General features: G+C 73.8%; 99 protein-coding genes, 1 tRNA gene and 1 riboswitch. Of the genes, 42 read left to right on the top strand and 58 right to left on the bottom strand.

Annotation, left to right across the window (positions count from 1 at the left end; translation table 11 throughout):
• Positions 1 to 133: 133 nt before the first annotated feature.
• On the bottom strand, positions 134 to 505 hold the full coding sequence (locus ABZS80_RS12095; RefSeq protein WP_355055731.1) for a VOC family protein: 372 nt from the start codon (positions 503 to 505) through the stop codon (positions 134 to 136).
• A gap of 131 nt (positions 506 to 636) precedes the next feature.
• Between ABZS80_RS12095 and ABZS80_RS12090 the strand changes: the two genes are divergently transcribed.
• Entirely contained in the window at positions 637 to 1098 is a 462-nt protein-coding gene (locus tag ABZS80_RS12090) for a hypothetical protein (protein ID WP_355055730.1), read from the top strand.
• Between the two features lie 89 nt (positions 1099 to 1187).
• On the opposite strand, the gene ABZS80_RS12085 is transcribed toward ABZS80_RS12090, so the two are convergent.
• The 3 genes from ABZS80_RS12085 to ABZS80_RS12075 all read right to left on the bottom strand — a co-directional run bounded on the left by ABZS80_RS12085 (position 1188) and on the right by ABZS80_RS12075 (position 4143).
• Positions 1188 to 1796 carry a thymidine kinase gene (locus ABZS80_RS12085; RefSeq protein WP_355055747.1) on the bottom strand — a complete coding sequence of 203 codons (609 nt, stop codon included), beginning with the start codon at positions 1794 to 1796 and terminating at the stop codon, positions 1188 to 1190.
• A gap of 172 nt (positions 1797 to 1968) precedes the next feature.
• Positions 1969 to 3360, bottom strand: a complete 1392-nt coding sequence (locus tag ABZS80_RS12080) for an MFS transporter (protein WP_355055729.1) — start codon at positions 3358 to 3360, stop codon at positions 1969 to 1971.
• Positions 3361 to 3375: 15 nt separating this feature from the next.
• Positions 3376 to 4143 carry a glycerophosphodiester phosphodiesterase family protein gene (locus ABZS80_RS12075; RefSeq protein ID WP_355055728.1) on the bottom strand — a complete coding sequence of 256 codons (768 nt, stop codon included), beginning with the start codon at positions 4141 to 4143 and terminating at the stop codon, positions 3376 to 3378.
• Positions 4144 to 4242: 99 nt separating this feature from the next.
• On the opposite strand from ABZS80_RS12075, the gene ABZS80_RS12070 reads away from it, so the two are divergent.
• Together ABZS80_RS12070 and ABZS80_RS12065 are read left to right on the top strand one after the other, a co-directional pair.
• Positions 4243 to 4695 carry a helix-turn-helix domain-containing protein gene (locus ABZS80_RS12070; protein ID WP_355055727.1) on the top strand — a complete coding sequence of 151 codons (453 nt, stop codon included), beginning with the start codon at positions 4243 to 4245 and terminating at the stop codon, positions 4693 to 4695.
• Positions 4688 to 5059, top strand: coding sequence for a DUF4180 domain-containing protein (locus ABZS80_RS12065; RefSeq protein ID WP_355055726.1), 372 nt, complete (start codon positions 4688 to 4690; stop codon positions 5057 to 5059). Before ABZS80_RS12070 ends, ABZS80_RS12065 begins: the two co-directional genes overlap by 8 nt.
• Before the next feature lie 2 nt (positions 5060 to 5061).
• Here the strand turns inward: ABZS80_RS12065 and ABZS80_RS12060 are convergent, their stop codons facing one another.
• The 3 genes from ABZS80_RS12060 to ABZS80_RS12050 form a co-directional block, all read right to left on the bottom strand.
• Positions 5062 to 5904, bottom strand: a complete 843-nt coding sequence (locus ABZS80_RS12060) for an SDR family NAD(P)-dependent oxidoreductase (RefSeq protein ID WP_355055725.1) — start codon at positions 5902 to 5904, stop codon at positions 5062 to 5064.
• A 101-nt stretch (positions 5905 to 6005) separates the two neighbouring features.
• On the bottom strand, positions 6006 to 6779 hold the full coding sequence (locus tag ABZS80_RS12055; protein ID WP_355055746.1) for a lysophospholipid acyltransferase family protein: 774 nt from the start codon (positions 6777 to 6779) through the stop codon (positions 6006 to 6008).
• Positions 6780 to 6873: 94 nt separating this feature from the next.
• Positions 6874 to 7287: a VOC family protein gene (locus tag ABZS80_RS12050; protein WP_151463409.1), complete on the bottom strand. Its 414-nt coding sequence runs from the start codon at positions 7285 to 7287 to the stop codon at positions 6874 to 6876.
• A gap of 212 nt (positions 7288 to 7499) precedes the next feature.
• Here ABZS80_RS12050 and ABZS80_RS12045 point away from each other — a divergent pair, with 212 nt between their 5' ends.
• From ABZS80_RS12045 to ABZS80_RS12035, 3 genes are all read left to right on the top strand, one after another.
• Positions 7500 to 8915, top strand: a complete 1416-nt coding sequence (locus ABZS80_RS12045) for a cytochrome ubiquinol oxidase subunit I (RefSeq protein WP_355055724.1) — start codon at positions 7500 to 7502, stop codon at positions 8913 to 8915.
• Positions 8916 to 8929: 14 nt separating this feature from the next.
• On the top strand, positions 8930 to 9928 hold the full coding sequence (gene cydB / locus ABZS80_RS12040; RefSeq protein ID WP_355055723.1) for a cytochrome d ubiquinol oxidase subunit II: 999 nt from the start codon (positions 8930 to 8932) through the stop codon (positions 9926 to 9928).
• A 222-nt stretch (positions 9929 to 10150) separates the two neighbouring features.
• Entirely contained in the window at positions 10151 to 11602 is a 1452-nt protein-coding gene (locus tag ABZS80_RS12035; protein WP_355055722.1) for a hypothetical protein, read from the top strand.
• Between the two features lie 16 nt (positions 11603 to 11618).
• Here ABZS80_RS12035 and ABZS80_RS12030 read toward each other — a convergent pair whose 3' ends face one another.
• Both ABZS80_RS12030 and ABZS80_RS12025 read right to left on the bottom strand, forming a co-directional pair.
• Complete coding sequence (locus ABZS80_RS12030) at positions 11619 to 12299, bottom strand: hypothetical protein (RefSeq protein ID WP_151463413.1); 681 nt, start codon at positions 12297 to 12299, stop codon at positions 11619 to 11621.
• A 67-nt stretch (positions 12300 to 12366) separates the two neighbouring features.
• Positions 12367 to 13209 (bottom strand): patatin-like phospholipase family protein, encoded by an 843-nt coding sequence (locus ABZS80_RS12025; RefSeq protein ID WP_355055721.1) that lies wholly within the window; start codon positions 13207 to 13209, stop codon positions 12367 to 12369.
• 78 nt (positions 13210 to 13287) lie between these two features.
• Here ABZS80_RS12025 and ABZS80_RS12020 point away from each other — a divergent pair, with 78 nt between their 5' ends.
• Entirely contained in the window at positions 13288 to 14016 is a 729-nt protein-coding gene (locus tag ABZS80_RS12020) for an SDR family oxidoreductase (RefSeq protein WP_355055720.1), read from the top strand.
• A gap of 48 nt (positions 14017 to 14064) precedes the next feature.
• Here ABZS80_RS12020 and ABZS80_RS12015 read toward each other — a convergent pair whose 3' ends face one another.
• Together ABZS80_RS12015 and ABZS80_RS12010 are read right to left on the bottom strand one after the other, a co-directional pair.
• Positions 14065 to 14190 (bottom strand): hypothetical protein, encoded by a 126-nt coding sequence (locus ABZS80_RS12015; RefSeq protein ID WP_355055719.1) that lies wholly within the window; start codon positions 14188 to 14190, stop codon positions 14065 to 14067.
• Entirely contained in the window at positions 14187 to 15605 is a 1419-nt protein-coding gene (locus tag ABZS80_RS12010) for an OFA family MFS transporter (RefSeq protein ID WP_355055718.1), read from the bottom strand. The genes ABZS80_RS12015 and ABZS80_RS12010 overlap by 4 nt, the downstream gene beginning before the upstream one ends.
• A 177-nt stretch (positions 15606 to 15782) precedes the next feature.
• On the opposite strand from ABZS80_RS12010, the gene ABZS80_RS12005 reads away from it, so the two are divergent.
• The 6 genes from ABZS80_RS12005 (at position 15783) to ABZS80_RS11980 (ending at position 21727) form a co-directional block, all read left to right on the top strand.
• Complete coding sequence (locus ABZS80_RS12005) at positions 15783 to 16355, top strand: GNAT family N-acetyltransferase (protein WP_355055717.1); 573 nt, start codon at positions 15783 to 15785, stop codon at positions 16353 to 16355.
• Positions 16356 to 16389: 34 nt separating this feature from the next.
• Positions 16390 to 17241, top strand: a complete 852-nt coding sequence (pdxY, locus tag ABZS80_RS12000; RefSeq protein WP_355055716.1) for a pyridoxal kinase PdxY — start codon at positions 16390 to 16392, stop codon at positions 17239 to 17241.
• A gap of 124 nt (positions 17242 to 17365) precedes the next feature.
• Positions 17366 to 18310: a TerC family protein gene (locus tag ABZS80_RS11995; RefSeq protein WP_355055715.1), complete on the top strand. Its 945-nt coding sequence runs from the start codon at positions 17366 to 17368 to the stop codon at positions 18308 to 18310.
• A 75-nt stretch (positions 18311 to 18385) separates the two neighbouring features.
• Positions 18386 to 18838, top strand: coding sequence for a helix-turn-helix transcriptional regulator (locus ABZS80_RS11990; RefSeq protein WP_151465089.1), 453 nt, complete (start codon positions 18386 to 18388; stop codon positions 18836 to 18838).
• A gap of 5 nt (positions 18839 to 18843) precedes the next feature.
• On the top strand, positions 18844 to 19254 hold the full coding sequence (locus ABZS80_RS11985) for a VOC family protein (RefSeq protein WP_151465090.1): 411 nt from the start codon (positions 18844 to 18846) through the stop codon (positions 19252 to 19254).
• An 82-nt stretch (positions 19255 to 19336) separates the two neighbouring features.
• Positions 19337 to 21727 carry an excinuclease ABC subunit UvrA gene (locus ABZS80_RS11980; protein ID WP_355055714.1) on the top strand — a complete coding sequence of 797 codons (2391 nt, stop codon included), beginning with the start codon at positions 19337 to 19339 and terminating at the stop codon, positions 21725 to 21727.
• Between the two features lie 114 nt (positions 21728 to 21841).
• Here ABZS80_RS11980 and ABZS80_RS11975 read toward each other — a convergent pair whose 3' ends face one another.
• Positions 21842 to 22327 (bottom strand): carboxymuconolactone decarboxylase family protein, encoded by a 486-nt coding sequence (locus ABZS80_RS11975; RefSeq protein WP_355055713.1) that lies wholly within the window; start codon positions 22325 to 22327, stop codon positions 21842 to 21844.
• 176 nt (positions 22328 to 22503) lie between these two features.
• Between ABZS80_RS11975 and ABZS80_RS11970 the strand changes: the two genes are divergently transcribed.
• Together ABZS80_RS11970 and ABZS80_RS11965 are read left to right on the top strand one after the other, a co-directional pair.
• Positions 22504 to 23418, top strand: coding sequence for an RNA polymerase sigma-70 factor (locus ABZS80_RS11970; protein WP_355055745.1), 915 nt, complete (start codon positions 22504 to 22506; stop codon positions 23416 to 23418).
• Between the two features lie 61 nt (positions 23419 to 23479).
• Positions 23480 to 23920: a nuclear transport factor 2 family protein gene (locus ABZS80_RS11965; protein WP_355055712.1), complete on the top strand. Its 441-nt coding sequence runs from the start codon at positions 23480 to 23482 to the stop codon at positions 23918 to 23920.
• 310 nt (positions 23921 to 24230) lie between these two features.
• On the opposite strand, the gene ABZS80_RS11960 is transcribed toward ABZS80_RS11965, so the two are convergent.
• Together ABZS80_RS11960 and ABZS80_RS11955 are read right to left on the bottom strand one after the other, a co-directional pair.
• Positions 24231 to 24797, bottom strand: coding sequence for a hypothetical protein (locus tag ABZS80_RS11960; RefSeq protein ID WP_355055711.1), 567 nt, complete (start codon positions 24795 to 24797; stop codon positions 24231 to 24233).
• A 144-nt stretch (positions 24798 to 24941) separates the two neighbouring features.
• Positions 24942 to 25811: an aminoglycoside phosphotransferase family protein gene (locus tag ABZS80_RS11955; protein ID WP_355055710.1), complete on the bottom strand. Its 870-nt coding sequence runs from the start codon at positions 25809 to 25811 to the stop codon at positions 24942 to 24944.
• Between the two features lie 94 nt (positions 25812 to 25905).
• On the opposite strand from ABZS80_RS11955, the gene ABZS80_RS11950 reads away from it, so the two are divergent.
• From ABZS80_RS11950 to ABZS80_RS11940, 3 genes are all read left to right on the top strand, one after another.
• Positions 25906 to 26913: a tyrosine-type recombinase/integrase gene (locus ABZS80_RS11950; RefSeq protein ID WP_355055709.1), complete on the top strand. Its 1008-nt coding sequence runs from the start codon at positions 25906 to 25908 to the stop codon at positions 26911 to 26913.
• Positions 26914 to 26931: 18 nt separating this feature from the next.
• Positions 26932 to 27957, top strand: a complete 1026-nt coding sequence (locus ABZS80_RS11945) for a hypothetical protein (RefSeq protein WP_355055708.1) — start codon at positions 26932 to 26934, stop codon at positions 27955 to 27957.
• A gap of 93 nt (positions 27958 to 28050) precedes the next feature.
• Positions 28051 to 28932 (top strand): tetrahydrofolate dehydrogenase/cyclohydrolase catalytic domain-containing protein, encoded by an 882-nt coding sequence (locus ABZS80_RS11940; protein ID WP_355055707.1) that lies wholly within the window; start codon positions 28051 to 28053, stop codon positions 28930 to 28932.
• Positions 28933 to 28938: 6 nt separating this feature from the next.
• Here the strand turns inward: ABZS80_RS11940 and ABZS80_RS11935 are convergent, their stop codons facing one another.
• Entirely contained in the window at positions 28939 to 29718 is a 780-nt protein-coding gene (locus tag ABZS80_RS11935; protein WP_355055706.1) for an endonuclease/exonuclease/phosphatase family protein, read from the bottom strand.
• A 186-nt stretch (positions 29719 to 29904) separates the two neighbouring features.
• Between ABZS80_RS11935 and ABZS80_RS11930 the strand changes: the two genes are divergently transcribed.
• The 4 genes from ABZS80_RS11930 to ABZS80_RS11915 all read left to right on the top strand — a co-directional run bounded on the left by ABZS80_RS11930 (position 29905) and on the right by ABZS80_RS11915 (position 33217).
• On the top strand, positions 29905 to 30678 hold the full coding sequence (locus ABZS80_RS11930; RefSeq protein ID WP_355055705.1) for a TSUP family transporter: 774 nt from the start codon (positions 29905 to 29907) through the stop codon (positions 30676 to 30678).
• 32 nt (positions 30679 to 30710) lie between these two features.
• Positions 30711 to 31484 carry a GNAT family N-acetyltransferase gene (locus tag ABZS80_RS11925; RefSeq protein ID WP_355055704.1) on the top strand — a complete coding sequence of 258 codons (774 nt, stop codon included), beginning with the start codon at positions 30711 to 30713 and terminating at the stop codon, positions 31482 to 31484.
• Between the two features lie 159 nt (positions 31485 to 31643).
• Positions 31644 to 32297 carry a vWA domain-containing protein gene (locus ABZS80_RS11920; RefSeq protein WP_355055703.1) on the top strand — a complete coding sequence of 218 codons (654 nt, stop codon included), beginning with the start codon at positions 31644 to 31646 and terminating at the stop codon, positions 32295 to 32297.
• Complete coding sequence (locus tag ABZS80_RS11915; protein ID WP_355055744.1) at positions 32258 to 33217, top strand: HYR domain-containing protein; 960 nt, start codon at positions 32258 to 32260, stop codon at positions 33215 to 33217. The genes ABZS80_RS11920 and ABZS80_RS11915 overlap by 40 nt, the downstream gene beginning before the upstream one ends.
• A 58-nt stretch (positions 33218 to 33275) precedes the next feature.
• On the opposite strand, the gene def is transcribed toward ABZS80_RS11915, so the two are convergent.
• A complete protein-coding gene (gene def, locus ABZS80_RS11910) occupies positions 33276 to 33785 on the bottom strand; it encodes a peptide deformylase (RefSeq protein WP_355055702.1) in 510 nt (169 codons plus the stop codon).
• 10 nt (positions 33786 to 33795) lie between these two features.
• Positions 33796 to 34584: a TetR/AcrR family transcriptional regulator gene (locus ABZS80_RS11905; protein ID WP_355055701.1), complete on the bottom strand. Its 789-nt coding sequence runs from the start codon at positions 34582 to 34584 to the stop codon at positions 33796 to 33798.
• A gap of 72 nt (positions 34585 to 34656) precedes the next feature.
• Between ABZS80_RS11905 and ABZS80_RS11900 the strand changes: the two genes are divergently transcribed.
• Together ABZS80_RS11900 and ABZS80_RS11895 are read left to right on the top strand one after the other, a co-directional pair.
• The gene (locus ABZS80_RS11900) at positions 34657 to 35616 is read left to right on the top strand and encodes an ATP-binding cassette domain-containing protein (RefSeq protein ID WP_355055700.1); all 960 of its coding nucleotides are present in this window, start codon (positions 34657 to 34659) and stop codon (positions 35614 to 35616) included.
• Positions 35613 to 36419 (top strand): ABC transporter permease, encoded by an 807-nt coding sequence (locus ABZS80_RS11895; protein ID WP_355055699.1) that lies wholly within the window; start codon positions 35613 to 35615, stop codon positions 36417 to 36419. Before ABZS80_RS11900 ends, ABZS80_RS11895 begins: the two co-directional genes overlap by 4 nt.
• A 22-nt stretch (positions 36420 to 36441) precedes the next feature.
• On the opposite strand, the gene ABZS80_RS11890 is transcribed toward ABZS80_RS11895, so the two are convergent.
• Entirely contained in the window at positions 36442 to 36933 is a 492-nt protein-coding gene (locus ABZS80_RS11890) for a MarR family transcriptional regulator (protein WP_355055698.1), read from the bottom strand.
• Between the two features lie 53 nt (positions 36934 to 36986).
• Here ABZS80_RS11890 and pip point away from each other — a divergent pair, with 53 nt between their 5' ends.
• The gene (gene pip, locus ABZS80_RS11885) at positions 36987 to 37934 is read left to right on the top strand and encodes a prolyl aminopeptidase (RefSeq protein ID WP_355055697.1); all 948 of its coding nucleotides are present in this window, start codon (positions 36987 to 36989) and stop codon (positions 37932 to 37934) included.
• A 47-nt stretch (positions 37935 to 37981) separates the two neighbouring features.
• Here the strand turns inward: pip and ABZS80_RS11880 are convergent, their stop codons facing one another.
• Positions 37982 to 39208, bottom strand: a complete 1227-nt coding sequence (locus ABZS80_RS11880) for a chorismate-binding protein (protein WP_355055696.1) — start codon at positions 39206 to 39208, stop codon at positions 37982 to 37984.
• 90 nt (positions 39209 to 39298) lie between these two features.
• Here ABZS80_RS11880 and ABZS80_RS11875 point away from each other — a divergent pair, with 90 nt between their 5' ends.
• Complete coding sequence (locus ABZS80_RS11875; protein WP_109947276.1) at positions 39299 to 39499, top strand: DUF5999 family protein; 201 nt, start codon at positions 39299 to 39301, stop codon at positions 39497 to 39499.
• 93 nt (positions 39500 to 39592) lie between these two features.
• On the opposite strand, the gene gcvP is transcribed toward ABZS80_RS11875, so the two are convergent.
• Both gcvP and ABZS80_RS11865 read right to left on the bottom strand, forming a co-directional pair.
• Positions 39593 to 42415 carry an aminomethyl-transferring glycine dehydrogenase gene (gcvP, locus tag ABZS80_RS11870; protein WP_355055695.1) on the bottom strand — a complete coding sequence of 941 codons (2823 nt, stop codon included), beginning with the start codon at positions 42413 to 42415 and terminating at the stop codon, positions 39593 to 39595.
• A gap of 73 nt (positions 42416 to 42488) precedes the next feature.
• Positions 42489 to 42587: riboswitch (glycine riboswitch) on the bottom strand.
• Positions 42588 to 42653: 66 nt separating this feature from the next.
• A complete protein-coding gene (locus ABZS80_RS11865; RefSeq protein ID WP_355055694.1) occupies positions 42654 to 43511 on the bottom strand; it encodes an NAD-dependent protein deacetylase in 858 nt (285 codons plus the stop codon).
• A gap of 82 nt (positions 43512 to 43593) precedes the next feature.
• Between ABZS80_RS11865 and ABZS80_RS11860 the strand changes: the two genes are divergently transcribed.
• Positions 43594 to 44247, top strand: coding sequence for an NAD(P)H-binding protein (locus ABZS80_RS11860; protein WP_355055693.1), 654 nt, complete (start codon positions 43594 to 43596; stop codon positions 44245 to 44247).
• 8 nt (positions 44248 to 44255) lie between these two features.
• Here the strand turns inward: ABZS80_RS11860 and ABZS80_RS11855 are convergent, their stop codons facing one another.
• From ABZS80_RS11855 to ABZS80_RS11775, 17 genes are all read right to left on the bottom strand, one after another.
• Complete coding sequence (locus ABZS80_RS11855; protein WP_355055692.1) at positions 44256 to 45401, bottom strand: DUF6596 domain-containing protein; 1146 nt, start codon at positions 45399 to 45401, stop codon at positions 44256 to 44258.
• Positions 45402 to 45407: 6 nt separating this feature from the next.
• Positions 45408 to 45815, bottom strand: coding sequence for a YciI family protein (locus tag ABZS80_RS11850; RefSeq protein ID WP_151461483.1), 408 nt, complete (start codon positions 45813 to 45815; stop codon positions 45408 to 45410).
• Between the two features lie 163 nt (positions 45816 to 45978).
• Positions 45979 to 46659 carry a cell division protein DivIVA gene (locus ABZS80_RS11845; RefSeq protein ID WP_355055691.1) on the bottom strand — a complete coding sequence of 227 codons (681 nt, stop codon included), beginning with the start codon at positions 46657 to 46659 and terminating at the stop codon, positions 45979 to 45981.
• A gap of 114 nt (positions 46660 to 46773) precedes the next feature.
• Positions 46774 to 47940: a globin domain-containing protein gene (locus ABZS80_RS11840; RefSeq protein ID WP_355055690.1), complete on the bottom strand. Its 1167-nt coding sequence runs from the start codon at positions 47938 to 47940 to the stop codon at positions 46774 to 46776.
• Positions 47941 to 47942: 2 nt separating this feature from the next.
• Entirely contained in the window at positions 47943 to 48332 is a 390-nt protein-coding gene (locus ABZS80_RS11835) for a group 1 truncated hemoglobin (protein ID WP_355055689.1), read from the bottom strand.
• A 468-nt stretch (positions 48333 to 48800) separates the two neighbouring features.
• Positions 48801 to 49379 carry a MerR family transcriptional regulator gene (locus ABZS80_RS11830; RefSeq protein WP_151461487.1) on the bottom strand — a complete coding sequence of 193 codons (579 nt, stop codon included), beginning with the start codon at positions 49377 to 49379 and terminating at the stop codon, positions 48801 to 48803.
• Between the two features lie 209 nt (positions 49380 to 49588).
• Positions 49589 to 50053, bottom strand: coding sequence for a bifunctional nuclease family protein (locus tag ABZS80_RS11825; protein WP_091258060.1), 465 nt, complete (start codon positions 50051 to 50053; stop codon positions 49589 to 49591).
• 212 nt (positions 50054 to 50265) lie between these two features.
• Positions 50266 to 51039: a MerR family transcriptional regulator gene (locus tag ABZS80_RS11820; protein WP_355055688.1), complete on the bottom strand. Its 774-nt coding sequence runs from the start codon at positions 51037 to 51039 to the stop codon at positions 50266 to 50268.
• Positions 51036 to 51488 carry an FHA domain-containing protein gene (locus ABZS80_RS11815; protein ID WP_007071101.1) on the bottom strand — a complete coding sequence of 151 codons (453 nt, stop codon included), beginning with the start codon at positions 51486 to 51488 and terminating at the stop codon, positions 51036 to 51038. The genes ABZS80_RS11820 and ABZS80_RS11815 overlap by 4 nt, the downstream gene beginning before the upstream one ends.
• Before the next feature lie 218 nt (positions 51489 to 51706).
• The gene (gcvH, locus tag ABZS80_RS11810; RefSeq protein ID WP_151461489.1) at positions 51707 to 52087 is read right to left on the bottom strand and encodes a glycine cleavage system protein GcvH; all 381 of its coding nucleotides are present in this window, start codon (positions 52085 to 52087) and stop codon (positions 51707 to 51709) included.
• Between the two features lie 55 nt (positions 52088 to 52142).
• Positions 52143 to 53102 (bottom strand): DUF881 domain-containing protein, encoded by a 960-nt coding sequence (locus tag ABZS80_RS11805; RefSeq protein ID WP_355055687.1) that lies wholly within the window; start codon positions 53100 to 53102, stop codon positions 52143 to 52145.
• 10 nt (positions 53103 to 53112) lie between these two features.
• Positions 53113 to 53445 (bottom strand): small basic family protein, encoded by a 333-nt coding sequence (locus ABZS80_RS11800; protein ID WP_007071104.1) that lies wholly within the window; start codon positions 53443 to 53445, stop codon positions 53113 to 53115.
• The gene (locus ABZS80_RS11795; protein ID WP_355055686.1) at positions 53442 to 54392 is read right to left on the bottom strand and encodes a DUF881 domain-containing protein; all 951 of its coding nucleotides are present in this window, start codon (positions 54390 to 54392) and stop codon (positions 53442 to 53444) included. Before ABZS80_RS11795 ends, ABZS80_RS11800 begins: the two co-directional genes overlap by 4 nt.
• Complete coding sequence (locus tag ABZS80_RS11790) at positions 54389 to 54973, bottom strand: CDP-alcohol phosphatidyltransferase family protein (RefSeq protein WP_355055685.1); 585 nt, start codon at positions 54971 to 54973, stop codon at positions 54389 to 54391. Before ABZS80_RS11790 ends, ABZS80_RS11795 begins: the two co-directional genes overlap by 4 nt.
• Positions 54974 to 55336: 363 nt before the next feature.
• Entirely contained in the window at positions 55337 to 55816 is a 480-nt protein-coding gene (locus ABZS80_RS11785) for a MarR family transcriptional regulator (RefSeq protein WP_355055684.1), read from the bottom strand.
• Positions 55817 to 55863: 47 nt separating this feature from the next.
• Positions 55864 to 57054, bottom strand: a complete 1191-nt coding sequence (locus ABZS80_RS11780; RefSeq protein ID WP_355055683.1) for a PP2C family protein-serine/threonine phosphatase — start codon at positions 57052 to 57054, stop codon at positions 55864 to 55866.
• A 119-nt stretch (positions 57055 to 57173) separates the two neighbouring features.
• Positions 57174 to 57920, bottom strand: a complete 747-nt coding sequence (locus ABZS80_RS11775) for an SAM-dependent methyltransferase (protein WP_355055682.1) — start codon at positions 57918 to 57920, stop codon at positions 57174 to 57176.
• Positions 57921 to 58047: 127 nt separating this feature from the next.
• On the opposite strand from ABZS80_RS11775, the gene ABZS80_RS11770 reads away from it, so the two are divergent.
• From ABZS80_RS11770 to ABZS80_RS11760, 3 genes are all read left to right on the top strand, one after another.
• Entirely contained in the window at positions 58048 to 58929 is an 882-nt protein-coding gene (locus ABZS80_RS11770; RefSeq protein WP_355055681.1) for a universal stress protein, read from the top strand.
• A 64-nt stretch (positions 58930 to 58993) separates the two neighbouring features.
• Positions 58994 to 59203 carry a phosphatidylethanolamine-binding protein gene (locus ABZS80_RS11765; RefSeq protein ID WP_091306867.1) on the top strand — a complete coding sequence of 70 codons (210 nt, stop codon included), beginning with the start codon at positions 58994 to 58996 and terminating at the stop codon, positions 59201 to 59203.
• On the top strand, positions 59200 to 59673 hold the full coding sequence (locus tag ABZS80_RS11760; RefSeq protein WP_355055680.1) for a hypothetical protein: 474 nt from the start codon (positions 59200 to 59202) through the stop codon (positions 59671 to 59673). Before ABZS80_RS11765 ends, ABZS80_RS11760 begins: the two co-directional genes overlap by 4 nt.
• 1 nt (position 59674) lies before the next feature.
• On the opposite strand, the gene ABZS80_RS11755 is transcribed toward ABZS80_RS11760, so the two are convergent.
• Positions 59675 to 59893 (bottom strand): hypothetical protein, encoded by a 219-nt coding sequence (locus ABZS80_RS11755; protein WP_355055679.1) that lies wholly within the window; start codon positions 59891 to 59893, stop codon positions 59675 to 59677.
• 127 nt (positions 59894 to 60020) lie between these two features.
• Between ABZS80_RS11755 and ABZS80_RS11750 the strand changes: the two genes are divergently transcribed.
• On the top strand, positions 60021 to 60674 hold the full coding sequence (locus ABZS80_RS11750) for a hypothetical protein (RefSeq protein WP_355055678.1): 654 nt from the start codon (positions 60021 to 60023) through the stop codon (positions 60672 to 60674).
• A 12-nt stretch (positions 60675 to 60686) separates the two neighbouring features.
• Here the strand turns inward: ABZS80_RS11750 and ABZS80_RS11745 are convergent, their stop codons facing one another.
• From ABZS80_RS11745 to fdh, 10 genes are all read right to left on the bottom strand, one after another.
• Positions 60687 to 60872, bottom strand: coding sequence for a hypothetical protein (locus tag ABZS80_RS11745; RefSeq protein WP_151461500.1), 186 nt, complete (start codon positions 60870 to 60872; stop codon positions 60687 to 60689).
• Positions 60873 to 60938: 66 nt separating this feature from the next.
• Complete coding sequence (locus ABZS80_RS11740; protein ID WP_355055677.1) at positions 60939 to 62216, bottom strand: hemolysin family protein; 1278 nt, start codon at positions 62214 to 62216, stop codon at positions 60939 to 60941.
• Entirely contained in the window at positions 62216 to 62413 is a 198-nt protein-coding gene (locus ABZS80_RS11735) for a hypothetical protein (RefSeq protein WP_091258094.1), read from the bottom strand. Before ABZS80_RS11735 ends, ABZS80_RS11740 begins: the two co-directional genes overlap by 1 nt.
• A gap of 45 nt (positions 62414 to 62458) precedes the next feature.
• Positions 62459 to 64222, bottom strand: coding sequence for a selenocysteine-specific translation elongation factor (gene selB / locus ABZS80_RS11730; protein ID WP_355055676.1), 1764 nt, complete (start codon positions 64220 to 64222; stop codon positions 62459 to 62461).
• Positions 64223 to 64224: 2 nt separating this feature from the next.
• Entirely contained in the window at positions 64225 to 65517 is a 1293-nt protein-coding gene (selA, locus tag ABZS80_RS11725; RefSeq protein WP_355055675.1) for an L-seryl-tRNA(Sec) selenium transferase, read from the bottom strand.
• Positions 65518 to 65538: 21 nt separating this feature from the next.
• Positions 65539 to 65634: transfer RNA gene (locus ABZS80_RS11720), tRNA-Sec, on the bottom strand.
• 60 nt (positions 65635 to 65694) lie between these two features.
• Positions 65695 to 66909: an OFA family MFS transporter gene (locus ABZS80_RS11715; RefSeq protein ID WP_355055674.1), complete on the bottom strand. Its 1215-nt coding sequence runs from the start codon at positions 66907 to 66909 to the stop codon at positions 65695 to 65697.
• Positions 66910 to 67028: 119 nt separating this feature from the next.
• Positions 67029 to 68351, bottom strand: a complete 1323-nt coding sequence (nrfD, locus tag ABZS80_RS11710; RefSeq protein ID WP_355055673.1) for an NrfD/PsrC family molybdoenzyme membrane anchor subunit — start codon at positions 68349 to 68351, stop codon at positions 67029 to 67031.
• Positions 68348 to 69391 (bottom strand): 4Fe-4S dicluster domain-containing protein, encoded by a 1044-nt coding sequence (locus ABZS80_RS11705; protein ID WP_355055743.1) that lies wholly within the window; start codon positions 69389 to 69391, stop codon positions 68348 to 68350. Before ABZS80_RS11705 ends, nrfD begins: the two co-directional genes overlap by 4 nt.
• A 2-nt stretch (positions 69392 to 69393) precedes the next feature.
• Complete coding sequence (gene fdh / locus ABZS80_RS11700) at positions 69394 to 72663, bottom strand: formate dehydrogenase (RefSeq protein ID WP_355055672.1); 3270 nt, start codon at positions 72661 to 72663, stop codon at positions 69394 to 69396.
• 234 nt (positions 72664 to 72897) lie between these two features.
• Here fdh and ABZS80_RS11695 point away from each other — a divergent pair, with 234 nt between their 5' ends.
• The 4 genes from ABZS80_RS11695 to ABZS80_RS11680 are packed head-to-tail and all read left to right on the top strand — an operon-like array spanning position 72898 to position 80088.
• Entirely contained in the window at positions 72898 to 73245 is a 348-nt protein-coding gene (locus ABZS80_RS11695) for a CU044_2847 family protein (protein ID WP_355055671.1), read from the top strand.
• On the top strand, positions 73242 to 74987 hold the full coding sequence (locus ABZS80_RS11690; protein ID WP_355055670.1) for a trypsin-like peptidase domain-containing protein: 1746 nt from the start codon (positions 73242 to 73244) through the stop codon (positions 74985 to 74987). Before ABZS80_RS11695 ends, ABZS80_RS11690 begins: the two co-directional genes overlap by 4 nt.
• Before the next feature lie 9 nt (positions 74988 to 74996).
• On the top strand, positions 74997 to 76004 hold the full coding sequence (locus ABZS80_RS11685; RefSeq protein WP_355055669.1) for a MoxR family ATPase: 1008 nt from the start codon (positions 74997 to 74999) through the stop codon (positions 76002 to 76004).
• Entirely contained in the window at positions 75994 to 80088 is a 4095-nt protein-coding gene (locus ABZS80_RS11680) for a tetratricopeptide repeat protein (protein WP_355055668.1), read from the top strand. The genes ABZS80_RS11685 and ABZS80_RS11680 overlap by 11 nt, the downstream gene beginning before the upstream one ends.
• Here ABZS80_RS11680 and ABZS80_RS11675 read toward each other — a convergent pair.
• The 6 genes from ABZS80_RS11675 to ABZS80_RS11650 all read right to left on the bottom strand — a co-directional run bounded on the left by ABZS80_RS11675 (position 80085) and on the right by ABZS80_RS11650 (position 87957).
• Positions 80085 to 80267, bottom strand: a complete 183-nt coding sequence (locus ABZS80_RS11675; protein ID WP_355055667.1) for a hypothetical protein — start codon at positions 80265 to 80267, stop codon at positions 80085 to 80087. The genes ABZS80_RS11680 and ABZS80_RS11675 overlap by 4 nt on opposite strands.
• Complete coding sequence (locus ABZS80_RS11670; RefSeq protein WP_355055666.1) at positions 80254 to 81825, bottom strand: hypothetical protein; 1572 nt, start codon at positions 81823 to 81825, stop codon at positions 80254 to 80256. Before ABZS80_RS11670 ends, ABZS80_RS11675 begins: the two co-directional genes overlap by 14 nt.
• A gap of 15 nt (positions 81826 to 81840) precedes the next feature.
• Positions 81841 to 84234 (bottom strand): GTPase-associated protein 1-related protein, encoded by a 2394-nt coding sequence (locus ABZS80_RS11665; protein ID WP_355055665.1) that lies wholly within the window; start codon positions 84232 to 84234, stop codon positions 81841 to 81843.
• Entirely contained in the window at positions 84235 to 85440 is a 1206-nt protein-coding gene (locus tag ABZS80_RS11660) for a zinc ribbon domain-containing protein (protein WP_355055664.1), read from the bottom strand.
• Complete coding sequence (locus ABZS80_RS11655; protein WP_355055663.1) at positions 85441 to 86955, bottom strand: hypothetical protein; 1515 nt, start codon at positions 86953 to 86955, stop codon at positions 85441 to 85443.
• A 414-nt stretch (positions 86956 to 87369) separates the two neighbouring features.
• Positions 87370 to 87957, bottom strand: coding sequence for a hypothetical protein (locus ABZS80_RS11650; protein ID WP_355055662.1), 588 nt, complete (start codon positions 87955 to 87957; stop codon positions 87370 to 87372).
• Positions 87958 to 88337: 380 nt separating this feature from the next.
• Between ABZS80_RS11650 and ABZS80_RS11645 the strand changes: the two genes are divergently transcribed.
• The 3 genes from ABZS80_RS11645 (at position 88338) to ABZS80_RS11635 (ending at position 91313) form a co-directional block, all read left to right on the top strand.
• Positions 88338 to 88664, top strand: a complete 327-nt coding sequence (locus ABZS80_RS11645; protein ID WP_151461508.1) for a hypothetical protein — start codon at positions 88338 to 88340, stop codon at positions 88662 to 88664.
• Positions 88661 to 89314 carry a nucleotidyl transferase AbiEii/AbiGii toxin family protein gene (locus ABZS80_RS11640; RefSeq protein ID WP_151461509.1) on the top strand — a complete coding sequence of 218 codons (654 nt, stop codon included), beginning with the start codon at positions 88661 to 88663 and terminating at the stop codon, positions 89312 to 89314. Before ABZS80_RS11645 ends, ABZS80_RS11640 begins: the two co-directional genes overlap by 4 nt.
• A 208-nt stretch (positions 89315 to 89522) precedes the next feature.
• Positions 89523 to 91313, top strand: coding sequence for a 5'-nucleotidase C-terminal domain-containing protein (locus ABZS80_RS11635; RefSeq protein WP_355055661.1), 1791 nt, complete (start codon positions 89523 to 89525; stop codon positions 91311 to 91313).
• Between the two features lie 63 nt (positions 91314 to 91376).
• On the opposite strand, the gene ABZS80_RS11630 is transcribed toward ABZS80_RS11635, so the two are convergent.
• Positions 91377 to 91571: a hypothetical protein gene (locus ABZS80_RS11630; protein WP_225853643.1), complete on the bottom strand. Its 195-nt coding sequence runs from the start codon at positions 91569 to 91571 to the stop codon at positions 91377 to 91379.
• Between the two features lie 99 nt (positions 91572 to 91670).
• On the opposite strand from ABZS80_RS11630, the gene ABZS80_RS11625 reads away from it, so the two are divergent.
• Positions 91671 to 92705, top strand: a complete 1035-nt coding sequence (locus tag ABZS80_RS11625; RefSeq protein ID WP_355055660.1) for an NAD(P)-dependent alcohol dehydrogenase — start codon at positions 91671 to 91673, stop codon at positions 92703 to 92705.
• On the opposite strand, the gene ABZS80_RS11620 is transcribed toward ABZS80_RS11625, so the two are convergent.
• Positions 92706 to 93848, bottom strand: coding sequence for a geranylgeranyl reductase family protein (locus tag ABZS80_RS11620; RefSeq protein WP_355055659.1), 1143 nt, complete (start codon positions 93846 to 93848; stop codon positions 92706 to 92708).
• A gap of 149 nt (positions 93849 to 93997) precedes the next feature.
• Between ABZS80_RS11620 and ABZS80_RS11615 the strand changes: the two genes are divergently transcribed.
• The 3 genes from ABZS80_RS11615 to ABZS80_RS11605 all read left to right on the top strand — a co-directional run bounded on the left by ABZS80_RS11615 (position 93998) and on the right by ABZS80_RS11605 (position 97489).
• Positions 93998 to 94234 carry a hypothetical protein gene (locus tag ABZS80_RS11615; protein WP_355055658.1) on the top strand — a complete coding sequence of 79 codons (237 nt, stop codon included), beginning with the start codon at positions 93998 to 94000 and terminating at the stop codon, positions 94232 to 94234.
• 71 nt (positions 94235 to 94305) lie between these two features.
• On the top strand, positions 94306 to 95760 hold the full coding sequence (locus ABZS80_RS11610) for an MFS transporter (RefSeq protein WP_355055657.1): 1455 nt from the start codon (positions 94306 to 94308) through the stop codon (positions 95758 to 95760).
• A gap of 106 nt (positions 95761 to 95866) precedes the next feature.
• Positions 95867 to 97489 (top strand): alkaline phosphatase D family protein, encoded by a 1623-nt coding sequence (locus ABZS80_RS11605; protein WP_355055656.1) that lies wholly within the window; start codon positions 95867 to 95869, stop codon positions 97487 to 97489.
• Positions 97490 to 97541: 52 nt separating this feature from the next.
• Here ABZS80_RS11605 and ABZS80_RS11600 read toward each other — a convergent pair whose 3' ends face one another.
• Positions 97542 to 98084 (bottom strand): hypothetical protein, encoded by a 543-nt coding sequence (locus tag ABZS80_RS11600; RefSeq protein WP_355055655.1) that lies wholly within the window; start codon positions 98082 to 98084, stop codon positions 97542 to 97544.
• Positions 98085 to 98288: the final 204 nt, after the last annotated feature.

Raw genomic sequence — 98288 nt, 5'->3', positions numbered from 1 at the left:
CCCCGGGGCGGGGGGGGGGCCGCCGGGCGGGCCGCCCCCCAATTACCCGGCGGGGGGGGCGCGCCAGGCCGCCCCCTCCCGCTGCGGGCCCCCCCCGCCCCGCGGGCCCCCCCGGCGGGCCCGGCGAGGGTGGTCAGCTCTGCGGCCGGGGGCAGAGGCAGAACGGCTGGCCGATCGGGTCGAGCAGCACGGTCCACCGCTCGCCCCCCGGCTGGAACTCCGGCCGGGTCGCGCCGGCCGCCACGAGGTCCTTCTCGGCCAGGGCCACGTCGTCGACGTAGAGGTCGAGGTGGTACCGCTTGCCGGCCGTGTCGTCCGGCCAGGCCGGCGGCGCGTACCCGGGCACCAGGCCGAAGCCGATCGAGGTCCCGTCCTTGCTGATCATGGCGTATTCGGCCTGGCTGTGGGTGACCTCCCAGCCGAGGGCGCGGGAGTAGAACGCGGCGTGGGCGGCCGGGTCGGAGCTGTCGAGGTTGATCATGGCGAGGTCGGAGTGCTCTGTCATGCCGGCAGTCTGCCGAAGGTACCTGCCATCTTCTGTCAGGTACGTCCGGGCCGATCGCCGCCGAGCGGCCGTCGGGCCGGGCGGCCACAACTTCCTGCGGGCCGGCCCGCCAGTCTCTACCGTCGGTGGTGATGGGCAGGGAACGGGCGGGGAGCCGGCCGGCCCGGCGCCGCCGCCGGCCGGTACGCGCCGGTGTGCTGGTCGCGGTCCTCGGGCTGGGCACCTGCCTGGTCGGGGTGGCCGGGCTCGGCGTCTGGAACGTGCAGGTGGTGCTGCAGGCCAACGGCCCGGTCCGGGACACCGCCGAGGCGTTCTTCCGGGAGGTCGCCGCCGGGGACACCGACCAGGCGTACGACAAGTTGTGCCGGGAGGCCCGCGGGAAGTGGAGCCAGGTCGGCTTCGGCAGTTGGGTGCGCACCCCGCCGCAGGTCAGCGGCTACGAGATCGTCGACGTGGCGGTGCAGACGCGGGGTGGCCGGCCCCGCGGCACGGTGACGGTGCGGCTGACCCGCGACGGCGGTGGCAGCGAGGAGCGGGAACTGCCGATCGTGCAGGAGGACGGGAAGTGGCGGGTCTGCGGGGATCCGTTCTGAGCGCGGTCACCGCAGCCGCCGTGCTTCTCGTCCGGTGCCGTGGTGATGCCGTCGGTCCGCACGCGCCGTTTGTACCAGGCGCGTGCCCGTCAGGCGCGCGGGCCGAGGTCGCCGGAGCGGTAGTGGCGCCGGCACAGCACCTGGTAGCGCACGTCGGCGGTGTCCACGGTGTCGCCGATGACGACCTGCTCGCCCTCGCGTACCACCCGCCCCTCGACGACGCGGGCGTTGAGCCGCCCTTCGCGGCCGCACCAGCAGAGCACCTCGACCTGGATGCGGGCCACCTCGTCGGCGAGTTCGAACAGCCGCTGCGCGGCGGGGAACAGGCAGGAGCGGAAGTCGGTGGCCAGGCCGAAGGCGTACACGTCGACGTCGAAGTTGTCGACCAGGTCGGCCATCTGCTCGATGTGGTCCAGGGTGTAGAAGGAGGCCTCGTCGCAGATGAGGTAGTCGACGCGTACCCCCTCGGCCCAGGCGTCGCGGACCAGGTCGCGCAGGTCCAGTTCGTCGGTGACCTCGACGGCGGAGTGGGCCAGCCCGATGCGGGTGGTGACCTGCGGGCCGAGCGAGCGGTCGATGCGGGTGGTCACCAGGCCGCGGCGGCCCTGCCGGGCATGGTTGTAGTTCATCTGCAGGGCCATCGTGGACTTGCCGCAGTCCATCGGCCCCCAGAAGAACTTCAGCGCGGCGGCGTGCAACGGCCGGCCGTTGACGGCGCGGGCGGCGGCGCAGCCGCCGGCACGGTCGTCGCCGGGGCCCGGAAGTGGGAGGGCCAGGCAGATCGGGGCGGCAGCGGCGTCGTCGGTCACGTCGCGGCAGCCTAGCCCATCGACGTGGAAGGATCTTGCTCGCGCGGAGCGCGGGCGGGCCTCACAGCACCCGGGGCGGGGTGTTGCCGGCGGCGATGATGGCCCGGCGGATCGGCACGGCGGCCAGCAGCGCGAACCCGACCACGAAGAAGATCAGCAGGGAGACCAGGCCCACCCGGTAGGAGGAGGTCAGCTGGAACACCAGGCCGAAGGCGAGCGGCCCGAGCCAGCTGGTGCCCTTGTCGCTGATCTCGTAGAAGCCGTAGTACTCGCCCTCCTTGCCGACGGGGATGAGCTGGCTGAACAGCGACCGGCTCAGCGCCTGGCTGCCGCCGAGCACCAGGCCGATGCACCCGCCGAGCACCATGAACGGCACCGGCGCCTCGGCGGGCAGCCGGAACGCCGCGATGATCACGCCGGTCCAGAGCACCAGGGACAGCAGCACGGTCTTCCAGGCTCCGATGCGGCGGGCCAGCGCGCCGAGGGCGAGCGCGCCGCCGAAGGCCAGGAACTGCACCAGCAGGATCGTCACGATCAGGGTGTTCTGCTCCAGCTTCAGTTCTTTGGTGCCGTACTGGCTGGCCAGGGTGATGACGGTCTGGATGCCGTCGTTGAAGACCAGGAAGGCGAGCAGGAAGAACAGCGTCAGCGGGTACGTCTTGATCTCCCGCAGGGTGCGGCCGAGCTGCCGGAACCCGTCGGTGAGCACGTTGCCGCCGCCGTGCAGCGCCGCGGCGGTGGGGCGCTCGCGCAGCCAGCGCAGCGGCAGCAGGGTGAACGCCGCCCACCAGACGCCGGCCGACACGATCGACCAGCGGGCCAGGTCGAGGGTGCGCTGCGCGTTGCCCTCCTCGCTGAGCAGGGTGACCGCGACCAGGTTCACCGCGAGCAGCACCCCGCCGCCGAGGTAGCCGATGGCCCAGCCGCGGCTGGAGATGGCGTCCCGGTCGTCGGGGCCGCCGAGCTGGGGCAGGAACGAGTTGTAGACCACCACGGCGGCGCCGAAGGAGATGTTCGCGACCAGGAACAGCGCCCCGCCGAGCAGGTAGCGGTCGCCGGTGACGAACGCGAACGCGATGGTCGCGCCGGCGCCGGTGAACGCCGCCGCGGCGAGCAGCCGCTTCTTGTGCGCGGACCGGTCGGCGATCGCACCGACCACCGGCAGCACGAACACGGTGAGGAACACCGACAGCGAGATCAGGTACGGGTAGAAGGAGCCCGCGGCGACCCGGATGCCCAGCGGGTGCACGGCGCCGTCGCAGCTGTCCGCGCCCAACTCGCAGCCGGCCGCCAACTCGGTGACGGTGGTGAGGAACGGGCCGAGGAAGACCGTGATCACGGTGGTCTGGAAGGCGGAGTTCGCCCAGTCGTAGAAGTACCAGCCGGTGCGCTCGCGGCGGGTGCTGCCCGGGTGGGCGGGTTCGGCGACGGCGGGGGCGACCGTATCGGCCATCGGGGTCCTCGAGGTTCAGGCGGCCCAGTGGCCGCGGCTGCGGTAGACGTCGCGCAGCACGCCGACGTGATCGGTCATGATGCCATCCACACCAAGATCAAGTAAGTCGTGCATCTCGGCGGGTTCGTCGATCGTCCAGACGTGCACCTGCAACCCGAGGCGGTGGCAGTAGTCGAGGAACCGCCGGTCGACCACGGGCAGGCGCCCGTACCGGACGGGGACCTGGGCGGCGACCACCGACGGGGGCAGCCGCATCGGTCGCCCGTGCAGGGAGGCCATCCGCAGCCGGGCCACCCCGCGCATGCCCAGGCTGGTGGCGACCTTCGACCCGGCCAGGGCGCGCAGCCGGGCCAGCCGGGCGTCGCTGAACGAGGCGAGCAGCACCCGGTCGCCGGCCCCGGTGCGGGCCACCGTGTCGACGGTCGGCACGACACCGCCGTCGGCCTTCACGTCGACGTTGAACCGGACCTCGGGCCAGGCGCCGAGGACCTCGTCGAGGCGCGGCACCACGGCGGCGCCGCCGACGCGTACCGAGGCCAGGTCGGCCCAGCGCAGGTCGGCGATGCGGCCGGGCTCGCCGGTGACCCGGCGCAGGGTGGGGTCGTGGAAGATCACCGGCACGCCGTCGGCGGTGGCGTGCACGTCGGTCTCCACGTAGCGGTAGCCCAGGGCGATGGCGCGGGCGAACGCGGCGGCGGTGTTCTCGTCGCCCTCGGCCGCGCCGCCGCGGTGGGCGAAGGCCAGCGGCGCGGGGGCGTCGAGGTAGCCGTGACGGGGCTGCACGCCGGAAGTATGCCGGGCGCGGGTGGCCTCCGGATGACCGGCCGGCATCGCGACAACGAACTTCCCTATCCCTCCCTGACGGCGCTAGAGTAGGGAACGATGGGGAATGACATGTACTCGGTCGAGCAGGTGGCGGAGCTGCTCGGGCTGCACGTGCGCACCGTGCGCGGCTACATCCGCGACGGCCGGCTGCGCGCGGTGCGGATCGGCAAGCAGTACCGGATCGCCCGCGCCGACCTGGACGCGCTGACCGGCCGACCGGCCCCGACGCCCGGCCCGCCCGCGCTGGAGGTGTCGAGCATCGTGCAGGTCGACGGCGTCGACCGGGCCGCGGCCGACCGCCTGGCCACGCTGGTGCTGGCCGGCGTCAACACCCACCACGACCCCGCGCGCCCGCTGCGCGTGCAGACCGTCCACGACGAGGAACGCCACCGCATGAAGATCGTGGTCCTGGGCGACGCCGCCGCCACCGCCGACCTGCTGCACCTGGTCGACGCCGTGCTGACCGGCGACAACGACCTGCTCACCGGGAAGGAGACCGGCGATGCCTGACGTGCTGGAGGACCGGGCCGGGGTGCCGGTGCTGGTCTGCGACCCGGCCGGCCCGCCCGTGGCCACGACCGACGCGGCCCTGGACCTGATCGGCGGCGCGGCCTTCGGCGGCGCCGAGGTGGTGGCCGTGCCCTCCGGCCGGCTCGACCCGAGCTTCTTCTCCCTCGGATCCCGCTTCGCCGGCGAGATCATGCAGAAGTTCGTCAACTACCGGGTGCGGCTGGTCGTCGTCGGCGACATCTCCGCGCACCTGGCGGCCAGCGGCGCGCTGCGGGCCCTGGTGGCCGAGTCCAACCGCCACGACCACGTCTGGTTCGTGCCCGACCTGGCCGCGCTGGACGCCCGGCTGGGCGCCGCCGGCTGAGCTCAGCGCACCCACCCGGCGGTCAGCGCGGTCACCCCGAGCCCGTCGGGGTCGGCCAGCTTGACGCCGACGAACTGCCGGGCGGCGGGGGAGGTCTGCACGCGGGGCGCGGGCTCCGGGTCGATCAGCGTCGCCACCACCGCCGCGGCGGCGTCCGCGGCCGACTGGGCGGCGGCGAACGCGGCGGCGCTGCGATCCAGGTACGCGCGCAGCGCCGGCCCGTACACCCCGGCGGCGGCGACCGCGGCCTCGGCGTCAAGGTTGACGTTGGCGACGAACTCGCTGGCCACGGCGCCCGGCTCGATGACGGTGACGCTGACCCCGAGGGTGGCGGCGACCGGGGCGAGGCTCTCCATGAACCCCTCGACGGCGAACTTCGCCGCGCAGTACGCCTCGTTGAACGGCTGCCCGACCACCCCGCCCACGCTGGTCACGGTGATCAGCCGTCCCCGGCTGGCGCGCAGGTGCGGCAGGGCGGCCCGGGTGACGTGCAGGACGCCGAAGAAGTTGACCTCCAGGACCGCGCGGACGTCGTCGACGGTCTCCTGTTCGAGGGTGCCGACGTGCCCGGCGCCGGCGTTGTTGACCACCGCGTCGAGCCGGCCGTGCCGGGCGACCACCTCGGCCACGCAGGCGGCCGCCGCGGCCTCGTCGACGACGTCGAGCCGGCGTACCTCCAGCAGGTCGCCGACCCCGGCGGCGTCGGCGGCGGCGCGCAGCCGGTCGGCGCGGGCGGGGTCGCGCAGGGTGGCGACGGTGCGCCAGCCGGCGCGGGCCGCGCCCACGGCCGTCTCCAGGCCGATGCCGGTGGACGTGCCGGTGATCAGCACGGTGGGTGCGCTCACGGGTGCCTCCTGCCGCCACGGTCTCACCGCCGGGGCGGGCGGGGCGGCGAATCGGCGGCATCAGCCCCCGTCGGTCCCGTGGCCTCCGGTGAGGACGAGGGTCACCCGGCCAGGCGGCGGTGCGACCGGCTGGTGTCCAGCGGCCGGCCCGGGTCGACGTGGCGGGGCCGGTCCGGCTCGTCGGGGCGCAGCGGCGCGAGCTCGTCGGTGATCGCGTCGATGATCCGGTCGGTGGCCCGCCGCGCCGCCCCCGGGGTGCCGGGATGCAGGTCGCGCAGCAGCACCGGGGCGCCGAAGCGCACCCGGATGACCGGCCGCCGCAGCACCGACCGGGCGAGGCCGCGCAGCATGCCCTTCGGCGCCTGGTAGGGCAGCACCTCGTGGGAGCCCCACTGGGCGACCGGGACGACGGGAGCGCCGCCGGCGAAGGCGAGCCGGGCGGCACCGGTCTTGCCCCGCTCGGGCCACATGCCGGGGTCCAGGCCGATGCGCCCCTCCGGGTAGACCAGCACCACCGAGCCGCCGGCCACCGCGCCGGCGGCCATCTCCAGCGAGTGGTGCGCGGAGCGGGTGCCCCGGTCGACGCGGATGTGCCCGGCGCGACGCATCAGCGATCCGATCACCGGGGCGCGGAACAGCCCGCCGGTGGCCATGATCCGCGGGCGGATGCCGCGGACCTGGCAGGCCGCGGTGAGCACCACGGGGTCGAAGGGGCTGATGTGGTTGGCGGCCAGGATCAGCGGTCCGTGCCGCAGGTCGTCCGGCACGTCGCCGGTGACCTCGAGGCGGCCGAGCAGGCCGACGAGGCCGCGGGCGGCCAGTTGCGCGGCGCGCCAGAGCAGGGGCGCCCGCCAGTGGGTGGTCGGGGTGTCCATCAGTGCTGGATGGTCGCACGCGTCGGGGTGAGCGGGGGAGCCGATCCCCGGGTCGTCGGTGTCCTCCGCCGCCGCGGAGGACACCGACCGGGGCCTACTCGGCGTAGGGCTGGTTCTCGCCCTGAGCGCTGTAGCCGAGGCTCCAGATGTAGCCGTCCGGGTCGGCGAAGGAGCCGCCGTATCCGCCCCAGGGCAGGGGACCGGCGGGCTTGAGGATCGTGGCGCCGGCCTTCTCGGCCTCCGCCATGACCTCGTCGATCCGCCCCTCGCTGCGGACCACGTAGGTGAGCACCAGCCCGCTGAAGCCGCCGCCCTCCGGGCTGGCGCCCACCTGCTCGGCGAGGCCGTCGCGGCCGTAGAAGCCGACGGGCGAGCCGCCGTCCGGTGCGAAGAACACCGAGACGCCGTAGTCCTGCGCGATGGTCCAGCCGAGGCCCTCGGTGTAGAACCGCTTGGACCGCTCCATGTCCCGTACGCCGAGCAGGATCGAGCTGACGTGGGCTTTCATTGCGTTGTCTCCTTCTCCGTGCCTGCCGATCAGGTGCACGTCGGTCACGCTACGGAGCGGCCGCGGGCGGGCGCTTCTCGAATCCTGATCGGTTGCGAGGTGATCAGGGTCATTGGTCCCGGAGCGGATCGGGCCCTGTGGCCCTGCACGTCCGTCTACGACGCCGAGTAGTATTTACTACGTCTCGTAGTATGCACAGCTGGGGGTTTCAGGTGGACGCGTTGGACGTCGCCCGCTGGCAGTTCGGTGTCACCACCGTCTACCACTTTCTCTTCGTGCCGTTGACCATCGGCCTGTCCGTGCTGGTGGCCATCCTGCAGACCCTGTGGCACCGCACCGGCAACGAGCGGTACCTCAAGCTCACCAAGTTCTACGGCAAGCTCTTCCTGATCAACTTCGCGATGGGCGTGGTCACCGGCATCGTGCAGGAGTTCCAGTTCGGCATGAACTGGTCGGACTACTCGCGCTTCGTCGGCGACATCTTCGGCGCGCCCCTGGCCATCGAGGCCCTGGTCGCGTTCTTCCTGGAGTCCACCTTCATCGGCCTGTGGATCTTCGGCTGGGACCGGCTGCCCAAGCGGCTGCACCTGGCCGCCATCTGGGCCGCGGCCATCGGCACCAACCTGTCCGCCTACTTCATCCTGGCCGCGAACTCGTTCATGCAGAACCCCGTCGGCTACCGGATCAACCCGGACACCGGCCGTGCCGAGCTGACCGACTTCGTCGCGGTGCTCACCAACAAGGTCGCCCTGATCACCTTCCCGCACACCCTGGCCGGCGCGTTCCTGGTCGCCGGGTCCCTGATCGTGGCCGTCGGGCTGTGGCACGTGATTCGCGCCTCCGCCGGCGCCGACACCGACGCCTACCGTTTCGCCACGAAGTTCGGCTCCTGGGTAGTGCTGGTCTCCGCGGCGCTGGTGCTGTTCACCGGCGACATCCAGGGCAAGATCATGACCCAGGTGCAGCCCATGAAGATGGCCGCCGCCGAGGGCCTCTACACCACCGAGAGCCCCGCCTCGTTCTCCGTGCTCACCGTCGGCAGCCTCGACGGCAGCCGGGAGATCTTCGCCATCAAGATCCCGCACCTGCTGTCGTACCTCGGCACGGGCGACCCGAACGGCACCGTGCACGGCATCAACGACCTGCAGGCCCAGTACGCCACCCAGTACGGCGCCGGCAGCTACACCCCGATCATCCCGGTCACCTACTGGAGCTTCCGCTTCATGATCGCGCTCGGGATGGCCGCCGCCGCGATCGCCCTGCTCGTGCTCTGGACCCAGCGCAAGGGCCGCACCCCGACCAGCCGCTGGTTGCTGCGCGCCGGCCTGGTCATGCCGGTCCTGCCGCTGCTGGCCAACTCCTTCGGCTGGATCTTCACCGAGATGGGCCGCCAGCCGTGGATCGTCTTCGGCGAGATGCTCACCCGCAACGGCGTGTCCCGCAGCGTCTCGCTGGCCGAGGTGCTCACCTCGTTCACCGCCTTCACCCTGATCTACGCAACCCTCGCGGTGATCGAGTTCAAGCTGCTGGTCCGCTACGCGAAGGCCGGCGTGCCGGACGTCACCCCGGAGCCGGCCGCAGACGACGACACCGACGACGCCGAGCGCCCGCTGGCGTTCGCCTACTGACCCCGGAGCCCACCGTGGAACTGACGACCGTCTGGTTTCTCCTCGTCGCCGTGCTCTTCACCGGCTACTTCGTCCTCGAAGGCTTCGACTTCGGCGTCGGCATGCTGCTGCCCGTGCTCGGCCGCGACGACCGGGAACGCCGCGTCCTGATCAACACCATCGGCCCGGTCTGGGACGGCAACGAGGTCTGGCTGATCACCGCCGGCGGCGCCATGTTCGCCGCCTTCCCCGAGTGGTACGCCACCCTCTTCTCCGGCTTCTACCTGCCGCTGCTGCTGATCCTGCTCGCCCTGATCGCCCGCGGGGTGGCCTTCGAGTACCGGCACAAGCGCCCCGAGGCGTCCTGGAAGCGCCGCTGGGACACCGCCATCTTCGTCGGTTCGCTGCTGCCGGCGGTCCTGTGGGGCGTCGCCTTCGCCAACATCCTGCGCGGCGTGCCGCTGACCGCCGACCACGAGTACGCCGGCGGCCTGCTCGACCTGCTCCACCCGTACGCCCTGCTCGGCGGGGTGACCACCCTGGGCCTGTTCCTCACCCACGGCGCGGTGTTCCTCGCCCTGAAGACCACCGGCGACATCCGGGAGCGGGCCGGCGCGCTGGCCGTGAAGGTCGGCGCCGGGACCGCCGTGGTGGCGGTGGCCTTCCTGGCGTGGACGCTGAGCATCCGCCCCAGCGGGGCCGCCGTCGTGCTCGCGGCCGGCGCCGCACTCGCCCTGCTCGCCGGTGTCGCCGCCGCCCGGGTACGCCGGGAGGGCTGGGCGTTCACCGGCACGGCCGTGGCCATCGCCCTGGCCGTGGCGACCCTGTTCGCCGCGCTGTTCCCGAACGTGCTGCCGTCGACCCTGGACGCCGCCGGCACGCTCACCGCCACCAACGCCGCCTCCACCCCCTACACCCTGAAGATCATGACCTGGGTGGCGGTGGTGTTCACCCCGATCGTGCTGGCCTACCAGGGCTGGACCTACTGGGTGTTCCGCAAGCGGATCGGGGTACAGAACATCCCGCAACACTGACGAGCCTGCGGGCGCGGGTCGACGCGGGGCCGGTGCGAGGGGGTCGCACCGGCCCCGCGAACGGACCACCCGCACACCACCGGTGGGCCGTTCGGCGACCGGAGGTCATCCGAAGCGCCGAAACAACCGGCGCGATCCCCGTGGCGCCGCGGACGGGACAGCCGGCGCGGGCCGCTCCGGTTAGGCTCTCACCACCTCCACCCCGACCGGTAAGGGTTCCGCGTGCCCGCAGCAGCCACCAAAGCCCTGGCCACCGCGTCCCGGCGCCACCTGCCGCTGGCCGCGCTGCTCGCCATCTACCTCGCCGCGCGGCTGCTCATCCTCACCCGCCTCACCGTCTTCACCTCGGCGGACTCCGGCTCCTACGCCGGCCGCCCGCCCACGTCCATCGACGCCCTGTCCTTCACCGGCCACGCCCCGCGGCCCTGGGGGGTGCCGGCGCTGTACGCGCTGGCCGGCAGCGACCACACGCGCGTCGTGCTGCAGTGGGGGATCGGCACGCTGGCCTGGGCGCTGCTCGTCTGCGCCTGCTGGCTGCGGCTGCGGTCCCTGCCGGCCCGGCTCCTCGCCGCCACCGCCCTGACCGCCCTGGCGCTGACCCGGTCGGTCTACTCGTGGGACGAGGCCATCCTCTCCGAGTCCCTGACCATCAGCCTCGGCGTCGCCGCGCTCGCACTCCTGGCCATCTGGACGCGGACCCGCTCCCGCACCGCGCTGGCCGCGCTGACCGTCACCGCCTTCTGGTGGACGTTCACCCGGCCCGACGTGCTGCCCTACGTGCTGCTGGTGACCGCCGTGCTCGCCGCGTACGCGCTGCGACGCCACCACCGTGTCGCCGCGGGGAGCGCCGTCGCGGCCCTCCTGGCGGCCCTGGCCTGGCAGAGCGTCACCGTGCCCACCATCGACCACAGCTACCGGTCCTGGGGCACCGGCCTGAGCCTGTCCGAGGCCACGTTCGTCTACCGGCTGCGCTTCCAGATCCTCGACGACCCCGCCATGCGTGACGCCTACCAGCGGGAGTTCGGGATGCCGAGCTGCGAGCGGGCCGAGCAGATCGCCCAGGGGCGGCCGTGGGCGATGGCGGCGTTCACCGACGCCTACCGCGCCTGCCCGCCCCTCGTCCGCTGGGCGCAGCGGGAGAAGGGCAGGGTCGGCTACCGCTACGCCCTGGCCCACCCCGGCCACTACGCCGGCACCGTGCTGGCCGACCTGCCCATCACCCTCGGCGGCACCGCGGGCCACTACGCCGCGGCCGTGCCCGGTGTGCCGGACCTGCCGGAGCGGATCCTGTTCCCCCGGGCGTCCGACGTGCTGCCCCGCGCCGGCCTCGTCCTGCTCGTGTCCCTCACCGTCGGGCTGGCGGCGGGGGCGTTCCGCCGAGCCCGCTGGCCGGCCCTCACCGGCCTGCTCACCGTCGCCGCCAGCGCGGCCGGCGCGGTCGCCGGCATGCTCTACTCCGCCGGCGAGTACGGCCGCTTCGGCATCCAGGAGGCGGTGTTCCTGCGCATCGGGCTGATCCTGCTGGCCGCCGCCGCGGCCGAGGCGGTCGCCGCGGTGGTCACCGACCGGCTCGCCGCACGCCGCCGGCCGGCGCCGCCCGCGGACGGCCCGGCCGGCCCCGAAACGGGGCCGGCCCCCGAGCCCTCCACCGACGTCGTGACCACCACCGGCTGACTCGCGCCCGCCCGGGTCAGCGGGCCTCGCGCAGCTCCGCCAGCCGCGCCTCGATCTCGGCCAGCTCCGCGCGCAGCTTCTCCGCCTGCTGCTCGGCCTCGGCCCGCTCGGCGGCCAGGATCTGCTCCACCGCCTCCTGCACGCCGGGCACGTCGACCAGCGCCACCATCCGCAGCGCCTCCGCCGGCTTCACCACGTACGGCCGGGCGAGGGCCTTCGCGCCCTGCTGCGCCGCGACCGTCCACTCGCCCTCGGCGTAGGCCAGGGTCACCGTCAACCCGGCCGGGCTCTTCGGCTTGACCGCCTTCACGGCCCGCCGCGCCGGCTTCGGCTCCGCCTGCTGCTCCACCTTCGGCTCCTCCCGCCGCGGCGCCGGCACCGGCGGCGCGTCCAACACGAACTCCGGCTCCGCCGGCGCCGCCTCGACCGGGGGCTCCGGCTTCGGCTCCGCCGGCCGCCGCCCGGCCCCCTTCGGCGCGATCGCCACGTCGGCGGGGGAGAACGGCAACTCGTCGCGGCCGAACCGCACCACCACGAACTCCTCGGACACCTCCGGGTCGGTCAGCTCCACCACCTGCCCGAGCTGGCCCGCCACCTGCCCGGCCGCCGCCGTGAACACCACCCTGGGCCTGCGGCCGGCCGCCAGCGCCTCCCGGATGCCCTGTACCTCGTCAGTGGACAAACCCTGGCCCGCCATCACAGCCCTCTTCCATACCCGTGTCTGATGCCTGCCTTGATACCAGCCCGCACCGACACCCGGAAGATCAACCCCCGGCCGTCCAGACCGCGGCGACGTCCTCGGCCACCGCGGCGGCCTGCGCGAAACCGGCCCGCGCCGACGCCGCCCGCCGCGCCGGGTCCAGCACGTTGCGCCCGATCGCCGCGCGCGCCGCCCGGTCCGGGGACACCACCGCCACCTCCGCGCCCGCCGACCGCAGCTGCGCCAGCTGCGCCGACAGCCGCGGCATCGGCCCGAACCCGGCCCGCGTCGGCGCCAGCACCACCACGGCCCGCGCGCCGGCCGCCAGGTCCGCGTTCACCGCCGAGCGCACCCCACCGTCGACGTACCGCCGGCCGCCTATGCTCACCGGCGGCCACACCCCCGGCACCGCGCAGCTGGCCCCCACCGCGTCCACCAGCGGCACCTGCGAGGTCGCGTCGAAGACCACGAACTCGCCGGAGGCCGCGTCCACCGCCGTCACCAGCAGCCGCCGCGCCGGCCACTCCCGCACCGGCAACCGGGCCGCGATGACCGCCCGCCGCGACTCCTCCGACGGGGTACGCGCCGCCAGGGCCATCGCACCGACCCGGGCCCGCGCCCGCACCTCGTCGCGGCCCCGGGCGCCCGCCCACGCCCACCGGGCGAGCACCGCGACCCCCAACCGGGCCGGCAGCTCCCCGCGGGCCGGGCGCAGCTGCCCCGCGTACAGCTCCTCGACCGGTGTGCCGGAGCAGATTTGCGCGCCCACCACCGAACCGGCCGAGGTGCCCACCACCAGCTCCGCCCCGGTCAGGTCCAGCCCCCGCGCCGCCAGCCCGGCCAGCAGCCCCAACTCCCAGGCCACCCCGGTCACCCCGCCGCCACCCAGCACCAACGCCCGCGTCATGTGTGACCGTCCTCTCCACCCGGGTGCCGCGCCGCTCACGGTAACGTCACCCGCACCGCAAGGGCAGGGGAGAGCACATTGACCTCCGTCACCATCGTCACCGGTGGGGGGCGCGGCATCGGCGCGGCCACCGCCCGCCGTCTCGCCGCCGCCGGCCACGACGTCGTCATCGGCTACCGCAGCGACCACGCCGCCGCCGAGGGCGTCCTCGCCGACGTGCGCGCCGCCGGCCGCCGCGGCGTGGCCGTCCCGGCCGACACCACCGACCCCGACCAGGTCCAGCGCCTCTTCGACGCGGCCACGGCGCTGGGCGCCCTCACCGGCCTGGTCAACAACGCCGGCATCACCAGCCCGATCGGGCCCTTCACCGACCTGCGCGTCGACGACCTGCGCCAGGTCGTCGACGTCAACCTCGTCGGGTACGTCCTCTGCGCGCAGCAGGCCGCCCGCCGGATGACCCGCGGCGGCGCCATCGTCAACGTCTCCTCCGCCGCCGCCACCCTCGGCAGCCCGGGTGAGTACATCCACTACGCGGCGGTCAAGGCCGCCACCGACACCCTCACCGTCGGCCTCGCCAAGGAACTCGCCCCGCGGGGCATCCGGGTCAACGCCGTGGCCCCCGGCATCATCCGCACCGACATCCACGCCCTGTCCGGCGTGCCCGACCGCCCCGACACCGCGGCCGGCCGCGTCCCGCTGGGCCGCGCCGGGGAACCCGACGAGGTGGCCGGCGCCGTCGCGTTCCTCCTCGGCCCCGACGCCACCTACACCACCGGCGCCGTCCTGCGCGTCGCCGGCGGCCTCTGAACAAGGCGGCGGCCCGGGGGACATCCGCCCCCCGGGCCGCCGCTTCCGTCAGTGGGTGAACAGCTTCGCCGCCGTGATCACCGTCTGCACCACCCCGTATCCCAGCAGCGCCGACACCACCACCCACGACACCACGAGGCGGATCCGCTGCCCGCCACCGGCCTGCTCGTTCACGACCCGCTCCTCTCCGCCGTCACCGGCTGCGCACCCTCGACACCGTCCGGCGCCGACGCCGGCTCGTGGAACCGCTCCGGCACCGGCCGGATCAGCAGGTTCGCCACGAAACCGACCGCCAGCACCCCGACCATCGTGAACAACGCCGGCCGGTACGCCGCCGCCGTCAACGTGCCCGGCTTGCCCTGCGCGTCCAGGAACGCGTTCACGATCAGCGGGCCGGCCACCCCGGCCGCCGACCACGCGGTCAGCAGCCGGCCGTGGATCGCGCCCACCTCGAACGTGCCGAACAGGTCCCGCAGGTACGCCGGCACCGTGGCGAACCCGCCGCCGTAGAACGACAGGATCACGCACGCGAACAGCACGAACAGCGCCGTGGCCGCCTGCCCGAACAGGGCCAGCAGCACGTACAGCACCATCCCGACCCCGAGATACACCAGGTAGATCGGCTTGCGGCCGATCACGTCCGACGTCGACGACCAGGCGAACCGGCCGGCCATGTTGAACAGCGACAGCAGGCCCACGAACCCGCCGGCCGCCGCCACCGACACCGCGGAGGTCCCGTTGTCCCGGAAGAAGTCCTGGATCATCGGGCTGGCCTGCTCCAGGATCCCGATCCCCGCCGTCACGTTGCAGAACAGCACCACCCACAGCAGCCAGAACGACCGGGTCTTCACGGCGTTCGCCGCCGACACGTTCGCCGTGGTCACCAGCGGTTTCGCCGCCACCTTCGCCGGGTCGAACCCGGCCGGCCGCCAGTCCGCCGCGGGCACCCGCACGTTGAACACCCCGAACATCATGATCACGAAGTAGCCGACGCCCAACGTCAGGAACAGCCACACCAGGGCGCTGCCCGACGCCGTCGACCCGGCGTTCGCCGGGTCGTACCCCGGGTCGTAGAACGACAGCAGCTGCCGGGACAGGGGAGAGGCCACCATGGCCCCACCACCGAACCCCATGATCGCCAACCCGGTCGCCAGGCCCGGCCGGTCCGGGAACCACTTGATCAACGTGGAGACGGGGGAGATGTAGCCGATGCCCAGCCCGATCCCGCCCAGCACCCCGTAGCCCAGGTACAGCAACCACAGCTGTTTCGTGGCGATGCCCAGCGCGCCGACCAGGAAGCCGGCCGCCCAGAAGCACGCCGAGACGAACATCGCCTTGCGCGGCCCGTTCGCCTCCACCCACGTGCCCGCCACCGCGGCCGACAGCCCCAGCATCACGATGGCGATGCTGAAGATCACCCCGATCGCCGTCTGACCCGTGTCGAAGTGCGCGATCAGCGAGTTCTTGTACACGCTGGTCGCGTAGACCTGCCCGATGCAGAGATGGATCGCCAGCGCCGCGGGCGGTATCAGCCAACGGCTGTAGCCCGGCGGCGCGACGGTGTGCCGACGATCGAGTGCGGAAAGCATCAGTGCTTCCTCTCGGGAGAATGGCGAGACACCCGTTCATGCCCCCGGCAGGCGCCGCGGCGAAACCCGCCACGCGCCGGACGGTCGAAACCCTGAGCCGAACGGTCAGCCCGGCCCGGGGCCCCGCACCGGCCGTCGACTCCGCCGTCACCGCCCGTCGTGGCGGATCATGAACGCATGCCGCTGCTCACCACCCCGGCCCTGCCTCCCGGCGCCCTCGCCGGGCAGCCCCAACCCGACCTCGCCGCCGGCGACCTGCTCCTGCGCCCCTGGCGCCCCGACGACCGGCTCGCCGTCCTCGCCGCGTACGCCGACCCGGCCGTGCGCCGCTGGCACTGCCGCGCCATGACCGACGACGAGGCCCGCGACTGGATCGACTCCTGGCCCCGCCGCTGGCGGCACGAGACCGGCGCCGGCTGGGCGGTCACTGACCACACCGGGGTGCTCGGCCAGATCAGCCTCCGCGCGCTCGACCTGCCCGAGGCCCAGGCCGAGGTGTCGTACTGGGTGCTGCCCGCCGCCCGGGGCCGGCGCGTCGCCGCCCGCGCCCTGACCGCGCTCACCGCCTTCGGCTTCGACCGGCTCGGCCTGCACCGCGTGTGGCTGCGCCACTCCACCGCCAACCCGGCCTCCTGCCGGGTGGCCGAACGGGCCGGCCTCGCCGCCGAGGGCACCCAGCGCGGCGCCGCCCGGCACACCGACGGCTGGCACGACATGCACGTGCACGCCCGGCTGCGCACCGACACCTGACCAGCGCCGCCGCCGCGGATGCGACGATGAGCCGGTGAAGATCCTGTCCATCCAGTCGTCGGTCGCCTACGGGCACGTCGGAAACTCCGCCGCCGTGTTCCCGCTGCAACGGCTCCGCCACGAGGTCTGGCCGGTGCTGACCGTGCACTTCTCCAACCACACCGGCTACGGGGCCTGGCGCGGGCCGCTGCTGCCCCCGGCCGACGTCGCCGAGGTGATCGCCGGCATCGAGGACCGCGGCGTCCTCGGCACGGCCGACGCGGTGCTCTCCGGCTACCAGGGCGACCCGGCGATGGGCGCGGTGATCCTCGACGCGGTCGCGCGGGTGAAGGCCGCCAACCCGGACGCCCTGTACTGCTGCGACCCCGTGATGGGCGACGTCGGCCGCGGCATGTTCGTCCGGCCGGGCATCCCCGAGTACCTGCGCGACACCGTCGTGCCCCGCGCGGACATCGTCACCCCGAACCAGTTCGAGCTGGAGTTCCTCGCCGGCCGCACCACCGACACCGTCGACGACCTGCTCGCCGCCGTCGACGTCGTCCGCGCCACCGGGCCACGGCACGTGCTGGTCACCAGCGTGCTGCACGGCGACGTCCCCGCCGGGTCGCTGGAGGTCGTGGCCGTCTCCGACGACGGCGCGTCGGCGGTCACCACGCCGCTGCTGCCGATCACCCCCAACGGCGGCGGCGACGTCACCGCCGCCCTCTACCTGGCCCACCTCGCGACCAGCGGGTCCCCGGAGACGGCGCTGGAGCGCACCACCAACTCCATCTACGCCGTCCTCGAGGCCACCCTCGCCGCCGGCACCCGGGAGCTGCAACTCGTCGCCGCCCAGGACGCCATCGCCGACCCACCCACCCGGTTCGGCGCCCGCCGGCTGCGCTGAGCCGACCCGGCCGCGCCGGCCGGGGGACTTGGCCTGACCGCCGCCCCCCGGCCCGCGGCTCGCCTAGGCTCGGGGACGACGTGGTCCGCCGCCGCGCCTGCGGGCCGGATGCGGAGGACGCCGGATGGAGGGAACCACCTTCGCGGCGCCGGCCTGGGCCTGGATGGCCGTGGGCGCGGTCATCGCCGTCATGCTCGCCGTCGACGTGTTCTCCCACCGCGACCACCACGTCATCGAACTGCGCGAGGCGCTGCTCTGGAGCGCGGTGTGGATCACCGCCGGGATCGGCTTCGGGCTGGTGATCTGGCTGTGGCGCGGCAGCGGCCCCGCGGTGGCGTACTACTCCGGGTACCTGCTGGAGAAGGCGCTGTCCGTCGACAACGTGTTCGTCTTCGCACTGCTGTTCGGCTACTTCCGGGTGCCCCCCGCGTACCAGCACAAGGTGCTCTTCTGGGGAGTGCTCGGGGCGCTCGGCTTCCGGCTGGTGTTCATCTTCGCCGGCGCCGAACTGCTCAACCGGCTGACCTGGGCCGGCCTCGTGCTCGGCGCGTTCCTCATCTGGACCGGCTGGCGCCTCGCCGTGCGCGGCGAGCCGGACGTGGACCCCGACCGCAACGTCGCCGTCCGGCTCTTCCGCCGGCTGGTGCCCACCGACTCCCGCTACCACGACGGCCGCTTCACCGCCCGGGTCGGCGGCCGCCGCAAGGGCACCGTGCTGCTGGTCGCGCTCGTGGCGATCGAGGCCACCGACGTCGTCTTCGCGATCGACTCCGTCGCGGCGATCCTCGCCATCACCACCAACACCTTCCTGGTCTGGACGGCGAACGCCTTCGCCGTGCTCGGGCTGCGCAGCCTGTACTTCTGCCTCGCGGGCCTGCTGCGGCACTTCGGCTACCTGCGCTACGGGCTCGCGGTGCTGCTCGCGTTCGCCGGGGTGAAGCTGATCCTCGCCGAGACCCCGGTGGGCAAGCTGCCGGTCTGGCTCACCCTCGCCGTGGTGGCCCTCACGCTCGCCACCGCCGTCGGCTGGAGCGTGGTGGCCGCCCGCCGGGACGCCCGGACCCGCTGACCGACCGCCGGCGGCGCGTCGACACGGACCGGAACGCGGTGGGCAACCCCCACCCGGCGTGGCACCATCTGGCAGGTGACCAGCAGCTCCGACCCGGCGCAGCACCTGCGCGACCTCGCCCGGCTGCGCCGCGTCCGCGACCGCATCGACCGCGAGTACGCCCAGCCGCTGGACGTCGAGGCCCTCGCCCGCGGCGCGCACATGTCGGCCGGCCACCTCAGCCGCCAGTTCCGGCTCGCCTACGGCGAGGCCCCGTACGCCTACCTGATGACCCGCCGCATCGAACGGGCCATGGCGCTGCTGCGCCGCGGCGACCTCAGCGTCACCGAAGTCTGTTTCGCGGTCGGCTGCTCCTCGCTGGGCACCTTCAGCACCCGCTTCACCGAGCTGGTCGGCATCCCGCCGAGCACCTACCGCGCCCGCGCGGCCGCCGGCGGCGCCGCCGAACTGCCCCCGTGCGTGGCCAAACAGGTGACCAGACCGATCAGGAATCGAGAAGCGCCGCCCCTCACGCCGCACCTAGCCTGACTGCCATGGACATCACCATCAACACCACCGTCCTCCCGCACGACGACCCGGACGCCTCTTTGGCCTTCTACCGCGACATCCTCGGATTCGAGGTCCGCAACGACGTGGGACAGGGCCGGATGCGCTGGATCACCGTCGGCCCCGCCGGGCAGCCCGACACGTCCATCCTGCTGGCGCCGCCGGCCGTCGACCCCGGGGTCACCGACGAGGAGCGCCGTACCATCGTGGAGATGATGGCCAAGGGCACCTACGGGTGGATCCTGCTGGCCACCCACGACCTCGACGGCACCTTCGAGAAGGTCCAGGCCGGCGACGCCGAGGTGGTCCAGGAGCCGATCGAGCAGCCCTACGGCGTCCGCGACTGCGCGTTCCGCGACCCCGCGGGCAACCTGATCCGCATCAAGGAGCTGCGCTGATCTGTCGTACGAACCTGATCAGATCGAGCCAGCCGACGCCGGACGGGGCCGCGACGCGGCCCACGCGACAGATGGAGACACGATGAGCACGGCCACGAGGACGGACAGCCCGTCGCCCGCGCAGCACGTCGCCGACACCCATGAGCTGATCCGCGTGCAGGGGGCACGCGAGAACAACCTCAAGGACGTCAGCATCGAGATCCCGAAGCGCCGGCTGACCGTCTTCACCGGCGTCTCCGGCTCCGGCAAGAGCTCACTGGTGTTCGGCACCATCGCCGCCGAGTCGCAGCGGCTCATCAACGAGACCTACAGCGCCTTCCTGCAGGGCTTCATGCCGACCCTCGCCCGGCCCGAGGTCGACGTCCTCGACGGGCTGACCACCGCGATCATCGTCGACCAGGAGCGGATGGGCGGCAACCCCCGCTCGACCGTCGGCACCGTCACCGACGCCAACGCCATGCTGCGCATCCTCTTCAGCCGCCTCGGCCAACCCCACATCGGCTCGGCTCAGGCGTTCTCCTTCAACGTCGCCTCGATCAGCGGCGCGGGCGCGGTCACCATCGAACGCGCCGGCCAGACCACGAAGGAGCGCCGCAGCTTCAGCATCACCGGCGGCATGTGCCCCCGCTGCGAGGGCACCGGCGCGGTCACCGACTTCGACCTGACCCAGCTGTACGACGACACCAAGTCGCTCAACGAGGGCGCGCTCACCGTCCCCGGCTACAGCATGGACGGCTGGTACGGCCGCATCTTCAGCGGCTGCGGCTTCTTCGACCCCGACAAGCCGATCCGCAAGTTCACCAAGAAGGAGCTGCACGACCTGCTCTACAAGGAGCCGGTCAAGATCAAGGTCGAGGGCATCAACCTGACGTACGAGGGCCTGATCCCGAAGATCCAGAAGTCGATGCTGTCCAAGGACGTCGACTCCATGCAGCCGCACATCCGCGCCTTCGTGGAACGGGTCGTCACCTTCACCACCTGCCCCGACTGCGACGGCACCCGGCTCAGCGAGGCCGCCCGCTCCTCGAAGATCGCCGGCATCAGCATCGCCGACGCCTGCGCCATGCAGATCAACGACCTCGCCGCCTGGGTCCGCGGCCTCGACGAGCCGTCGGTGGCGCCGCTGCTGGCGAAACTGCAGCACACCCTCGACTCGTTCGTCGAGATCGGGCTGGGCTACCTCTCCCTCAGCCGGCCCTCCGGCACGCTGTCCGGCGGCGAGGCGCAGCGCACCAAGATGATCCGCCACCTCGGCTCCTCGCTCACCGACGTGACCTACGTCTTCGACGAACCCACCATCGGGCTGCACCCCCACGACATCCAGCGGATGAACGACCTGCTGCTGCAACTGCGCAACAAGGGCAACACCGTCCTGGTCGTCGAGCACAAACCCGAAACCATCGCCATCGCCGACCACGTCGTCGACCTCGGCCCCGGCGCCGGCACCGCCGGCGGCGAAGTCGTCTTCCAGGGCACCCTGGCGGGGCTGCGCGCCAGCGGCACCCTCACCGGCCGGCACCTCGACGACCGGGCCCACCTCAAGCCCTCCGTCCGCACCCCCTCCGGCGCGCTGGAGGTCCGCGGCGCCCACACCCACAACCTCCAGGGCGTCGACGTCGACATCCCCCTCGGCGTGCTCGTCGTCGTCACCGGCGTCGCCGGCTCCGGCAAGAGCTCGCTCATCCACGGCTCCGTGTCCGGGCGCGACGGCGTCGTGTCCGTCGACCAGAGCGGCATCCGCGGCTCCCGGCGCAGCAACCCGGCCACCTACACCGGCCTGCTCGACCCCATCCGCAAGGCCTTCGCCAAGGCCAACGGCGTCAAGCCCGCCCTGTTCAGCGCCAACTCCGAAGGCGCCTGCCCCACCTGCAACGGCGCCGGCGTCATCTACACCGACCTCGCCATGATGGCCGGCGTCGCCACCACCTGCGAGGAGTGCGAGGGCAAGCGGTTCCAGGCATCGGTCCTGGAATACCACCTCGGCGGCCGCGACATCAGCGAGGTGCTCGCCATGTCCGTCACCGAGGCCGAGGAGTTCTTCGCCGCCGGCGAGGCCCGCACCCCGGCCGCCCACAAGATCCTCGACCGGCTCGCCGACGTCGGCCTCGGCTACCTCACCCTCGGCCAGCCGCTCACCACCCTCTCCGGCGGCGAGCGGCAACGCCTCAAGCTGGCCACCCGGATGGCCGGCAGCGGCGGCGTCTACGTCCTCGACGAGCCCACCACCGGCCTGCACCTCGCCGACGTCGAGCACCTGCTCGCCCTGCTCGACCGGCTCGTCGACTCCGGCAAGTCGGTCATCGTCATCGAGCACCACCAGGCCGTCATGGCACACGCCGACTGGATCATCGACCTCGGTCCCGGCGCCGGCCACGACGGCGGCCGGATCGTCTTCGAGGGCACCCCCGCCGACCTCGTCGCCGCCCGCTCCACCCTCACCGGCGAACACCTCGCCGCCTACGTCGGCGCCTGACGCGCCCGGCGTCGGGACGGAGTGGCCACCGCGCCACCCCGTCCCGGCGCCGGCCCGACGCCGGGGGAGCGGCCCGGCCCGGACGATCCCGGGCCGGGCCGCAACCACCGTCGATCACCGCAACGCGGCGGCGAACATGCCGGGCTCGTAGGAACCACCCCGCTGGTGCACGATCACCGACATCCGGTTCGCCGCGTTGATCAGCGCGACCAGGGCGACCAGCGCCGCGATCTGGTCGTCGTCGTAGTGCTTGCGCACCGCTTCCCACGTCTCGTCCGACACCCCCTGGTGGGCGTCGGCCAACCGGGTGCCCTCCTCGGCGAGCGCCAGCGCCGCCCGCTCGGCCTCGGTGAACACCGTGGACTCGCGCCACGCGGCCACCAGGTTGAGCCGCACCGGCGTCTCACCGGCGGCCGCCGCCTCCTTGGTGTGCATGTCGATACACCACCCGCAGCCGTTGATCTGGCTGGCGCGCAGCGACACCAGCTCCTGCGTGGAACTCGGCAGCGGCGACTGGTGGATCACCAGAGCGGCGTTGGCGAACCGCTTGGCGAACTTGACGGCGATCTCGTTGGCGAACATGTCGAACCGGGCATCCATGGCTCGTCCTCCCTCGTGCTGTCGATCGGACGACCACGAGATGCCGGGCGACCCCACCCCCGTGACAGCACGCCCACGTGACGAGCACCACAACCATCGCCGCCGCCCCGGTGTCACACGACGACCCGGCCCGGCATCTGATGGGGGAGACCGACGACACCGAACAGGAGCCACCCATGGCCGGCACGGCGCAGACCGCACCCGACGACCGCCCGGACCCCGCCACCGAGGTGTTCCTCGCCCACCGCAACCTGCTCTTCACGGTCGCCTACGAGATGCTCGGCTCGGCCGCCGACGCCGAGGACGTCCTGCAGGAGACCTGGCTGCGCTGGGTGGGCGTCGACCTCGCCACGGTGCGGGAACAGCGCGCCTACCTGGTCCGGATCACCACCCGCCAGGCACTCGCCCGGATGCGCGCCCTCGGCCGCCGCAAGGAGTCCTACGTCGGCTCCTGGCTGCCCGAGCCGCTGCTGACCGCGCCCGACGTGGCCGAGGACGTCGAGCTGGCCGACAGCGTCTCCATGGCGATGCTGCTGGTGCTGGAGACACTCACACCCACCGAGCGGGCCGTGTTCGTGCTGCGCGACGTGTTCGACCTCGGGTACGACGAGATCGCCGAAGCCGTCGACAAGAGCCCCGCCACGGTCCGCCAGATCGCCCACCGGGCACGGGGCCACGTCGCCGCCCGCCGCCCGCGCGGGGCCGTGTCCGCCGCGCAGACCCGGGACGCGCTCGAGGCGTTCCAGAAGGCGACCGCCACGGGCGACCTGCAGGCCCTGCTCGACATCCTCGCACCGGATGTCGTCTTCCTGGGCGACGGCGGGGGAGTCAAGCAGGCCGTCCCGCGGCCCGTCGTGGGTGCCGAGAAGGTGGCCCGCCTGCTGGCCGTCGGGCTGGGCCGGATCGCCGAGCTGATGTCGGTGCGGCCGGCACAGGTCAACGGCTACCCGGCGCTGATCCTCCTGCAGGGCGACGAGATCGACGCCGTCCTGGCGGTGCGCATGGACGACGGCCTCGTCACCGGGCTCTACGCCGTGCGCAACCCGCACAAGCTGTCGCACATGGAGCGCGAGATCAGCCTGCGCCGCTGAACGCGCCTGCCATGGCCACCAGTTTCGTCAGACTGCGAGCGAAGGAGAGGTGCGGGAAACGATGCCGAGGCGACATGAGGCGGACGAAGCCACGATCCGACAGCAGGTCACCGAGATCGTCGAAGGACTCCGGAACAAGGATCTCGAGGGCCTGCGGCGGCTCTACACGACGGATGTGGTGTCCTTCGACGTCGAGCCGCCGCTGCAGCACGTCGGGGTGGACGCGAAGCTCAAGAACTGGGCGGCCGTGTTCGCGATCTTCGACACCGTGTCCTACGAGGTCCGCGACCTGACTCTCACGGTCGGTGAGGACGTGGCATTCGGGCACGGCTTCGGCCGTCTCAGCGGCACGCTGCGGGACGGGACGGCGACGAACGGCATGTGGGTCAGGGTCACGTTCTGCTTCGAGAAGATCGACGGCAGGTGGCTGATCGCGCACGACCAGGTCTCGGTGCCGTTCGACATCCGCAGCGGCAAGGGCATCATCGACCTTCAGCCCTGATGCCTTGGGTTGGTGGACGAGGTCGGGGCCCTCGGGCACGGCGTCGAGCGGCGTGGCGAGCATTGGCGCGCCCGGCCGGCGCAGCGCCGGGTCCGCGGCCGCGCTGGCCCGGCGCCGGGCCGGGCTCACCGCCCGCGCCGGCCGTGAACGCTCCTAACCTTCGCATCGTGGGGAGAGGGAGCCCGCGCGCGGGCATGCCCCCAACGTCACCTTGGCGGGGGAACGGCCGCCGGGGGAGGATCGCGGCGTGGACCAGGCGAGGGAGCCGGACGACGGGGAGAAGCGGGCCGAGCTGGCCAGGTCGCACGGGTTAGCTCAGGTCGGCAACGCCACCTGGGTTGCGCCCGTGCTCGCCGCCGGGCGGCGCTTGCCGGTCGCGGCGGTCAAGCTGGCAGGAGAGGTCCTCGAACCATTCGCGAAGAGCCTGCTCACTCCGCCCAAACCCAACGTCGCGGACCCTGGCCTGCACGATTCCGTCAGGGTCGCGCCGCTGCGGCAGCCTCACCAGGAGCCTTGTCCTTGATCCCGTGAGCTCGACGCTCCAGCCATCAGCCGCCTGCTCAACAGCGGTGACCTCGAAGTCACCGTTCCCGTCCTCGCCCTTTCGGCGCGACCTGAGGCGGGCGGCCTCTCTCGCGAACCCCACCACCTCCGTCTCGTTCAGGGCGGGCCCATCCTTGCTGCGGCGGAGGGCGCCGAGTGCCGCCTTGAGGGCGTCGTAGGTGGCGTTCCCGACGATGCCGCCTCCGACTGCGCCGCCGAGCCAGAACACGAACTCGTGTACAGCCGGAGGAATGTCCGCATCGTCGTAGAAGACCTCGTGGTCTGACAGCTCCGGACGGAGGTCATCGCGGGCTTGGTCTGAGTCGCGGTCCACTCGCGAAGGGTAGGCGGGGAAGTCAATCTTCCGGGCTTAGTCAGAAAGGACACCTGACCCGCAGCACGCCCGCGTAGCCGCCTCACGCGCAGGTTCGATAATGCACATTATGTCAAGTAAGCAGGTTCGGGGGCTTCCCCGGTGTCAGTCCACGACCGGGTCGGCGAGGACCGCCGCCAGGATCCGCACCTGCTCCTCGTACCGGCCGTCCGGGCGCGCCAGCTGGATGAGTGCCTTCCACAGCGCCCAGCCGCGGGCGCGCCGCCAGGCGTCGTCGGGCAGGCCGGCCGCCTCCCGGAACAGTTGTCGCTCCGGGCCGGCGAACCAGGTCCACGCCGGCACCAGGTCGCACGCCGGGTCCCCGACACCGCAGGTGCCGAAGTCGATGACCGAGCACAGCCGCCCACCCGAGACGAGCAGGTTGCCGGCGGCGACATCACCGTGGAACCAGACCGGCGGCCCCTGCCACGCCGAGACCAGCGCCCGCGCCCAGACCTCCCGGCACGCCGCGGTGTCCACTCGCCCGCGCAGCACGTCCAGGGCGTCCTGCACCTCGTCGCCGTAGGCGCTCGGGTGGCAGCCCCGGAAGCTCGAGTGCCGCCCGGCCACCGGGCAGCCGGCCGTGGGCGCCCGCCGCAGCGCGGTCAGGAAGGCCCCGAGGTCACGCGCCAGGCCCGGCCGGTCGGCCTTCGCGGCGGCCTGCACCGTCTCCCCGGGCAGCCAGCGCCGCACCGACCAGGGGTACGGGTAGCCGGCGCCGGGGTCGCCGGTGGCCACCGGTTCGGGCACGGGCAGCGGCAGGTGCCGGGCCAGCACCGGCAGGCAGCGGTCCTCCTTGGCGACGCCGGGTACGTAGCCCTCGGCGCTGGGCAGCCGCACGACGAGGTCGTCGCCGAGGCGGAACGTCCGGTTGTCCCACCCCTGCCGGTCCACCGCGGTGACCGGCAGGTGCGCCCACCGCGGGAACTGCGCGGCGACGAGCCGGCGTACGAGTTCTTCGTCGATCTCCACCACCGACCCAGTCTGGGTGCCGCGACAAGTGGTTTCCCGGGTCGCTCCCCCGCACCGGCCACTGGCGGGAACGCGAAAATCATGCATAATATGCCTTATGCATGACAAACCGGACGAACCGGTAGGGCGGTTGATCGAGGAGTTCCTGACCGCCCGGGCCACCCGGAAGCCCTCCCCGCACACCCTGGCGGCCTACCGGCGGGACCTCACCACCGTGGCGGGCCTGGTGGGGGCCGAGGACGGGACCACTCCCCTCCCCCTCGACCGGCTGCCGGTCACCGCCCTGTCCCCCCGGGTCATGCGCGCGGCGTTCGCCCGCTTCGCCGCTCCCCGCGCCGCCGCGTCGGTCCACCGGGCCTGGTCCACCTGGAACAGCTTCTTCACGTTCCTGGTCGCCGAGGGTGTCGTGCCCGGTAATCCGATGCCGGCGGTGGGGCGTCCCCGGACCCCGCTCCCCCAGCCCAAGCCGCTGCGGGGCGAGGACACCCCGGAGGAGCTGCTGGCCGCGGTGGCCCGGGAGGACGGCCGGCAGCGCGACCCCTGGCCGGAGCGGGACCTGGCGGTGCTGGCGTTGGCGCTGTGCGCGGGCCTACGCCTGTCGGAGCTGCTGGCCCTGCGGGTGGCGTCGGTGGCGGGCCGGGCCGGTGAGCGCCGAGTAGACGTCGCGGGCAAGGGCGGCCGGCCGCGTACGGTGCCGATCGAGGCGGGCGTGGACCGGGTGCTGGTGGACTATCTGGACAGCCGGCGGCGCCGGTTCGGGGCGCGTACCGTCCGGCCGCACTCGCCGCTGCTGGTGGACCGGCGGGGTGAGCCGCTGCGCCGGGGCGGCCTGCAGTATCTGGTGGAGTCGTGTTACCGGCGGGCCGGGATCGGTGACCGGGTGCCGCGGGGCGCGCGGTTGCACGCGTTGCGGCACACGTTCGCGACGCGGTTGGCGGAGGACGGGGCGGGCGCGGCGGAGATCATGCGGTTGCTGGGGCACGCGTCGTTGGCGTCGTCGCAGACGTACATCGAGGTGACGGCGGGTCAGCAGCGCGCGGCGGCGGCGGCGAACCGGACGAACCGCGCGTTGGCGGGTCTGGTGGCGCAGCGGGACGCGACCTGAGCGGGCAGCATGGTCGGGATGCGGGTGGGTGCGGCGCGGGCGGTGGCGGTCGAGTGGGTGCGGGAGGCGATGGCCCGGGACCGGTCGATCGGGGGTGCGTTCTTCTCCGGGTCGACGGTGGGGCTGCCGGATGAGGCGGTGCTCGCGCCGTCGTCGGATGTGGACGTGCTGCTGGTGCGGGACGCCCCGGCGGCGAAGCTGGGCAAGTTCCGGCACCGTGGGGTGCTGCTGGAGGTCTCGGCGCTGACCTGGGCGGAGCTGGGGTCGCCCGAGGACGTGCTGGGGTCGTGGGTGTTCGCGCCGATGTTCCGCACGGACGCGGTGATCGCGGACCCGTCGGGGCGGCTGGCGGCGATCCGGGAGCGGGTGGCGGCGGGGTTCGCGGATCCGGTGTGGGTGCGGCGGCGGTGCGCCGGGGTGCGGCGGCGCATCGAGGACGGGTTGGCGCGGGTGGACGGGCGGGCGTCGGTGCCGGAGCAGGTGCTGGGGTGGGTGTTCCCGACGTCGGTGCTGGCGGTGTTGCCGGCGGTGGCGGGGTTGCGGGATCCGACGGTGCGGCGGCGGTACGTGCGGGCGCGGGAGGTGTTGGCCGCCTCCGGGTTCGCCGACCGGTACGAGGAGCTGCTGTGGTCGCTGGACGGCGGTGGGGTGGGTCCGGGTCGGGTGCGGGAGCACTTGGCGGGGTTGGCGGTGACGTTCGACGAGGCGGCGCGGGTGGCGCGTACCCCGTTTCCGTTCCGGGCGGATCTGTCGGCGGCGGGGCGGCCGGTGGTGGTGGACGGGAGCGCGGAGCTGGTGGCGGCGGGCGCGCACCGGGAGGCGATGTTCTGGGTCGTGGTGACGTACGCGCGGTGTCACGCGGTGCTGGCGGTGGACGCGCCGGAGCGGGAGCGGGTGTTGCGGCCGGCGTTCGAGGCGGTGTTGGCGGATCTTCGGGTGGCGTCGGTGGCGGATCGGCGGCGGCGGGCGGCGGCGCTGGTGGGGTCGTTGCCGCGGTGGCAGGCGGTGGCGGATGCGGTAGTGGAGCGGGCTGTGGCAGGCTGAGGGGTGAACGCGACTGGCGGCACGGGGATGGGCAACCATCGGGGAGCTCGGCGCGGGGGTCGACCGCCTGGGCCTCCGTGGGCGGGGTGCGGCATGTCTTCTTCGGGTTCGACGACGGCGCGGTTGCTGCCGGGTGCGCCGGTGGCGGCGCAGGTGTTGGCGGAGGTCGCCGAGTCGGTGGTGGCGTTGCGCGCGGCGGGGGTGACGCCGGCGTTGGCGACGGTGCTGGTGGGCGACGACGACGCGAGCGCGGGTTACATCCGGATCAAGCAGCGGCAGGCGGCGGAGCTGGGTTTCGTGTCGCCGCACGTGCATCTGCGGGCGTCGGCGTCGCAGGCGGATCTGCATGCGGTGCTGGCGGATTTCAACGCGGACAAGGCCGTGCACGGGGTGCTGGTGCAGTATCCGATTCCGGGTCATCTGGACTATGACCGGGCTCTGGCGGAGCTGGACCCGGACAAGGACGTGGACGGGATGCATCCGGTGAACATGGGCCGGTTGGCGTTGGGGTTGCCGGGTCCGTTGCCGTGCACGCCGGCGGGGATCGAGGCGTTGCTGGCGTTCCACGGGGTGCCGGTGGCGGGCCGGGAGGTGGTGATCCTGGGTCGGGGCGCCACGTTGGGCCGGCCGTTGGCGATGTTGCTGGCGCAGAAGCGGCCGACGGCGAACGCGGCGGTGACGGTGGTGCACACGGGGGTGCCGGACTGGCCGCGGTACACGCGGCGGGCGGACATCCTGGTGGCGGCGGCCGGGGTGCCGGGGATCGTCCAGCCGGAGCATGTGCGTCCGGGTGGTGTGGTGGTCGGCGGTGGGGTGCGTTACGAGGGGCGGCGGCTGCTGCCGGACGTGGACGAGTCGTGTGCCGAGGTGGCGGGGGCGATCACGCCGCGGGTCGGCGGGGTGGGTCCGACGACGGTGGCGATGCTGTTCCGCAACGCGGTGCGCGCGGCGGAGCGGGTGTCCGGGCTGGGCTGAGCGGCGTCAGCCGAGGTCGACGATGAGCGGCCGGTGGTCGGAGATGGTGGACAGCGGGGTGTCGACGGCGGTGACCGGGGGCAGCCGGTCGAGGCCGCGCCGGTCGGCGAGGATGTGGTCGAGCTGCACCCGGGGTTGCCCGGCCGGGTAGGTGGGACGGCGGCCCAGGGGCCGCCAGCGGGTGAGCAGGGCGGCGGGTCCGGCGGGCAGGTTGAGGTCGCCGAGGAGGATCCGCGGGGCGGGCAGCGCCCGCAGGGCGCGGGCGACGCGGCGCAGTTGCAGCATGTTCCACCCGGGCACGAAGGACAGGTGGGTGGCGGCGACGGTGAGCGGCCCGTGCGGGGTGTCGAGGACGGCGGCGAGGACGACGCGGGGTTCGTCGCGGAGCAGGACGAGCCCGCCGCCGGGGCCGGGGACGTAGATCGGTGAGCGGACGGGGGCGGGTCGCAGGCGGGTGACCTGCCAGGAGCGGACGGGGTGGCGGCTGACCAGGCCGACGCCGTAGAGGGGTTCGCCGTGGCCGTCGTCGTCGTGGGTGAGGGGGCGGAACCGTTCGCCGGGTGTGCCGACGACGGCGGCGGCGAAGCGGTGTTCGGGGGCGTCGAGGGCGCGGGCGGCGATGGCGGTGAGGTCGAGGCGGCCGCTGCGGGTCTGGTCGCGGTCGACCTCCTGCAGGGCGAGGACGTCGGCGTCGAGTGCGGTGACGGCGGCGGTGAGCCGGTCGGGGTCGACGAGTCCGTCGGTGAGGGACCGGCCGTGCAGCAGGTTGAAGGTGGCCAGGCGCACCTGCACACCCTACGTCCGCGTGGCAGGCTTGCCCGGTGCTGAAGGCGTTGCTGTGTTCGATGCTGGTGTTCGTGGCGGTGGCGTCGCTGGGGTTGTGGTTGCGGCGGCTTCGGGGGCGTTGAGCTGCGGTGAGGCTGGCCACAGGGCGTCCCGCCGGGGTGGTGGGGGTGGGCAGAATGGCGGCCCGTGGATCCTCTGTCGCTGACGACCCTGTTGAGCGCGGCCGCCCTGGCGGGCTGGGTGGACGCCGTGGTGGGCGGCGGTGGCCTGTTGCTGTTGCCGGCGCTGCTGCTGGGCGCGCCGGGGGTGCCGGTGGCGACGGCGTTGGGCACGAACAAGCTGGCCGCGATCTTCGGTACGTCGACGGCGGCGGTGACGTACGCGCGGCGCACGAAGCTGGACTGGGCGGTGGCGGGGCCGGCCGCGGGCCTGGCGGTGTTGACCGCCGGGTTGGGTGCGGCGCTGGCGGGCGCGGTGCCGGCGGGGGCGTACCGGCCGGTGCTGCTCGTGGTGCTGGTGTCGGTGGCGGTGTTCGTGCTGACCCGGCCGCGGCTGGGAGTGGTGTCGTATCCGGAGCGGCGCACGCCGGTGCGGGTGGTGACGGCCGTGGCGGTGGCCGGGCTGGGCATCGCCCTGTACGACGGGTTGATCGGCCCGGGCACCGGCACGTTCCTGGTGTTGGCGTTCACCGCGCTGCTGGGGTCGGATTTCGTGCACGCGTCGGCGATGGCGAAGGTGGTCAACGCGGGCACGAACCTGGGTGCGCTGGTGGTGTTCGCGGCGACCGGGCACGTGTGGTGGCTGCTGGGCGCGGCGATGGCGGTGTGCAACGTCGCAGGGGCGGCGGTGGGCGCGCGGATGGCGTTGCGGCGCGGTTCGGGTTTCGTGCGGGTGGTGCTGCTGGTCGTGGTGCTGGCGCTGGTGGGCAAGCTGGGCTACGACCAGTGGGTGGCGGCGTGAGGCGCTGACCGCCGGCGTGTGATCATCGGCGGGTGGCTGTGCGCGCCGAACACGACCGTGCCGTCCTCGCCGAGCTGCTGGGGCGGGATCCGGTGCTGCACGCGTACCAGTTGGGCGACCTGGACGACTTCTTCTGGCCGTACACGTCGTGGTTCCGCCGGGGCGACGAGGTGGTGCTGCTCTACCACGGTGTCGAGCTGCCCACTCTGCTGGCGTTCGCGCCGCCGGAGCGCGCCGGGGACCTGGCGGCGCTGCTGGCCGAGGCGGCGCCGGTGCTGCCGGCCCGGTTGTGGGCGCACCTCTCCCCCGGCCTGGACGCCACGGTGGCCCGCTGGTACGCGGTGTCCGACGCGGCCGCGCACCACCGGATGGCGTTGACCGACCCGGCCCGGCTGGCCGCGGTGGCGCCGGCCGGTGAGCCGTTGGGCCGCGCCGACCTGCCGGAGCTGCGGGAGTTGTACGCGGCCGCGTATCCGGGCAACTGGTTCGACCCGCGGATGCTGGACACCGGCCGGTACGTCGGGGTGCGGGAGGGCGGCCGGCTGGTGGCGGTGGCCGGGGTGCACGTGTGGTCGCCGACGTGGCGGGTGGCGGCGCTGGGCAATGTGACCACCCACCCGGACGTGCGGGGGCGGGGTCTGGCCGGGGCGGCCGTGGCCGCGGTGTGCGCCGGGCTGCGGGCCACCGTCGAGCACGTGACGCTGAACGTGCAGGCGGACAACGTCCCCGCCGTGCGCCTCTACGAACGGTTGGGGTTCACCCGGGTGGCCGACTTCACCGAGTGCGCGCTGCACCGCCTTCCGTGACTGGCTGACCCGTCAGTCTGTCCTGTCCAGCCGCCACGCCGGGTCAACAACCCGACGCTGACCTGGGCTTGTGTCTGACCGGTCCGGAGCGGCCGAGCCCCTAGCGTCTCGCTTCGAGGCCGCGCCCGGGGCGGGCGCGGCGGAGCTGAAGGAGACACGATGGGTTTCACAGCAGTGCCCCAGGGGCGAAGAACGGCGGTGGGCGTGGCCGCCGCCGTGACCGCGGTGGTGACCGCGGTGGCCACGCCCGCCTGGGCGGCGCCGGGCGTCGACCCGGCCACCGTCGACCGGTCCGCGGACCCCGGCGCCACGATCGGGATCAGCAAGGTGGTCTCGACGCCGCCGATCCCGCCGAACCCGGACGTGGTGCTGCTGGTCGACACGACCGGCAGCATGGGCGCGGCGATCGCCAACGTCCGCACCAACCTGCAACAGGTGATCAACAATGTGCGCGGGGCGCAGCCCAGCGCCCAGTTCGCGGTGGCCTCCTACCGGGACGAGGGGGACGGCGCGGAGCTGTTCCGGGTCCGGCAGGACCTGACCGGCGACGCCACCGCGCTGCAGAACGCGGTCGACGGGCTGGCCGCCGGGGGCGGCGGCGACGTCCCGGAGGCGTGGGTGAACGGGCTGTTCCAGGTCTCCGACGGCGGCATCGCCTACGCTCCGGCAGCAGCCGGATCGTGGTGCTGGTCGGCGACGCGCCCAGCCACGACCCGAGCGCCGGGCACTCCCTGGCGCAGGCCACCGCCGCGCTGCAGGCCGACGACGCCCGCGTGCTCGCGGTCGACGTCACCGGCGGGGGCGGCGGCCTGAACGCGACCGGGCAGGCCACCGACGTGGCCGCCGCCACCGGCGGGCAGGTGGTCGGCAGCGCCCCGGACACCGTCACCGCGGCGATCCTGTCCGGGCTGCGGGACCTCGACGTGACCGTCACCCCGCAGGTGGTCTGCGACCCGGGCCTGTCGGTGAGCTTCGACGCGCCGTCGAAGACCCAGCAGAGCGGCACCGACGTGCCGTTCGCCGAGACCATCACGGTCGCCGGGGACGCCGCGCAGGGCGCCACCCTGCACTGCACGGTGGACTTCCTGCTCAACGGCCTCTCCGGCGGGCCGGCGTTCGTCGAGCACATCGCGGTGACGGTCAACGACGTGACCCCGCCGACCGTGGTCGTGGACGACCGGACCGTGGAGGCCACCAGCCCCGCCGGCGCGGTGATCAACTACCCGGCGAGCGCCACCGACAACGTCGACGGTCCGCTCACCCCGACCTGCGCGCCGCCGCCCGGCAGCACCTTCCCGCTGGGCGCCACCACGGTCACCTGCACCGCCACCGACGCCGCCGGCAACACCGGCAGCGACACCGCGGTGATGCGGGTGGTCGACACCACCGCGCCGATCACGCAGTGCGTGCCGACCAACAACCCGAGCGGCGGCAACATCCCCGGCTCGTACAACCCGGACGGGTTCTACCAGCTCACCGCGACCGACATCGTCGACACCGCCGTCGTCGTGTACATCGCCGACGCCGCCGACCCGTCGGTGCGGTTCGGGCCGTTCCCGGCCGGCACGAAGATCAAGCTGGTGCAGGCGCCGGGCGCGCAGTCCCGGGTCAAGGACGGCACCGGCGACATCGACTACAAGGTGACGCTGCGCGGCGACGCGATCATCACCGGCGTGGACGACTCCGGTAACACCTCGACCGCGACCTGCCTGGTGGCTCCGCCGCCGAAGTGACCCGTCGCGACTGATGTGCGGGGGTGGTCGGCGGTGCGGGCCACCCCCGCCGTCGCGGTCAGCGGCCCCGGCTGGGCGAGTCGAAGCGGCCGGCGCGGATCTCCCGCAGCGCCCGGCGGCGGGTGTCGCCGCGCAGCGTGTCCACGTACAGGCGGCCGTGCAGGTGGTCGGTCTCGTGCTGCAGGGCGCGGGCCAGGAATCCGCTGCCGGCGATGGTGAGCGGCTGGCCGTGCTGGTCGACGCCGTGCGCGGTGGCGTGCAGGGCGCGCGGCGTCGGGAAGTACAGCCCGGGGATGGACAGGCAGCCCTCGTCGTCGTCCTGGAGTTCCTCGGACAGCTCCAGGGTCGGGTTGATGAGGTGGCCGCGGTGCCCGTCGGCGTCGTAGACGAACACCTGGGCGTTCACCCCGATCTGCGGGGCGGCGACGCCGGCGCGGCCGGGTGCGCCGAGCAGCGTGTCCATGAGGTCCTGCACGAGCGCGCGCAGCTCGGCGTCGAAACTGGTCACCGGCTCGGACGGGGTGCGCAGCACGGGGTCGCCGATGATCCGGATCGTGCGCATAGTCATGCCCGGAAGGCTAGCCGCCCGTTACCCCGGCGGGTGCGGCACCCGCCCGGTCGCGGACCAGGACCTCGACGCCGTCGAGCAGGCGGGCCAGCCCGAACTCGAAGGCGCGGGCCGGGTCCCCGGCGGCCTGGTACTCCTGCCCGGCGGTGGTGCCGACCCGGGCGGCGAGGGGGAACCGGTTCGGGTCGAGGACCTTCTCCAGGTACGGGGCGTGGGCGTGCCACCACTGCTGCTCGGTCATCCCGGTGTGGCGGGTGGCCTGGGCCGCCTCGACGGCGGGGCGGGCCGCGCCGTGGACGTAGCCGGTGACCAGGGTGATGACGGCGTCCATCTCCAGGTCGGTGAGGCCGATGCCGTCGACGGCGCCCAGCTCGTACTCGTACTTGGCGATGAGGTTCGGGCCGAGCGGCGGGCGGGTGGTGGCGACCTGCAGCAGCCACGGGTGGCGCAGGTAGAGGGCGAAGTTCTCCCGGGCGATCTGGGCGAGTCGGCCCCGCCAGCCGCCCGGCACCTGCTCGGGGCGGTCGGTCTCGCCGTAGACGGTGTCGAGCATGACGTCGAGCAGTTCGCCCTTGCCGGGCACGTGCGTGTAGAGGGTCATGGTGCCCACCCCGAGCCGTTCGGCGACGCGGCGCATCGACAGCGCGCCCAGCCCGTCGGCGTCGGCGACCTCGATGGCCGCGCGCACGATCCGCTCCACGGAGAGGTCGCCGCCCTTGCGGCTGGCCTTCTCCCGGGTACGCCAGAGCAGGGCGAGGCTGCGCGCCGGGTCCCCGGTGCCGCTGTACTCGGTGGTCACCCGCCGACTGTACCGACCCCCCTTGTCGTATGGTGTACGGTACGGCGTACCGGACGAGGAGCGGAGGGGCCGATGCGACGGGACGGACCGGCGATCGAGGCGGAGGGCCTGCACAAGCGCTACGGCGACCAGGTCGCCCTGGACGGCGTCGACCTGGCGGTGCCCGCGGGTACCGTCTGCGCGGTGCTCGGCGTGAACGGGGCCGGCAAGAGCACCCTGGTGCGCATCCTGACCACCCTGCTGCGCGCCGACTCCGGGGTGGCCCGGGTGGCCGGGTTCGACGTACGGCGGCAGGCCGACCGGGCCCGCGCGCACCTGGGCCTGGTCGGCCAGCACGCGGCGGTCGACGAGATCCTCGGCGGCCGGCAGAACCTGGTGCTGTTCGGCCGGCTGCACCGCCTCTCTCCGGCCCGCGCGGCGGCCCGCGCCGACGACCTGCTGGACCGCTTCGACCTGACCGCGGCCGCCCACCGGCCGGTGGCCGGCTGGTCCGGCGGGATGCGCCGCCGGCTCGACCTGGCCGCCGCGCTGATCGTCGACCCGCCCGTGCTGTTCCTCGACGAGCCCACCACCGGCCTGGACCCGCGCGCCCGCAGCGACGTCTGGGACGCCGTACGCGCCCTGGTCGGCGCCGGGACCACCGTCCTGCTGACCACCCAGTACCTGGAGGAGGCCGACCGGCTCGCCGACGGCATGCGGGTGCTGCACCACGGGCGGGTGACCGCGGCCGGCACGCCGGAGGAGCTGAAGTCCACCCTCGGCGGCGACCGGATCGACGTGGTGCTGCACCACCCCGACGACCTGGCGGCGGCCGCCGCGGCGGTCACCGCCGCCACCGGCGCGGCGCCCACCGTCGACCGCGCCGCGCTGCGGCTCAGCGTCCCGGTCACCGACCGGGTCGCCGCGCTCGCCGCGGTGCTGCGCGCCGTCGAGGTCGCCGGCCTGCGCGCCGGCGACGTGGCGGTGCGCCGCCCCACCCTCGACGAGGTGTTCCTGCACCTCACCGACTCCCGCACGGAGGTGCCGGCGTGACCGTCCTGCCGCTGTCCCGGGCCCGCTGGGCCGCCGCCGACACCGCGATCCTGACCCGCCGGACCCTCGCCCACTGGGCGCGCCGCCCCGGCGAGGTGCTGTTCGGCCTGCTGTTTCCCGTCCTGCTGCTGCTGATGTTCGGCTACCTGTTCGGCGGCGCCATGGCACTGCCCGACGGCGCCGACTACCGGGAGTTCCTGCTGCCCGGCATGGTGGCCATGACCATGCTCTTCGGCGTGGAGACCACCTACACGGCCGTGGCCGTGGACACCGCCCGTGGCGTGACCGACCGGTTCCGGTCGTTGCCCATGAGCCGCGCCGCGGTGGTGACCGGCCGGGCCGTGGCCGACCTGCTGCACTCCGCCGTGGCCCTGGCCGTGGTGCTCGGCTGCGGCGTCCTGATCGGCTGGCAGCCGCGCCGCGGCCCCCTCGCGGCGCTGGCCGCGGTGGCGCTGCTGCTGCTCCTGCGCTTCGCGATGATCTGGCTCGGGGTGTACCTGGCGCTGCTGCTGCGCCGCCCCGAGACGGTCGCCGCGCTGCAGATCCTGGTCTGGCCGCTGGGCTTCGCCTCCAACGCGTTCGTCGCCCCGGCCACCATGCCGGGGTGGCTCGCCGCCGTCGCCGCCTGGAACCCGCTGTCGGCCACCGTCGCCGCCACCCGGGACCTGTTCGGCAACCCCGGCTGGGGCGCCGGCTCCTGGCCCGCCGAGCACGCGGTGGCCCTGGCGGTGGCCTGGCCGCTGCTGCTGGTCGCCGTGTTCCTCCCGCTGTCCGTGCGCCGCTGGCAGCGCCTGGGCCGGTGAGCCCCCCGGCCGCCGGCCCCGCTCAGGCCGGCGGTCGGGCGGGCGCCAGGCCGGTGTCGGCGATCCGGTCGCGCAGCGGGCGGCGGCGCAGCGCGGCGAGCACCGCGTACAGCTCGTCGGCCAGGGGTACGGGCAGCTCGGCGTCCAGCCGGCGCATGGCGGTGGTGGTGGCCGCCCACTCGGCCTCGATCACCGGCAGCAGGGCGCGCGCCCGGTCGGTGAGGGTGACGATCCGCTGCCGGGCGTCGGCGCCGGGAGCCAGGTCGACGAGGCCGGCGCGGGCCATCTGGGCGACGGTCTGGCTGGCCGCGGAGTGGGTGACGCCGACCCGGGCGGCCAGGTCGCGGATCGCCAGGGGTCCGTCGGCGACCAGCACCCGCACCAGCGGTGAGTAGCGCGGCCGGTAGCCGGGCAGGTCGAGGTCGGCGTAGACGGCGGCCACGTCGCCGTCGAGCAGGTCGAGGACGTGGCGCAGCAGGGTGCCGAGGGCCTCGCGGTCGGGGGTGGCGGTCACGTCCGCTAATGTAACAGCGCTGTTGCATCTGGGTCGTGGGAGGGGAAGGGCCGATGTATCCACCGATCGAGCCGTATGCGCAGGGCCAGCTCGACGTCGGCGACGGCCAGCGGATCCACTGGGAGACCTGCGGCAACCCCGACGGGCGGCCGGCCCTCGTGGTGCACGGCGGGCCCGGCTCCGGCGCGGGCGCCTCCTGGCGGCGGCTGTTCGACCCGGCCGCCTACCGGATCATCCTGTTCGACCAGCGCGGCTGCGGCCGCAGCACCCCACCCGCCAGCGACCCGGCCACCGACCTGTCGGTCAACACCACCGCCCACCTGCTGGCCGACATGGAACGGCTGCGCGCGCACCTGGGCGTCGACCGGTGGCTGCTCTGCGGCGCCTCCTGGGGCTCGTCGCTGTCCCTCGCGTACGCCCAGCGCCACCCGGAGCGGGTCACCGCGCTGGTGCTGTTCAGCGTGGTCGCCAACACCCGCCGGGAGATCGACTGGGTGACCCGGGACATGGGCCGGATCTTCCCCGAGGAGTGGGTTCGGTTCCGTGACGGCGTGCCGCCGGCCGAGCGTGACGGTGACCTGTCCGCCGCGTACGCCCGGCTGGTCAACGACCCGGACCCGCAGGTGCGCGACCGGGCCGCCCGCGACTGGTGCGCCTGGGAGGACGTGCACGTGTCCCTGGCCGGCGGGTTCTCGGCCAGCCCCCGCTACGCCGATCCGGTGTTCCGGGCCGGCTTCACCCGCCTGGTCACCCACTACTTCAGCAACCTGGGCTTCCTGCCCGACGGGCAGCTGCTGCGCGACGCCGGCACGCTCGCCGGGATTCCCGGCGTGCTGGTGCAGGGCCGCCTGGACGTCAGCGGCCCGCCGGACATCGCCTGGCAGCTCACGCAGGCGTGGCCCGACGCCCGGCTGCAGATCGTCGAGACCGGCGGCCACGGCAGCGGCCACGGGGTGGGCGAGCGCGTGGTCGCCGCCCTGGACGCCTTCGCCCACGCCTGAGCCGCACCGTCCCGGCAGGCGCTCAGCGGGTCGAGGTACGGCGCGGGTCAGGCGGCGAGCAGGGCCCGGATCGGGGCGGCCTTCGCGGCGGCCTCGGCGACCTCGGCGGCCGGGTCGCTGCCCCAGGTGATGCCGCCGCCGGCCCACAGGTGCAGGCGTTCGGCGTCCGCGGCGGCGGTGCGGATGGTCAGGCCCAGGTCGACGCGGCCGGCCCCGACCCAGCCGAGCGCGCCCATGCTCGCGCCGCGCCCGACCGGCTCCCGGGCGGCGATCTCGTCGAGCGCGGCGAGCTTCGGGGCACCGGTGACCGACCCGCCGGGGCAGACCGCGCGCAGCAGGCCGGCCAGGCCGAGGCCGTCGGCGGGCGCCGCGGACACCGTCGACTCGGCCTGCCACAGGTCACACCAGCGTCGTACGGCGAACAGCTCGTCGACCCGCACCGAGCCGGTGCGGGCCACCCGGGCCAGGTCGTTGCGTTCCAGGTCGACGATCATGACGTGCTCGGCGCGTTCCTTGGCCGAGGCGAGCAGCTCGCGGCGGCCGGCCGGGGTGGCCGGGCGGGTGCCCTTGATCGGCCGGGTGACCAGGCGGCCGTGTTCGACCGCGACGAGGGTTTCCGGGGAGGCGCAGCCGACCGCCCAGCCGAGCCCGGACAGGGTCCCGCCGTAGCGGGCGCCGGGCAGCGCGCCGAGGCGCGCGAGGGCGGGCAGCGGGTCGCCCGCGTACGCGGCGGCGGCGTGCCCGACGACGTTGACCTGGTAGACGTCGCCGCGCGCGATGGCCGCCCGGACCGCCGTCACGGCCTCGGCGTGCGCGGCGGCTGTCCAGCTGTCCCGCCACGGGCCCAGCCACCAGCCGCCGCCCGGTCCGGGGCCGGCCGGCGGGGCGGGCCGGTCGGCGTGGCCGTAGACCACCACCACCAGGTCCGGCAGCGCCGGCGCCGGCGTGGGCGCGCCCGCCGGGCCGCCGGCGGCGCGGGCGCCGGCCGCGGCGGACAGGAACAGGGCGGCGCCGCAGGGCCCGTGCGGGTCGTGGACGGCCGGCCGGGCCAGGTCGGACAGCGCCACGCCGTGCGCGGCCAGGAAGTCCTCGACCAGCGCCGCCGGGTCGCCGCCGTCGGCCAGCCACCATTCCAGCCGGGCCCGTTCCACGAGCCGGCCCCGGCACTCCGGCGGCGCCGCGGGAACGTCGATCCCCATCTTTGGGAGCGCTTCCACACCGTCCGGTTGGTTCACACTCATCCGTTCAGCCGATTTCGGGTGAACAAGCCGCATCCTTGCTCGATAGCGCGCGCTTCCACTTGGTACTGTGCGTCACTGGTCATGTGAACCATGACACAGTGCCCCCACAGTCCGGAGAACCCGATGTGCCAGCACCTACCCACCTGCCCCTCCGCTGAGGCGACCGATCGCGAAGCCGCACGCGTCATCGCCTGCTTCCGTGAGCAGGGCTGGAGCCTGCTCTGCAACGGTGTGATCGTCTTCGAGGACACCGGTGAGCTGCTCCCCGACGGCAGCACCATCGCCCCGCACCGCGGCCCCGCCCGACACGCCCTCGTCGCCTGACCGATCACGCTCCGTCAGGGAGCGTACGCGCCGACCGACCGGTCGACGCGCCGGCCGGGGCGGCGGCACTGCACCGCCCCGGCGCGCTGCGCCTCAGCTTTCGAACGCCTCCGGCGCCGGACACGAGCAGACCAAGTTCCGGTCGCCGTACGCGCCGTCGACCCGCCGCACCGGCGGCCAGTACTTCCCCGCCCGGTCCACCCCGCCGGGATAGGCGCCCACCGACCGCGGGTACGGGTGCGGCCACTCGTCACCGGACACCATGGCCGCGGTGTGCGGCGCGTTCGCCAGCGGGTTGTCCCCCGCCGGCCACTCCCCCGAGCCCACCTTGTCGATCTCCGCGCGGATCGCGATCATCGCGTCGCAGAACCGGTCCAGCTCGGCCAGGTCCTCGCTCTCGGTCGGCTCCACCATCAGCGTCCCGGCCACCGGGAACGACATCGTCGGCGCGTGGAAGCCGTAGTCGATCAACCGCTTCGCCACGTCGTCGACGCTCACCCCGGTCGCCTTCGTCAGCGGCCGCAGGTCCAGGATGCACTCGTGCGCCACGAGGCCCTTGTTGCCGGCGTACAGCACCGGGAAGTGCTGCCGCAGCCGCGCGGCCACGTAGTTCGCCGCGAGGACCGCCACACCGGTGGCCCGGGCCAGCCCCTCGGCGCCCATCATCCGCAGGTACGCCCACGGGATCGGCAGGATCCCCGCCGACCCGTGGTTCGCCGCGGAGATCGCCGGCCGCCCGTCGGTGTGCACGCCCAGCGGGTCACCGGGCAGGAACGGCGCCAGATGCGCGCGCACCGCCACCGGGCCCACACCGGGACCGCCGCCGCCGTGCGGGATGCAGAACGTCTTGTGCAGGTTCAGGTGCGACACGTCCGCCCCGAACCGGCCCGGCTTGGCGAACCCGACGAGCGCGTTGAGGTTCGCGCCGTCGACGTACACCTGGCCGCCCGCGTCGTGCACCTTCGCGCACAACTGCGCGATGCCCGTCTCGTACACGCCGTGCGTGGACGGGTAGGTCACCATGATCGCGGCGAGCGCGTCCCGGTGCTTGTCGATCTTCGTGTCGAGGTCGACCAGGTCGACGTTGCCGTCGTCGTCGCAGCCGACCACCACCACGCGCATGCCGGCCATCACCGCCGACGCGGCGTTGGTGCCGTGCGCGGAGGACGGGATGAGGCACACGTCGCGGTGCGCCTCCCCGCGCTCCCGGTGGTAGGCCCGGATGGCCAGCAGCCCGGCCAGCTCCCCCTGCGACCCGGCATTGGGCTGCACGCTGACCGCGTCGTAGCCGGTCACCTCGGCCAGCCAGCCCTCCAGCTGGGCGATCAGGTCCCGGTAGCCGGCGGTCTGCTCGGCCGGGGCGAACGGGTGCAGATGCGCGAACTCCGGCCAGGTGACCGGCTCCATCTCGGTGGTGGCGTTCAGCTTCATGGTGCACGACCCGAGCGGGATCATGCCCCGGTCCAGGGCGTAGTCGAAGTCCGACAGCCGGCGCAGGTAGCGCAGCATCGCCGTCTCCGAGTGATGGGTGCGGAACACCGGGTGGGTGAGGAAGTCGCTGCGGCGGGCCAGGCCGTCGGGCAGCGCCGCGTCCACCTCCCCGTCGACCCCGGCGACGCCGAACGCCGCCCACACCGCGGCCAGGTGCGCGGCGGTGGTGGTCTCGTCGCAGGAGACGCCGACCCGGTCGGCGTCGACCAGCCGCAGGTTCACGTTGCGCCGCGCGGCGGCGGCCACCACCTCGGCAGCCCGCCCCGGCACGGTCGCCGTGACGGTGTCGAAGAACGCGACGTCCGCGACCTGCACGCCGCCGGCGCGCAGCCCGGCCGCGAGCCGCGCCGCCGCACCGTGGGTACGCCGGGCGATGTCCCGCAGCCCGTCCGGGCCGTGGTAGACGGCGTACATGCCGGCCATCACGGCCAGGAGCACCTGCGCGGTGCAGATGTTGCTGGTCGCCTTCTCCCGGCGGATGTGCTGCTCGCGGGTCTGCAACGCCAGCCGGTACGCCGGGTTGCCGTCGGCGTCCTTGGACACCCCGACGAGGCGGCCGGGCAGCATCCGCTCCAGCCCGGAGCGGACCGCCAGGTAGCCGGCGTGCGGGCCGCCGAAGCCCATCGGCACGCCGAAGCGCTGGGTGGTGCCGGCGGCGATGTCGGCGCCGATCTCGCCGGGCGGGCGCAGCAGGGTCAGCGCCAGCAGGTCCGCGGCGACCGTGACCAGCGCGCCGGCGGCGTGCGCGGCCTCCACCAGCCGGCTGTGGTCGCGCACCGCGCCGGACGCCCCCGGGTACTGCAGGTGCAGGCCGAAGAACTCGGCGGGCAGCTCGTCGTGCTCCACGTCGAGGACCCGCACGTCGATGCCGAGCGGCTCCGCCCGGCTGGTGATCACCGCGACGGTCTGCGGCAGGGTGTCGGCGTCGACCACGTACACCGGGCTCTTCGTCTTCGACGCGCGGCGGGCCAGGGTCATGGCCTCGGCCGCAGCGGTGCCCTCGTCGAGCATGGAGGCGTTCGCGGTGGCCAGCCCGGTCAGGTCGGTGACCATCGTCTGGAAGTTCAGCAGCGCCTCCAGGCGGCCCTGGCTGATCTCCGGCTGGTACGGCGTGTACGCCGTGTACCAGGCCGGGTTCTCCAGCACGTTGCGGCGGATCACGGCCGGGGTGTGCGTGCCGTGGTAGCCCAGCCCGATCATCGACACGGCGACGGTGTTGCGGGCGGCCAGGGCGCGCAGCTCGGCGATGGCCTCCCGCTCGCTGGCCGGGGCGGGCAGGTCCAGGGCGCCGTGCCAGCGGATCACCTCGGGGATCGCGGCGTCCATCAGCTCGTCGATGGAGCTGTGACCGACGGCCTCCAGCATCCGGCGCTCGTCGTCCGGGCCGGGACCTATGTGCCGGTCGGCGAACTGCTCTGCGGTCATGCGCTGCGCTCCTTGTGGGGGCGAGGTCGACGGGTCGGCCTCCCCCTGAGTCGCGCTGACGCGCTCCACAGCGCCTGCCCACGTGGTCCTTTTGCCTGAGAGGTTCCGGGGAGAATCTGCCCCTTCGGCGCCGTCCGGGTGGTTCCCGGGCGGTCTCTCCCACGTGGGTGGTACCGGCATGGTCAACGCTACCAGCGACCATGTTTCCGGCTCATGTCCTACCCCGCCGGGGGGTCGGTCACACGGCGGCGGGCACCGGCCCGGCGGCGACCCGGTCGGCCAGGGCGGTCAGCGTCGCGCCCAGCGGCGCGTCGAGGATGAGGGTGGCGTGCCCGTCGCCGCGGGTGGCGCCCTGGTTGACGATGGCCACCGGGATGCCCAGCTTCGCCGCGCGCAGCACAAACCGGCGCCCCGACATCACGGTCAGGGAGGAGCCGAGCACCAGCAGCGCCCGGGCCCGCTCGACCAGGGCGAAACAGTCGGCGACCCGCGGCGCCGGCACGGTCTCGCCGAAGAACACCACGTCCGGTTTGAGCATGCCGGCGCCGCAGATGCCGCAGTCGACGGTGCGGAACCGGGCCACCGCCTCGTCCGGCAGGTCCACGTCGCCGTCGGGGTTGACGTGCGCGACGTGCGCGTCGAAACCCGGGTTGGCCTCGGCCAGCCGCCGGTCCAGCTCGTCGCGGGAGGTCAGATTGCCGCAGTCCAGGCAGGTCACCTCGTCGAGGCGGCCGTGCAGCTCGATCACGCCGGTGGCGCCGGCGGCCGTGTGCAGGCCGTCGACGTTCTGGGTGATGATCCCGCCGAGCAGGCCGGCGCGTTGCAGCCGGGCGACCGCCCGGTGCCCGTCGTTGGGGGCGGCCCGGGCGATCAGCCGCCACCCCAGGTGGCTGCGCGCCCAGTAGCGCCGCCGCGCGTCCGGGTCCCGGGTGAACGCCTGATAGGTCATCGGGGTGTGCCGGCGGGCCGCGCCGGAGGGCCCCCGGTAGTCCGGGATGCCCGACTCGGTGGACAGGCCGGCGCCGCTGAGCACCACCACGTCCCCGGCGCCCACCAGCCGGGTCAACGCGTCGAACGTCTCGGTCACGGCGTCCATGCTGCCTCGCCCGCCCCGCCTCCGGCGAACCCGGCCCACCGCTCACCCGGTGCGGGTGCGGTCGCGGGACTAGGTTGAGGGCATGCGCGTCGTCATCGCCGGGGGCCACGGGAAGATCGCCAAGCTGCTGGAGCGGGAACTCGCCGGCCGCGGCGACACCGCCGTCGGATTGATCCGCAACCCCGGGCACGAGGCCGCGCTGCGCGCCGCCGGCGCCGAACCGGTGGTCTGCGACCTGGAACACACCGACGTCGACACCGTCGCCGGGCACCTGGCCGGCGCCGACGCGGTGGTCTTCGCCGCCGGCGCCGGCCCCGGCAGCGGCGCGGCCCGCAAGGACACCGTCGACCGGGCCGCCGCCGTGCTGCTCGCCGACGCCGCGCAACGCGCCGGGGTCCGCCGCTACCTGCTGGTCTCCTCGATGGGCGTGGACCGGCCCCCGAGGGCCGGCACCGACGAGGTGTGGGCGGCGTACCTGCGGGCGAAGAAGGCCGCCGAGGACGACGTCACCGGCCGGGACCTCGACGTGACCGTGCTGCGCCCCGGCCGGCTCACCGACGACGCGCCGGTCGGCCGGATCACCCTGGCCCGGCACGCCGACCCCGGGCCGGTCACCCGCGCCGACACCGCCCGCGTCCTGCTCGCCCTGCTGTCCGCCCCGCACACCGTCGGGCTCACCCTGGAACTGGTCGGCGGGGAGACCCCAATCGACGAGGCGGTCCGCGCCGCCACCTGAGGTGCCGCTCACCCCCGCAGCCGCGCGTTGAGCCGCGCGGCCTGCCGGGTGAGGTGGTCGCGTTCACCGAGGCTGGGCGCCGACCGGGCCGCCTCGGCGTAGAGCCGCGCCGCGGTCACCGGGTCACCCTCGCGCTCGTGCAGGTACGCCGCCACCGCGGCGTGGCGCGGCAGCGCCGGGTCGAGCGCCGCGAGGGCCGCCAGGCCGGCGCGTGGGCCGTCGGCCTCGCCGACCGCCACGGCCCGGTTGAGGCGGGCCACCGGGCTGCCGGTGAGGCCCACCAGCTCGTCGTACCACTCGACGATCTGCACCCAGTCGGTCTCCTCGACCGTCGGCGCGTCGGCGTGCAGCGCCGCGATGGCGGCCTGGGCCTGGAACTCCCCCAGCCGGTCGCGGGCTAGCGCCGCCTGCAGCACGTCGACACCCTCGGCGATCAGCCGGGTGTCCCACCGGCCGCGGTGCTGCTCGGCGAGCGGCACGAGCCGGCCGTCCGGGCCGGTCCGCGCCGCCCGCCGCGCGTGGTGCAGCAGCATGAGCGCGAGCAGGCCGGCGACCTCCTCGTGGTCGATCCTGGCCGCCAGCTCGCGGGTGAGCCGGATCGCCTCACCGGCGAGGTCCACGTCACCGGAGTAGCCCTCGTTGAACACCAGGTAGAGCACCCGCAGCACCGTGGCGACGTCACCGGGCTGGTCGAGCCGGACACCCGAGACGGTCCGCTTGGCTCGGCTGATCCGCTGCGCCATGGTCGCCTCCGGCACCAGGTAGGCGCGCGCGATCTGACGCGTGGTCAGGCCGCCCACCGCGCGCAGCGTGAGCGCGACCGCCGACGCCGGCGTGAGGGACGGGTGCGCGCACAGGAAATACAGCTGGAGCGTGTCGTCGACCGCCTCGCCCGGGCCCGGCGGCGGCTCGCCCTCGACGCGTGCCTCCCGGTGCCGCCGGGAGGCGTCGGCGCGGACCGCGTCGAGGAACTTCCGCCACGCCGCCGTGACCAGCCAGCCCTGGGGGTCGCGCGGCGGGTCGTCCGGCCACACCCGCACGGCCTCCACCAGGGCGTCCTGGACGGCGTCCTCGGCCGCCGCGAAGTCGGCTCCGCGGCGGACGAGGATCCCGATCACGGTGGGGGTGAGAGCCCGCAGCAGAGCCTCATCCACCGTCCGTCACTCCGTGATCGTCGGGGCCTCGCCCAGGAACGGGCGCACCTCGAGCCACTCGTGGATCGGCTTCCCACCCGCACCCGGGGCCGCGGACAGCTCCCCGGCCAGCTCGATCGCCCGGTCGTAGGTGTCGACGTCGATCACCATCCAGCCGGCGATGAGGTCCTTGGTCTCCGCGAACGGCCCGTCGGTGACCGGCGGCCGCCCCTCGCCGTCGTAGCGGACGAACGTGCCCTCCGGGGACAGCGCCTGACCGTCGACGAACTCGCCGGTGCCCTCGAGCCGGGCGGCGAAGTCCTGCATGTACCGCACGTGGGCCGAGACCTCCTCCGGCGTCCACTGGTCCATCGGCACGTCGTTGACCGCCGCCGGCGCGCCCCGGTAGTGCTTGAGCAGCAGGTACTTGGCCATCATGTTCTCCTCGGTGCGGTACGGCCATTGTTGCCGTGTTCGCTTCGGGGACGGAGCCGCACCGCGGTTCTCGACATGCCACCGCCAGATTTCTGCGGGGAAATCTTCCAGGGCGCCGCGGGCCCGGCCCACCGGGGTGACCCCGGTGGGCCGGGCCGCCGCTTCAGCGCTGGTGGCGGGGCAGCGCCACCTGCTGCCCACCGGCGACGGCGGGCACCTCCCGGGCGATCCGATCCATCGTCCGCGACAGCTGCTCGCTGCCGTCGTCCAGGTGCCGGGCCGCCGCCTGCATGTGCGAGATCATCATCTCGCCGAAGATCCGCAGCGCCTCCCGGGCGGCCACCGAGTCGTCGAAGTTCACCCCGGCGCTGCTGCGATACTCCGTCACCGCCCGCTCCGCCTCCTGCTTGGCCTCCTGCGCCGCGGCCTGCATGTAGCTCTCGTACTGCATCCGGGCATACTCGGCGACCCGGCGGGCGTAGTCGTGGGCCTGCGCGATGATCTGCTCGGCCTCCCGCTGCGCCGCCGACAGCAGGTTCACCTCCTTCGCCGCGGGGGCCGCCGCCGCGTTGTCGGCGCTCGGGATCACCCCGTGCCGGTGCAGCTCCAGGTGGTCGTTGAGCCGCTCGTTCTCCGCCCGCAGATGCGCCAGCTGCGCGGCCAGCAGGTCCAGCTCGTCGGCCACCTGCATCCGGAACCGGTCCACATCGGCGTGGTCGTAGCCGCGCCGGGTGAACGACGCCGACCCGAACTCCCACCGGCGCACCCGGTCGGCGCTGAGGCGCACCTGCGCCGCGCCACCGGTCACCTGACCCTCGTACCTGCTGATCGGGGTCGCGCTCACCGGGTCACCTCCGTTCCCGACTGCGGGGCTCGCAACACCGGCTCACTCCTCGCGCTCACCGGGCTACCTCCGTTCCCGACTGCGGGGCTCGCAACACCGGCTCACTCCTCGCGCTCACCGGGCACCTCCGGAATCGTCAGGGGTCGTCGCGGTCCGGAAGGCCGGCCCGTACCAGTGCTTGCCGAAACCCTCGTGGTGCAGCTGACCCGGCTGGTAGCCGGCGCCGGTCAGCGCCGCCACCGAATGGCTCACCATCTCGTCGGAGCCGCACACGTACACGTGCCGGGACCGCCAGTCGCCGTCGGCCAGGACCTGGTCGGCCACCTGCACGAACTCGCCCGGTCGCTGCGGGTCCGAGCCCGCCACGTACGTCACCCGCAGCCACGGGTACGACGCGGCGAACTTGTCGATCGCCTCGCTGTCGTAGAACTCCAACCGGGAGCGGGCCCCCACGTACAGGTCCACCCGGCGGCCCACGCCCTCCGCGGCGACCTGCTCCAGCAGGGCCTTCACCGGCGCCCAGCCGGTGCCACCGGCCAGCAGCAGCAGATCCGACGACCCGGCCTGCCACAACGTCAACCGGTCACCGACCGGCGCCGCCAGGTGCACCTGGTCGCCCACCGCGCACCCATACACCAGCCGCGACGACACCGCGCCACCCGGCGCGGCCCGCACGTGCAGCTCCAGCGTCCCGTCCGGGCGGGGCGCGTTCGCCGGCGAGTAGTACCGCCACGAGCGCACCGCCGGGTGGGACACCCCGATCGACTGGCCCGGGGCGAACTGCAGCAGGTACTGCGGCCGCAGCGTCAGCACCGCCACGTCGAACGTGCGCCGCTCGTGCCCGAGGATCTCCGCCACCCACCACGGCGGGGACTTCGCCTCCGCCGCCTGCGCGGCGTCCATCATCACCTGCGCGACCAACCCGTACGCGGCCGCCCAGTCGGCGGCCAGCTCATCGGTCCACGCCTCGCCGGAGAAGTGCCGCAGCGTCGCCAGCAGCGCCTCACCGACCGCGGGATAGTGCTCGGCGCGCACCGCGAACTTGCGGTGATCCGCGCCGAGGTCCTGGAGGAACCCGACGAGCTGGTCCACCTGGTCCACGTGGGACACGATGTGCCCCAGCGCGTTCACCAGGCGGTCCCGCTGCCCGGCCATGTTCGTGGGGAACATCTGCCGGGTCTCCGGGTGCGCCAGGAACAGCGTCGAATAGAAGTAGAGCGGCACCTGGTCGCCGTGCGCGGCGACCAGGGACCAGCTCTGCTTGAGCCGCCCTGCGTCCACGCTCAGGCGTTCCCCGACGACACGACCTGGTCCTGGACCTGACCCAGCACGACGTGCACGTCGGCGATCACGTCGGCCGGCACCCCCAGCTCGACCAGCGTCGCGGTCAGGTGCTCGCCGACCTTCACGTAGTGCGCCACCGGGATGTTCAGCGGCTGGTGCGCCTCGGCCAGGCCCCGACCCGCGTACTCGTTCGGGCCGCCGAGCACCACGGCGAGCATCAACGCCAGGTGCCGCCGCTGCTCGGGCATGTTCACGTCGGTGAAGTAGCCGGCCAGGTCCGGGTCGGCCAGCACCTTGTCGTAGAACAGCTCCACCGCGGCCTTCACGGCGGCGGCGCCGCCGATGCGCTCGTAGTGGGAGATCGGGGTGGTCTCTTCGGTCACCGTCATGGGTGGTTCCTTCCGGGAGGGGGGCAACGCGACCAGCGCCGCGGAGGGGCAACCGGCAGCCCGCGCGCGTCGCACCGGCTCCACCGAACGGTCACGCGCAAGCGACCGTGTCGGACCATAGCGTGCCCGCCAAGACGGTTCAGCCCTGCCCTATCCGATTCCCGACAAACGTCGATCACGGACAGTCAGCGAACCCGGCGGATCGCTCGCGCGACGCGAGCACACCGACACGCTGGGTGGACGCCACCGGCGCCGGGCGCCCTCGACTGTCCCTTTCGGACAGCAGCTGGCGGCGACCCACCCGGACGGTGTTTCCGCACGTCACGTCGGCCCCACCCGGCGACGGCCGCCGGACCGGTGGGCCGGCGCCACTCCGCCGGACCCACCACACGCGCTGTGATCAAAAAAGGGGACCACGCCGTGCCCGTTTTGGGCGTGGCGCGGCCCCGAGGAACCGTGACGGGCCGCTCAGCCCGCCCGACGACGCGCACGCCGCGCCGCCAACTCGTCACCCACCGACTCGGACTCCGCCTCCACCGGCTGGGCGGCCGGCTCCGGCTGCCCACCCACCGGCTCCGCCGGCAGATGCGACAGCGAACCCTGGATCTCCTTGAACGCGCCACCGATCGCGATGCCGAACACGCCCTGGCCGCCCTGCAACAGGTCCACGACCTCCTCCGGCGACCGGCACTCGTACACCGTCGTCCCGTCCGAGATCAACGTGATGCCCGCCAGGTCCTCCACCCCACGCGACCGCAACGCGTCGATGGCCTTCCGGATGTTCTGCAACGACACCCCGGCGTCCAACAACCGCTTCACGACCTTCAACACCACAAGGTCGCGGAAGGAGTACAACCGGGACGTCCCCGACCCGGAGGCGTCCCGCACGCTCGGCACCACCAGACCCGTCCGGGCCCAGTAGTCCAACTGCCGGTAACTGATGCCCACCGCGTGACACGCGGTCACACCCCGGTAGCCCACCTCACCGTCAACGACCGGGTCGGGCTGCTGTTCCGTAGTCGGACCAGGATCTCGCGGCTCGTGCATCCGGACAACCTCCCCGCCCGTGCGGTGCCACGCCGTCTCCCCGTGCGCGCACCCCTGGATACCGCAACCCTAGCCCCGACACCGGGAGTTACCCCGCAGGAGCCACCGCGACACGCCGCACCGCCACCCAGAAGATCACTGACGGCGGCAAGCCGTCACCCACCGTGACAACCGCCGCCGCACCGACACCGGCCCACCGGCCGGCCACCTCAGCCCGCGAAATCCTCCGGACGCACCTGCTCCAGGAACTCCCGGAACTTCTCCACCTCGTCCTCCTGCTCGTCGGGGATCACGATCCCCGCCTCGGAGAGGACCTGCTCGGCACAACGAATCGGAGCGCCCACCCGCAACGCCAACGCGATGGAATCGCTCGGCCGCGCCGACACCCGAACGCCGTCACCGATCAACAGATCGGCGTAGAAGACGTTCTCCTTCAACTCAGTGATCTCCACCGCGTGCAACGGCGCCTTCAACGCCGCCAACACGTCCCGCAGCAGATCATGCGTCAACGGCCGCGCCGGCTTCACACCCTGCTGCTCGTAGGCGATCGCCGTCGCCTCGACCGCGCCGATCCAGATCGGCAGATAGCGGTCCCCCTCGACCTCCCGCAGCAGGACGATCGGCTGGTTGCTGGGCAGCTCCACCCGAACTCCGACCACGCTCAGCTCGCGCACCGCCGCCTCCGTGTCGTTGTCACCTACGCCCGCACCGCGCCCTTCCCTGCACGGTACACGGACCGCGACACGGGAGTCCCATCCGCTACGTGCACCACGCCTCGCCGCAACGGGTTACCCCGGCAAGCCTACGACACGCTTCCCGGCACCGATCTTTCCGCGCCCGCCCACGGCAGAGGCCGGGCGCCCCCACGACACCCGGCCCCACCACCTCACCGACCCAACGTCGACCGCAGCCCCACCCGCACCAACGCCGCGTGCAACTGCTGCGACAACGCCACCAACTCCCGCGCCGTCTCCGCCGCCCGCGCCCGCGCCGCCGGATCCGACTGCCGCGCCAACGGAGCCACCAACTGCGCGAACAGACCGACCTCCCGATCCGCCGCCGTCCGGTACCCCCGCAGGTGCCGCGGCTCCAACCCGTACGCCGCCAGACCCGCCACCGCCCGCGCGATGATCAACGCGTCCGCGTCGTACCAGCCCGGCGGATCCGGCACCAGCACACCGAGCCGCTCCAACTCGGCCAACGTCGACTCGTCGACCCCGCTGCGCGAAATCAGCTCCGCCCGGCCCAGCCGCACCTCCGACGACTCGGCCGGCTCCGCCACCTCCCGGCCCGGCACCTCACCACCGGGGCCCACCGCCACCAGATTCGGCCGCTGCCGCCCCGGCCCCGCACCCGACGAGTCCCACTCCGCCAACTGGTCCCGGATCACCCGCAACGGCAGGTACTGATCCCGCTGCGCGGTCAGCACGAACCGCAACCGCGCCACATCGTCCCAGCTGAACTTCCGGTAACCCGCCGGCGTCCGCTGCGGCTCCACCAGGCCCTCGGCCTCCAGGAACCGCAACTTCGAGATCGTGACGTCCGGGAACTCCACCCGCAACTGCGCCAGCACCTCGCCGATGCTCATCAGCGGCGTCGCGGACGAGCGCGGCGAACCGTCCGCCGCCCCGGGCGACGTCGAAGCCGCAGGCCCGTTCACCCCCGGCCGGCCTCCTCCTCCGGACGCGGACCGGCGATGAACACCACCCGGAACTTGCCGATCTGCACCTCGTCGCCGTTGCTCAGCGTCGCCGCCTCGACCCGCTCCCGGTTCACGTAGGTGCCGTTCAGGCTGCCCACGTCCCGCACCGTGAACGTGCCACCGTCGCGGTGGAACTCGGCGTGCCGCCGCGACACCGTCACGTCGTCGAGGAAGATGTCACTGTCCGGGTGCCGGCCGCTCGTCGTCACATCGTGGTCCAACAGGAACCGGGCGCCCGCGTTCGGACCCCGGCGAACCACCAGCAACGCCATCCCGGGCGGCAACGAACCGGACATGCGGCTCGGCACCACATCGGTGTCCGGACCCTCCAGCACTTCGTCGAGCGAACCGAGATTGAGCGTCGAAGTGACGTCGAGCGGGGGGAACTCGTCGTCTGGGCGCGTCATGGGGACCACCTCACGGATCTGTTTCGGTCGGCGTCGGGCAATGGCGGGTCTGGCCGCCGGGCAGACACACACCCGGCGGCTGGCTCCCCGGTGCCGGGAAGGCGCATTCCGCAACGCTCAAACTATTGGTTCTCGGTCAACTGGGCGAGCCTAGCCAGCGCCGAAAAACAGGGCAACCGGACGCGCGGACACGAGCCCGCCGCCCGGAACGCACGAACTCAGCTCTCGGTGAGCTCGCGGTACGCACCAGCGGTCAGCAAACCCTCGACCGCCGCCGGATCATCCGGAGTGATCTCCACCAACCACCCCGCACCGTACGGATCCGTGTTGATCACCTCAGGGGTGTCGGCCAACGCCTCGTTGCGCGCCGCCACCGTGCCGCTCAACGGCGCGTAGATCTCCGACACGCTCTTCGTCGACTCGATCTCACCCAGCGACTCACCCGCCGCCACCACCGCGCCCTCGTCCGGCAACTGGACGAACACGATGTCACCCAGGGCGTCCTGCGCGAAGTGCGTGATGCCGATCCGGACGGCGCCGCCGCCCCCACCAGCCACCCACTCGTGCTCGGCGGTGTACCGCAGATCCTCAGGAATCACCAGCTGCGTCCTTCGTCATCGGTGCACCGGGGGAAACCGGCGCGGCCGCGACCGGTCAGGAAACCGGCCGGGCGTGTTCCAGCTTGATCGGCGCGTGCAGCTGCGAAACCTCCACAGCCTCACTGTCCTCCGGCGTCACGTTACCGCCGTCCTCCTCCACCGATGCGACCACCCCGCCGGGAATGTTCAACGCCGTACGCAGCGTCGGCGGATCACCGATCACCAAGATCACGTACGGGCCGCTCAACCGCCGCCCGTCCACCACCAGGCCACCGGCCGGCCCGTCCACGAAATACGTCGACGCGATGATCCGCACCGCCGCCCCGTCCGAGCCCACGATCTGCATCGCTTCCGCGCCGGCGCCCCGCAACTCCTGCACCGCGTCCAGGATCCGCACCGCCGAGACCGCCTTGTCCGGACCCTCGAACCGCACCGACAGACCCGGCCCCACCGCCGGCAACGAGCCCGCCAGGATGCCCAGCTCGTCCGCCCGCCGCGTCGCCTCCTCCAGCGCCGCCTGCCGGCCCTGCTCACCCGACCGCAACTGCCGCTGACTCTCCTCCAGCGCCTCGATGTCCTGCCGAAGCCGCCGCTCCCGCGAATCCAGATCCGACGAGATCCGGACCAGGTCCTCCTCCCGCGTCGCCGCGAGAGTCGGATCCGTCGACGTCGTCTTCAACTGCACCACCAGCGTGAACCCCAGCAACGCCAGCAACACCGCGATCATCGCGCCCGCCGACGTCAACCGCCGCGACACCGGCACCGGCTTCGCCTCCGCCGCCCCCGGCTCCTCCGCGGCAGCCCCCGGCTCCTCCGCCGGCGACGGCACGTCCTCCTGCTCGGCCGGCTCCGCCGGCCCGGCCGGCTCCGCCGGCCCGGCCGGCGCCAACGGGCTCAACTCGTCCGGATCGGGCGCGTCCGGGCGCGGATCCGGCTCACCGGCCGGACCCGACGGCCGCGCCGGCTCCGCCGGCTGCGGCCAACCCGTGCCCGTCTCCCTGTGCTCCTCGCTCATCGCCACAAACCTACGCCCGGAACAGGTGCCGGCGGATCGCCGCCACGTTTCCGAAGATGCGCACCCCGAGCACGACCACCACACCGGTGGACAACTGACCACCCACCCCCAACTGGTCACCCAGGTAGACGATCAGACCCGCCACCAGCACGTTCGAGATGAACGACACCACGAACTGCTTGTCGTCGAAGATCCGGTCCAGCTTCGCCCGCACCCCACCGAACACCGCGTCGAGCGCCGCCACCACGGCGATCGGCAGGTACGGCTGCAACGCCGCGGGCACCGTGGGATCCAGATACACCCCGAGCACCACACCGGCGAGCAACGCCAGCACCGCGATCATCGGCCACCTCCGGAGGGGCGAGGAGAGGAACCCGAGCCGGACGGCCCGGGACTGGTCGAACCGGCGACACCCGAACCCGACGGGCTCGGACTCACCGAAGGCTCGGCGTAGCGTAGCCGCGGCTGCGGAGCCGCCGGCAGGGTGAGGTCGTCGGCGTCCTTCACCCCGAACGACAGGCCCGTCGTCCGCTGCACGTCACGCATCAGGTCCGCCGCCCGGCTGTCCTCGAACCGGTCCCGCATCGACCCCGGCCCGATCGCCGTCACCACGTACGGGCTCGTCACCGGCCGGTAATCCACCAGGATCGCCTCACCCGCCTGACGGATCGTCGACGTGGCCGTCAACCGCTGCCCGTTGATCGCCACCGCCTCCGCGCCCGCCGCCCACAGCGCGTTCGCCACCTTCTGCAGGTCGGAGTAGAGCACCTGCGACGGCCCCGCCTCCGCCCCGGTCACCGCGTCCTTGTCCCTCGGCGCGTCCACCAGGCGCACCACCACGCCGTCACCGCGCACCCGGCCCAGGCCGGTGCCCGCCTCCAGGGTGCGCAGCCGGGACGCCTGCGACCCGCTCAACGCCGCGTCCCGCTGCCGGCCGACCTCCTCGCGCAGCTGATCCGCCCGCGCGGTCAACCGGTCCGTCTCCGCCTCGCGCTGCTTGATCTCGGCGATCAGGCCGGCCCGCGCCTTCGCCCGGCCCGGCTCCTCCGCCACCGTCTCCCGGTACGCCACCGCGAACAGGAACCCGATCACCAACAGCACCACCACGCTCACCGGCCGGGCGAGCACCCGCCGCAGCCGCGACGGCGGCGCCGTGGCGCGCCGGACCGCCGCATCCCGGTAACCGGGGTCGAGCGGGTTGCGGAACAGGTCGGTGAGGAAGTCCGGCGCGTACACCCGCGCCGACGGGTCGCGGTCGCGGTCCCGGTCCCCCGGCGGCGCCGCCGTCATGCGGCCGCTCCCGAGCGGCGCGCCCGCATCGCCCGGACCAGGCGGCTGGCCTGCACCACGTACATCGCGCCGGCCACCCAGTAGAGCACCAGGCCCCACCAGGCCAGCCCCCACCCGATGGCGCCCGCCGCAACGGCGACGCTGTCGGCGGCGGAGGCCAGCAGCAGGATCGGGAACGCGGCCAGCAGGAGGAACGTGGCGGTCTTGCCCACGTAGTGCACCGGCGGTGGGCCGTAGCCGTAGCGGCGCAGCACGCCCAGCGAGCCGAGCAGCAGCAGCTCGCGGGCCAGCAGCGCCCCGGTGAACTGCCACGGCACCACCTCACGGGCGGTGAACGCCAGCAGGGTGGCCAGGATGTAGAGCCGGTCGGCGAGCGGGTCCAGCAGCTCGCCCAACCGGCTGACCTGGTGGAGGCGGCGGGCGATCCAGCCGTCCACCCAGTCGCTGGTGCCGCCGATGGCCAGCACCACGATGGCGGCCACGTCGGCCTTGACCACCAGGAACAGGTAGAGGAAGAGCGGCACACCGACGAGCCGGGCGAAGCTGATCAGGTTCGGCAGGGTGAGGACACGGTCCCCCACGACCTCCGCCGCACCGCCGGTAGCCGGGTGCTCCGATGGAGCCGGCCGACGCGACACCGAACCTCCCTTCGCAGCACGGTCCGGCGGCCGAGTGAACGGCCGCCGCGGGAACGTGCGCGTTGCCGGCCGGTCAGACGCCGGCGCCCTCTGCGATCCCGGGCTGGGACCTCCCCCTTGCGGCCCATGATCGCGTCGATCATGGGCCGTCCAGTTGCGCTGCCACTATATCGGGCTCCCCCGCCCCGCCCCGGGCCCTGCGCTGCGCCGGTGCTCAGCTTCGCGGTGTGCGCGGCGCCACACCACCGCTAAGGCATCCTAGGATACTAGCTGAATGCCGGGAGCGCGCGGCGCGAGCCGGTCGGGTCAGGCGGTGCGGGCGGTGGAGGCGGCGGAGTCGGCGGCGGCCTGCGGTGCGTTCGTCGACGCGGCCTGGCCGAACGCGACCAGCGCCAGCAGCAGCTCGTGCTGCACCCGGTGGGGCATGCGGTCCAGCACCGCCTGGACCGCCCGGTGCCGCCGGTCCGTCAGCTCGCCCAGCAGGGTCTCGGCCGCGGCGGTGGGGACCAGACGCACCTCGCGCCGGTCGCGGGGGTCGGCCACCCGGCGCAGCAGCCCGACGGCCTCCAGCCGGTCACAGAGCCGGCTCGCCGACGAGGGCACCACGTCGAGCAGCTCGGCCAGCCGGTTCACGTTGGTGCGCGGGTGCGCCATGATCAGCGACAGCACCCGCAACTGGGTCGGCGAGACGCTGACGGTGTGCCGCGAGGTGGCGGAGTCGAGCACACCGACGAGCGCCTCGGCCGCCGCATCGATGGCCGCGGCAAGATTCGGAGGTCGTTCCACCCGGTGTCCCCTGCGATCGTCGCGCTCGTGTTCGCCCCGCCGGTCCGTCACCGCACGCCGACGTCGCCGTCCGGCGGGCGGGAACCGCGCCAGTCCAGGCAGACGACGACCGCGTCGTCGCGGAGATCCGCGTCGGCGTGGTGCGCGTGCAGTTCGCGCATCACCGTACCAACTGCCTCGGTCGCCGGCTGCAACCGAGTGGACCGCATGGCGCGCGCCATGGCCCGGTCCCCGTACGGCTCCCGGCCGGCCGGCTCGGCCGCGTAGACCCCGTCGCTGACGACGAAGAGCCGGTCCCCCGGCTCCACGTCGAACTCCTGCACGTCGTAGCGGGTCTCGGCGAACATGCCCAGCGGCAGTTGCTGCTCCAGGGTGATCGGGGTGACCGTCCCGCCGCGCAGCCGCAGCACGTGCGGCGAGCCCGCGTCCACGGCCCGTACCACGCCCCGCCGGTTGTCCAGCTCCAGCAGCAGCGTGGCCACGTGCCGGCTCCCCCGGTGCTGGTAGAAGATGGTGTCCGAGGCCAGCTCGGCCTGCTCCACCAGGCTGCCGCCGGAGCGTCGCGCGTTGCGCATCGCGTTGACCGTCACCGCGGTGAGCAGCGCGGCGGCCAGCCCGTTGCCGGCGCCGTTGAGCACCGTGACGGTGAGGCGGTCGCCGTCGACCGACCAGTCGAAGTGGTCGCCGCCCACCGTGTACGCCGGTTCGAGCTGCCCGGCCAGCACGAAGTCGCCGTGGGTGACGCTGCGGCCGGGCAGCAGGTCCCACTGCATCTCGGCGGCCATGGTGAGCCGCTCCCGGCGGCGCGCGCGGCGGTAGCGGTCGGTCTCCCGGTCGGCCGCCCGCAGCGCCACCGCCAGGTCGCCCGCGGCGTCCCGGGCCGCCGCCACCGTCGCGGCGTCCGGCGCGGCCGGCAGCTCGACCATCAGCACGCCGAGCCGCTCCCCCCACGCCGACAGCGGCAGGTAGGCCCGGCACCGGCCGCTGTCGCCGGTGTCCAGCACCGGCTGCTGGCTGCTGAAGCAGCGCTGCGCGACGCCCTGGCAGTCGAGGAACCCGCCCTCGGGCAGCTCCGGGTCCAGCACGGGCCAGAGCCCGGTGAACCGGTAGTCCGCGACGAACACCTCGGTACGCGACGCGTCGAGCACCCGGCGGATCGCCGCGTCGGCGGCCTCCGCCAACTGGTCGGGGGGTGCGGCGCGCAGGGCGCGCGACACCGCTCCGGACGCGTCCGGCATGCTCACATCCTCCGATGACGACTATTGCTGTAGGGCAAGCATCATACGGAGGCCCCCCGGCATCGGTACGCCCCGCCTCCGACCTGCGCCGCGTGCCGATGGCGGGGGGACGGCGCCCGTCAGCCGGCCGGTCGGGTGGCCAGCGCGCCGTAGAAGGCGTCCGGCACCTGCTCCGGTTCGCCGGCCGGCCGCCAGCGCGCCACCGGCACGATGCCGTCCGCCGTCGGCTGCCAGCGGCCCAGCAGCGGCGCGAAGCGCGCCGGCGCCCGCATCCGGAACGCCGGGCCCATCATGGCCTGCGCCTCCGGGTACGCGGCGAGTTCCTCGCTGTCGAAGTCGATGGCCAGGAAGCTGCCCGGCGCGACCGCCTCGTACAACTCGTCGAGGGTGCGGGCGAGGGTGTCGTCGTCGAGGAACGCGGCCAGCCCGAGGAAGACCACCCCGACCGGCCTCCTCCCCCACCCCGGCACGAACCGGTGCAGCTGGGCCGGGTCGACGGTGCCGATGTCGGTGGCGTCGCCGTAGCCGTAGCCGGCGCGGTCGCTGTCGGCGAGCAGGCGCTGGCCCAGCCGGACCGTCACCGGGTCGACGTCGGTGTAGAGCACGGTGGCGTCCGGCGCCACCTCGTGCACGTTGCCCCGGGTGGGCACGCCCGCCCCGAAGACCAGGAAGTTGTCCACCCCGGCGGCGGCGATCGACCGGACCGCCCGGCCGAGGAAGTCGCGCAGCGACCGGAAGATCTCCGCGCACGGCCCGTACGCGCGCTCGAAGGCGCCGGCCGCGGCCACGTCGACCGGGTAGTGGTGCTCGCCGCCGAGCCAGTAGTCGATCATGCGGGCGGTGCTCGGCTGGTCGGGCTCGGCCATCGACGAGGCTCCCTTTCTCCGGCGACGGTCGCCAGCGTACCCACGGGTCGGCTCGCGCGGTATCGCCTCGGCGACGGCCCGGCGGCCGCGATACTGGCCGCGGGCGCCGACGGCGAGGAGGTACGGCGTGAACTCGGCGAACGGCGCGGCTGTGGTGGTCGGCGTGGACGGTTCGGAGCCGGCGCGCACCGCCGTGCGCCTGGCGGCGCGGGAGGCGGCCCGGCGACAGCGGCCGCTGCGGGTGGTGCACGGCTTCATCTGGCCGCTGCTGCGCGTACCCGTGTCGGCGCCGGCCGGGGCACCACCCGGACGCGGCCTGCGGCAGCAGGCCGAGGAGCTGGTCGCCGCCGCGGTCGCCGAGGCCGAGTCGACCGCGCCCGGGCTGCAGGTCTCCGGCGAGATCATCGACGGGGAGACCGCCGCCGTGCTGGTCGGCGAGTCCCCGACCGCCGCGATGATCGTGCTGGGCGACCGCGGCCTGGGCGGTTTCGCCGCCCTGGTGGTCGGCTCGGTCGCGATCCAGGTCGCCTCGTACGCCGACTGCCCGGTGCTGGTCGCCCGCGGCACGGCCCGGACCACCGGCCCGGTGGTGGTCGGGGTGGACGGATCCACGCTGTCCCACGCCGCCGTGGACTTCGCCGCCGAGGAGGCCGCGATCCGGGGCACCCGGCTGCACACCGTGCACGCCTACACCCACCCGGCCTCCACCGGCCCCGGCGACATGCAACCCCTGGTGTACGAGGAGAGCGACCTGCGCGACGAGGAGAACCGGGTGCTGGCCGAGTCGCTCACCGGGCTGGCCGAACGCCGGCCGGAGGTGCCGGTCACCCGGGCCGTGGTGCACGCCCGGCCGGTCGCCGCGCTCGTCGAGGCGTCCCGCGAGGCCCAGCTGGTGGTCGTGGGCCGGCGCGGCCGGGGCGAGCTGACCGGCCTGCTGCTCGGCTCGGTGAGCCAGGGGGTGCTGCACCGCGCCGACTGCCCGGTGGCCGTGGTCCGCGCCCCCGGCTGAACGGTTGGCCCCGGCCACGGCGGGTAGACCGTACGGTCAGCCACAGCGACCGGAGGAGGCAGCGATGCCAGGACCACGGCCGGGCAGCAACGCGTACGACAAGGAACGGGCGCGGCTGCGCGATCTGATCGAGCAGTCCGGGCGGGCCGCCGACCAGGAGGCGAATCAGGTCGCGAACCGGATCCTCCAGGACGACCGCGGCCAGCGGGGCGTGGTGCGGGGCGAACGGACGTTCGGGCCCAAGGGAGAGCGCGAACCGGGCGACCCGAAGTGAGGGCCGCTCCCGTGGTCGACGGCGCCATCGCGGGCGCCGTCGGCACCACCGTGTTGAACGTCGTGACCTACCTGGACATGGCGGTGCGGGGGCGCCCGGCGAGCAGCAGCCCGGAACAGACCGCCGGCAAGCTGGCCGACGCGACGCACGTGGACCTCGGGCCCGAGGCGAAGGCGCCGAACCGCCGCTCCGGCCTCGGAGCGGTGATCGGCTACGGCACCGGGGTCGCCGCCGGCGCGCTGTTCGGGCTCCTGGCCGCCCGCCGCCGGATCCCCCTGCCGGTGGCCGTCGGGCTGCTCGGCGGCGGCGTGATGGCCACCTCCGACGGCTCCATCGCGGCGCTGCGCATCAGCGACCCGCGGACCTGGGGCAGGGCCGACTGGCTGTCCGACCTGGTGCCGCACCTGGCGTACGGAGCGGCGGCCGCAGCCACCTGGCGGAGGCTGCGGCCGCCGTCGCGGCGGGGCTGACTCAGCCCCGCCGGTCGCTCTCGTCCTCGGCCACCGGCTGGGCCGCCGGGCCGTACGGCGACACCTGTCCCTTCGGGACCGGCCGTCCGACGTCCGCGTTCGAGCTGCCGCCCTTGCCGTGCGGTCCCTTGCTCCCGGCTTGGGGAATCAGTTCCCGGCTGTCCTGGCTGGTCGCGCCCTTGTCGTTGCGGCGCAGTTCCTCCTGCTGCGGCTTGACCACAGGTCTCTCCTTCCGGTGGCGGCGCACGGCGTGGGCCGCGCACCTGATCTGGGTACCCGCCGCCGGGAGGCGCATTCCGGCCCGGCCGCGGGCGTCTGGTCCGGCGCCCGGCGGGTATCACCGAGGGATGCCAGACGATCGGACCGTGGCGCGGGCACTGCTGGACCGGCAGTCCCGCACCTACGCGGAGGAGGCGGGGATCGGCCTCGCCGACCGGCCGGGCCCGCTCTACCAGCTGCTGGTGCTCACCACGCTGCTGAGCACCCGGATCCGGGCGTGCGTGGCCATCGCCGCCGCGCGGGAACTCTTCGCCGCCGGGTGGCGCACCCCCCAGGCCATGGAGGCGGCGAGCTGGCAGGACCGCGTCGACGCGCTCGGCCGGGGCCACTACCGCCGTTACGACGAGCGGACGGCCACCATGCTCGGCAGCGGAGCGCGGCTCTGCCTGGACCGGTGGCACGGGGACCTGCGCCGGATGCACAAGGAGGCCGACGGCGACCGGACCGTGCTGCGCCGGCTGCTCACCGAGTTCCCCGGCATCGGCCCGACCGGGGCGGACATCTTCCTCCGCGAGGCGCAGGCCGTCTGGCCGGACGTGCGCCCGTACGCCGACCGGCGGACCCTGGCCGGCGCCCGCCGGCTGGGCCTCCCGGCGAACCCCGGCGGCCTGGCCGGGCTGGTCGGCGAGGCCGACTTCGGGCGGCTGGCATCGGCGTTGGTGCGGGTGGCGCTCGGCGAGGAGTCGGCCGGCGAGATCAGCCGGATCGCGGCGGCCCGCTGAGCCGGCCGGGCCTCACTTGGCGGGGCCCGGCTTGGTCAGGTTCCAGGCGAGCGCCGAGGCGAGCAGGGCCAGCAGCACCACGCCGCCGGAGATGCCCCCGCCCTCCTCACCGCTGCTGCGGTGCCCGGTGGCGCCGAAATAGATCACGGCCAGCCCGGCGAGCACGGTGATGAACGTCCGCAGTCCTCGGTCCTTCACATTCCGGACGGTACGGCGGTCCGGCGCCGCGGAAGGCCCGTTTCGCGTGCTTGTCCCCCGGTCGGGTCACTCCGACCGGCAGCCGGCGGCCGGGCCGCGCAGGCGCACCCGGCGGATGGTCCGGTCGGACACCTCGACCACCTCGACGGTGAGCCCGGGCAGCCGGAACCGCTCCCCCGGACCGGCCGGCAGGTGGCCCAGGCCGGCCAGGACCAGCCCGGCGACCGTGGTGTACTCGCGGGTCAGCGGGAACGTCACCTGCACGCCGGCGTCGGGCAGGTCGTGCAGCGGGAAGTCGCCGGGGAGCAGCAGCGCGCCGTCGGGCTCCCGGACCGCCTGGTGCACGTCCCGGTCGGTCTCGTCGTAGAGTTCGCCGACCACCTCCTCGAGCAGGTCCTCCATGGTGACCAGGCCGTCGACCCCGCCGAACTCGTCGATGACCAGGGCGAGCTGCTCGTGGCGCTGGCGCAGCTGCCGCATGGCGTCGGCGACCGGCAGCGTGCTGGGCAGCAGCACCGGCGGCCGGGCCCGCTGACCGACCAGGGCGCCGTCGCCGTCGACCAGGTCGCGGATGTGCACGACCCCGCGCACGTCGTCCAGGCCGCCCGGGCCGGTCACCGGCGCCCGGGAACGGCCGGTGGCGGCCAGCCGGCGCATGGCCTCCACGGCCGTCAGCTCGGCCGGCAGCATCGTCACCTCGCGGCGCGGCACCAGGATCTCCCGCAGGGTACGGCCGGCGATGTCGAACGCCCCGGACAGGATCTCCCGCTGTTGCGCGGACAGCCCGCGCTGGCTGACCAGCATCTCCCGCAACTCCTCCTCGGTCACCTCCTGCCGGTTGGCGCGAGGATCGCCGCCGGCCAGCCGGACCAGCAGGTCGGTGGCCCGGCTGAGCAGCCACACGGCCGGGCGGGACACCCGGGCGAGCACGTCCAGCGGCGCGGCGCTGAGCAGCGCCCAGCGTTCCGCCGACTGCATGGCCAGCCGCTTCGGGGCCAGCTCGCCCACGACCAGCGTCACGAAGGTCAGCACCATCGTCACCAGCACCACGGCCACCGGGTTGGCGGCCCGGCCGAGGAAGCCCAGCGGGCCGACCAGCGGCTCCGCCAGCGACACCGCCGCGGCCGCCGAGGCGAGGAACCCGGCCAGGGTGATGCCGAGCTGGATGGTGGCCAGGTAGCGGTTCGGCTCCCGGGCCAGCCGGGTCAGCCGCGCCCCGCTGCGCCCGGTCCGGCCCAGCCGCCGCAGCTGCGCCTCGCGCAGCGTCACGATGGCCATCTCGCTGCCGGACAGCGCCGCGTTGACCAGCACCAGGACCAGCACCAGGACCAGCTGGCCGGCCATCAGTCGGTCTCCAGGTCGTCCAGGGAGATGGCGTGGGTCATCAGCCACCGGGCCAGCGCGCCCATCCCGAACAGCCACAGCGGGGCCGACTCGGTCGTGCCGTTCGTGGCGAAGATGGCGAACCGCAGGTCCGGTGCCCGGTACGCCTCGATGCGCCACCGGTGGTTCCTGTCCCGCCAGACCGCGGAGGGGTCCATGGCGTCACCGTAGGTGACCGGGCCGGGCTGCCGGTGCCGCTTGCCTCACCCGCCCGGGTGGACCACCTCGCGGGCGTCGTCGGGCAGCCGCCGGGTGGCCCCCCGCCGGTCGAGCAGTTCCAGCAGCGGCACCGCCACGCGGCGGGTGGTGTCCAGCGCCTGCCGGGCCGCGCTGAGCGTGAACGGCTGCGGCAGCCCGGCGAGCACCCGCACCGCGTCGTCCAGGGCGCCGGGCAGCAGCACCACGTTGTCGGCGAGCTTCAGCAGGGCGCCCGCACGCACGGCCGCCCCGATCTCGCGGGGGCCGAGGCCGAGGTCGGCCAGGCGGTGCGCCTCGGGGGCCTGGAACGGACGGTCGCCGTACTCGGCGCGGACCCGGGCCACCGCCCGGGCCACCGGTTCGGGCAGCGCGTCGCCGGTGGCGGCGGTGACGCGGCCGGCGCGCAACCGCAGCGGCGGGCGCAGCAGCGCCTCCACCAGCGCCCGGTCGGGCAGGTCGAGGCGGTGCCGCAGCACGTCGACCGGCACGCCGGCCGCCAGGGGTTGCTCGCGGGCGTACCGGGCGACCTCCTCGGCGAGCCGGCGGCCCAGCTCCCGCCAGTGGTCCGGGTCGGCCAGCCAGTCCCCGGCGACCGGGGCCGCGCCGGCCGGCACGCCCATCCGGGTCAGGTCACCGGCGCGGACCAGCCGCCGCCGGCGCAGCTCCCCGGCCGGGTCCGGCCGGCCGTCCAGCCCGGCCAGCACGGTGGCGCGGGCGGCGGCCGCGCCCCGGCGGCGCAGCGGCGGCGGGTCCACGTCCAGCACGGTCACCCCGCCGCTCACGTGGTGCCGGCCCGGGTCGCGCAGCAGCGCCCGGTCGCCGATCAGCAGCGGCAGCGGGCGGGCCAACCGGAGCCGGACGGTGTCCGGGCCGAGCGGGCGCACCCGAGCGGGCACCGCGGCCGAGCCGACGTGCAGGGTGAGGGTGGGCGGCAGGTCGGCGGCCGGATCACCGGTGAGGCGGACGTCGAGCAGGTCGGTGGCCCGGAACCGGCCCGGGCTGAGCAGGGCGTCGCCTCGGGCCACCCGGTCGCGGGGCAGCCCGCGCAGGTTCACCGCCACCCGGGCCACCGCGCCCACCTGGGCGTGGGCGGTGTTCAGCGCGTGCAGGCCGCGCACCCGCACCGGTTCCCCGGTGGCGGCGAGTTCGAGGGTGTCGCCGACGCGCAGCCGGCCGCCGCCGAGGGTGCCGGTGACCACCGTGCCGCTGCCCCGGACGGTGAACGAGCGGTCCACCCAGAGCCGCACCGGGGCGTCACGGGCCGGGTCGGGCAGGCGGGCGACCAGCCGGTCCAGCGCGGCCCGCAGCTCGGGCAGGCCGGCGCCGGTGACCGCGCTGACCGGCACTGCCTCCACCTCGCCGAGCGAGGTCGCGGCGATCTCCGCGCGGGCCCGGGCCAGCGCCGGGCCCGGGTCGGCCAGGTCGGCGCGGGTCACCGCCAGCAGCCCGTACGACACCCCGAGCGCGTCCAGCGCGGCCAGGTGCTCGGCGGACTGCGGCATCCAGCCCTCGTCGGCACCGACCACGATCAGGGCGGCCGGAACCGGCCCGACGCCGGCCAGCATGTTCGGCACGAACCGCTCGTGCCCGGGCACGTCGACGAACGCGACGGTGCCGCCGGAGGGCAGGGTGGTCCAGGCGAAGCCGAGGTCGATGGTCATGCCGCGGCGGCGTTCCTCCGCCCACCGGTCGGGTTCCATCCCGGTCAGCGCCCGGATCAGCGTGGACTTGCCGTGGTCGACGTGCCCGGCGGTGGCCACCACCCACACGGTCAGGCCCCGACCCGCAGGATCGCCGCCCGCACGTCCGGGTCCGCGGCGGCGGGCACGCAGCGCAGGTCGAGCAGGAGCCGGCCGTGCAGGACCCGGCCGAGGATCGGCGGCGTGCCACCGCGCAGCGGCTCGGCGTACCGCTCGGGCAGGCTCAGCGCCCACGAGTCGAGTTCTACCCCGGGGGCGCCGCCACCGCCGACCACCGCCGCGCTGGGCACCACCTCGGCCTTGCAGCCGTCCTCGCCGAGCCGGTCGCGGAGCCGCTCGGTGCGGGCGCGCAGCGCGCCCGGCTCGGCGTGCAGGGCCTCCCGGGTCGGGTTGGTCGGCGCGTGCAGGGTGGCGGCGAGCGCGGCCAGGGTCAGCTTGTCGACCCGCAGCGCCCGGGCGAGGGGGTGCCGGCGCAGCCGCTCGACGAGGTCCGCCGCGCCGAGCAGCAGGCCGGCCTGCGGCCCGCCGAGCAGCTTGTCGCCGCTGGCGGTGACCAGGTGCGCGCCGGCGCGCAGGGTGGTCCCGGCGTCCGGTTCGTCGGGCAGCAGCGGGTCGGGGGCGAGCAGCCCGGAGCCGATGTCGGCGACCACCGGCACGCCGAGGGTGGCCAGGTCGCCGACCGGCACGGCCGAGGTGAAGCCGGTGACCCGGAAGTTCGACGGGTGCACCTTGAGCACGAAGCCGGTGCGCGGGCCGACGGCGGCGGCGTAGTCGGCGAGGGCGGTGCGGTTGGTGGTGCCCACCTCGCGCAGCCGGGCACCGGTGCTCTCCAGCAGGTCGGGCAGGCGGAACCCGTCGCCGATCTCGACGAGTTCGCCGCGGCTGACCACGATCTCCCGGTCCGCGGCGAGCGCGGTGGCGGCCAGCACCAGGGCGGCCGCGCCGTTGTTGACCACGTGCACGGCCCCGGCGTCGGGCACGGCGGCGGCGAGCGCGTCGAGCGCCTCGCGGCCGCGCCGGGCCCGCCGCCCGGTGCGCAGGTCCAGTTCCACGTCGGTGTGCCCGGCGGCGGCCACCAGGGCGTCGACGGCGGCGCCCGCCAGCGGCGCCCGGCCCAGGTTGGTGTGCAGCACGACGCCGGTGGCGTTGAGCACCGCCCGGGGTGCCGGCGCGGGCAGGTCGGCCAGCGCGGCGTCGCGTACCTGCTCGGGGGTGAGCTCGCCCGCGCGGGCCCGCCGCTGCGCCCGGACGATCGCGGCCTTGACCCGGTCGCGGCCGAGCGTGCCGGCCGCGGCGGCCAGCGCCGGGTCGGCGAGCAGCGCGTCGGTGCGCGGCACCCGCCGCCGCGGGTCGACGTCACGCATCGGGTCTCCCAGGGGACAGCTTGGCGGAGACGGACGGGAATCGAACCCGCCTGGCCCGGGTCCCGGACCACTCCGGTTTTGAAGACCGGGAGGGGCACCAGCCGCCTGAACGCCTCCACCCAGCACCTAACCACATGTGATCTCCGGCCGCCCGGCGAGGGCGGGAAGCGCACCGGATCAGGGCCCGGGCGTCTGGAAGTGGGGTCGTGGCTCGCCGGGAGTGGTGGGCAGGCGGGTGACCGGCGGAAGCACCAGCGCGACGAAGGCGAGGATGCCGATGACGGTGAAGGGCAGGGTGTAGCTCTTGCCGCTGGCGTCGTAGAGCAGCGCCGTGAGCAGCGGACCCACCACTCCCCCGATGCTCCACGCCACGATCATCGCCCCGTAGATGGCGCCGGCGTTCGGCGTGCCGAAGTAGTCGGCGGCGGTGGCCGGCATGGTGCCGAAGCCACCGCCGTAGGCCAGGTAGACCAGGGCGGCGAGGACCGCGAACAGCCAGAACGCGGAGGCGTGCGGCAGGATCAGGAAGCAGACGCCCTGCAACGCGAGCATGCCGATGAACGCCGTCATCCGGCCGATCCGGTCGGACAGCCACGCCCAGAGCACCCGCCCGCCACCGTTGAACAGGCCGAGGATGCCGACCAGGCCGGCGGCGGTCGCGGCGCCGACACCGGCCACCGCCTGCGCGGCGTCCGCGGCCTGGGAGATCAGCGCGATACCGCAGGTCACGTTGAGCGTGAGGATCAGCGTGAGCAGGTACCACTGCCGGGTGCGCAGCGCCTCGCCGAAGGTGTAGACCTTGGTGCCGGCGACGGCCCGGCCACCGACCGCCGGGGTGAAGCCCGGCACCTGGTAACCGGCCGGCGGGTCGCGGAAGAACGACGCCCCCAGCAGCACCGCGACCAGGTAGGCGATGCCCAGCGGCAGGAAGACGCTGGTCTTGTGGTCGGTCCCGGCCAGCAGCGCCTTCGCCACCGGCGCGGTGACCACCGCGCCGAAGCCGAAGCCGGCGACGGCGATCCCGGTGATCAGCCCGCGCCGGTCGGGGAACCACTTGCTGAGCATGGCGATCGGCGTGATGTACGCGGCGCCGAGCCCGATGCCGCCCAGCACGCCGTAGGTGAGCAGCAGCAGCCACAGCTGGTCGCGCGACGACACCAGCGACGCCAGCATGGTCCCGACGGCGTAGAGGATCCCGCCGCCCAGCGCCACCGCCCGGGGCCCGCGCCGGTCCTGGATGCGCCCGCCCACCAGGCTGCCGATGAAGATGGTCCCGATCGCCACCTCGAACGGCAGCACCACCTCGGCCTTGCTCCACCCGAACTCGTCCTGCAACGGCTTGTTGAACACACTCCAGGCGTAGACGGCGCCCAGCGCGAGCTGGACGAGCACGGCAGCGACGACAAGGCCCCAGCGGCCTCGCGTCGGTGCTGGATTCCCCCGCGGATTCGCGGCTGTTGTGGCCATGAGCGGTACCCCCGTATCGGCTCATGGGCCGGCGCCTGTCCTGCCTATCCCCCGTTCGGGCCGGCGCCCGGCCCGCTGACGTCTGTTCCCGGGCTGTCCCGTCGCCCGGCCCGTTCCCGCTGCGGCACCACGGTGTACTTCGGGTCCCTCGCCGAGGCGACCCCGCCGTGGAAGATCCCGAACCGGGTGCAGACGGACGCGGCGAGCAGCGCCCCGCCGGAGAGCCCGGACAGCACCCGGCTGCGGCGCCCGACCAGCGCGCCGAGCACCCCGGCGGCGGTGAGCGTCCGCCCGGCGCGCAGCAGCTTCCCGGCGGTGCCGGTCGCGTAGGGCTCGCTGAGCAGACCCATGCGGGTCTCCACCCGGTGCGCGCCCCACAGCTCCAGCGCCGCGCCGGCCACCGCGAGCCGCCGCGCCGGCCCGGCCTGCCCGGTGGGCGCGGCCAGCAGCCCGACGCCGGCCCCGCTGGCCAGCGCGCTGCCCGCGAAGATGACCGGCAGTTCCGGGTACGCCTCGTGCCAGGACGGCACCGCCGTGTCGGCGAGCAGCACCCCGGTGTACGTGGCCAGGGCCGGAGCGGTGACCGCGGCGACCAGCCCGGCGGCGTTCCCGGCCGGCGGCAGCAGCCTCCGGCCGAGCCCGAGCAACCCGCGCTCAGGTAGCCAGGGCGCGGCCTCGGCGACCGCGGCCACACCGGCGGCGGGGCCGAACGTGGTGAGGATCCAGGTGCCCACGGACATCGGCGAGGTCAGCTTCGCCACCCGCAGCATGTGGTGGAACCGGCTGGGCTTGCCCAGGTCGTTGACGAGGAAGTACGCGCTGGCGCTGACGGCCGCCAGCGAGGTGACCCGGCCGGCGCGGCGCAGCGCGGGCCGCCCGGTGAGCTGCGCGCCGGCGGCCAGCAGCGACGACCCGGCGGCGAGCCCGCCGGTGAACAGGTACGCGGCGATGTCCCACTTCCACACCGGCGCCTTGAGGATCGGCCGCCCGTAGTAGGAGGTGAACGTCGCCGGTGGCACGGTGAGCTGCTCCCCGCCCCGGCCGCCGCGCCGGCGGGGTCGCCCGGCCGGCTCGACGTCGCGCGGCGGATACGGGGCGAGGCCCGCCTCCCGGGCCTCGGCGTCGGTCCGGGCCGGGCCCGGGTCGCGCGCGGTGGCGCGGCTGCCGCGCTCCCGGCCGGCCGCTACCGGGCCGCCGTCCGCGCCCGGCCACGAGCCGCCGTTACCGCGCGCCGGGTCCGGCGTGGGCGTCACCTTCGCGCCGTGGCCGGTGTGCCCGCCCGGGCCGCCGAGGCGGTGCGGGCCCTCGACGGCCATCCGGTCGCGGAAGCGGCGGAACAGGTCGCCCACCGGGCGGGCCGGACTCACGATGAACCTCCGACGAACGCGGCGACGGCCGCCGCCGCCATGGCCAGGGCCGCCAGCCCGGCCCGCTTCCACATCTTCGGCAGGTCCCGGGTGGTGACCACCGGGTCCGGCGGCAGGCCGTAGACCTCCGGCTCGTCGAGGAGCAGGAAGAACGCGCCGTCGCCGCCGACGCCGTCGGTCGGGTCGTGCCCGTAGAGGCGGGCCTCCGGCACCCCCCGGTCGTGCAGCTGCGCCACCCGCTGGGCGGCGCGTTCCCGCAGCTCGTCCAGGGGCCCGAACTGGATCGACTCGGTCGGGCAGGCCTGCGCGCACGCCGGCGTCTTCCCGGCACCCAGCCGGTCGTAGCAGAGCGTGCACTTCCACGCCCGCCCGTCGCCCTTGCGCTGGTCGATCACCCCGTACGGGCAGGCGGAGATGCAGTAGCCGCACCCGTTGCAGATGTCCTCCTGCACCACCACCGTGCCGAACTCCGTGCGGAACAGCGACCCGGTGGGGCAGACGTCCAGGCAGGCGGCATGGGTGCAGTGCTTGCAGACGTCCGACATCATCAACCAGCGGAAGTCGGTGCGCGTGTCGGCACCGGTGGCCCGCCCGGGCGGCTGGGCGCCGGGCATGCCGAGGAACTCCGGCCCGGTGGCCATCCGCGCGGCGGCCTCCGGCTGACCGGGGGGCAGGCCGGGGACGGTACCGGTGTCCTGCGCCGTGCCGGCGGCGACCGCCGCGCTGGCCGGGCTGACCGCCTCGCCGACCGGCTCGCCCGCGAACGGCGGGGTGCGATGCCCCGCCGGTCGGGGCTGCTCGATGAAGGCGACGTGCCGCCACGAGTTGGCGGTCAACGCGCCGGTGTTGTCGTACGACATGCCGAGCAGGTCGAAGCCGGAGGCGGGAACGTCGTTCCACTCCTTGCAGGCCACCTCGCACGCCTTGCAGCCGATGCAGACGCTCGTGTCGGTGAAGAAGCCCACCCGGGGCTCGCCGTCGGTCCAGCCGGCGTCCGGCGCGGGGTCGAGCGGTCCGTAGAGGCTGTTGCCCTCCAGCAGGCTCATCCGTGGCTCCCGTCCGCGCCGGCCTCCGTGGTGATGATCGGGATGCGGTGCTCCGGGGTCAGCCCCGCGCGCCGCTGGTAGTCGGCCACCAGGTCGAGCAGGGCCGGACCGGTGGGCCGACGGCCGGGACGGACGTCGCAGGTGCCCACCTTGCTCTCCTGGATCAGCACGTTCGGATCCAGCGTGATCCCGAAGAGGTCGTTGACCGAGTCGCCGGTGACCAGGCCCTCGCGGCCGAAGTGGTACGGCAGCCACACCTGGTGGATCACCCGGCCCTCCACCCGCAGCGGGGTGAGCCGGTCGGTGACCAGCACCTTGGCCTCGATCGCCGCCCGGCCGGTGACCAGGTGCGCCCACCCGAGGTGCGCCAGCCCGACCTCGGCGGCCAGTTCCGGCGAGACCTCCACGAACATCTCCGGCTGCAACTCCGACAGCGGCCGGACGAAGCGGCTCATGCCGCCGGCGGTGTGGTGCTCGGTGAGCCGGCTGACCGTGAAGACGTACGGGAACACCTCGCTGTGCTGCTCCGGCGGGCTCGGGTTCATCCGGTTCACCGGGGTCTCGTACACCTTGCGGATCGGGTTGGCCTGCTGGCCGTACATCGGGTTGCGCAGCGGCGACTCGACGGGCTCGTAGTGCGTCGGCAGCGGCCCGTCGATGACGCCGGCCGGCGCGAACAGCCAGCCCTTCCCGTCGCCCTGCATGATGAAGGCGTCGTCGCCGGCGAGCCCCTCGGTGCCGACCGCGCCCTCGGGCGGCCGGTACGTCGGCGCCTTCGTCTTCTCGAAGTCCGGCACGTCGTAGCCGGTCCACTCGCCCTTGTCCGGGTCCCACCAGACGTACTTCTTGCGCTCGCTCCATGGCCGGCCGTCCGGGTCGGCGGAGGCGCGGTTGTAGAGGATGCGCCGGTTCGCCGGCCAGGCCCAGCCCCACTCGGCGGCCACCCAGTCCTGCTCGTGCCGTGACTTACGGCGGGCGGCCTGGTTGACGCCGTCGGCGTAGACGCCGGAGTAGATCCAGCAACCGACCGCGGTGGAGCCGTCGGCCCTGGCCTCCGGGAAGCCGCTCAGCGGTCGGCCGGTGGCCACCTCGTAGCCGTTGATCTCCTTGAGCACCGCCTCGGCGCTCGGCTCGGCCTGCGGGCCGTGCGTCGGGTAGTCCCAGGCCAGGTCGAGCAGCGCCCGGTCGCGGGGCCTGGTGGAGCCGGCCAGCTTCTCCCGCAGCACCCGGCCGAGGTGGTAGAAGAACCACAGCTCCGAGCGGCAGTCGTCCGGCGCGTCGACGGCCTTCTCCCGCCACTGGAGCAGGCGCTGGGTCTGGGTGAAGGTGCCCTCCTTCTCCACGTGGGAGGCGGCGGGCAGGAAGAACACCTCGGTGCGGCACTCCTCCGACACGATCTCGCCGGTCTCCACCTCGGGGCTGTTCCGCCAGAAGGTGGCGCTCTCGATCATGAACAGGTCGCGGACGACCAGCCAGTCCAGGTTGGCCATGCCGAGGCGTTGGGCCTTGCCGTGCGCCGAGCCGACCGCCGGGTTCTGGCCCAGCAGGAAGTAGCCCTTCACCTTGCCGTCGATCATGTTCAGCACCTGCTGGTACGTCCCGTGGTCGCCGGTCATCCGGGGCAGGTAGCCGTAGCAGAAGTCGTTCTCCGGCGTCGCCGCGTCGCCCCAGTACGCCTTGAGCAGGCTGGCCGCGAAGGCGTCGGCGTTGCCCCAGAAGCCCTTCTGGCCCGGGTGGCGGATGGCGTCCACCCAGTCGCGGTAGGTCGGGTGCTGGGCGTGGTGCGGCATCGGCAGGTAGCCCGGCAGCAGGTTGAACAGCGTGGGGATGTCGGTGGAGCCCTGGATGCTGGCGTGCCCGCGCAGCGCCAGGATGCCACCGCCCGGGCGGCCCATGTTCCCCAGCAGCAGCTGGATGATGGCCCCGGTGCGGATGTACTGCACGCCGACGCTGTGCTGGGTCCAGCCCACCGAGTAGACCAGCGCGCCGGTGCGCTCCCGGCCGGAGTTCTCCGTCCAGGCCCGGGCCAGCTCCAGGAACTTCTCCTGCGGGATCCCGCACACCCGTTCGACCATTTCCGGCGTGTAGCGGGCGAAGTGCCGCTTGAGGATCTGGTAGACGCAGCGGGGATGCTGGAGGGTCTCGTCCCGCGTGGTCTGACCGAGCACCGGCATGCCGTGCGACTCGTGCCGCAGCGCGGCCGCGGTCTCCCGCTCCATGCTGGTGTCCGCGGCCCCGCCGTGGCGCTCCTGCCCCACGTACTGCCAGCTCTTCTGGTCGTACGCCCGGGTCTCGGGATTGAAGCCGGAGAAGAGGCCGTCGAGGTCCTCGGTGTCACGGAAGTCGTCGCTGACGATCGTGGCCGCGTTGGTGTACGCCAGCACGTACTCCCGGAAGTCCAGCTCGTTCTCCAGGATGTACCGCACCACGCCGCCGAGCAGCGCGATGTCGGTGCCCGCCCGGATCGGCAGGTACGTGTCGGCGAGCGCGCTGGTCCGGGTGAACCGGGGATCCACGTGGAAGACCTTGGCGCCGCGCCTCTTGGCCTCCATCACCCACTGGAAGCCCACCGGGTGGGCCTCGGCCATGTTGGAGCCCTGGATGACGATGACGTCAGCGTGGACCAGGCCCTGCTGGAAGTCCGTCGCGCCGCCGCGACCGAAGCTGGTCCCCAGACCGGGGACGGTGGCGGAGTGTCAAATACGGGCCTGGTTCTCGATCTGGAGCGCCCCCATCGCCGTGAACAGCTTCTTGATGAGGTAGTTCTCCTCGTTGTCCAGCGTCGCCCCGCCCAGGCTGGAGATGCCCAGCGTCCGGTTGAGCGGGCGACCCTGGTCGTCGACGTCCTCCCAGGTCTCGTCGCGGGCGGCGAGGATCCGGTCTGCGATCATGTCGAGCGCCACGTCGAGGTCCAGGTCCTCCCACTCCGTGCCGTACGGCCGGCGGTAGCGGACCTTGGTCTGCCGCAGCGGGCTCGTCACCAGGCTCTTGCTGGCCGAGCCCTTCGGGCAGAGCCGGCCGCGGGAGATCGGGCTGTCCGAGTCGCCCTCGATCTGGGTGACCTGCCCGTCCTTCACGAACACCCGCTGCCCGCAACCCACCGCGCAGTAGGGGCAGACCGACCGGGCCACGCTGTCGGCGGTCTCGGTGCGCGCGGTCAGCGCCGCCGAGCGGGCCGACTGCGCGGCGGCGCCCCGGCCCAGCGGGTCGGTGCCGGTGAGCTGCCGGTAGACCGGCCAGCCCTGGATGAAGGTCTTCAGACCCATCGCGGAGCACCTCCTCCCCCGTTGGTGGAAGCTGACCTTGTCGACACTAGGCCAGCCGCCGGGACGGCGCGACTCGAGCGGCCGATCGGACCGGTTCGGGGGGGGCCGGACGGCGCCGCCTGCGTCCACGTGACGGTGGAACGTGAAATGAGGTGCGTTTCAGTCAGGCATCCGACAGCGCCCACGGGTGCCGCGGGTTGATCATCGACGGATCCGGTCCCGGGGGAGGTCGTGGTGGCAACCGAACTGATGCGCGTACGCACCGACGACGGCGAGGAGGTCTTCTTCGAGATCCGTCGCCAGGAGTCTGGATTCGGTGAGGCCGGCCTCGACGACGAGAAGATCGTCGAGGCCCGCAAGCGCTTCGAGACCGGCCTGCGGGAGATCAACGTGGCTGCGCAGAAGGCGTTGGCCACCTTTCGCAGCGCTGTGCACCGTCCGGACGACATCGAGATCGAGTTCGGCGTGAACTTCACCGCCGAGGCGGGCGCGGTCTTCGCCAAGACTGGGATGGACGCCCATCTCACGGTCAAGCTGACCTGGTCCGCCGCGTCAACTCCGAGTGAGGCCGCGGGGCGGTGAACCCCGAACCGGAATGGCACGCCAGGATCGCTGCCGCGGCCAGCGGCAGCGGTTTCCTCGTCGACGACCGGCACGTGCTGACCTGCGCGCACGTCGTCGGCGACCGACCGGACGCCACCGTGTCGTTCCTGGCCCTGGGGCGCGACCACGCCGTGCCGGGAACGGTGGTCTTCCGCGGTCCGTGGCGGCCCGGAGACGGGGAGGGCGACGTCGCGGTGATCCGACTCGACGAGGCGGTCCCGGTGGCCCCGGCTCGGCTGGCGCCACTGCACGGGGTGGACATCTTCGACGGGCACGACCTGGCCGCCTTCGGTTTCCCCAGCGGCTACACCGCGACCGGCCAGATCTCCTACTTCCACGCCGACCCGCAACCTCGTCTCGCCGGCCGGGCCTGCCAGACCCGCGCGCTCGACCGCAGGGGGTTCGTCCTGCGGGAGGGCTACAGCGGCTCGGCCGCCTACGTCACCGGCTCGTACGAGGTGATCGGCATGGTGATCTCCGCCGACCGCGCCGGGCCGAACGGTAGCGGCAGCGGGGTCATCCTGCCGGTCGACGAGCTGAACCGGCAGTGGCCGCAGCTCGCCGAGCGGATCCCGCTCGGGCCGTTCGGGGCCGGCCCGTACCGGGAACTGCGCGACATCCTCCAGGACGTCGATCTCCCCGACGCGCACACGCTGCGTCTGAGCGTCTTTTCCGGGCCCGACGCGCCACCGATCCACCGTCGCCCCCTGCCGTCGGTGCTGGCCGTGGTGGAGTCCGTGGCGGTGCTCACCACGCACAGCAAGGAGCGGGTCTCCGAGCTGGTCGTGCAGTTGCTGCGGGAGGTCGCCAAACGGGCGCCGCACCGCCGCAACGACCTGCACGACTGGACCGGCAGGCACGGCTGGGGCATCGACCCGGCCGTTACCGGCGGATCGTCCGTTGACACCGTCGCCCGGCAGGCGTGGGTGGTGGTACGGGTCGCCTCGACCGGGAAGTCCCGCCGGCTGCACACGCTGACCATCTGGACAGCGACGGGCCCCGAAGGCGAACTCGACGAACTGGTCCTCGACAGCATGGAGGTCTCCCGGGCGAAGGTCCAGAGCCTGGTACAGGAGAAGCTGCCACTGGCCTACGCGCGGATCCCCCGCTCCTGCGAAACGATCGGCGTCGAGTTCGTCCTGCCCCGTGGCCTGCTCGGCTGGGACGTGGAGAACTGGGTCGCCAAAGGTGACCCCGTACCGTTGGGGTGGAAGGGACCTGTCGTGGTGCGGGACGTGGACTGGTTCGACTCGGCCGCGCCGCACGAGATCCAGAAGCGCGCGCGAAAGCTCGGCGAACACCCCGGCACGCTGGACACCACGATGCGCTGGCTGGACTGTGCCAGCACCGAGCCCGAGCCGGACCGGTTCACGCCCTGGTTGTGGCTGGACGACGCACCGGTCGCCCTCGGCCTGGCTGGACGCTGGGCCGCTGAGCAGCACGTGCATCAGGCGGTGGCCAGCGGGGTGCCGGCGCTGCTGTGGCGCCGGACCGCGTGCGACCCGCACCCCGAGCCGACCACGACGTGCCCCGGCAGCCGATTCCATCGGGACATGGCCGAACGCCTGCGCAGCCTACCCAGCGACCAGCTGCCCGGGCAGATCCGGAAGCTCCGGGTGGAATCTGGACTGAACGACGATCCCGAACACTGTGGACGGCACGTGACACTGCTGTGGGACGAACCGCGACGACGGCCGGTCCAACTGGGCGTGGCGGAGTAAGGAGCAGACGTGTCCGAGCGACCGGGCTGGTGGATCTACCACGGGACGGGCATCCCGCACGACGGCATCGACCGGCTGCCCGAACCGCCGCCCTGGCGGCTGTTCGACGAGCACGCCACCCCGGTCGCCCCCGGGGTCGAGGAGACTCCGACCGACGTCCGACGCGGCCGGAACTACCGGCCCGACCGGGAGACCGTCGAACTGGTCAACGCGGCCATCTACCTGCGCCGCCCGCTGCTGGTCACCGGACGCCCCGGCACCGGGAAGTCCACCCTGGCCTCGGCCGTCGCGCACGAATTGCAGCTGGGCCGGCCACTGCGGTGGAACATCACCAGCCGGGTCAGCGTCAAGGACGGCCTCTACCAGTACGATCCGCTGGCCCGGCTCTACCAGGCGAAGCAGGACGGGGGCACGACCGGGGACGGCGCGACTGAGGACGTCGGTCGCTTCATCCGCCTGGGCCCTCTCGGCACCGCCCTGCTGCCGGCGGACCGCCCCCGCGTGCTCCTGATCGACGAGATCGACAAGGGCGACCTGGACCTGCCGAACGACCTGCTCACCGTCTTCGAGGACGGCTCGTACGAGATCCCGGAGCTGGTGCGGCAGGCGGACCGGTCCGCCGACGCCCGGGTGATGACCGCGGACAGCACGATCCGGGTTCCCGTACACCATGGTCAGGTACGCTGCCGGACCTTCCCGATCATCGTGATGACCAGCAACGGCGAGCGGGAGTTCCCGCCCGCGTTCCTCCGCCGCTGCATCCAGGCGACCCTGCCCGAACCCGACGCCGACAAGCTGACCCGGATCGTCGACGCCCACCTCGCCGAGCTGGCCCCGAGCAGCGGGGAGCTGATCCGGGCCTTTCTCGCCCGCCGCGACGAGGGCGGCCTCGCGACGGACCAGCTGCTCAACGCGATCTACCTGACCGATCAGGCGGGACGGTCCGCCGGGGTCGACCGGGACCAGCTCGCCGAGAAGGTCATGGCCCATCTGGCCCACCGGCCCGATGACGATTGACCGGCTCCATCGGGCGATCACCGCGGTCGGTGGGGACCCCACCGCCCGGGACCTCGCGGAGGCGCTCTGGCTGAGCCGTCACCTGGGTGCCGCGGCACCACCCGCCCCGGCGCCCCCCGACCCCACGGACGACCCGCAGGACGTGGCGCCCGCCTCGGTCGAACCCGATCCGCCGGTGACCGCCGGGCCACCGGAGCCGCCACCCCCGGACCCACCCCCGCCCCGGACCGTGTCCAACCGACTGTACGTGCCGCCGGCATCACCCGGCAGCGTACGGGCCGACGAGATCGCGGTGCCGCGGTCGGCCGCGCTGCCCGACCGCCTGGGCCTCCAGCGGGCGCTGCGCCCGCTGATGCGGCGGGTGCCGTCCCCGCGGGAGCGGGTCCTCGACGAGGAGGCGACCGTCCGCGCTGTCGCCGAGCATGTGCTGGCCGACCGGCCCTGGCCCGCGGTCATGGTCCCGGCGACCGAACGGTGGCTGGAACTGGCGGTGGTGGTGGACACCACGGCGTCGATGACCCTGTGGCGGGAGCTGGCGACCGAGGTCGTGGACACTCTCTCCGGCTCGGCGGCCTTCCGCCGAGTCGCCCGTTGGCGCCTCGACCGGGACGGCGCCGGCCGGGTGGCACTGTCGACCTGGCGCGACGAAGCGCGTCCCGGGGCCGAACTGGTGGACCCGAGCGGCCGGCGGGTTGTTCTCGTCGTCAGTGACTGCGTCGACCCGATCTGGCGCACCGGTGCCGCCGGCGCCCTGCTGCACCGCTGGGCGCGGCACGGGCCGGTGGCCATCCTCCAGCCGCTGCCCGAGAGGATGTGGTCGCGCACTGGCGCCCCGACAGTGGCGGGCCTGCTCACCGCGCCCCGACCCGGCTCGCCCAACACCGACCTCAGGTTCGACGCGTTCGACGGATCACCGGCGCCGCGGGGCACGGTGGTGCCCGTCCTCGAGATCGACTCCCAGTGGGTCGGCCGCTGGGCCCGGCTCGTGGCCGGGGCTCCGGCGGTCACCGAGGCCGTCACCGCGGTCACCGATGCGCGGCCGACCATCGCTCCCGTTCGGCGCGGCCAGTCACCCGAGCCGCCGCAGCGGGTCCGGCAGTTCCGCGCCTCGGCGTCCCCCGATGCCTTCCAGCTCGCCGCCTACGTCGCGATGAGCGAGCCGGTGCTGCCCGTCATCCGCTACATCCAGCAGGCCATGTTCCGCCGGTCCACGCCGTCCCAGCTCGCCGAGGTCGTCCTCAGCGGGCTGCTGCGGGTGGTCGACGCGCGCACCGGCCGGTACGAGTTCGTCGACGGGGTGCGGCCGCTGCTGCTGGACGCCCTGACCCGCCCGCAACTGTTTCGCGCTGGGGAACTGCTGGAACAGCTTTCCCGGACGGTCCAGGCCCGGCTGGGCATGGCCCGGGACCACTTCACCGCGCTCACACCCGGCCCCGGCCGTCCCGGCGTCGCCGCCGACAGCCGCCCCTTCGCTGTCATCAACCGCACGGGCCTGGCCCGACTCGACCGTGTGGGTGCCCTCCCGGAGGACACCTCCACCGGGCCGCCGGACGACACGCGCGCGCAGGCCGGGCCCCACGACCAGGACGGGACACCCGGCGGACCCGGCGACGACGAGACCGAGGGCCCGGTCGCGGCGCGCGCCGCTCCGGCGGACCTGCTCTCGCCGTGGCGACGGGTGGTGCGCTGCACCGGCCGCCGGCGGGAGCTGGCCGAGCTGCGACGGTGGCTGGACGCACCGGGCCCGTCGTTGCGGGTGCTGACCGGTGGGCCGGGCGTCGGCAAGACCCGGCTGGTGGCCGAACTGCTCGCCACCGAGCTCGCCGGGACCGACGAGGAGCTTCACCTCACCCTCCCGCTGGCCACGGGTGGCGAGCTGGTCGTGATCGACCGGGCCGAGACCCGCCCGGGCGCGGTGCGACGGGAGCTGGCCCGGGCCGTCCGGGGGGAGGCGGTCCGACTGCTGCTCGTCGCGCGCTCCACCGGCGACTGGTGGCAGGAACTGCGCCGCACCGGCCCGACGGACCTGGTCCACGGCGCGACGATCGACCGGCTGGCGCCACCCTGGCCGGCCGGCGAGGAACGGCAGGCCGCGCTGCGCGATGCCCTGACCGACCTCGCCGCAGCGCTGGACACGCTCGCCGGCACGCGACGCTGGCGCCCGCACGCGGACCGGATGCGGCTGCCCGACGTGGGCGACGACCGGTACGCCGCACCGATCTCGCTGCACCTGACCGCCCTGCGCATGCTCGTGCGCACCTTCCGGGGACCGGCGCCGGTGACCGCGCAACGCCTGCTGGTACGGCACCTGGCGCAGGAACGCCGGTACTGGGAGGCGACCGCGGTCGCCGCGCAGATCTCGTACGCCCGTCCGGGGGAACTCGACGAGTACGTTGCCGCCGCCACGCTCTACGGCGCCGACAACGCCCGCGACGCCCACGAGGTGATCGCCCGGCTACGGCCAGACGAGACCGCCGACCGGCAAACCCTGCACCGGGTGGCGAACTGGCTGCACGAGCTCTACCCCGACGGCGACAGCCGATACTGGGCACCGCTCAACCCGGAGGATCTCCGCTCCGAGATCGTGGTACCCGCGGTCCTGGCCCACCCCGAGCTGGTCACCGACATCCTCGCGGACCGTCCGGCCGACCAGCTGCGGCGGGCGATGAGGCTGCTCGGCCCCGGCTGCCACCGGGAGCCGCGACTGGCCGAGACGATCTGGACGGTGGTGCGGGACCGGCCGCCACTGCTGCTCGCCCTGCTAGAACAGACCCGGTCCCGCACCGCCGTGCCGCCGCCCCCGCTGGTGGAGCGGCTGCGCAGGCTGGTGACCGACCCCGGCACCCCGGAACCCGTGCTGCGCGCGGTCGCCGACGGGATGCCCGACCCGGGGGTCCTCTTCGCCGACCAGCCGGTATCCGTCTCGAAACGACTCGTCGCCGGCCTGCGCCGGCTGGCCGGACGGGACCGCTATCTGCCGGTGCTGGCGGAGGCGCTGGCCCGGCACCGGGCCCGGCTGCTGCACGACGGGATATCCGTCGACGTAACGGACGTCCTCGCCGAGGAGGTCGAGCTGCGGACGCGCATCGCGGAGCGTGCCGCGCCGCAGTCCGTCGAGCGCCTCGGGCGGCGGCTGGCCGGCACGCTGGACGCACAGGCCGAGCACCTGTCCCGGATCGGCCTCGCGGTGCAGGCGCTCAGTGCCGGCAACCGCGCGGTGGCGCAGTACCAGCGGCTGCTGCCCGGCGCCGAAGGCGACCTGCGCGCGCCGCTGTGCGCCGCCGAGATCCGCCGGGCCCGGCTGCTGGACGACCTCGGCCGCACCGACGAGGGGTTCGAGGCCGCCCACGCCGCCGTGGCGCACGGCCGTGACCTCTCGGCGACGCGAGCACCCGGCGGCGCGGCCCTGCTGAATGACGCTCTCGGCGCGCTCGCCGCGCTGCACCGGCGTCACGGTGACTCGGCCGCCGCCCTGACCGCCGAGAACCAGTGCGTCCGCCACTACCGGGATCTGCACGCCGCCGACCCGGCCCGCCACGCCGTGGCGTTGGGTCGGGCCCTGCTCCGGCAGGCCTTGGACCTCGACGACCTCGGCACCACAGAGCAGGCGCTGGCCACCTGCGAGGAGGCGCTGCATCTGGTCCGCGACGCCGCGACGGCACCCACGGTCGAACTGGCGACCGCCCACCACTGTCAGGCGTTGTTCCTGCGGGGCCTCGGCCGGCAGGACGACGCGGCGGTCGCGCTGCGCGAGGTGGTCGCCCTGCACCGCCGCCTGGCGACCGCCGCCCCTTCCCGGTACGGCGGTGACCTGGCCGAGGTGCTGCGCCAGCAGGCGCGGATGCTCGCCGAGACCGGTCCGGCGGAGGCGGCGATCGAGGCGCAGACCGAAGCCGCCGACGTGCTGACCCGGCTGTTCCGGGAGGACCCCACCGACGGTGCCCTGCGCGGCCGGCTCGTTGCCGCGCACCGAGACCTCGCCGAACTCTGGGAACGGGTCGGTGACCGGACGGCGGCCGAGCGCCACCGGGTCCGGGCCCGGCTGCTGCGCGAGGCGCCGGGCCACCGCACTGGGCGGACCTAACCGAGCATCGTCCACAGCGTCCAGCAGGTCTCCGACACCGCCGCGACCCAACGCTGCACCTCCTGCGGCAGTCCGTACCACACCGACCAGGCGGCCAGCCCGATCACCGCGGCACCGGTCAGGCTGAGCACCACCAGCCGCCACGCCCGGTAGGAGGGGGGCAGGTCAGCGGAGCGCACGGGCCACCTCCCCCCGGACGGCGGGTTCGGCGCGCAACAGCCACCGCAGCGGCTCCACCGCCGCGGGCACGTCCCGGCCGGCGAGGAAGAATCCCACCTGGGCGAAATCGCGGACAGCCGCGGTCACCAGGTGGTCCAGACCCAGCGCCTCAAGCCACCGCCGGACCTCGTCCGGTGCCGGCCCCGGCACCCCGCCCGCCGGCAGTGAGCGGAACCCGTCGGCCTTGGACACGACGACGGCCAGCCGGCACCGGCCGGTGTCCACGCCCCGGTACCGCAGGCCCACCACCACCGCCTCGTACGCCTCGAGCGGCTCGGATGCGAGCCGCACTTCGGCCGGCGTACCCGCGTCGGCCGCGTCCCCGCGGGCCCCGCCGCCGGCGGGCGGGTCAAGGACGAAGAGGAAGTGCCGCGTCTCGTGCAGGTATGCGTACGACCGGCAGACCACGGGGTCGAGCAGCCCACGGCCCGGCGCGTCGAAGATTTGGAGCCGTTGGTTCGCGCCGTGGGTCAGGACGGTCACGGTGACCACCTCCGGCCGCAGTGGATCCCGGCCGCGGCCCCGCCGGCTGATCGAGCAGCGTTCCGGCGGGAAGAGCGCAACAAGGCCGGTGACCAGAGACTCGACCAGGGTGCTCTTGCCCGCGCCGACCGCGCCGAACAGGGCGACGCGGACCTCGCTGCTCCGGCCGCTGCCGGCGGCGAGGCGCGCCCCGCACTTGGGGCAGGACGCGGCGAGTTGGCCACCGGCCGACGCCAGTCGCACCGGCAGGACACATCCGCAGCCACACCGCCGCCGCCAGAGTCCCCGCAGGCCGGGACGGAGCATCCGGTGCCGATCTGCGCCCGCCGGTGCGTCCGCCCCGTGTTCACCCGGGCACCGGTACTCGGGCAGCTCGACAAGGAAGTAGCAGTGCGGGCAGCACAGGGCCGTGCCGCGCCGGGTACGCCCCCAGTCGTCGGCCAGTCGCAACACACCGGTCCAGACGACAGCGAACAGCCAGGCCAGCGCCGCGACCGTGACGACGACCGCGCCGAGCAGGACCAGCGCGGCCACCACACCAACGGTGAGCCCGGCCAGTCCGGCGACCGGCAGCACGAGCAGCGGCCAGCCGATCAGCACCGTCCAGGTGCGGGACCGGGCGGCGTACGGGCTATCGGGGCCGACGTGCGGGTCCACGAAGCGCAGATGGTAGCGCGGCAGTCTGGGCAGCGCCCGCCAGCCGCGGGACCACAGGCCGGCTAGCCGGTCGCGGCAGCGCTCCGAGACGTGTCGCAGGTCGTAGCCGGCCTGCCGGTGGGCGTAGTGGATCCAGGCGTAGTCCTGCCGGTACGCCCCGGACCGTCCCCGCCGCGCGCCGGTGAATTCGTCACGCGGCGTCCGTACGCGGGGCACCCCGGCCAGCCCGGCGAGGACGAACGTCGCCTCGGCCAGTCCCGTCACCAGCCCGGCCAGGCAGCCGGCGAGGAGGGCGCACAGGGCCAGCGGCGCGACTGTCACTCCGGCCAGCACGTAACCGGCCAGCGCCAGCACGACGAGCAGGACCAACAGGAGCACGCCAGGGTTCACGGATCACCGTCCGTCCGGGCGCAGGCGGCGGAACATGCCCCGCCGGGTCGTCCGCACCAGCGTCTCCCAGCGCGTCGACCACATCGGTCCCACGCCCTGGACCTGCATCGTCATCTCGTCCAGTCGCTTCTGCGAGCAGCGCGCCACCACTACGCGGACCTGCCGGTCGAGATCGGCGTGCGTACCGGTCTGGATCATCGCGGCCATCTCCGCCGACTGCCGCTCGACGTTGACCAGAACGAAGGCCAGTGCCACGTGGGCCGGCCGGGAGTTGTTCCTCAGTTCGGCGCGCAGCTTGCGGGAGCACGCCTCGGTGAGCCGGGGGACGTGCGTGAGCACGGTGAAGGCGGCGGCGGCCACCGGGGCGGCGACGAGGGCGTCGCAGAGCTGTGGCAGCCGCGCGTCCACCAGCGGCGGCGGCAGCCGCACCGACGCCAGATTCAACATCCCGAGGTCGGGCCGGACGGCCCTCACCTGGTCGAGCACGGCGGCCAGCGCCAGGTGCGCGTCGACGGCCCGCCCCACCTCGGGCGGCACCATCCAGAGCCCGTGGTCCACCAGCACCCGCACCGCCTCCACAAACTCGGGATCCGAGTGGTAGGCAAGCACGGTGGCGCCGAGATCGGCGAAGATCCGCGGGTCCAGTGGGGTGCCGGGCGGCAGCGTCCGGCACAGCAGCTGGGCCTCGGCCAGACTGATCGGCCGCCCGGTCCAGATCACCGCAGCGGTGCGGTTCAACATCGCTAGCTGGTGCGGCGCCTCCAGCGCGGTGTGCAGGCACTGGTCGATGAGGTCGTACTGTTGCCGTGGCGGCAGGTGTCGCAGAGCCGCGGACACCACCGCGGCGTCCAGGGGCTCGTCCAGGCGCATCGGCTCGCGCAGCAAGACGTCCCACCACTGGTCGCCCAACGCGTCGGCGATCAACGGCTCCGCTGCCAGCCGCCGGCCCAACTCCTGCCGCAACAGCCGCAGGATCTCGTCCGCGCCAGCCCACGCCTGCGGCTGGTAGGGACGCTCGGGATGGTCGGCCCAATCCAGAACGAACTGCTGCACCGCGAGTCGCAGGTCGCCGACCGGGGGAAGCAGCCGGAACCGAGCGCACAGCCGCAGCAGCAAGTCGAACCGCGCGGGGGACGCCGTACGAAGGGCATCGGTGACCGCATCGAGCGCCCGGCTGTCGTCCTCCCCCGTCCAGCCGTCCGGCGGGGGCGGTGCCGGCTCGGGCAGCACTCGGCCCGTCGCCGTCGCCTCCCGCCGCTCCGCGTCGATGAGGGCCGCGCGGACGGCAACCGCGCGATTTGTGGACATGACCGCCCGGCTGGCCCGGTCGAGTTCCCGCAGCACGGCCACCGGCCACTGGTCGGCGGCCTCCACGAGCAGGTCCACGATGCCGCCGCCGTACCGGCGCACGAGCGACGGAGGTCCGTCGCCCAGCCAGGTGACCAGTTGTCCGGCCTCCTCCCGCCCGGGGCGGCGACGCAGGATCGCGGCCAGCGCGACGCCCGTGCCGGCCTCGCCCGGCAGCCCTGAGGCCGCCGCCACCTCCACCGCGTCGACCACGTCCAACGGGTCCTCGGTGAGGAACAGGTCAGTCCACCTCCGGGCGGCGGGGGTCTCGACGATCGGCGTCCACGCGTGCCGTACCAGGTCGACCACCACGTAGCCCTGGTCGTTGTCGAGGCTGGCCGCCGGGCCGGCCCAGTCGGGATGCACGGCGAGGATCCGCTGCGACGCGTACGCCGGGTCGAGAGTGAAGACCTTGAACCCGGTACGCAGCGCCACCCGCTGCGGCAGCAGCAGCGTCACCGCGGTCAACCAGCGCATCACCTCCGTCGGCTCCCGCGCCACGAAGAGGATCCGCCGCCCGGACTCGGCCTGGTCCAGCAGGGTCGACAGCAGGACGGTGAGCAGGGTGTCACCGTTCGGAGCCGAACGGACGAACCCCTGGGCTGCCGCCGCGCCGAAGGAGCCGGGCTGCCAGCCCGCTTCCAGCGGCGGGCAGCGGAGTCCGGCCGCCGGTTCGGTGGTCCAGAAGGGCGCCTCGAACAGCTGGGCCGGCCGTACCAGCCCGTAGGAGGTGGGGTCGCCGGTCACGATGGCGTGGGTGAGGTGGTTGCCCTCCCGCCCGCCGACGCTCTCCCGCCCCAGGTAGACGCCGGTCGCGGTGGCCAGCAGCCCGTCCCAGACGTGCGCGAAGGAGACCGGGTACGCGCTGACCGGTCGCCGCTCGCGCATCCAGCGTGGGGGCGGCTCATAGAGGAGGCTGCGTTGCACCACCGCCTCCGCGCCGTCGTCCGCCCGGGCGGAGCGGGACTGGAACTGCAGCCCGGGTGTGCCGAGCAGCCCCTGGCCCTCCCGGCAGTCGGTGTAGATGAGGGTGTCGAACCGGCCGGTCATTCAATCCTGCCGGGGTACGACGCCGAAGCGGTTGAGGCTGAGCAGCCAGAGCAATGGCTCGTCCACCCGGTACGGGCGCACGCCGCCGGGTTCGACCAGGGCGTTGTCGTAGTCGGGGGGCGCGCCCAGGGCGGAGACGCAGAAGTAGCGGAAGGTGCGGTAGTTCTGTCGCAGGTGCTGCTCGATGTCGTCGCCCCGCCAGCTGCGCAGCAACGCGGCGACCTGTTCGTGGGTGGCCCGGCCCAGTCGCTCGTCGTACCCGGGCACCGGGCGCGGCTCCTGGCGCAGCGGATGGTCGCGGCCCAGCAGGTCGAAGAAGGCGTCCATCTTCGCGAACGCGACCGCGATGGGCTTGCTGATCCGATCGCCCCCGCCCACCCCGGTGCTCGCCCGCAGGCTCTGGGTGAGCCGGTCGACCACCGCCATGGTCTCCTCGGTGGAGCGGATGGCGGACGGCGGCAACCGCAGCCGCTCCCGCGCCTCGGGGAGCATGAACGGGTCAAGCAGCAGGATCAGCCCGTCCGCGGCGCCGATGTAGGCCAGGTCGTACGCGCCGCTGAGAGTGCCGACGTCCTCCCCCGCGGTGTCGTGGAAGGACAGGTAGCTGGTGCGGTAGGAGGTACGGCGGCCCCAGCGCCGACGTTCGCCCCGCCACTCGAATACCAGCGGCTCGCCGCGACGTTCCCGGTTCGGCGGGGTGGGGTCCGGCAGCCGGTGCTCGGTGAACATCAACTCCACGTTCTGGGTGAGCCATGTCGAGGACGACTCCTGCCCACCGTGCCGGTCGCCGGTCATCCGGATGTCCGCCCCGAAGCGGCGGCGCAGTTCGGAGGAGCGCAGCTCCCGGGCGAGCACGGTCAGGTAGACCGACTTGCCGGTGCCCTTGCCGCCGAACATCGCGATCATGGGGCTGGAGGAGTGCCCGAAGTTCGGCGGCAACGGGGTGTGGCACTGCGGGCAGGCGCGGACCCCGGTACGGCCGCCGCAGTCGGGACACCAGGCGAGCCGTACCGGCCGGAGCCGTTGGTTGCGGGGTGGCGCGAAGGTGGGCAGCACCGCCGCGTTGAAGCCGGCCAGCCGCCTGCGGCGCTCGTCGACGCGCCGGCTGCATCCGTCCCGGTCGGCGTCCCCCCGGCCGAGGCACTGGAACCACAGCGCGGCGCCGTCGATGCGCTGGTAGCAGAACGGGCATGCCACCTTGGTCATTCAGGTCACCTTCATCGACTCGACGGCGGGCAGGGCGACCACGGTCGGGACCGGGCCGCGGACGAAACACCGGATCCAGTACGGGTGGCCGCGTCTCGGCAGCGCCGGCACGATCACCTCCAGGTCGTGCGGCTCACCGGCGCGCAGGTCCAGCGGGCCGCTCTCGGCCAGCACCGTGCCCTGCTCGGCGTCCTCGGGCAGGGTGGGTTCCGCGCCGAGCACCACCGTCACCGTGACGCCGGTCAGCTCGGCGTCCGCCCGGATCCGCACGGTGAGCCGCCGCCGCACGTACCACAGCGGCTGGCGGTTCAGCGTGTACGAGACGGCCACCGGCCGCGGCGGCAGCACGACCTCGCGCGCCGCCGACCGCGCCTCGTCACCGACGACGTCGGACACCACGGTCACCCGGGCGACGGTGGGCCGGGTGACGGCCGGGATCCGGAAGCCGTTCCCGCTCGCGTACGCCGACCGGCTCACCTCGTGCCGGCTGGTCGCGTCCGACGTGGCCCATTCGACGACGGCGTACCGGGCGCCGTGGGGCCAGATCCAGGTGACGACGACGTCGTCGCCTCGCCGTTCGGCCAACAGCCGGCGTACCGGCTCGGCGATGCCGAGCGCGACGAACCGGCCCATGGTGACCCGCTCGCGGTCGATCAGGAACGGCACGTAGAGGTGATAGCCGACCGGCACCTCCGCGATGAGCCGCACCTCGCCGTCACTCTCCTCCCGGCTGCCGGTCAGTTCCGCACCGAAGGCCTCCATCTCGGCGCGCGACAGCGGGGTTTTGGCCCTCCAGGGCGGCGGCGTGGCGCAGCGGCGGATCCGGACCTGCGCGGGGCCGGCATCGCGCCAGGACACCCGTACCCGACATTGGTCGCCCCGGGCTCCCAGCGCCGTCACGGTCAGTTCGGGAACGAACTCCGGAGAATCCGTCGCCCGCTGTCCGGAGGCGGCGGCGCCCGCTGTCGCGGCTGCGCCGGTGTCGCCCCCTTCCGCGCCGGCCGTCCGGACGGGTGGAGCCGATGCGGCGGCGCCGGCCGGGCCGTCCAGCCGCGCCAGGATGAACGCGCGCGCCTCGGCTCGCCACGACGGGTCCACCGGGCGCTCCCCGCCCCACACCGACGTCTGATCCGGCCCCCGTTCGGTCGGCATGGTCGTACGAGCCGCCGACACCTCGTCGCGGATCCGGTTCCGCACCTGTCGGGGCGAGGTGCCGGGGGGCGCGGCGCCGTGCTCCTGCCACCAGGCAGGGTCGTTCATGAGTTCACCGGCTGTGCGGATCAGTTCCTCGTCCGCGCGGATCAGCAGTCGGCAGATCTCGGCCCGGCTGTCCGGCCCGACTGCGCGGTCCTGCCAGAACCGGCGGACGACGGCAAGGTGCCGGACGAGGTCCTGTGCCGTCCAGCCGGGTTCCACCGCGTAGCGGGCGGCGAGGTTGCCGGGTGGGAGACGCCCGTGCTGGCCCCGCAGCGGCTTGATGACCTCGCGGTCGTAGCGCTCGGCGTCGAACGCCATCGGCTCAGCCCATGCTCGACCGGCGTGGACGGAAGCCCTCGGGTATGCGGCCACTGTCCATATCCGACCCCCCTGCCGTCCCTGTCGGCAGTGAGATCATCACATTAGCGAGGCTGATCACAAGTAAGTGTCGGCGGCTGGACAGATCCGGCGTAGAAACAGTTCCGCCCCCGGCCGAGGCCGGGGGCGGAACGAGAATCGGTGTGCAGGTCGCCTCTCGGCGAGTGGCGCGACGCGGCTCCAGCCGGACGGTATTCCGCGAAGGCAATTTAGGTGAGGCCCGGGGACACTGGACACACCGACGCTCTGCACAACGGTACTGGGTCGCCCGTTCTTCCGCGCGGTCTCGGTGATCGCGGTCACGGAGACGCCGCTGGCCGGCACCCGTGTCCGGGTGCCGGCCAGCGTGTCGGCTCAGCTGTTCCAGTGCTGGGCGACGATGTCGGCGGCCTGCTGCTCCCACTGCGCGTACGCATCCGGGTAGGCCGAGACCTGCACGGTCTGGGCAGCCTCGGTCAGCGGCATGTCCTGCCAGCCGTCGACCTGCTTCAGGCCCTTGAGAAACGCGAGGGTGGAGTACTCGGGGTCGGTGATCTGCTGCGGCGTGCCCCAACCGCTGGAGGGGCGCTGCTGGAACAGACCCAGCGAGTCGTGGTCGTTGGCGTCGCCGAGGTGGCCCAGGTTCTCCAGCTTCGACTCCTGCAGCGACGTGGCGATCGAGACCACGGCGGCGCGCTCCGGCAGACCGGCCTTCTTCGTGGCGGCGATGATCGCCTTGGCGTTGGCGGTCTGCTCGTCGCTCAGGTCGATCTTCGACTGCGCGCCCTGGACGCCGTGCGGGATCAGCTTCGCGGTGTCCGGCTTGTCGGCCTGCACCACCGCCGCCTCGGACAGCCCCGTCACCGGCGCCGCCTCGTGGTAATTCAGCGGACCGGCGGCCAGACCACCGGCGACAGCCAGACCAGCAATACCAAGCACGCTCTTGCGCAGCATCGTGTTCATGGGGGAAAGCTCCATTCGGGGGTTGGCGCACCACGCCGATGGGGGTCGGCCGTGCGCAAGCACCGTCAGGCGCTCAGGAAGTTTTCGGGGGATCATCGGCGCGGGGCCGGGGAGCCTCTTCGTCGCGCCGGACCATGTACAACGACCGGCGGGCCACCATCATTCCGGCCCGGCCACCCCGCCTGGCGGGGCGTCTTCCTCGGTCGTTCACGGGATACAACGACACCGACCCGCCGGCCATTCCGCCGCCGGAGTGCGGCCGCCGACCTCGCGAAACGGACATACAACCCAGCCGGCCCGAGGTCGGCGGAACACCCAATTGGCGGTGGGTGCCAGGTCGGGGCGATGGGAAAACGCGGGACAGGGGTTACCCTGACACCATGTCGGCCACCAGCACCGCGTACCTCGCCCGGCCCGGGCGACCCGCCGTGGTGGCGCGCACCCTCGGCGAGCTCGCCGGCCCCACCCGGGGCATCGTCGAGCTGCCGGTGCGCCTGATGTGGAGCAGCGAGCGCGCCTTCGACCTGGCCGACCCCGACGACCTGCTCTGGATGTACGAGAACGTGCTGCGCGAGACGAGCCGCGTCGAGGATCTGCGCGAGCTGATCCACGGGGGGACGCTGCGCCGGGTGTGGCCGCTGTTGAACCTGCCCCGGGGCGTCCGCCTCGCGTGGGAGAGCCGGCACCGGGGCCTGCGCGCCGCGTGACCCACCTGCACGACTTCTACCGGGAGGTGGCCCGGGTGGCCCTCGCGGCCGCCGGCCCGCACCGCTTCGTGCTGGGCGGCGGGGTGGCCTGGGCGGCGCACGGCCTGGTCACCCGCCCCACGGAGGACGTGGACCTGTTCGCCGACGTGGAGGGCGCGGCCGCCGCGGCGGCGGCCGGGGTGCGGGCGGCTCTGGAACGGGCCGGCTACCGGGTGTCCGACGCCGATCCGGGCAGCGACCTGGGCGAGCTGTTCGACGGCTACGACCGGGACCTGCGGGACTTCGTGGTGAGCCGGGACGGGCGGCAGATCCGGCTCAGCCTGGCCCGGCTCGACCGGTACCGCAGCCCGGTGGTGATGGACCTGGGCCCGGTGATGGACGTCCGGGACCTGATCGCCAACAAGACCGCCGCGCTGGTCAACCGCCGGGAGGTCCGCGACTACATCGACGTGTCGGCCGCGCTGGACCGGTACGCGGTGGCCGAGTTGCTGGAGCTGGCCCGGCAGGTGGATCCGGCGCTGGAGGACGACGACGTCCGGGAGGCCGGGCGCTACCTGGACCGGGTGCCGGACCGCCGGTTCGCCCGCTACGGCCTGGACCCCGGCCAGGTCGCCGAGGTCCGCCGCCGGATGGCCGCCTGGCCGCGCTGAGCCCCCGCGCGGCCGGGCGGCCGCGTCACCCGGTGGGCCGGCCGCCGGTCACGCCGGGGCGGAAACGGTGCCCCCGCTGTTACGCCGCAGGCAACCGCGGCGCTGGTGGTGTGAGATACCTCTGGGCGATGTGGCGTGTGTGACAGCTGGTCGTTATGGTGCGCAACGACGCCCACGAGGCGCATCCACCCCCATGGAAGGGCACCTCATGACCTCCTCCTCCGGCGCCTCGCGCCGCCAGGTGCTGGCCGTCGCGGCCGCCGCCGCGACCGCCCCCCTGATCGCCGGCGCTCCCGCCGAGGCCAAGCCGAAGCCGCCGAAGACCTGGGACCTGACCGTCCTGGGCACCTCGGACACCCACGGCAACGTCTACAACTGGGACTACTACCGGGACGCCGAGTTCGACGACAGCAAGCACAACGACGTCGGCGTCGCGAAGCTGGCCACCCTGGTCAACCAGATCCGCGCGGAGCGCAAGGGCAAGGCGACCCTGGTGCTGGACGCCGGTGACACCATCCAGGGCACCCCGCTGGCCACGTACTACGCCAAGCAGGAGCCGATCACCGAGACCGGCGCGACGCACCCGATGGCCAACGCCATGAACGTGCTGAAGTACGACGCCGTCACGCTCGGCAACCACGAGTTCAACTACGGCCTGCCGCTGCTCGCCACCTGGATCGGCCAGCTCGGCTTCCCGGCCCTGGCCGCGAACGCGATCAACGAGAAGACCGGCAAGCCGGCCTTCCTGCCGTACGTGATCAAGGAGGTCGACCTCGGCGGGCACGGCGCGCCGAAGCTGAAGGTCGGCATCCTCGGCCTCACCAACCCGGGCGTGGCCATCTGGGACAAGGCCAACGTCGAGGGCAAGCTGGTCTTCGCCGACATGGTGGCCACCGCCGCCAAGTGGGTGCCGGTGATGCGCGAACGCGGCGCCGACGTGGTCATCATCTCCGCCCACGGCGGCGACAGCGGCACCTCCAGCTACGGGCCGGAGCTGCCGAACGAGAACCCGGTGGCGCTCATCGCCGAGCAGGTGCCCGGCATCGACGCCATCCTCTTCGGCCACGCCCACAACGAGGTGCCGCAGAAGTTCGTCACCAACAAGGCCACCGGCGCGCAGGTGCTCACCTCGGAGCCGTCGAAGTGGGGCCAGCGGCTCACCCGGATGGACTTCACCCTGACCCGGGAGAAGGGCCGCTGGACGGTCGTCGGCAAGGGCTCGACCATGTTGAACACCAACAGCGTGGTCGAGGACCCGGCGGTGCTCGCGGCCGTCCGCGGCCAGCACACCAAGACCGTCGGGTACGTGAACCAGGTCGTGGCCCAGTCGGAGGTGGAGCTGTCCACCGTCGAGTCGCGGTACAAGGACACGCCGATCCTGGACTTCATCAACCACGTCCAGGCCGAGGTGGTCACCGCTGCCCTGGCCGGCACCCAGTACGCGAGCCTGCCGGTGCTGTCGCAGGCGTCGCCGTTCAGCCGGACCGCGGTCTTCCCCGCCGGGGATGTGCGGATCCGCGACGTCGCCGGGCTGTACGTCTTCGACAACACCCTGGAGGCGGTCGTCATGACCGGCGCCGAGGTGAAGGCGTACCTGGAGTACTCGGCGAAGTACTTCGTCACCGTCCCGGTGGGCGCGACCGTCAACCCGGAGACGATCAGCGACCCGGCCGTGCCGGACTACAACTACGACGTGATCTCCGGCCTCGACTACGACATCGACATCTCGAAGCCGGTCGGCCAGCGCATCACCCGCCTGGTCCTGCCGGGCACCGACACCCCGGTGGCCGCGGACGCGCAGTTCGTCGTGGCCGTCAACAACTACCGGCGCAGCGGTGGCGGCAACTTCCCGGGCATCGTGAAGACCCAGGTCTACAACCAGCAGCAGGAGATCCGCCAGCTGCTCATCGACTGGGCGCAGGCCAAGGGCGTCATCCGCCCGGCCGACTTCTCCGTGACGAACTGGAAGCTGGTCCGCGAGGGCGTGCCGGTCTTCTGATCCGTACCGGTCACGACGGGCCCCGGGTGTCGCATTCGGGGCCCGTCGCCGTCCACGGGTCGGTCAGGCGCCGCCGGCGCGCAGGTCCCACTCGTGCTGCCCGCCGGTCGGGTCGGGCCGGTCCCGGCGCGGCTCGGTCTCGCTCTCGGTCGACTCCACCCGGTCCTCGGGGCGCACCGCGGGCGGCATCTCGCCGAAGCGGACGTGCCGCAGGAACGCGTACTCCTCGTCGGTGAACGACTCGCGCGGCTCGCTCATGACCGCATTGTGCGCCCGCCCGGCCACCCGTCGCATCAACCGACCCGGCCCGGGTAAGCCGCCGCGACGACCCGTCCGGCGACGACGTGGAGGGCGACCATGCGGGCGGTACGGATGACCGCACCCGGGGTGCTGGAGCAGGTTGAGGTGCCCACCCCGACCGCCGGGCCGGGCGAGGTGCTGCTGCGCGTCGGCGCCGTCGGCGCCTGCCACTCCGACCTGCACATCCTCGACGCGCCGGCCGGGCCTTTCCCGATCCCGATGACCCTCGGCCACGAGATCGCCGGCACCGTCGACCAGCTCGGTCCCGGCGTCACCGGGTGGTCCGCCGGGGACCGGGCGGCGGTCTACGGGATCATCGGCTGCGGCCGCTGCCGGGCCTGCCTGCGGGGCGCGGAGAACCAGTGCCGGGTGGTGCCGGTGGGCGGCGTCGGGCTCAGCCGCGACGGGGGGCTCGCCGACCACGTGGTGGTGCCCGCCTCCCGGCTGCTGCCCGTCGGGGACCTGGACCTCACCCAGGCGGCACCGCTCACCGACGCCGGGCTGACCCCGTACCACGCCGTCGAGCTGGCCCGGGACCGGCTGCGTCCGGGCACCTCCTGCGTGGTGATCGGCATCGGCGGGCTGGGGCACATGGCCGTGCAGATCCTGGCCGCCACCACGGCGGTGCGGATCATCGCGGTGGACACCAGTGTGGCGGCCCTGGACCTGGCCGGACGGATGGGCGCGCACGACATGGTGCAGGCCGGACCGGACAGCGTGGACCGCATCCGGGCACTGGTGGGCCCGCCGCCGGACGGCGCGGATGTGGTGCTCGACTTCGTCGGCGCGGAGCCCACGGTCACCACGGCCCGGCAGGTGGTCGCCACCGGCGGTCAGGTGCTGCTGGTCGGCCTGGCCGGCGGCACCCTGCCGGTGCGGCCGGTCGCCGACGAGCCGCCGACCGTCCCGCTGGAGACGATGGTCGAGGTGCCGTTCTGGGGCACGCGGGCGGAGCTGCAGGAGGTGATCGCCCTGGCCCGGACGGGACAGCTGCGGGCCGACGTGCAGACGTTCCCGCTGGCGGACGCGCCGGAGGCGTACGAGCTGCTGCGCCGCGGGGAGATCCACGGCCGCGCGGTCGTCGTGCCCTGACTACCGCGCGCCCGGCTGCCGCGGCGGCAGCCGGTCCAGCAGGGCCAGGCCGGCCCGCACCGGGCGACGGGCCAGGACCCGGGCGAAGCTGGCCTGCCCCTGGCAGAACCGGACGAACATCCGCCAGCCCGGCGGGGTCGCCAGCAGGGCGTGGAACACGTCGGGCCGCCGCGTGAAGACCTCCAGCAGCCGGTGCCCCGCCCGCATCTCCGGCACCAGCCGGAGGCGGACCTCCCGCTCGTAGGCGTCGAGGTCGCCGGCGGCGACCGCCTCGCTGGCCAGCCGGCCCGACCGCAGCGCGAAGCTGATGCCCTCCCGGCTCCACGGCTCCAGCAGTCCCGCCGCGTCGCCGGCGACCAGGACCCGGCCCCGGCGCAGCGGCGAGTCCTCCGACCGGCACCGGGTCAGGTGCCCCGAGTCGTGCTCGGGGGTGATTCCGGACAGGCCCAGGCGGGCCACGAAGTCGCGCAGGTAGGCGCGGGTCCGGTCGCCCTCGCCCCGGCCGGCGATGACGCCGACGGTGAGCCGGTCACCCTTCGGGAAGACCCAGGCGTACGAGCCGGGCACCGGCCCCCAGTCGATGAGCACCCGGCCGCGCCAGCGGTCCTGCTCGGCGGGTGGGACCGGCAGCTCCAGCTCCAGCCCCAGGTCGACCTGCCGCCACGTCACCCCCACGTGCCGGGCGGTCACGCCCGACGAGCCGTCGGCCCCGATCACCGCCCGGGCGCGGACCGTGTCGCCGTCGGCCAGCCGCAGGCGTACCTCGTCGGGGTCCTGCTCGACCGCGCGGACCGCGACGCCCTCGCGGACCTCGGCCCCGCCGGCGATGGCGGCGGCGCGCAGCCGGTCGTCGAACTCCTCCCGACGGACCATGGCCACCAGCGGCGCGGAGTGCCGGCGGGTGAAGGCGCGTCGCCCGTCCCGGGTGAACGTGATCCGGTCGACCCGGTCGTGCGCGGGCACCTCGATGCGGTCGGTGATCTCGGTCAGGGACGTGCCGATCAGGCCGCCACCGCAGGTCTTGTACCGGGGATGGGTGGCCCGCTCGACCACCAGGGTGCGGACACCGGCCCGGGCCGCCGCGTGCGCGGCGGAGAGGCCGGCGGGGCCGCCACCGACGACGACGAGGTCCCAGATGATCACGAGAGCAGCCTAGGCCACGGCGCGGACGGCCCGCCCGGCACGCGCCGGCCGCGACCCCCCGATCGGGTGGGCATCATCGGACGCCGGGCGGGTAACCGCCGGGCGCAGACCGCCCGCCGACCGGGCGGTCCACGCCGAGGAGGGAAGCGATGCGGCAGGTACAGCTGTCTGCGATCGAGGAACGGGTGTACCAGGCGGTGTCCGCGCTCGAGGTGCGGGGGCACGTCCCCTACCCGGACACGATCGCCCAGGAGGCCGGAATGACCGAGGAGGAGCTCCGCGAGCCGCTGCACCTGCTCACCGAGCGGGGGCTGCTGCACCGGGAGGACTCCCCGATGGCCGGCCTGGACTTCGGACCGCGGTGGTGCGCGCGTCAGCCGACGTGACACCGTCGTTTGCCCCACCGGGGGCCGGGTAGCGATCGGGGACGCGTGATCGACGGTCCACGGGAGGCGCGATGAGCACGGACCGGTCGTCGGCGCCGGTGGACACCGGCGGATCCGACGACCGGCGCCGCTGGAAGGCCCTCAGCGTCGGCCTGGTCGCGGCGTTCATGACCCTGCTGGACGTCAGCATCGTGAACGTCGCCGTGCCGTCGATCGACCGCGCGCTGCACGCCACGCCCAGCGACCTGCAGTGGGTGCTGTCCGGCTACGCCCTGACGTTCGGCCTGGTGCTGGTGCCGGCCGGGCGTTTCGGCGACGCCCGCGGCCGGCGTACCGCGTTCGTGGTCGGGGTGGCGCTGTTCACCGTGACCAGCGCGGTGGCCGGCCTCGCCACCTCGCCGGAGTGGCTGGTCGTCGCCCGGCTGGTCCAGGGCGCCGCCGCCGGGGTGGTCAACCCCCAGGTGAGCGGCATGATCCAGCAGTTGTTCCGGGGCGCCGAGCGGGGTCGGGCGTTCGGCCTGCTCGGCGCCACCATCGGCATCTCCACCGCCATCGGCCCGCTGCTCGGCGGGCTGCTCATCCAGCTCGGCGGGGAGGAGCACGGCTGGCGCTGGGTCTTCTTCGTGAACATCCCGGTCGGCATCCTCGCCGTGGTGCTCGGCTGGCGTCTCATCCCGGCTCGCCCGGCCGGCCAGCCGGACCGGCACCGCCTGGACCCGGTCGGCGTGCTGCTGCTCGGCGTCGGGGTGACCCTGGTGCTGCTGCCGCTCGTGCAGCGGGAGCAGTGGCGCGGCGCCGGCAAGTGGGCGCTCATCCCCGTCGGCCTGCTCTTCCTGGCCGGCTTCGCCTTGTGGGAGCGGTGGTACGGCCGCCACCGGCCGCCCCTGTTCGACCTGCGGCTGTTCCGGCTGCGCTCGTACACCCTGGGTTCGCTGATCGGCCTGGTCTACTTCGCCGGGTTCACCGCCATCTTCTTCATCTTCACGCTCTACCTCCAGGTCGGGCTCGGCTACAGCGCGCTCGCCGCCGGCCTGGCCATCACCCCGTTCGCGCTCGGCGCGGCGGCCGCCTCCGCGGTGGGCGGTCGGGTCGTCACCCGGTACGGCCGCCCGCTGGTCGCCGCCGGCCTGCTCGTGGTGGTCCTCGGCTTGCTCGCCACCGTGTGGGTGCTCCGGGACGAGCCGCGGCACTCGGTGCCGCTGCTCCTCGTCGTGCCGTTCCTGCTCGCCGGGCTCGGCAGCGGGCTGGTCATCGCGCCGAACCAGACCCTGACCCTCTCCGAGGTGCCGGTGCCCCAGGCCGGCAGCGGCGCCGGCATGCTCCAGACCGGGCAGCGCATCGGGTCGGCGGCCGGCATCGCCGGGGTCGGCGCGCTGTTCTTCTCCACGCTGGCCGACAGCCGGGGCGACTTCACCGTCGCCTACCGGCACTCCCTGCTGCTGGCCGTCGCGATCATCGCGCTGGCACTGGTGGCCGCGCTGGTCGACGTCGTCGCCGGGCGCCGCCGCTCCGGCGACTCCTCCTGACCCGGTCGCCGCCGAAGCTCGAATTGAGAACCGGCGCAGAACAGCTTGCGAATTCACCGTCCAAAGGGGTGCGTCGGAGACGTAGACGGCGGTAGATACATAGGTCATGACGAACACCCTCGACCGTCGTACCCTCCTGCGTCTCGCCGGTGCCTCCGCCGGCACCGCCGTCCTGGCCGGCACCACCCTCGCCGGCCCCTCCCCCGCGGGCGCGGCCACCGCCGCGTTCCAGCACGGCGTCGCCTCCGGCGACCCGCTGCCGGACGGGATCCTCCTCTGGACCCGGGTCACCCCGACCCCCGACGCCCTCCCCGGCTCCGGAGCCGGCCCGGACGTGGACGTGAGCTGGCAGGTCGCCACCGACCCCGACTTCCGGTCTCCGGTCGCCACCGGCACGCTCACCACCGGTCCGGCCCGGGACCACACGGTGAAGGTCGCCGTCTCCGGCCTCGCCGCCGCCACCACCTACTGGTACCGCTTCGGCCACGCCGGCGCCTGGTCGCCGGCCGGTCGCACCATGACCGCCCCGCCCGTGGACGCCGCCGTCGACCGGCTGCGGGTGGGCGTGGTGTCCTGCGCGAACTGGGAGGCCGGCTACTTCGCCGCCTACCGGCGGCTGGCCGACCGGGGCGACCTCAACCTCGTCGTCCACCTCGGCGACTACATCTACGAGTACGGGACCGGCGAGTTCGCCGCCGCCGGCCGGGTGGTCCGGCCGACCCAGCCGGCGCACGAGGTGCTCACCCTGGCCGACTATCGGATCCGGCACGCCCTCTACAAGACCGACCCCGACCTGCAGGCGCTGCACGCCGCCGTGCCCTGGGTGATCACCTGGGACGACCACGAGGTGGCCAACGACGAGTGGTCCGGCGGCGCCGAGAACCACACCCCGGGCACCGAGGGCCCGTTCGCCGAGCGGCTGGCCGCCGCCCGACAGGCGTACTGGGAGTGGATGCCCGTGCGGACCGGCGCGGACGGGGCGATCTACCGGCGGTTCCGGTTCGGCCGGCTGGCGGAGCTGTCCATGCTGGACCTCCGCTCGTACCGGTCGGCGCAGGCCTCCGGCGCCGACGTCGACGACCCCGATCGGACGATCACCGGTGACGCGCAGATGGCCTGGCTGAAGGCGGGGCTGTCCGGCTCCGCCGCCCGGTGGAAGCTGGTCGGCAACCCGGTGATGATGGCCCGGCTGGACGTGGGGGCGCTGCCGTCCTGGCTGCTCGGCCCGCTCGGGAAGCTGCTCGGCATCCCGGAGAACGGTGCGGTGCTCAACGCCGACCAGTGGGACGGCTACAACGCCGACCGCACCGAACTGGTCAACCACCTCCGGTCCACCGGCACCCGGGACGTGGTCTTCCTGACCGGGGACATCCACACCTCGTGGGCCAACGAGGTGACCACCCGGACGACGCTGTTCGAGCCGGCTGCCGCGGAGTTCGTCGTACCGTCGGTGACCAGCGACAACGTCAACGACTTCCTCCGGCTGCCGGCCGGCAACCCGCTGAGCCAGCTCGGCGCGGGGCTGCTCCGCTCCACGAACCCGCACGTGCGCTGGGCGGAACTGGACGGACACGGGTACGGGGTGCTCGACGTGACCCCGCAACGCTGCCGGATGGACTGGTACCACCTCACCGACCGGACCAGCAGCACCAGCGGCAGCCGGTGGGTGGCGGGCTGGTCGGTGGGGACGGGCTCCTCCCGCCTGCGGGCGGAGAGCGCCCCGGTGTGAAGACGCCGCTGGCCGGCACCCCGTGTTGGGGGTGCCGGCCAGCTTGTTTGGGTCAGCTGTTCCAGTGCTGGGCGATGATGTCGGTGGCCTGCTGCTCCCACTGGGCGTAGGCGTCCGGGTAGGCCGAGACCTGCACGGTCTGCGCGGCGTCGGTCAGCGGCATGCTCTGCCAGCCGTCGACCTGCTTCAGGCCCTTGAGGAAGGCGAGGGTGGAGTACTCGGGGTTGGTGATCTGCTCCGGGGTGCCCCAACCGCTGGTCGGGCGCTGCTGGAACAGGCCCAGCGAGTCGTGGTCGTTGGCGTCACCGAGGTGGCCCAGGTTCTCCAGCTTCGACTCCTGCAGGCTCGTGGCGATGGAGATGACCGCGGCCCGCTCGGGCAGGCCGGCCTTCTTCGTCGCCGCGATGATCGCCTTGGCGTTGGCGGTCTGCTCGTCGTTCAGGTCGATGTGCGACTGGGCGCCCTGCACACTCACCGCCACCGGCTTGGTGTCCACCGGCTCAGCAGCGTGGGCGGCGATCGGACCGGCGAAGACACCACCGGTGAAAGCCAGACCAGCAATACCCAGCACACTCTTACGCAGCATCGTGTTCATTACGGATGGCTCCATTCGGGGGTTGGCGCACACGACCGACGGGGGTCGGCGGTGTATCGGTGTGCGCAAGCACCGTCAGGCGCTCTAGAAAGTCTTGGGGGGATCAGTCGGCGCGCGGGGCGAAGCCTCTACGTCGCGCCGGGACCATGTACAACGACCGACCGGCCACCGTCATTCCCGGCCAGGCAGTCCCGCCTCGGCGGG

It is taken from the genome of Micromonospora sp. NPDC005305, from assembly GCF_040607315.1.
Lineage (GTDB): Bacteria > Actinomycetota > Actinomycetes > Mycobacteriales > Micromonosporaceae > Micromonospora.
This window is presented reverse-complemented; position numbering and strand designations above follow the sequence as displayed.

Excerpts from the sequence above, each read along its gene's own strand:
- ABZS80_RS12025 (WP_355055721.1), bottom strand. The coding sequence starts at position 13,209 with ATGACGCGGGCGTTGGTGCTGGGTGGCGGCGGGGTGACCGGGGTGGCC.
- ABZS80_RS11975 (WP_355055713.1), bottom strand. The coding sequence starts at position 22,327 with ATGGATGCCCGGTTCGACATGTTCGCCAACGAGATCGCCGTCAAGTTC.
- ABZS80_RS11610 (WP_355055657.1), top strand. The coding sequence starts at position 94,306 with ATGAGCACGGACCGGTCGTCGGCGCCGGTGGACACCGGCGGATCCGAC.
- ABZS80_RS11625 (WP_355055660.1), top strand. The coding sequence starts at position 91,671 with ATGCGGGCGGTACGGATGACCGCACCCGGGGTGCTGGAGCAGGTTGAG.
- ABZS80_RS11635 (WP_355055661.1), top strand. The coding sequence starts at position 89,523 with ATGACCTCCTCCTCCGGCGCCTCGCGCCGCCAGGTGCTGGCCGTCGCG.
- ABZS80_RS11735 (WP_091258094.1), bottom strand. The coding sequence starts at position 62,413 with ATGGACCCCTCCGCGGTCTGGCGGGACAGGAACCACCGGTGGCGCATC.
- ABZS80_RS11750 (WP_355055678.1), top strand. The coding sequence starts at position 60,021 with ATGCCAGACGATCGGACCGTGGCGCGGGCACTGCTGGACCGGCAGTCC.
- ABZS80_RS12095 (WP_355055731.1), bottom strand. The coding sequence starts at position 505 with ATGACAGAGCACTCCGACCTCGCCATGATCAACCTCGACAGCTCCGAC.
- ABZS80_RS11680 (WP_355055668.1), top strand. The coding sequence starts at position 75,994 with ATGACGATTGACCGGCTCCATCGGGCGATCACCGCGGTCGGTGGGGAC.
- ABZS80_RS12070 (WP_355055727.1), top strand. The coding sequence starts at position 4,243 with ATGGGGAATGACATGTACTCGGTCGAGCAGGTGGCGGAGCTGCTCGGG.
- ABZS80_RS11865 (WP_355055694.1), bottom strand. The coding sequence starts at position 43,511 with ATGGACGCCGTGACCGAGACGTTCGACGCGTTGACCCGGCTGGTGGGC.
- ABZS80_RS12010 (WP_355055718.1), bottom strand. The coding sequence starts at position 15,605 with ATGCTTTCCGCACTCGATCGTCGGCACACCGTCGCGCCGCCGGGCTAC.
- ABZS80_RS11765 (WP_091306867.1), top strand. The coding sequence starts at position 58,994 with ATGCCAGGACCACGGCCGGGCAGCAACGCGTACGACAAGGAACGGGCG.
- ABZS80_RS11835 (WP_355055689.1), bottom strand. The coding sequence starts at position 48,332 with ATGACGGTGACCGAAGAGACCACCCCGATCTCCCACTACGAGCGCATC.
- ABZS80_RS11830 (WP_151461487.1), bottom strand. The coding sequence starts at position 49,379 with ATGCACGAGCCGCGAGATCCTGGTCCGACTACGGAACAGCAGCCCGAC.
- ABZS80_RS11970 (WP_355055745.1), top strand. The coding sequence starts at position 22,504 with ATGGCCGGCACGGCGCAGACCGCACCCGACGACCGCCCGGACCCCGCC.
- ABZS80_RS11805 (WP_355055687.1), bottom strand. The coding sequence starts at position 53,102 with ATGAGCGAGGAGCACAGGGAGACGGGCACGGGTTGGCCGCAGCCGGCG.
- pip (WP_355055697.1), top strand. The coding sequence starts at position 36,987 with ATGTATCCACCGATCGAGCCGTATGCGCAGGGCCAGCTCGACGTCGGC.
- ABZS80_RS11775 (WP_355055682.1), bottom strand. The coding sequence starts at position 57,920 with ATGGCCGAGCCCGACCAGCCGAGCACCGCCCGCATGATCGACTACTGG.
- ABZS80_RS12050 (WP_151463409.1), bottom strand. The coding sequence starts at position 7,287 with ATGAAAGCCCACGTCAGCTCGATCCTGCTCGGCGTACGGGACATGGAG.
- ABZS80_RS11740 (WP_355055677.1), bottom strand. The coding sequence starts at position 62,216 with ATGGCCGGCCAGCTGGTCCTGGTGCTGGTCCTGGTGCTGGTCAACGCG.
- ABZS80_RS12030 (WP_151463413.1), bottom strand. The coding sequence starts at position 12,299 with ATGGCGGGCCAGGGTTTGTCCACTGACGAGGTACAGGGCATCCGGGAG.
- ABZS80_RS11645 (WP_151461508.1), top strand. The coding sequence starts at position 88,338 with ATGTCGGCCACCAGCACCGCGTACCTCGCCCGGCCCGGGCGACCCGCC.
- ABZS80_RS11780 (WP_355055683.1), bottom strand. The coding sequence starts at position 57,054 with ATGCCGGACGCGTCCGGAGCGGTGTCGCGCGCCCTGCGCGCCGCACCC.
- ABZS80_RS11815 (WP_007071101.1), bottom strand. The coding sequence starts at position 51,488 with ATGACGCGCCCAGACGACGAGTTCCCCCCGCTCGACGTCACTTCGACG.
- ABZS80_RS11615 (WP_355055658.1), top strand. The coding sequence starts at position 93,998 with ATGCGGCAGGTACAGCTGTCTGCGATCGAGGAACGGGTGTACCAGGCG.
- ABZS80_RS11880 (WP_355055696.1), bottom strand. The coding sequence starts at position 39,208 with ATGCGGCTTGTTCACCCGAAATCGGCTGAACGGATGAGTGTGAACCAA.
- def (WP_355055702.1), bottom strand. The coding sequence starts at position 33,785 with ATGACTATGCGCACGATCCGGATCATCGGCGACCCCGTGCTGCGCACC.
- ABZS80_RS11945 (WP_355055708.1), top strand. The coding sequence starts at position 26,932 with ATGCGGGTGGGTGCGGCGCGGGCGGTGGCGGTCGAGTGGGTGCGGGAG.
- ABZS80_RS12090 (WP_355055730.1), top strand. The coding sequence starts at position 637 with ATGGGCAGGGAACGGGCGGGGAGCCGGCCGGCCCGGCGCCGCCGCCGG.
- ABZS80_RS11950 (WP_355055709.1), top strand. The coding sequence starts at position 25,906 with ATGCATGACAAACCGGACGAACCGGTAGGGCGGTTGATCGAGGAGTTC.
- ABZS80_RS12055 (WP_355055746.1), bottom strand. The coding sequence starts at position 6,779 with ATGGACACCCCGACCACCCACTGGCGGGCGCCCCTGCTCTGGCGCGCC.
- ABZS80_RS11660 (WP_355055664.1), bottom strand. The coding sequence starts at position 85,440 with ATGACCAAGGTGGCATGCCCGTTCTGCTACCAGCGCATCGACGGCGCC.
- ABZS80_RS11860 (WP_355055693.1), top strand. The coding sequence starts at position 43,594 with ATGCGCGTCGTCATCGCCGGGGGCCACGGGAAGATCGCCAAGCTGCTG.
- gcvP (WP_355055695.1), bottom strand. The coding sequence starts at position 42,415 with ATGACCGCAGAGCAGTTCGCCGACCGGCACATAGGTCCCGGCCCGGAC.
- ABZS80_RS11995 (WP_355055715.1), top strand. The coding sequence starts at position 17,366 with ATGGAGGGAACCACCTTCGCGGCGCCGGCCTGGGCCTGGATGGCCGTG.
- ABZS80_RS11965 (WP_355055712.1), top strand. The coding sequence starts at position 23,480 with ATGCCGAGGCGACATGAGGCGGACGAAGCCACGATCCGACAGCAGGTC.
- ABZS80_RS11800 (WP_007071104.1), bottom strand. The coding sequence starts at position 53,445 with ATGATCGCGGTGCTGGCGTTGCTCGCCGGTGTGGTGCTCGGGGTGTAT.
- ABZS80_RS11920 (WP_355055703.1), top strand. The coding sequence starts at position 31,644 with ATGGGTTTCACAGCAGTGCCCCAGGGGCGAAGAACGGCGGTGGGCGTG.
- selA (WP_355055675.1), bottom strand. The coding sequence starts at position 65,517 with ATGCGTGACGTCGACCCGCGGCGGCGGGTGCCGCGCACCGACGCGCTG.
- ABZS80_RS11850 (WP_151461483.1), bottom strand. The coding sequence starts at position 45,815 with ATGGCCAAGTACCTGCTGCTCAAGCACTACCGGGGCGCGCCGGCGGCG.
- ABZS80_RS11875 (WP_109947276.1), top strand. The coding sequence starts at position 39,299 with ATGTGCCAGCACCTACCCACCTGCCCCTCCGCTGAGGCGACCGATCGC.
- ABZS80_RS11980 (WP_355055714.1), top strand. The coding sequence starts at position 19,337 with ATGAGCACGGCCACGAGGACGGACAGCCCGTCGCCCGCGCAGCACGTC.
- ABZS80_RS11600 (WP_355055655.1), bottom strand. The coding sequence starts at position 98,084 with ATGAACACGATGCTGCGTAAGAGTGTGCTGGGTATTGCTGGTCTGGCT.
- ABZS80_RS11940 (WP_355055707.1), top strand. The coding sequence starts at position 28,051 with ATGTCTTCTTCGGGTTCGACGACGGCGCGGTTGCTGCCGGGTGCGCCG.
- ABZS80_RS11900 (WP_355055700.1), top strand. The coding sequence starts at position 34,657 with ATGCGACGGGACGGACCGGCGATCGAGGCGGAGGGCCTGCACAAGCGC.
- ABZS80_RS11650 (WP_355055662.1), bottom strand. The coding sequence starts at position 87,957 with ATGAACACGATGCTGCGCAAGAGCGTGCTTGGTATTGCTGGTCTGGCT.
- ABZS80_RS12080 (WP_355055729.1), bottom strand. The coding sequence starts at position 3,360 with ATGGCCGATACGGTCGCCCCCGCCGTCGCCGAACCCGCCCACCCGGGC.
- ABZS80_RS12005 (WP_355055717.1), top strand. The coding sequence starts at position 15,783 with ATGCCGCTGCTCACCACCCCGGCCCTGCCTCCCGGCGCCCTCGCCGGG.
- ABZS80_RS11630 (WP_225853643.1), bottom strand. The coding sequence starts at position 91,571 with ATGAGCGAGCCGCGCGAGTCGTTCACCGACGAGGAGTACGCGTTCCTG.
- ABZS80_RS12065 (WP_355055726.1), top strand. The coding sequence starts at position 4,688 with ATGCCTGACGTGCTGGAGGACCGGGCCGGGGTGCCGGTGCTGGTCTGC.
- ABZS80_RS11985 (WP_151465090.1), top strand. The coding sequence starts at position 18,844 with ATGGACATCACCATCAACACCACCGTCCTCCCGCACGACGACCCGGAC.
- ABZS80_RS11655 (WP_355055663.1), bottom strand. The coding sequence starts at position 86,955 with ATGGCGTTCGACGCCGAGCGCTACGACCGCGAGGTCATCAAGCCGCTG.
- ABZS80_RS11665 (WP_355055665.1), bottom strand. The coding sequence starts at position 84,234 with ATGACCGGCCGGTTCGACACCCTCATCTACACCGACTGCCGGGAGGGC.
- ABZS80_RS11795 (WP_355055686.1), bottom strand. The coding sequence starts at position 54,392 with ATGACGGCGGCGCCGCCGGGGGACCGGGACCGCGACCGCGACCCGTCG.
- ABZS80_RS11605 (WP_355055656.1), top strand. The coding sequence starts at position 95,867 with ATGACGAACACCCTCGACCGTCGTACCCTCCTGCGTCTCGCCGGTGCC.